The 115343-nt window shown below is 60.1% G+C and carries 90 protein-coding genes, 2 tRNA genes and 2 pseudogenes (2 of these 94 cut by a window edge); 46 read left to right on the forward strand and 48 right to left on the reverse strand.

Annotation, left to right across the window (positions count from 1 at the left end):
- Positions 1-111, reverse strand: a pseudogene (locus tag HB376_RS12140) (MFS transporter) (its annotated part extends 58 nt beyond the left edge of the window); the annotation flags it as partial.
- A gap of 20 nt (positions 112-131) precedes the next feature.
- On the opposite strand from HB376_RS12140, the gene HB376_RS12145 reads away from it, so the two are divergent.
- Both HB376_RS12145 and HB376_RS12150 read left to right on the forward strand, forming a co-directional pair.
- Positions 132-698, forward strand: a complete 567-nt coding sequence (locus HB376_RS12145; RefSeq protein ID WP_213763918.1) for a LysR substrate-binding domain-containing protein — start codon at positions 132-134, stop codon at positions 696-698.
- 321 nt (positions 699-1019) lie between these two features.
- Entirely contained in the window at positions 1020-1790 is a 771-nt protein-coding gene (locus HB376_RS12150; RefSeq protein WP_213763919.1) for a glycosyltransferase, read from the forward strand.
- A gap of 28 nt (positions 1791-1818) precedes the next feature.
- On the opposite strand, the gene HB376_RS12155 is transcribed toward HB376_RS12150, so the two are convergent.
- A complete protein-coding gene (locus HB376_RS12155) occupies positions 1819-2832 on the reverse strand; it encodes a lysylphosphatidylglycerol synthase transmembrane domain-containing protein (protein WP_213763920.1) in 1014 nt (337 codons plus the stop codon).
- A 716-nt stretch (positions 2833-3548) separates the two neighbouring features.
- Between HB376_RS12155 and HB376_RS40925 the strand changes: the two genes are divergently transcribed.
- The gene (locus tag HB376_RS40925; RefSeq protein WP_255631299.1) at positions 3549-3782 is read left to right on the forward strand and encodes a hypothetical protein; all 234 of its coding nucleotides are present in this window, start codon (positions 3549-3551) and stop codon (positions 3780-3782) included.
- Positions 3783-4027: 245 nt separating this feature from the next.
- On the opposite strand, the gene HB376_RS12160 is transcribed toward HB376_RS40925, so the two are convergent.
- The 5 genes from HB376_RS12160 to HB376_RS12180 form a co-directional block, all read right to left on the reverse strand.
- Positions 4028-4570 carry a hypothetical protein gene (locus HB376_RS12160; RefSeq protein WP_213763921.1) on the reverse strand — a complete coding sequence of 181 codons (543 nt, stop codon included), beginning with the start codon at positions 4568-4570 and terminating at the stop codon, positions 4028-4030.
- A gap of 1555 nt (positions 4571-6125) precedes the next feature.
- On the reverse strand, positions 6126-7076 hold the full coding sequence (locus HB376_RS12165; protein ID WP_213763922.1) for a DmsC/YnfH family molybdoenzyme membrane anchor subunit: 951 nt from the start codon (positions 7074-7076) through the stop codon (positions 6126-6128).
- A gap of 11 nt (positions 7077-7087) precedes the next feature.
- Positions 7088-7831, reverse strand: a complete 744-nt coding sequence (locus HB376_RS12170) for a 4Fe-4S dicluster domain-containing protein (RefSeq protein ID WP_213763923.1) — start codon at positions 7829-7831, stop codon at positions 7088-7090.
- A 39-nt stretch (positions 7832-7870) separates the two neighbouring features.
- The gene (locus HB376_RS12175; protein ID WP_213763924.1) at positions 7871-10801 is read right to left on the reverse strand and encodes a molybdopterin-dependent oxidoreductase; all 2931 of its coding nucleotides are present in this window, start codon (positions 10799-10801) and stop codon (positions 7871-7873) included.
- 188 nt (positions 10802-10989) lie between these two features.
- Positions 10990-11292: a helix-turn-helix domain-containing protein gene (locus tag HB376_RS12180; protein WP_213764129.1), complete on the reverse strand. Its 303-nt coding sequence runs from the start codon at positions 11290-11292 to the stop codon at positions 10990-10992.
- 85 nt (positions 11293-11377) lie between these two features.
- Here HB376_RS12180 and HB376_RS12185 point away from each other — a divergent pair, with 85 nt between their 5' ends.
- Positions 11378-12475, forward strand: coding sequence for an NADH:flavin oxidoreductase/NADH oxidase (locus tag HB376_RS12185; protein ID WP_213763925.1), 1098 nt, complete (start codon positions 11378-11380; stop codon positions 12473-12475).
- A 43-nt stretch (positions 12476-12518) separates the two neighbouring features.
- Here the strand turns inward: HB376_RS12185 and HB376_RS12190 are convergent, their stop codons facing one another.
- From HB376_RS12190 to xsc, 3 genes are all read right to left on the reverse strand, one after another.
- Complete coding sequence (locus HB376_RS12190) at positions 12519-14135, reverse strand: methyl-accepting chemotaxis protein (protein ID WP_213763926.1); 1617 nt, start codon at positions 14133-14135, stop codon at positions 12519-12521.
- Between the two features lie 311 nt (positions 14136-14446).
- The gene (pta, locus tag HB376_RS12195) at positions 14447-15496 is read right to left on the reverse strand and encodes a phosphate acetyltransferase (protein WP_213763927.1); all 1050 of its coding nucleotides are present in this window, start codon (positions 15494-15496) and stop codon (positions 14447-14449) included.
- A 112-nt stretch (positions 15497-15608) separates the two neighbouring features.
- Positions 15609-17441: a sulfoacetaldehyde acetyltransferase gene (gene xsc, locus HB376_RS12200; protein WP_213763928.1), complete on the reverse strand. Its 1833-nt coding sequence runs from the start codon at positions 17439-17441 to the stop codon at positions 15609-15611.
- Between the two features lie 238 nt (positions 17442-17679).
- Here xsc and HB376_RS12205 point away from each other — a divergent pair, with 238 nt between their 5' ends.
- Positions 17680-18663, forward strand: coding sequence for an AAA family ATPase (locus HB376_RS12205; RefSeq protein ID WP_346730486.1), 984 nt, complete (start codon positions 17680-17682; stop codon positions 18661-18663).
- Positions 18663-20402 (forward strand): cobalt chelatase, encoded by a 1740-nt coding sequence (locus HB376_RS12210; protein ID WP_213763929.1) that lies wholly within the window; start codon positions 18663-18665, stop codon positions 20400-20402. The genes HB376_RS12205 and HB376_RS12210 overlap by 1 nt, the downstream gene beginning before the upstream one ends.
- Before the next feature lie 58 nt (positions 20403-20460).
- On the opposite strand, the gene HB376_RS12215 is transcribed toward HB376_RS12210, so the two are convergent.
- The gene (locus HB376_RS12215; RefSeq protein WP_213763930.1) at positions 20461-21621 is read right to left on the reverse strand and encodes a 2-aminoethylphosphonate--pyruvate transaminase; all 1161 of its coding nucleotides are present in this window, start codon (positions 21619-21621) and stop codon (positions 20461-20463) included.
- 389 nt (positions 21622-22010) lie between these two features.
- On the opposite strand from HB376_RS12215, the gene HB376_RS12220 reads away from it, so the two are divergent.
- Positions 22011-22922 (forward strand): NAD(P)-binding domain-containing protein, encoded by a 912-nt coding sequence (locus HB376_RS12220; RefSeq protein ID WP_213763931.1) that lies wholly within the window; start codon positions 22011-22013, stop codon positions 22920-22922.
- Positions 22923-22938: 16 nt separating this feature from the next.
- Here HB376_RS12220 and HB376_RS12225 read toward each other — a convergent pair whose 3' ends face one another.
- The 3 genes from HB376_RS12225 to HB376_RS12235 all read right to left on the reverse strand — a co-directional run bounded on the left by HB376_RS12225 (position 22939) and on the right by HB376_RS12235 (position 27522).
- Entirely contained in the window at positions 22939-24330 is a 1392-nt protein-coding gene (locus HB376_RS12225) for an MFS transporter (protein WP_255631300.1), read from the reverse strand.
- Positions 24331-24472: 142 nt separating this feature from the next.
- On the reverse strand, positions 24473-26101 hold the full coding sequence (locus HB376_RS12230) for an AMP-binding protein (protein ID WP_213763932.1): 1629 nt from the start codon (positions 26099-26101) through the stop codon (positions 24473-24475).
- Positions 26098-27522 carry an aldehyde dehydrogenase family protein gene (locus HB376_RS12235; protein WP_213763933.1) on the reverse strand — a complete coding sequence of 475 codons (1425 nt, stop codon included), beginning with the start codon at positions 27520-27522 and terminating at the stop codon, positions 26098-26100. Before HB376_RS12235 ends, HB376_RS12230 begins: the two co-directional genes overlap by 4 nt.
- Before the next feature lie 202 nt (positions 27523-27724).
- Here HB376_RS12235 and HB376_RS12240 point away from each other — a divergent pair, with 202 nt between their 5' ends.
- The gene (locus HB376_RS12240; RefSeq protein ID WP_213763934.1) at positions 27725-28489 is read left to right on the forward strand and encodes an IclR family transcriptional regulator; all 765 of its coding nucleotides are present in this window, start codon (positions 27725-27727) and stop codon (positions 28487-28489) included.
- Positions 28490-29711: 1222 nt separating this feature from the next.
- On the opposite strand, the gene HB376_RS12245 is transcribed toward HB376_RS12240, so the two are convergent.
- Positions 29712-31016 carry an MFS transporter gene (locus HB376_RS12245; RefSeq protein WP_213763935.1) on the reverse strand — a complete coding sequence of 435 codons (1305 nt, stop codon included), beginning with the start codon at positions 31014-31016 and terminating at the stop codon, positions 29712-29714.
- Between the two features lie 180 nt (positions 31017-31196).
- Complete coding sequence (locus HB376_RS12250; protein ID WP_213763936.1) at positions 31197-32855, reverse strand: choline dehydrogenase; 1659 nt, start codon at positions 32853-32855, stop codon at positions 31197-31199.
- 287 nt (positions 32856-33142) lie between these two features.
- On the opposite strand from HB376_RS12250, the gene HB376_RS12255 reads away from it, so the two are divergent.
- Both HB376_RS12255 and HB376_RS12260 read left to right on the forward strand, forming a co-directional pair.
- Positions 33143-33976: an IclR family transcriptional regulator gene (locus tag HB376_RS12255; RefSeq protein ID WP_213763937.1), complete on the forward strand. Its 834-nt coding sequence runs from the start codon at positions 33143-33145 to the stop codon at positions 33974-33976.
- 172 nt (positions 33977-34148) lie between these two features.
- Entirely contained in the window at positions 34149-34904 is a 756-nt protein-coding gene (locus HB376_RS12260; protein WP_213763938.1) for an IclR family transcriptional regulator, read from the forward strand.
- 96 nt (positions 34905-35000) lie between these two features.
- On the opposite strand, the gene HB376_RS12265 is transcribed toward HB376_RS12260, so the two are convergent.
- A complete protein-coding gene (locus tag HB376_RS12265) occupies positions 35001-35417 on the reverse strand; it encodes a nuclear transport factor 2 family protein (protein ID WP_213763939.1) in 417 nt (138 codons plus the stop codon).
- Between the two features lie 145 nt (positions 35418-35562).
- A complete protein-coding gene (locus tag HB376_RS12270; RefSeq protein ID WP_213764132.1) occupies positions 35563-37080 on the reverse strand; it encodes a PLP-dependent aminotransferase family protein in 1518 nt (505 codons plus the stop codon).
- 259 nt (positions 37081-37339) lie between these two features.
- On the opposite strand from HB376_RS12270, the gene tauA reads away from it, so the two are divergent.
- From tauA to HB376_RS12305, 7 genes are all read left to right on the forward strand, one after another.
- Complete coding sequence (gene tauA / locus HB376_RS12275) at positions 37340-38413, forward strand: taurine ABC transporter substrate-binding protein (protein ID WP_213763940.1); 1074 nt, start codon at positions 37340-37342, stop codon at positions 38411-38413.
- Positions 38414-38444: 31 nt separating this feature from the next.
- The gene (locus HB376_RS12280; protein ID WP_213763941.1) at positions 38445-39260 is read left to right on the forward strand and encodes a taurine ABC transporter ATP-binding protein; all 816 of its coding nucleotides are present in this window, start codon (positions 38445-38447) and stop codon (positions 39258-39260) included.
- Complete coding sequence (locus HB376_RS12285; RefSeq protein ID WP_213763942.1) at positions 39253-40170, forward strand: ABC transporter permease subunit; 918 nt, start codon at positions 39253-39255, stop codon at positions 40168-40170. The genes HB376_RS12280 and HB376_RS12285 overlap by 8 nt, the downstream gene beginning before the upstream one ends.
- A 207-nt stretch (positions 40171-40377) precedes the next feature.
- On the forward strand, positions 40378-40587 hold the full coding sequence (locus HB376_RS12290) for a DUF3311 domain-containing protein (RefSeq protein ID WP_213763943.1): 210 nt from the start codon (positions 40378-40380) through the stop codon (positions 40585-40587).
- A 13-nt stretch (positions 40588-40600) separates the two neighbouring features.
- On the forward strand, positions 40601-41986 hold the full coding sequence (locus tag HB376_RS12295) for a sodium:solute symporter family protein (RefSeq protein WP_213763944.1): 1386 nt from the start codon (positions 40601-40603) through the stop codon (positions 41984-41986).
- A 37-nt stretch (positions 41987-42023) separates the two neighbouring features.
- A complete protein-coding gene (locus HB376_RS12300; RefSeq protein WP_213763945.1) occupies positions 42024-43679 on the forward strand; it encodes an amidohydrolase in 1656 nt (551 codons plus the stop codon).
- Positions 43676-44641, forward strand: a complete 966-nt coding sequence (locus HB376_RS12305) for a CobW family GTP-binding protein (RefSeq protein ID WP_213763946.1) — start codon at positions 43676-43678, stop codon at positions 44639-44641. The genes HB376_RS12300 and HB376_RS12305 overlap by 4 nt, the downstream gene beginning before the upstream one ends.
- Positions 44642-44737: 96 nt before the next feature.
- On the opposite strand, the gene HB376_RS12310 is transcribed toward HB376_RS12305, so the two are convergent.
- Both HB376_RS12310 and HB376_RS12315 read right to left on the reverse strand, forming a co-directional pair.
- Entirely contained in the window at positions 44738-46153 is a 1416-nt protein-coding gene (locus HB376_RS12310) for an FAD-binding oxidoreductase (RefSeq protein WP_213763947.1), read from the reverse strand.
- 1257 nt (positions 46154-47410) lie between these two features.
- A complete protein-coding gene (locus tag HB376_RS12315; protein ID WP_213763948.1) occupies positions 47411-48016 on the reverse strand; it encodes a TetR/AcrR family transcriptional regulator in 606 nt (201 codons plus the stop codon).
- Positions 48017-48184: 168 nt separating this feature from the next.
- On the opposite strand from HB376_RS12315, the gene HB376_RS12320 reads away from it, so the two are divergent.
- A complete protein-coding gene (locus HB376_RS12320) occupies positions 48185-48961 on the forward strand; it encodes an alpha/beta hydrolase (RefSeq protein WP_213763949.1) in 777 nt (258 codons plus the stop codon).
- A gap of 255 nt (positions 48962-49216) precedes the next feature.
- Here HB376_RS12320 and HB376_RS12325 read toward each other — a convergent pair whose 3' ends face one another.
- Positions 49217-51448 (reverse strand): SulP family inorganic anion transporter, encoded by a 2232-nt coding sequence (locus tag HB376_RS12325; protein ID WP_213763950.1) that lies wholly within the window; start codon positions 51446-51448, stop codon positions 49217-49219.
- Positions 51449-51718: 270 nt separating this feature from the next.
- Between HB376_RS12325 and HB376_RS12330 the strand changes: the two genes are divergently transcribed.
- From HB376_RS12330 to HB376_RS12350, 5 genes are all read left to right on the forward strand, one after another.
- Positions 51719-52051, forward strand: a complete 333-nt coding sequence (locus tag HB376_RS12330; RefSeq protein ID WP_213763951.1) for a DUF2282 domain-containing protein — start codon at positions 51719-51721, stop codon at positions 52049-52051.
- Positions 52052-52116: 65 nt separating this feature from the next.
- Positions 52117-53055 (forward strand): DUF692 domain-containing protein, encoded by a 939-nt coding sequence (locus HB376_RS12335; protein ID WP_213763952.1) that lies wholly within the window; start codon positions 52117-52119, stop codon positions 53053-53055.
- On the forward strand, positions 53052-54029 hold the full coding sequence (locus HB376_RS12340; RefSeq protein WP_213763953.1) for a hypothetical protein: 978 nt from the start codon (positions 53052-53054) through the stop codon (positions 54027-54029). Before HB376_RS12335 ends, HB376_RS12340 begins: the two co-directional genes overlap by 4 nt.
- A 7-nt stretch (positions 54030-54036) precedes the next feature.
- Positions 54037-54906, forward strand: a complete 870-nt coding sequence (locus HB376_RS12345) for a DNA-binding domain-containing protein (RefSeq protein ID WP_213763954.1) — start codon at positions 54037-54039, stop codon at positions 54904-54906.
- Positions 54903-55403 (forward strand): DoxX family protein, encoded by a 501-nt coding sequence (locus HB376_RS12350; protein WP_213763955.1) that lies wholly within the window; start codon positions 54903-54905, stop codon positions 55401-55403. Before HB376_RS12345 ends, HB376_RS12350 begins: the two co-directional genes overlap by 4 nt.
- A 316-nt stretch (positions 55404-55719) precedes the next feature.
- Here HB376_RS12350 and HB376_RS12355 read toward each other — a convergent pair whose 3' ends face one another.
- The 5 genes from HB376_RS12355 to HB376_RS12375 form a co-directional block, all read right to left on the reverse strand.
- Positions 55720-56685: an AraC family transcriptional regulator gene (locus HB376_RS12355; RefSeq protein WP_213763956.1), complete on the reverse strand. Its 966-nt coding sequence runs from the start codon at positions 56683-56685 to the stop codon at positions 55720-55722.
- Positions 56686-57325: 640 nt separating this feature from the next.
- On the reverse strand, positions 57326-58813 hold the full coding sequence (locus HB376_RS12360) for an MdtP family multidrug efflux transporter outer membrane subunit (RefSeq protein ID WP_213763957.1): 1488 nt from the start codon (positions 58811-58813) through the stop codon (positions 57326-57328).
- On the reverse strand, positions 58806-60947 hold the full coding sequence (locus HB376_RS12365; RefSeq protein WP_213763958.1) for an FUSC family protein: 2142 nt from the start codon (positions 60945-60947) through the stop codon (positions 58806-58808). The genes HB376_RS12360 and HB376_RS12365 overlap by 8 nt, the downstream gene beginning before the upstream one ends.
- Positions 60948-60956: 9 nt before the next feature.
- Positions 60957-62039 (reverse strand): multidrug transporter subunit MdtN, encoded by a 1083-nt coding sequence (gene mdtN / locus HB376_RS12370; protein ID WP_213763959.1) that lies wholly within the window; start codon positions 62037-62039, stop codon positions 60957-60959.
- A 14-nt stretch (positions 62040-62053) separates the two neighbouring features.
- Positions 62054-62320 carry a YtcA family lipoprotein gene (locus HB376_RS12375; protein WP_213763960.1) on the reverse strand — a complete coding sequence of 89 codons (267 nt, stop codon included), beginning with the start codon at positions 62318-62320 and terminating at the stop codon, positions 62054-62056.
- Positions 62321-62415: 95 nt separating this feature from the next.
- Between HB376_RS12375 and HB376_RS12380 the strand changes: the two genes are divergently transcribed.
- Positions 62416-62685, forward strand: coding sequence for a hypothetical protein (locus HB376_RS12380; RefSeq protein ID WP_213763961.1), 270 nt, complete (start codon positions 62416-62418; stop codon positions 62683-62685).
- Between the two features lie 115 nt (positions 62686-62800).
- On the forward strand, positions 62801-64354 hold the full coding sequence (locus tag HB376_RS12385; protein WP_255631301.1) for a mechanosensitive ion channel family protein: 1554 nt from the start codon (positions 62801-62803) through the stop codon (positions 64352-64354).
- A gap of 190 nt (positions 64355-64544) precedes the next feature.
- Here the strand turns inward: HB376_RS12385 and HB376_RS12390 are convergent, their stop codons facing one another.
- Positions 64545-65027 carry a GNAT family N-acetyltransferase gene (locus HB376_RS12390; protein ID WP_213763962.1) on the reverse strand — a complete coding sequence of 161 codons (483 nt, stop codon included), beginning with the start codon at positions 65025-65027 and terminating at the stop codon, positions 64545-64547.
- A 445-nt stretch (positions 65028-65472) separates the two neighbouring features.
- On the opposite strand from HB376_RS12390, the gene HB376_RS12395 reads away from it, so the two are divergent.
- From HB376_RS12395 to HB376_RS12410, 4 genes are all read left to right on the forward strand, one after another.
- The gene (locus tag HB376_RS12395) at positions 65473-66567 is read left to right on the forward strand and encodes a histidine kinase (RefSeq protein WP_213763963.1); all 1095 of its coding nucleotides are present in this window, start codon (positions 65473-65475) and stop codon (positions 66565-66567) included.
- Positions 66564-67373: a LytTR family DNA-binding domain-containing protein gene (locus tag HB376_RS12400; RefSeq protein WP_213763964.1), complete on the forward strand. Its 810-nt coding sequence runs from the start codon at positions 66564-66566 to the stop codon at positions 67371-67373. The genes HB376_RS12395 and HB376_RS12400 overlap by 4 nt, the downstream gene beginning before the upstream one ends.
- Positions 67374-67729: 356 nt before the next feature.
- Positions 67730-67888 (forward strand): hypothetical protein, encoded by a 159-nt coding sequence (locus tag HB376_RS12405; RefSeq protein ID WP_213763965.1) that lies wholly within the window; start codon positions 67730-67732, stop codon positions 67886-67888.
- 505 nt (positions 67889-68393) lie between these two features.
- A complete protein-coding gene (locus HB376_RS12410; RefSeq protein ID WP_213763966.1) occupies positions 68394-68537 on the forward strand; it encodes a hypothetical protein in 144 nt (47 codons plus the stop codon).
- Between the two features lie 303 nt (positions 68538-68840).
- Here HB376_RS12410 and HB376_RS12415 read toward each other — a convergent pair.
- The 6 genes from HB376_RS12415 to tig form a co-directional block, all read right to left on the reverse strand.
- Positions 68841-68916 (reverse strand) — tRNA-Val (locus HB376_RS12415).
- A gap of 120 nt (positions 68917-69036) precedes the next feature.
- Positions 69037-69309, reverse strand: a complete 273-nt coding sequence (locus tag HB376_RS12420) for an HU family DNA-binding protein (RefSeq protein ID WP_213763967.1) — start codon at positions 69307-69309, stop codon at positions 69037-69039.
- 297 nt (positions 69310-69606) lie between these two features.
- Positions 69607-72030: an endopeptidase La gene (gene lon / locus HB376_RS12425; RefSeq protein ID WP_213763968.1), complete on the reverse strand. Its 2424-nt coding sequence runs from the start codon at positions 72028-72030 to the stop codon at positions 69607-69609.
- Between the two features lie 204 nt (positions 72031-72234).
- A complete protein-coding gene (gene clpX / locus HB376_RS12430; protein ID WP_031359732.1) occupies positions 72235-73506 on the reverse strand; it encodes an ATP-dependent Clp protease ATP-binding subunit ClpX in 1272 nt (423 codons plus the stop codon).
- A 256-nt stretch (positions 73507-73762) separates the two neighbouring features.
- Positions 73763-74416, reverse strand: a complete 654-nt coding sequence (gene clpP, locus HB376_RS12435; protein WP_089159576.1) for an ATP-dependent Clp endopeptidase proteolytic subunit ClpP — start codon at positions 74414-74416, stop codon at positions 73763-73765.
- A 171-nt stretch (positions 74417-74587) separates the two neighbouring features.
- Entirely contained in the window at positions 74588-75943 is a 1356-nt protein-coding gene (tig, locus tag HB376_RS12440) for a trigger factor (RefSeq protein WP_213763969.1), read from the reverse strand.
- Between the two features lie 527 nt (positions 75944-76470).
- Between tig and HB376_RS12445 the strand changes: the two genes are divergently transcribed.
- Positions 76471-77640, forward strand: coding sequence for a glycerate kinase (locus tag HB376_RS12445; RefSeq protein ID WP_213763970.1), 1170 nt, complete (start codon positions 76471-76473; stop codon positions 77638-77640).
- 63 nt (positions 77641-77703) lie between these two features.
- Here the strand turns inward: HB376_RS12445 and HB376_RS12450 are convergent, their stop codons facing one another.
- The 3 genes from HB376_RS12450 to HB376_RS12460 form a co-directional block, all read right to left on the reverse strand.
- A complete protein-coding gene (locus HB376_RS12450) occupies positions 77704-79110 on the reverse strand; it encodes a PepSY domain-containing protein (RefSeq protein WP_213763971.1) in 1407 nt (468 codons plus the stop codon).
- 53 nt (positions 79111-79163) lie between these two features.
- On the reverse strand, positions 79164-81578 hold the full coding sequence (locus tag HB376_RS12455) for a TonB-dependent receptor (RefSeq protein ID WP_213763972.1): 2415 nt from the start codon (positions 81576-81578) through the stop codon (positions 79164-79166).
- A gap of 103 nt (positions 81579-81681) precedes the next feature.
- Positions 81682-82104: a DUF2946 domain-containing protein gene (locus HB376_RS12460; protein ID WP_213763973.1), complete on the reverse strand. Its 423-nt coding sequence runs from the start codon at positions 82102-82104 to the stop codon at positions 81682-81684.
- A 381-nt stretch (positions 82105-82485) separates the two neighbouring features.
- Between HB376_RS12460 and HB376_RS12465 the strand changes: the two genes are divergently transcribed.
- A tRNA-Leu gene (locus tag HB376_RS12465) sits at positions 82486-82572 on the forward strand.
- Positions 82573-82665: 93 nt separating this feature from the next.
- On the opposite strand, the gene clpP (HB376_RS12470) is transcribed toward HB376_RS12465, so the two are convergent.
- On the reverse strand, positions 82666-83268 hold the full coding sequence (clpP, locus tag HB376_RS12470) for an ATP-dependent Clp endopeptidase proteolytic subunit ClpP (RefSeq protein ID WP_213763974.1): 603 nt from the start codon (positions 83266-83268) through the stop codon (positions 82666-82668).
- A gap of 177 nt (positions 83269-83445) precedes the next feature.
- On the opposite strand from clpP (HB376_RS12470), the gene HB376_RS12475 reads away from it, so the two are divergent.
- From HB376_RS12475 to HB376_RS12490, 4 genes are all read left to right on the forward strand, one after another.
- Entirely contained in the window at positions 83446-84234 is a 789-nt protein-coding gene (locus tag HB376_RS12475) for a sigma-70 family RNA polymerase sigma factor (RefSeq protein ID WP_213763975.1), read from the forward strand.
- Positions 84235-84486: 252 nt separating this feature from the next.
- Positions 84487-85383, forward strand: a complete 897-nt coding sequence (locus HB376_RS12480; RefSeq protein WP_213763976.1) for a transglutaminase family protein — start codon at positions 84487-84489, stop codon at positions 85381-85383.
- Positions 85384-85411: 28 nt separating this feature from the next.
- Positions 85412-86215: a transglutaminase family protein gene (locus HB376_RS12485; protein ID WP_213763977.1), complete on the forward strand. Its 804-nt coding sequence runs from the start codon at positions 85412-85414 to the stop codon at positions 86213-86215.
- Between the two features lie 287 nt (positions 86216-86502).
- On the forward strand, positions 86503-87339 hold the full coding sequence (locus HB376_RS12490) for a squalene/phytoene synthase family protein (RefSeq protein WP_213763978.1): 837 nt from the start codon (positions 86503-86505) through the stop codon (positions 87337-87339).
- Between the two features lie 1051 nt (positions 87340-88390).
- Here HB376_RS12490 and HB376_RS12495 read toward each other — a convergent pair.
- The 3 genes from HB376_RS12495 to HB376_RS12505 all read right to left on the reverse strand — a co-directional run bounded on the left by HB376_RS12495 (position 88391) and on the right by HB376_RS12505 (position 91984).
- A complete protein-coding gene (locus HB376_RS12495) occupies positions 88391-89608 on the reverse strand; it encodes a DUF1501 domain-containing protein (RefSeq protein WP_213763979.1) in 1218 nt (405 codons plus the stop codon).
- 8 nt (positions 89609-89616) lie between these two features.
- Positions 89617-91203, reverse strand: coding sequence for a DUF1800 domain-containing protein (locus HB376_RS12500; RefSeq protein WP_255631302.1), 1587 nt, complete (start codon positions 91201-91203; stop codon positions 89617-89619).
- A gap of 229 nt (positions 91204-91432) precedes the next feature.
- Positions 91433-91984 carry a hypothetical protein gene (locus HB376_RS12505; RefSeq protein ID WP_346730489.1) on the reverse strand — a complete coding sequence of 184 codons (552 nt, stop codon included), beginning with the start codon at positions 91982-91984 and terminating at the stop codon, positions 91433-91435.
- A gap of 177 nt (positions 91985-92161) precedes the next feature.
- Here HB376_RS12505 and ompR point away from each other — a divergent pair, with 177 nt between their 5' ends.
- The 4 genes from ompR to HB376_RS12525 all read left to right on the forward strand — a co-directional run bounded on the left by ompR (position 92162) and on the right by HB376_RS12525 (position 95705).
- Positions 92162-92887: a two-component system response regulator OmpR gene (ompR, locus tag HB376_RS12510; protein WP_031359745.1), complete on the forward strand. Its 726-nt coding sequence runs from the start codon at positions 92162-92164 to the stop codon at positions 92885-92887.
- Positions 92888-92956: 69 nt separating this feature from the next.
- Positions 92957-94315: an ATP-binding protein gene (locus HB376_RS12515; RefSeq protein WP_213763980.1), complete on the forward strand. Its 1359-nt coding sequence runs from the start codon at positions 92957-92959 to the stop codon at positions 94313-94315.
- Positions 94316-94525: 210 nt separating this feature from the next.
- Positions 94526-95074, forward strand: a complete 549-nt coding sequence (locus tag HB376_RS12520; protein ID WP_213763981.1) for a peroxiredoxin — start codon at positions 94526-94528, stop codon at positions 95072-95074.
- Positions 95075-95180: 106 nt separating this feature from the next.
- On the forward strand, positions 95181-95705 hold the full coding sequence (locus HB376_RS12525) for a carboxymuconolactone decarboxylase family protein (protein ID WP_213763982.1): 525 nt from the start codon (positions 95181-95183) through the stop codon (positions 95703-95705).
- A 1025-nt stretch (positions 95706-96730) separates the two neighbouring features.
- Here the strand turns inward: HB376_RS12525 and ispF are convergent.
- Both ispF and ispD read right to left on the reverse strand, forming a co-directional pair.
- Positions 96731-97222 carry a 2-C-methyl-D-erythritol 2,4-cyclodiphosphate synthase gene (ispF, locus tag HB376_RS12530; protein WP_213763983.1) on the reverse strand — a complete coding sequence of 164 codons (492 nt, stop codon included), beginning with the start codon at positions 97220-97222 and terminating at the stop codon, positions 96731-96733.
- A 58-nt stretch (positions 97223-97280) separates the two neighbouring features.
- On the reverse strand, positions 97281-97994 hold the full coding sequence (ispD, locus tag HB376_RS12535; protein ID WP_213763984.1) for a 2-C-methyl-D-erythritol 4-phosphate cytidylyltransferase: 714 nt from the start codon (positions 97992-97994) through the stop codon (positions 97281-97283).
- A 110-nt stretch (positions 97995-98104) separates the two neighbouring features.
- Between ispD and mfd the strand changes: the two genes are divergently transcribed.
- The 4 genes from mfd (at position 98105) to HB376_RS12555 (ending at position 104335) form a co-directional block, all read left to right on the forward strand.
- Positions 98105-101596, forward strand: a complete 3492-nt coding sequence (mfd, locus tag HB376_RS12540; protein ID WP_213763985.1) for a transcription-repair coupling factor — start codon at positions 98105-98107, stop codon at positions 101594-101596.
- Between the two features lie 99 nt (positions 101597-101695).
- Positions 101696-102928, forward strand: a complete 1233-nt coding sequence (argE, locus tag HB376_RS12545) for an acetylornithine deacetylase (protein ID WP_213763986.1) — start codon at positions 101696-101698, stop codon at positions 102926-102928.
- Between the two features lie 15 nt (positions 102929-102943).
- The gene (locus tag HB376_RS12550; protein WP_213763987.1) at positions 102944-103234 is read left to right on the forward strand and encodes a nucleotidyltransferase domain-containing protein; all 291 of its coding nucleotides are present in this window, start codon (positions 102944-102946) and stop codon (positions 103232-103234) included.
- A gap of 87 nt (positions 103235-103321) precedes the next feature.
- Positions 103322-104335 carry a threonine/serine dehydratase gene (locus tag HB376_RS12555; protein ID WP_213763988.1) on the forward strand — a complete coding sequence of 338 codons (1014 nt, stop codon included), beginning with the start codon at positions 103322-103324 and terminating at the stop codon, positions 104333-104335.
- Between the two features lie 28 nt (positions 104336-104363).
- On the opposite strand, the gene HB376_RS12560 is transcribed toward HB376_RS12555, so the two are convergent.
- The 4 genes and pseudogenes from HB376_RS12560 to HB376_RS12575 all read right to left on the reverse strand — a co-directional run bounded on the left by HB376_RS12560 (position 104364) and on the right by HB376_RS12575 (position 108650).
- Positions 104364-105182 carry an ABC transporter permease subunit gene (locus HB376_RS12560; RefSeq protein ID WP_213764136.1) on the reverse strand — a complete coding sequence of 273 codons (819 nt, stop codon included), beginning with the start codon at positions 105180-105182 and terminating at the stop codon, positions 104364-104366.
- Positions 105182-106105, reverse strand: coding sequence for an ABC transporter permease subunit (locus tag HB376_RS12565; RefSeq protein WP_213763989.1), 924 nt, complete (start codon positions 106103-106105; stop codon positions 105182-105184). Before HB376_RS12565 ends, HB376_RS12560 begins: the two co-directional genes overlap by 1 nt.
- A pseudogene (gene potA, locus HB376_RS12570) lies at positions 106102-107190 on the reverse strand (polyamine ABC transporter ATP-binding protein); the annotation flags it as partial. The gene HB376_RS12565 and the pseudogene potA, both read right to left, overlap by 4 nt.
- A 290-nt stretch (positions 107191-107480) precedes the next feature.
- On the reverse strand, positions 107481-108650 hold the full coding sequence (locus tag HB376_RS12575) for a polyamine ABC transporter substrate-binding protein (RefSeq protein WP_255631303.1): 1170 nt from the start codon (positions 108648-108650) through the stop codon (positions 107481-107483).
- 499 nt (positions 108651-109149) lie between these two features.
- On the opposite strand from HB376_RS12575, the gene HB376_RS12580 reads away from it, so the two are divergent.
- The 3 genes from HB376_RS12580 to HB376_RS12590 all read left to right on the forward strand — a co-directional run bounded on the left by HB376_RS12580 (position 109150) and on the right by HB376_RS12590 (position 112537).
- Positions 109150-110490 carry an Nramp family divalent metal transporter gene (locus HB376_RS12580; RefSeq protein ID WP_213763991.1) on the forward strand — a complete coding sequence of 447 codons (1341 nt, stop codon included), beginning with the start codon at positions 109150-109152 and terminating at the stop codon, positions 110488-110490.
- Positions 110491-111033: 543 nt separating this feature from the next.
- Complete coding sequence (locus tag HB376_RS12585; RefSeq protein ID WP_255631318.1) at positions 111034-112269, forward strand: phospholipase A; 1236 nt, start codon at positions 111034-111036, stop codon at positions 112267-112269.
- Between the two features lie 64 nt (positions 112270-112333).
- On the forward strand, positions 112334-112537 hold the full coding sequence (locus tag HB376_RS12590) for a DUF1289 domain-containing protein (protein ID WP_089159551.1): 204 nt from the start codon (positions 112334-112336) through the stop codon (positions 112535-112537).
- Between the two features lie 268 nt (positions 112538-112805).
- Here the strand turns inward: HB376_RS12590 and HB376_RS12595 are convergent, their stop codons facing one another.
- Both HB376_RS12595 and HB376_RS12600 read right to left on the reverse strand, forming a co-directional pair.
- Positions 112806-113963 (reverse strand): nitronate monooxygenase family protein, encoded by a 1158-nt coding sequence (locus HB376_RS12595; RefSeq protein WP_213763993.1) that lies wholly within the window; start codon positions 113961-113963, stop codon positions 112806-112808.
- A 217-nt stretch (positions 113964-114180) separates the two neighbouring features.
- A protein-coding gene (locus HB376_RS12600; protein ID WP_213763994.1) for an ABC-F family ATPase crosses the window boundary here: on the reverse strand, positions 114181-115343 show its 3' portion. It continues 430 nt past the right edge of the window; 1163 of the gene's 1593 nt are visible here — the last part of the coding sequence; its start codon lies beyond the right edge, outside the window — the gene reads right to left on this strand; its stop codon occupies positions 114181-114183.

Here is a 115343-nt window from a genome sequence, read left to right on the forward strand (position 1 = left end):
ATCGCCCGGTCGAAATGAAGTGTCTGCGTGGTGTAGCTCAACATGAAGGTGTTCACGAACCACGAACCACGCACCCGCCACGCCAATGACGTTCGCTCCCAGACACAGCAACTCAGCGCAAGTGTTGCTCAGTGAAGCGCTTCGAAGCCGATCATCCGGCGCTCGAGATTGTCCTGACCGAGATGAACACGAACGAACAGGTCCCCGCCATCCAGCGAATGCAGATCGACGTCGGGTGCGCCTACTGGTGCGATCTGCCGGAGGGCGTTGTCTCGGTCCCTATCGTCACTGAACCGTTTGTCTGCTGCTTACCGGAACATCACCGGTTGGCGTCGAACAGGATCATCGATCTGCGCAAGCTGTCGCGGGACGACTTCATCCTTTTCCCGCGTCAGGTCTCACCTCATTACCACGACCTGATCATCGCGCTTTGCGTTGAAGCCGGCTTCAGTCCGCGCATACGTCACGAGGTCCGGCTTTGGCAGACCGTTGTGACCATGGTGGATCGCGCGATGGGCGTCGCGCTGGTTCCTCAGGCGTTGCGCAGTTCTCCGGACAAGGGCGTAGTCTTCAGGCCGATGAAAAGCAATCGCCTTGTCTCCGACGTACTCGCGCTGAAACGCGGTGACCAACCGGAGCCGGGGCCTGCTTTGTTTATTGACTATGTCAAAGAGGCAGCCCTGCGCGCGGCTACCTGAATAATCTAATCGCGGATCGACCTATGAATGCGTGCGGTTGACATGATCACGTCCCCGCAAACGCAAGCTTGATACTCTTAGGTCAGCAGTGTTTATTGGGCTGCGAATAGGGTTGCGATAGCCATCCTGTATCTCCGCGCCCGGAGCAACACACCTGCGCTAAAGGCGTCCGTTAGCGCCTCACCACGATTTCCTAGGCTTGCGGAGCGGAGCGCGCTGCCGCTGCGTAGGGTACGATGCCAGATCGCAAACCGCGCTCAGCACCGGCGCGCTGCGGCACCTTAGCGCCGCTTCTCTCCAATCGTTCATCTGCCGTCTCGCATGACTGCCCTTTCCACATCGTCCAATATCCACCGTGTTTCGTGCATCATTTGCGCATTTAACGAGGCCCCGCGGATCGGCGCGGTGCTGGCCGTTGCAACGGTGCATCCGCTGCTGGACGAGGTTATCGTGGTCGATGACGGCTCAACCGACGGCACCGCCGACATCGTCAGGCGCTTCCCCTCTGTCAGGCTGATTACGTGCCCCGTGAACCGCGGTAAAAGCGCAGCGATGGCCGTAGGTATCGCCGCAGCCCGGAACGCGTTGCTCATGTTGCTCGATGCAGACCTCAAGGGACTCGCCAGCGAACATATCACCGCACTCGCCGCCCCGGTTCTGAATGGCACCGCAGACGTCAGCCTGAGCCTGCGACAGAATAGCCTGCTGCTGTTTCGCGCCATCGGCCTGGATTTCGTTTCGGGTGAACGCGTGGTCAGGAAAGAACTGTTAAGCGAGGCGCTCAAGGAGATTCATCGCTTGCCGCGTTTTGGCATCGAGGTGTTCATGAACAGCCTGATCATCGAACGCCGGCTTTCGATTGCAGTCACCCACTGGCCGAAAGTAACGCAGGCGCGCAAGACTGAAAAACTCGGCTACTGGGCGGGCGTTCGCGCGGAATGGCGCATGATCGCCGACTTGTTGAAAGTCAGTTATCCGCTCGCGCTCCTGTCACAGACATGTCATCTCTTTTCATTAAGAGTCGATCATGCCGGGCATGCGCCATTCTTCGTGAGAATGAAAATCCGAGGCCCACGCGACAACGTGGCTTGAGGCTCCTTCGACGTATTCCTTCAAGGCGTCATTCACGAGCGGCAGCAGGCGTGGCCGCACGGCGGCGCCACGCAAGTGCGAGAAACCCCACGGCGCCCAGCATCAACGGGCAATAGAGCGTCGCGAATCGCCAGAGAACCAGGGCCGTCGCGAGGGACGCTCGCGGAACCCAGGCGGCGAACGCGGCTGCAAGCGCCAGATCGCCACCGCCCCCACCTGCAGGTACGCCGGTCCAGAGTGCCGCATGCAACACCACGGCCTGCACCGCGAGGACAAATCCGAGCGGCAACCGGTACCCGAGTTCCAGCAAGATGAACCATAGCGCGCTATAGCGCAGCAGCCACTGAAGCGTGGTCAGCAGCAACAGTGCGACGAATCGGTCACGAGGCCCTGTGATGAGTAGTCGCCACTGCTGGTGCACGCCGTGGCGAAACTTGTCCCAAAGAGATCGCCGGGCGCGGAACCATGGGACAAGATGCCCCGCTGCGTCAAGTGCACGCGCGACATGGCGGCGGCACATCCAAAGAACGCCCATCAGGATCGCGAGACCTGCCAGGGTTGGGGCAACCGTGGATAAACTCGCCCTCGGGAGCAAATGAGCCAGCGGACCGATCGAGAACAAAAGCGCGATGGGAACCGCGACCCCGAAGAACGTCAGGTCGAGTGCCTGGTCAGCGCCGACAACCGTGGTGGCGATCGCCCACGACGCCCCGGCGCGCTGCAGCAAGCCGATATTGACCCCGTACCCCGCCGCACCGAGCGGAGACACCAGGAACGCGAAATCAGTCACGAGCGTGATCGCAAACGTGCGCATGAATGGAACGCGCAAGCCAAGTGTCGTTTGCATGAGTTGCAGCTTGCCGGCTTTCGCTAGCGCGCTCACGGCGGCGCTGGCAGCGAGCACCAGGAATAGTTCTACCGGGATGGTTCGAAGCCCGTCCAATAGTGCGTGGGATCCAAGTATAAAAGGCACGCCCATTGAGAGACCGACCCCAAGCAAAGCAAACAGGATCGCGACGTTACGTGTATGAGCGCTGGTCACAAGGGCCGCCTGAGCGATTGCGGCTGGGCATCGGAATTAAACATCAGGGAATCATGTCGTGCCGACGGCGCGATCGGATCATCCATCGCGATTTGAAAAATGGCGGACCAGAAAATAGGCATGCGGTTGGATGATCCTTAAAGCAGCGTCATTAGCTCTGCGCGTGCGGCTCAACGCAATCTCCGGCTCGATATAACCGGGACACCGATCGCGGTCGCACCCTCATTCTCCAGCACAATGATGTCAAACACGCTGCGATGCGTCTCGACAAACGCAGGCTTGCCTTTCAGCAACAAGCCGATGGGTTCTGCGCATTGCCAATAAGAACATGTTCAGGATGGGATTGCCCGCGACCTCGTGAGACGGCGCTGAATCCTGCTGCGATTCATGCCTCGTGCGACGGTTAAGCTTACAGCGCACGAGCGTTCGCCGCCCCGCGCTTCGATTAGCCTGGAAGTCCTCGCGTCACAGAACGGTCGTCTGACCCGCGTAGCTTCACAACGTGCCCCGTTCGAATGTTTTTATGTTCCCGCTTCAACACTCCACTGCCACGTTCAGCGCATGCTCACGTGTGAGGATCGGAACGAACGTGCCGATTATCCGAGTGCTGGCCTGCCGCTTTTAATTATGTGCCCAGCGCGGAAAATTAATATTTTTGATCGGCGAATGGTGGGGCTAGAGTTAGCGAAGCTCGACAATCAATGAAAGGAGATGCAATGGTCTTTTATCACCATGGTGCGGCTATTCAACCGTCGGTAACAAGACTAGGCAACACGTTTCTCGCACGCGCTTCCATCCTGGAGGAAGATGGCGAAGCGACCTCTCTTGGCAATCTTGGACAGTTCGCCAATCGTGACTGTGCCTTCGAGTTTGCTGTGCGTAGCGCCACAGCGTTCGTAGATGGCGAGCCCTTGCCACGGTCTCCGTTTGAGCAACCACGAACCAAATAAACCGAGAGGCAGCCGCTCAGGTTTCGCTTGGCGCCAGAGACATTCAGTAAAACGTTATTGCGCATCCGAACGAGGTATGCAGAAAGTACAGAAATGGCTGGCGCAGAACCGAAGGATCATTGGTTCGGCCCCAGCCAGATCGACCGCCAGAAGGCAGGCTCTGCGCGTTCAAGATCGCCGCCAGCTCGTTAGGTCCTGTTCAACGTCTGCTGCACAAGAAGTATTGGACGAGCAGCGTGCGCATGCTATTGCATCGACAAGGAACCTGCGTCGCCTTTCATCCTCAACACGGCGGCTTGAGCCGGCGCTGCGAGGTTTTGCTCGGCAAGGCTGGCCTTAAGCACGGTGACCTGGTTTTCAGTTCCCTGATCGAAGTCTGCATCGAGTTCGCTGATGCGACGGTTGTACCAGTTGACCACGCAGGCCTTGTCCTTGCAGTTGTGCTGACGCCACTGCCACTGCTTGACGCGGTCGTCTTCAAAGGCTGCTGTGTCGGGCGTAACGTCTTTTGCGCGCTTGTAGGAGATCGCCAGCTTGTCGTCGAGAGACGATAGTTCTGGATCGTTGCAAACGAGCTTTTCCGAGCTTGAGACCTTCTTGCCGCAATGAAAGCTTGCGGCCTGAGCGGATCCGGAAAAACCGCCGCCCAACAGCAGTAACGCCAGCGTGGCGGTCCCGGCAGCACGCCTCATGCTGAACAGTTTCGATTTCAATTTTCCTGACTTGGTCATTCCTGCCCCCGTTGATCCATCGTTGAAGTTGCGTTGATCGAACACGATGCCTTCCATTCGCTCGGCTAAGTTTTTTGAGCAGTAGCCTTGAAACGAACGGTCGCGCGCCGACTCCCCGAAGCATGTCTGATGACGCGTAAATGTTCGCGTTTCATCGCTCGCGTTTCCGATATCTGTCGCCAGGTGTGGTTCGCCGTCGCCGATGCGAGAGCGGTTCTTGGGCGCATGCCTGTGGGCTGAGTTCGTTAAGGGGATGATCCTAGTTTTTAAGCGAACGAACCGATCGAAAAGGAGGCGACCTTCTCAAGGCCTTACGCAATATTTCACGCGTGTGTGTGGGGATTTTTTCGTCTTTTATTTGGATCCGCCACAACCGGCACGGCACTAGTCCGAGACTAAGATCGCCTTTCCTCGACCCGATAGCGGTTTGGGCTAATATGCCGGGGGGGCGGTTTTGGGGTTGGTGATCGGGGTCTATGCCGGGGTGGTCGGTTCTGGGGTTAGCGGTCGGGATCTATGCCGGGTTGCTGCTTTCAGTGTTAGTGGTCTGCGAGAGTCGGATTTTCTCTTTATCACTATTAGCCACTGTGCGTGGCGGCACGTCATTTCTTTGTCCAAAGCGACAAAGAAACGAAGCAAAGAAAACGCTTTTAAACCACGCTACCCTAAGTGTCCACAGCGTGCAGTTTCTATTCATAGGTGCCCCAAAAGCACGGTGCTCGCCAGAGCGAAGTATGTTTGAAACCCTCCTTCTCGCGAATCCTGACACGAACACGCTTCGCCCCGTACGCTCTCGGGCAAGCACAATTGCTAAGGAACCCGCACGGCCTTACGGGTATTTACGGCTGCGGTTCTTTGACAGGTTAGCTACCTGGTCTGTGCGACCGTATTCATAGGCCACAGCTTCATGCGTGTTTGTGTTTACTACTTCCCTTTTTTTGAATTGGCTGCGCGTTCTGTACAGCTATTTTCGTCGGTTACGGCCTTACTCATTCTGCAGCATTGTTTCTTGGCGAGTTGGCTACATGGTTCGTTATGCGTAAAAATTCGGTGGGTGGTTCACGCGGATAGCGCGGGGTGGTCCTTGGGCAGGTTCAATCACTGGTGGCGAAGCGTGTGGGTATCGGTGTTCGGAGAAAGAGGGGTTCACACATCCGTGGCTCTGGCGAGCACCGTGCTTTTGGGGCACCTATGAATGAAAACTGCACGCTGTGGACACTTAGGGTAGAGCGGTTAAAGCGCTTTCTTTGCTTCGTTTCTTTGTCGCTTTGGACAAAGAAATGACGTGCCGCCACGCACAGTGGCTAATAGTGATAAAGAGAAAATCCGACTCTTGCAGACCACTAACACTGAAAGCAGCAACCCGGCATTGACCCCGACCGCTAACGCCGAAAGCATCAACCCCGCCCACTACCCCCAAGAACCGACCACCCGCCATAAACCCCGACCACTAACACCGAAAGCAGCGCCCCCTGCCCATCGAGCGCCAGCAGACCATCCCCCAGTGCGAACGAAAACCAATCCCCCAATAACCTGCAAAAACCTCCGCGAACGCCAACGCGGAACCTGCCGATCATGCACCCTACGACCGCCCCTCCACCCAAGCCAGGCATCATCCCACTCGCGCGTAATAAAGGTTCTGCGGATGCTTCGCCTCGGCGAAGAAGAACCATCGTTCCGCCACCAGACCGGCGTACTGCACGAGACACGCCGCAGCCAGCAGGACAACAGAAATGCCGATCGAATGCACGCCCGCGCCCAACGCCATCAGCACGACGGGCGCCACGAACGCCGCCACAAGAAATCCCCACTTGACCCCGCGCAGCGTGCCCGCCGATTTACCGTGAAAGAACTCGCGCAGATTGAATGCGCCAGCCGTGAAACCACGCGATACCTGCACGACCTTCGCGTTCTTGATACCGGTCGCGCTCTGCACGGTGGACTTCGGCCGCAGTCGCGCATTACGCACGAGCGACGCCGACCGGCTCGCGCAACCAGCAAGCGTCAGCGCGCACGCGCAGGCGGCAAGCCCCGTGGTCAGTGCAGGCGCGAACCACGCGCTCAAAGCGGTAACCAGCGTGAACCCGGACGCACAACCAAGCAGGACGAAGTTGGCCAGCGTGAGCGGCGTGGCCCACTCCTGGAGAAAGCGCAGGCATGCATAGATCATGGCCGAGCAGACAAAGAGCGCGGCACTCGCGAGCACGCCAAGCGCCCCCAACGCAAGCGACCACGGCGAGCCGAACCAGTGCGCGACACCGTAGAAAAACGCGCACGCGAGAAACGCCGGCAGACAGAGGCATTCACGCGATAACCACGAGGTCCGCCACATCGCGACCGCCCGCCACGCACGTTCAGGATGCCCGAGATGGAAGAACGAGGCGATGAGACCAAGCCCACCAAGCGCCACAGACAAGGCGGCGCCGGTGACATAGAACGCCATTGGCGGCGCAGTGAGAAGGCCAAGATGCGCCGCCATCTCCACGCCTACAAGCGCGATCAACAGGCCCTGCGCCGCACCGCTTAGCGTGGTGAGAAAGACGACTGAGAAAGCGGGGTTCATTGGGGAGTCCTTTAGATGCGCGTCGCGACCGACGCGAGATGCAATTGCCCACGCTCAAGTTGTGCGTCCACGGTTTTCGGCATGGACTCAGCCGCGCCCGTCTTGCACGAACACTCGCCTTCCCCGCACCCCGAAGCCGACGTCATCTTGCGCGGCAAATAATGGTTCGCGGGCTTCGTGTCCCATTCAGGCATCAACTGATAACCACCGCGCTCCCTGATCGCTTTCGACACCACGGATTCGGGATCGTGAATGTCCCCGAACAATCGCGCGGAGGTCGGGCACGCGAGCACGCACGCCGGTTGCCGATCCCGATCGGAGAGGTTTTCATCGTGGATACGATCCACGCACAAGGTGCACTTCGTCATCTCCTTGCGCTCTTCGTCCAGTTCGCGTGCGCCGTACGGACAGGCCCACGCGCAGTACTTGCAGCCAATACATTTATCGAAGTCCACCAGCACGAGCCCGTCTTCCTTGCGCTTATAGCTCGCACCGGTTGGACACACGGGTACGCACGGCGGGTCCTCGCAGTGCAGGCACGACTTCGGGAAATGGATAGTCTCAGCGTTCGGATAACTGCCCGCCTCGAAGCTCTGGACACGATTGAAGAACGTGCCGGACGGATCGGCGTCGTAGGGATTCAGGTCGGCAAGGCTGCCCGACTCGCCCGATGTATTCCACTCCTTGCAACTCGTCACGCAAGCGTGGCATCCCACGCAAACGTTCAGGTCGATCACCAGCGCCATCTGAGTCATTGCATGTCCTCTTGCTTATTGGAGTCACTCTGGGAGTCACTACTTGCGCCCTACCGCGCCGCGCAGCCGTGCCGCGAATTCGCCTTGCCCCGCGAAGTAGGTCTGCACGATCCGCGATATCACACCGTTCGAACCCGGCAGCGCACGCATGGCGTCGAACTGCGGCAGCGTGTGCTGCGCGTCGGCCTCGGCCGGATAGATCCGAACACGCACGTCGTACCACGCAGCCTGTCCTGTTATCGGGTCCGAGTTCGAGAGTCGCCCGGCGGCTTCATTCCCCTTGTCGACGCCGGGCAGCTCGTCGGTGATCAGGTGATTGAGCAGGAAACCACGCTGCGACTCGCTTGCGTTCGCGCCGAGGTTCCACGCACCCGACGCCTTGCCGATCGCATTCCAGGTCCATACCGTCCCCGGCTCAACCGTTTCGCTGAAGCGAGCCATGCAGCGCACGCGGCCCCACTGCGACTCAACGTAAATCCAGCCGCCGTCCGCAATGCCGTTCTCGGCAGCCATCAACGGATTCATGTAGAGATAATTCTCGCCATGGATCTGACGCAGCCACGCATTCTGCGAGTCCCATGAGTGATACATCGCCATCGGCCGCTGCGTCACTGCGGCCAGCGGGAAACGCTCGAGATCGGTCGAGTTGCTTTCAAGCGGCGCGTACCAGAACGGCAGCGGATCGAAGTATTTTTCGACCCGCTCGCGCAAGTGATCGGGAGGCTGCCGGCCTTTCGTTCTCCCTTGCGCCGCGAGACGAAACTTCTGCATGACATCGGAGTAAAGCTGGATGACGATGGGTTCGCGAAACTTGCGAAAGCCGTTCGCAACAGCCCAGTCCAGATACGGCCCGTTGCAGTTACGCATGTACTGCAAGTGTTCCGGCATCACGTGATGGAACACGCAGTTGTTCTTCGCGTACTGTTCCCATTGCTTCGGATTCGGCTCGCCGACCAGCGCCTTATCCCCATCTTTGCCCCGCCATCCGATCAGGAAACCTACCCCCGAATCGGGCGTCGTCGTGTAATTGACCACGAAGTCAGGATAATCACGAAAGCGCCGCGTGCCTTCGGCCGTGGTGAATGCCGGAAACTTCAGCCGCGACGCCAGTTCGATCAGCACTTCCTGGAACGGCTTGCACTGTCCCGAAGGCGGCACGACCGGCACGCGTACGGAATCGGCCGGACCGTCGAATTCGGAGATCGGGCGATCGAGCATCGACATCGCGTCGTGGCGCTCAAGGTAAGTCGTATCCGGCAGGATGAGGTCGGCGAACGCCGTCATCTCCGACTGGAACGCGTCGCACACCACGAGAAACGGAATCTTGTAGTCACCGTTCGCGTGTTTGTCGACGAGCATCTCGCGCACCTTCGTCGTATTCATCGACGAGTTCCAGGCCATGTTGGCCATGAAGATCATGAGCGTGTCGATGGGGTACGGGTCCCCTCGCCATGCGTTGGTGATCACGCTATGCATCACACCATGCACGGCAAGCGGGTACTCCCACGAGAACGCTTTATCAATGCGAACGGGGCCGCCGTTTTCATCGATGAAAAGATCTTCCGGCGCGGCCGGCCAGCCCAGCGGTCCCGATGCAAGCGGCGTGTTCGGCTTGACGGCGTCGGGGCTGTTCGGCGGTTTCGCCGATGGCGGCACGGCACGCGGGAACGGCGATTTATGTCGAAAGCCACCGGGCCGGTCGATCGTACCCAGCAGCGACATCAGCACCGCGAGCGCACGGATCGACTGGAAGCCGTTGGAATGTGCAGCGAGCCCGCGCATGGCGTGAAACGCGACGGGGTTGCCGGTGACGGTTTCGTGGGTCTCGCCCCACGCATCGGTCCATCGAATGGGCAACGTGATCCGGTGATCGCGGCTCGTCTGGATCATCTCCTGCGCGAGACGGCGAATGGTGCCAGCGGAAATGCCGGTGATATCGGCTGCCCACTCGGGCGTGCAATCCGCTACGCGCTCGCGCAGCAGCGTGAATGACGGCGCAACGGGCGAACCGTCCGCTAGCGTATAGCGGCCATCGAGCGCGGGTGTCACGCCAGGTGAATGATGTGGCACGGCGCGCGCCGCCTCAGCATCCCACCACGCATGATTTTGCGGAAACAGCGGATTGCCGACGGGTGTATCCGGGTCGCTCACGAACAGGCCGAAGTTCTCACTCTGTTCGTTAAGATCGACGAGGTCAGCCGCGTTCGTATAGCGGCGCACGAACTCGTGGTCCCAGGCATCAGCCGCAATCAGCTCGTGGAGAAACGCCATGAACAAGGCGCCGTCGGTGCCGGGCTTGATCGGTACCCATTCATCGGCAATGGCGGCGTAACCGGTGCGTATAGGATTGATCGCGATAAAGCGTCCGCCCCCGCGCTTGAACTTCGAGATGGCGATCTTCAGCGGATTCGAATGATGATCCTCCGCCGTGCCGATCATGAAAAACAACTTGGCGCTGTCGAGATCGGGACCGCCGAATTCCCAGAAGGAACCTCCGATCGTGTAGATCATGCCGGCCGCCATGTTCGCCGAGCAAAAACCGCCATGCGCCGCATAGTTAGGCGTACCGAACTGTTTGGCGAAGAGGCCCGTCAGCGCTTGCATCTGATCGCGCCCGGTAAAGAGCGCGAACTTCTTTGGATCGGTGGAGCGGATGCCGGCAAGGCGTTTTTCGAGCGTATCGAAGGCGACTTCCCACGACACCGGTTCGAACTGCGCGCTGCCACGCTCGGCGTCCGCTCGGCGCATCAACGGCTGCGTGAGGCGAGCGGGCGAATATTGCTTCATGATGCCGGACGCGCCCTTCGCGCAGATCACGCCCTGGTTGAGCGGGTGTTCCGGGTTGCCATCGATGTAACGCACTTCGCCTTCGCGCAAATGCACGCGAATGCCACAGCGACAAGCACACATGTAGCAGGTGGTCGTCTTGATCTCAAGCCGCTCGTTCTGCGTGCGGGCGTGATGTTCCATGCTGGGTCTCCCTCGCGGCTTCCGGTATGTCCAGGCGGTACCTATCCGATCCTGACCATCCTAATCGCCGTTGGTCACCAAGGGAAATCGCGATTTGCGAGAGCAACTATCCGCTACGCTGATGGTTTCAATTTGCCTGCAATTGCACGATCAGTGCGCACGGATCGAAACCGTGATCAGCGAGATCGTCAGGGAGTCTGCTTGAGGATAGCGTCCATGAGTCCCGGGAACCTGCTGTCGAGTTCGGCACGTCGCAACGTGTTCTGATGAACCGTGCCGGCCACGCGCGTCTGGACGAGGCCCGCCTCGCGCAAAATGCGAAAGTGATGGGACATGCTTGATTTCGGGCGGCCGCCGTCGAGCTCCCCGCAGGTGGCTTCGGTGACACGCGACAAATGCAGCACGATGTCAAGACGCACCGGGTCGCTCAAGGCGTTGAAGATCCGCTGGAGGGTGAAGCCCTTTGGGCTGGGATGGTTATATATGCGCATACGGCAGATGGTACCGGTTTCTGTGATAATCATAGTTCGATTTATATCGAACTATCGAACTAAATTATTCCACGGAGCCTGCCCGATGCCCACGTTATTCGAATCCTTCAAACTCAAAGACATCTCGTTGCGCAACCGCATCGCGATCCCGCCGATGTGCCAATACTCCGCTGTCGATGGCTTGATCAACGACTGGCACCGCGTGCATCTGGCTGCTCTGGCGCGCGGTGGCGCTGGCCTGGTTATCGTCGAGGCGACGGCTGTGTCGCCTGAAGGCCGCATTACCCCGGGCTGCACCGGCATCTGGAATGACGAGCAGGCGCAGGCGTTCGCGCCCGTCGTTGCGTCGATCAAGGCGGCCGGCGCCGTGCCGGGCATCCAGATTGCCCACGCAGGTCGCAAGGCCAGCGCCAACCGTCCTTGGGAAGGCGACGACCATATCAGCGAAGACGATCCGCGCGGCTGGGAGACCATCGCGCCGTCGGCTATCGCCTTCGGGGCTAACCTGCCCAAGGTGCCCAAAGCGATGACACTCGACGACATCGCCCGCGTGCGCCAGGATTTCGTTGATGCCGCAAAACGAGCGCTCGATGCGGGTTTTGAATGGCTGGAGCTGCACTTCGCCCACGGCTATCTCGGTCAGAGCTTTTTCTCGACGCACTCCAATCAACGCGACGATATCTACGGCGGAAGCCTCGAGAACCGCAGCCGCTTCATGCTGGAAACACTGGCCGCAGTGCGCAAAGTATGGCCCGAGCACCTGCCGCTGACGGCTCGCTTTGGCGTCATTGAATATGACGGCCGCGATGAGGAAACCCTCGCGGAATCCATCGAGCTGGCAAAGAATTTCAAGCGTGAAGGGCTGGACATGCTCAGCGTCAGCGTGGGGTTCTCCACGCCGACAGCCAACATCCCGTGGGCTCCCGCGTTCCTCGTGCCGGTTGCGCACCGGGTACGGCGCGAAGCGCAGTTGCCCGTCTCGTCGGCGTGGGGAATCGATACACCGGAACTCGCCGATAACGCAGTCCGCGAAGGCCAGCTCGATCTCGTGATGGTCGGCCGCGCCCATCTCGCCAATCCTCACTGGCCGTACTACGCAGCGAAAAAGCTCGGCGTTGCACGTCCTTCGTGGACGTTGCCTGCGCCTTACGCGCATTGGCTCGAACGCTACGCAGTGAGCTAAGACGCGTCGGCAGGCTACGCTTCCCGCTTAGTCACAACAGCTCTTATACAAGCTCCGGCTCGCGTCGCGAAACCGCACTCCTCACCTTGAGCGGCGCGCCGGGCCGGCGCGGCCGCTCCGAAGCGGACGCATCGCCGCGCAACGTAAACACCGCCACCGCGTCACGCAACGAATTGGCCTGCTCGGCAAGCGCATGCGCTGCCGCGGAGGCTTCCTCGACGAGCGCGGCATTCTGCTGCGTGACCTCGTCCATCTGCGTGACGGCCGTATTGACCTGTTCGATCCCCGTGCTCTGCTCCTGTGACGCCGATGAAATCTCGCCGACGATATCCGTCACACGCTGCACCGATCCCACGATCTCCTCGATGATCCGCCCCGCGTCGCCAACGAGTGCGGAGCCCGCATTGACGCGGTCGGTCGACTGGACGATCAATGCCTTGATTTCCTTCGCTGCCGTTGCGCTGCGCTGCGCGAGCGTGCGCACCTCGGCGGCGACCACGGCGAAACCGCGCCCTTCCTCGCCCGCGCGCGCCGCTTCCACGGCCGCGTTGAGCGCAAGGATGTTGGTTTGAAACGCGATGGCGTCGATCACGGCGATGATCTCCTCGACCTTGCTCGAACTATCGGCGATTCCGTGCATGGTTTCCACGACCTGACCCATCATCACGCCCCCGCGCGAAGCGGTGTGCGAGGCCGCGTCCGCAAGCGTGGATGCCTGTCGCGCGTTCTCCGCGTTCTGGCGGACCGTGCCGGTGAGTTCTTCCATGCTGGCCGCCGTTTCTTCAAGCGATGCCGCCTGCTCTTCCGTGCGCGACGAGAGGTTCAGGTTGCCCGATGCGATCTCGGCGCTGGCCGTCGCCACGCCCTCGGCGTTCTCACGAACCTTCGCGACCACTTGCGACAAACTCGACTGCATGTCCTTCAGTGCCGCGAGCAATTGCGCGATCTCGTCCTGGCCGCTGGAGTCAAAGTCCATCGACAGATTGCCGGTCGCAACAGCCTGTGCGCAGCGCAACGCGTGGCCAAGCGGTCGCGAGACCGTCCGGCTGAACATGACGCCGCCGATCATCGCGAGTGCGAGCACCGCCAGCATCAGCGCGACGCTGATTTCGGTCGCATGGCGCGCATCGACAGCGGCCTTCGCTGAAACTTGCGCACTGTCAGCCGCGATTTTCTGGGCGGCCTGTTCAAGCAGCGCCGACGGTTCGCGGTCCACGCCGGCCACGGCTTTATCGCCGGCGGAGGGTTCGAAGCCAGCGGACTTGAACGCCTCGAAGCCCCTGCGATAACCCTCGCCCATCGAGGCGTGCGCGATCGCAAAGCGCTCGATCAGCGTGCGGCTTTCACCTTCCGGCAGCTTCGTCCTGAGATCAGCCGCGAGCGCGCCGACGGTCTTTTCACGGGTCTGGAAAGCGGACCAGTATTTGTCGAGCTGTGCCGGGTCCTTGCCGCGCAACAATGTGTCCTTCCACTCCTGGACTTGCAGCTTGAACGCGACAAGCGTGGCGGACACCATCCGTTCGTTCGCCACGTTGTCCTGCACCGTGGTTCCGTAGGCGTTGATCGACTGGTTGAGGGCGAAGATGCCATACAGCGCGCCCGCGAACATCAGCAGCAGCGCGACGGTGAAGGCAAGAGGGATTTTGAGGCTGAGCTTCATCGATGGTTCCCGGATTCGGCAAGCCGCGACCGGAGCGCGCGGTTGGACTACTGCTTATCGGTCCATTCGCATAAAACTGAAGGGGCACAGCCGCTGGGCAATGACCGTGCAACGACCCCGGTTACCGAATCCGATAGAACACGATTTTTCACCATCGCTTTGGCGCGCGTTCTACTAATAATCAGACAATAACGTGCTTCAAATTTTCCAATGCCGTAATCCAGCACTTGCCATCAATAAGCGACTTCGCGACACGTATCGAGCGTTGTCGTCTGCGTCATTTGAGAGGCACCGAAAATTGCTATGCATCATCACGACGGGTGACTGTCGATGCCGGAGTCTGCGAGGGTTGGTGTGGTGCCCAATGGCGCTTGCGCCTGCACCACGGTTACGGCAATGACGTAATAAATGTCATCTGCACTGCAGCCGCGTGACAGATCGTTGGCAGGCTTTCGAAGGCCCTGCAATAGCGGGCCGATCGCCTTTGCCCCGCCTACCCTTTCTGCCAGCTTGTAGCTGATATTGCCGGCCTCCAGACTCGGAAAGACCAGCACGTTGGCCCGGCCGTGCACGTTCGAGTGATCTATCTTGCGTTCGGCGATCTCGGCGACGAGCGCCGCGTCGAGTTGCACATCGCCATCGATAGCAAGCTTTGGGCGCTGCTGCCTGACCAGGCGCGTTGCCTCCACCACCTTGTCGACTGCCGCATGCCGGGCGCTTCCGCTCGTCGAAAATGACAGCATGGCCACGCGCGGTTCATCCATCAAAAGGTTCTGCGCGCTATCTGCTGCCGCCATGGCGATCTGCGCCAGCTCATCCGCATTGGGGTCCACTACCAACCCGCAATCGGAGAAGATAATCCCACCCTTGAGCGTGTGGAAAGGTTCGCACAACATCATCAGAAAGAAGCTGGAAACCAGCTTGAACGATGGGTTAATGCCGATGATCTGGATAGCGGTTCGGACCACGTCGGCAGTGGTGTGTACTGCACCGGACACCGAACCATCGGCATAACCCAGCCGGACCATCAGGTTGGCAAAACAGAGGGGCTTTAGCACTTCCCGCTTTGCCTCGTCCAGCGTCATGCCCTTGCCGGATCGCAGCTCGAAGAGGCATCGGTACAAGGATGGACCGAGCGGTGAAGTGGATGGGTCCACCAGTTCTATTCCGGCCAGATCGATACCCTGACTGGCCGCCACTTGAAGAATGTGCGGGACATCCCCCACCAGAATCACGCGGGCAATGCATTCCACGGTCACGCGTTGCGCCGCCTGAAGAATCCGCGGGTCCTCCGCCTCGCTCAGTACGATGCGCATAGGATGAATGCGGGCGCGCTCGATGATGCGGTTAATCGGCTTCATGGATTACTCGGTCACGGTTGCCAAAGACGGCCGGCTGATGCTGGAAACGGCAGCAGTCCGTTTCCAGCATGTCAGGTTCCACGAGAGCCTTAGCCCCCGGAAGCTGGAAGCCTCACACGTAGTCTTTGTACTTATCGAGCAATCGCACGGGCTTGGCGAGCGCATCACGACGGAACGGGTCTCCGAGTTCTCGCGTACACATGATTTCGATGATGGTGGTCTTGCCGTGATTCATCTGCAAATCGATCGCACGCTTGAGCGCAGGGCCGACATCCTCAAGCCGATTCACCACGATCCCTTCAGCGCCCATCGCCTTGGCAATCTCCGCAAAGCTTTGGTTATCCAGCTCTCCGGCCACGAAGCGCCGGTTATAGAAGTCGACCTGATTCTTCTTCTCCGCGCCCCACTGCCGGTTATGAAACACCACCGCCGTCACCGGGATGTTGTGACGCACGCAGGTCATGGTTTCCATCAGGCTCATGCCCCAGGCGCCGTCGCCGGCATAGGACACCGCCGGCCGGTGAGGTGCTGCCACCTTCGCCCCGATGATGGTCGGGAACGCGTACCCGCAATTGCCCCAGCTCATCGCGGCAAAGAAGCTGCGCGGCTTGTTAAAGCGCAGGTAACTGTTGGCCACCGAGTTGATGTTGCCTATATCCGTGGACACCATCACGTCCTCAGGCATCGCCTTTTCCAGTTCGCGCAGCACCTGACGCGGATGCAGATACTGCCCACCGCCCAAGGGCCGCTCGTGCTTCTGCTCCTCGATCATGTCCAGGCTGTAGGCATCGCGCTCATGGGTCCACTCGTCGAGTTCCTTCTCCCATGCCGCCTTCTCGGCCGCGATCTGGCGGGCGCGCTCTTCACGCGTGGCATCGCTTGCCAGCGTGCGCCCATCGAGCCGCTGGCTCAGTGCAATGGCGGCCGCTTTCGCATCACCACAGATGCCCACCGAGATCGTCTTCACGAGCCCAAGCATCTTGTGATCGGCATCGATCTGGATGATCTTCGCGTCCTTGGGCCAGTAGTCCATGCCGTGCTGCGGCAACGTGCCGAAGGGTCCAAGACGCGAGCCGAGCGCGATCACCACATCGGCTTGCGCCAGCAGCTTCATGGCAGCCTTGGAGCCCTGATAACCCAGCGGGCCGCACCACAGCGGATGCTTCGCCGGAAACGAATCGTTATGCAGGTAGCTGTTGACCACCGGCGCCCCGAGCCGCTCGGCCAGCGCCTGGCACTGTTCGATGGCATCGCCCATCACCACGCCACCGCCCGAGATGATCACGGGGAACTTCGCCTGTGCGATCAGCTCGGCCGCTTCGTTGAGGCTCTGTTCGCCGCCCGGGCCGCGATCCAGATTCTGCGGTTTCGGGATCTCGGCCTTGATCTGACCATAGAAGTAATCGCGCGGGATATTGAGCTGGGTCGGCCCCATCTCGGCCTTGGCGCGATCAAAACACCGGCCGGTGAATTCAGCCATGCGCGCCGGATGCGTAACGTGGCCCTGATACTTGGTGAACTCCTGGAACATCGGCAACTGGCGCGCTTCCTGGAAGCCGCCCAGCCCGATGCCCATGGTGCCGGCCTCAGGCGTCACGATCACCACCGGGCTATGCGCCCAGTAAGCCGCAGCAATAGCGGTGACGCAGTTGCTGATACCCGGTCCGTTCTGGCCGATCACTACGCCATGGCGCCCGGAGACACGTGAATAGCCATCGGCCATGTGGCCCGCACCCTGTTCGTGAACCACGGGAATCAGACGAATACCGGCTGGCGCGAAGATGTCCATCGCGTCCATGAAGGCCGAGCCCATGATGCCGAACATCTCGGTGACGCCGTTGGCGGCGAGCGTTTCAACGAACGCTTCAGACGGGGTCATGGCCTGGGGGCCGGTGCGCGCGACAGTAGTGGAAGCGCTGCTGGCTACGGGGTCTTGCTCGCTCATGGTGGTGTCTCCGGGTTTATCTATAAAACGGAACGTATTGTTCCGAAATGTACAGTTCATGAGGAAAGATAAAATAAGATGAACCCGTCGTCAATCCACATTTACAATAAACGGTATGATTTGTATCTAAAAAAGAAGAAAGCTATGATGAGCGCAAGTAAGCCGACTGCCTGGATGAACGCGTCGCAGCGGTGACACAAGAGAGGAGACGGAAGTGATTGATGGTGCGACCAGCGGAATAAGCGCAGTGAACAAGCCAGACAAGATGGTCGCGGTACGGGATGTGTTCGGCATCGATTCCGACCTGATGGTGCCCGCCTTCAGCGAACCCGACGACCACGTTCCGGAAATCGATGCGGTTTATCGCTTCAACCCGGAAGTGACGACCGCGATCCTCGCGGGCTTCGCCCGTAACCGCCGGGTCATGGTGCAGGGGCTGCATGGCACGGGCAAATCGACGCATATCGAACAGGTGGCGGCCCGGCTCAACTGGCCGTGCGTGCGCATCAATCTGGATGGTCATATCAGCCGCCTCGATCTGGTGGGAAAAGATGCGATCGTCGTGCGCGACGACATGCAGGTGACGGAGTTCCAGGAAGGCATCGTGCCGTGGGCGCTGCAGCGGCCGGTCGCGTTGATCTTCGACGAATACGACGCCGGCCGCCCCGACGTGATGTTCGTGATCCAGCGCATCCTGGAACGTGATGGCAGGTTCACCCTGCTTGACCAGAACCGCGTGATCCGTCCGCACCCATACTTCCGTCTGTTCGCCACCAGCAATACGGTGGGTCTGGGCAACATTAACGGCCTGTATCACGGCACCCAGATGTTGAACCACGCGCAGATGGACCGCTGGAACGTGGTCGCCACGCTCAATTACCTGCCGCGCGCGGAAGAAACGGGGATCGTGCTCGCGCGCGTGCCCGAGCTTGCCGACGACGCCGGCCGTGCACTGATTGAATCGATGGTGAGCGTGGCTGAACTTACGCGCAAAGGCTTCACGACCGGCGATGTATCGACGCTTATGTCGCCGCGTACGGTGATTGACTGGGCGGAAAATTGCCAGATCTTCCACGATCCGGCGCGTGCCTTTCGTCTGACGTTCCTCAACAAGTGCGACGAGGCTGAGCGGCCGATCGTCGCCGAGTATTTCCAGCGTTGCTTTGGCAAGGAGCTGGACGACACGTCCGAGCGAAAGAGCCTCGCAACGGAGTCTCGCTGATGGAAATGGATAGGCACCGCGAGCAGCGCGAGAATCTGTGCGCATCGGCGGTACGTGCCCTCACAGGCGACGCGGCGCTCGACTACCGCAACGGCCGCTTGTGCCGCGACCTGCGCCCGCTGCCGCTCAATGCGCCGCATCTGCGCCGCGATAGGATGGCGAACAGGCTGGACTGCCTGCGCGGCGCGGCCGATGGTGCCGCCCTGCGTCTGATGCGCTCCGATGCGACCCTGCATAGCCGGTTATGCCCCGCCGACCCCGTCGCGCGCCTCGTGTTCGAACTGCTTGAGCAACTGCGCTGCGAAAGCCTGACACCGCCCGGCATGCCCGGTCTTGTGAATAACCTTCGTCAGCAGTTCGAAGCCTGGTCGCGAAGTTTTTATCGCTCTGGACAGGCGGAAAGCCATATCGGCAACCTGCTTTATACCGTCGCACAAATTTCCTGGTCGCGCCTCTCGGGTTGGCCGGTGCTCGAAGAAACCGAGGGCCTGATCGAACATACGCGCGCTGGGATTGCGCCGGCGCTGGGCGTTTCGTTGGCCGGCCTGCGGCGGCATCGCGCGGAGCAAAGTGCGTTCGCGGTCCACGCGCTTGAGATGGCCCACCTTGTGAGCGAAATGATCCGGGACGCGCGCGAGCAGCACACGCTGGATGAATCAGCAGATAAGACGGACGACGAAGCCACCCGCACGGCGGTATCGCTATGGTTCGATTTCGATGACAACGAGAACGCGGATGAAGACGAGTCGATGGCAGCCGTCGTCACTGGCGTAGGCCGCGTGCCGGGGGCGTCCAGCGACAGCTACCGCGTTTTCACCCAGCGCTATGACCGGGAGATTCATCCGGGCTCGCTTGTGCGCAAGGCGCTGCTGGCGGAGTATCGCGAGCGCCTCGACGAGCGGATTGCGACGCAAGGCATCAACGTTCCCCGGCTGGCCCACGCGCTGCGGATTGCGCTCGCCATCCCGCAACGCGACGGCTGGTCGTTCGGAGAGGAGCATGGCCGCATCGACGGACGGCGCCTCGCGCAACTCGTTAGCTCTCCTTCTGAGCGACGCTTATTTCGGCTGGAACGGGAAACGCCTCTGGCCGATTGTGCAATCAGTTTCCTGATCGACTGCTCGGGCTCGATGCGCGCCCATATTGAAGCAGTGGCCGTCATGGTGGACACGCTCGTGCGCGCCCTTGATCAGGCCGGTGTGACTACCGAGGTACTGGGTTTCACCACGGGCGCCTGGAACGGCGGCCGCGCCCGGCTCGACTGGATGGCTCGTGGGCGGCAGCCTCATCCCGGCCGGCTCTGTGAACTCTCGCACATGGTGTTCAAGGATGCGTCCACCAACTGGCGACGAGCCCGCGCGAATATAGCCGCGCTCTTCAAGGCCGATCTGTTTCGCGAAGGCGTGGATGGCGAGGCGATCGACTGGGCGTGCACGCGACTGCTTGCACGCAACGAGCGAAGGCGGATCGTGATCGTGATTTCAGACGGCAGCCCGATGGAAGGCGCCACGGTCCTCGCGAACAACGCGCGTTATCTCGATAATCATCTGCGCGAAGTCATCGCGCGCCACGAGGCCGCGCGAGATGTGGAGGTGCTGGGATTAGGCATTGGGCTGGATCTCAGTCCGTACTACCGGCATTGCCTCGCGATGGACTTGTCCGTGCAGCCCACCATGGCGATGTTCGGCGAACTGGTGCGATGGATCGGCGGACGCAGGCATGCAGTGAGTATCAGGTAACGGATGATAGAAGCGCAGATGCGCCCAGGCCGGGCATATCGCCCGGCGAAGCGCATCTCTACGCAACAGCCGTGGCGGTCAGGCTATTCACACCCATTTCATCCAGCACGTCGCGCACGGCGGCGATCAAACCGTGCATCTCCTTTTCGTAGAGCCGGCCGATGCAGCCGATACGAAACGATTCCGCGATCGTCAGCTTGCCCGGATAGATCACATAACCGCGTGATTTCAGGCCATCGTAGAAACGCTCGAAGACAAAGCGCGGATGCGCGGGCATCCGGAAGGTCACGATGATCGGTGCCTGCAAATCCGCCTTCAGCAAGAGCTCAAAACCGAGCGCCTTCATGCCGTCGACCAGAACACGGCAGTTGTTCCGATACCGCCCGCCTCGCCCGCCAACGCCCCCCTCCGCATCAAATTCCTGAAGCGCCTGATGAAACGCCACGATCACATGCGTAGGTGGCGTGAACCGGTACTGCCCGGTCTTTTCGAAATTCGCCCACTGGTCGTGCAGGTCGAGGACCAGCGTGGTGGCGTTGCCCTTGGTCGCGGCCAGCGCGTCGCGCCGGCATACGACGAAGCCAAGTCCCGGCACGCCCTCGATGCACTTGTTCGACGAAGCCGCCACCGCGTCCGCGTGGATCGCGGGCGCGTCGATCGGCAGTGCGCCGAAGGCGCTCATTGAGTCGATGAGATAGCCCTTTTTGTACTTGGCCGCGAGCGTGCCGATCTCGGCAATCGGGTTAAGGATGCCCGAGGTCGTCTCGCAATGGACCACGAAGATATGCGTGATCGAGGGCGTGCGCTTCAGTATGGTCTCGATCTTTTTCAGGTCCGGCGGCGCATCTTCGGCCGTCTCATGGGTGACGGTCTTGCGCCGGGCGATGTCGAGGATGCGTTTCGCGCGCTGCCCATAAGCGCCGTTGATGAGCAAGAGGACCTTTCCGGTCGCCGGCACGAAACTGGTCAGCATGGCTTCGACGGCAAAGGTGCCGGAACCTTGCATAGGCACCGTGACATAGTCGCCTTCGCCGTGAACGATCTCGGCGAGTCGCGCGAGCACGGCTTTGTTGATCGCAACAAAACTTGCATCGCGCGAGCCCCAGTCGTGCGCCATCGATGCCTTGACGGTACGCGAAGTAGTCAACGGCCCGGGCGTCAGGAGAAAGGGATCGCCCGTTTCGGAAGCAGCTGGTTTGAGGACCGCGGATTGATTCATAGGAAGGATGTCCAGTATCGATGTGTGGCGTTTAAAGGCTGCACGAAGAATAGATGAGCGTGTGGCGCGTGTAATGTCGCTGGCTGCGAGGCGTTCACCTCTGCCAAGCGTCCTCGACGCATGACGACATTTTAACCGCCCGTTGTCCATTTCAAGGCCTCAGCCGCTGCCGTGACCTGGAAGCACATCATTAATAGATACAAATCATACCGTTTATTGTAAATGGTTGATGACGCGGAGAAATGCGCGAGCCTGTCGGCGTCGCCCCGGACACGTGCTCATATAGATCGACAAATCAACTCGCGTTCGGCCCGGCGGGTGCGCAGCGGGCGCCCCGCATCGCTGGGATAATCGAGTTTTCTCTCTCTCGACCCTGAAAGGATCCACACGTGACCGAACCTGCAAACTCCTCTTCCAGCGGCCCCGTGCGCCGTGTCGCGTTTCTTGGCCTGGGCGTCATGGGTTATCCGATGGCCGGCCACCTTGCCAAAGCCGGCCTCGACGTCACGGTGTACAACCGAACCCACGCCAAGGCCGAGCAATGGGTGACCGAACACGGCGGACAGGCAGCACGGACACCGCGCGAAGCCGCATCGAAAGCAGACCTGGTGCTGGCGTGCGTAGGCAACGACGATGACCTGCGCAGCATCACGCTGGGCGACGACGGCGCTTTCGCCGGCATGGCTCAAGGAACCACATTCGTCGATCACACAACCGCATCCGCCAATGTGGCGCGTGAGCTGGCGGAGATCGCGGACGCACGCGGGCTGGCCTTCATTGACGCCCCCGTGTCCGGCGGCCAGGCAGGCGCGCAAACAGGCAAGCTGACCATCATGTGCGGTGGCGCCAAGGATGTCTTTGAACGCGTCCGCACCACCCTCGATCACTACGCGACGGCCGTTACGTTGATCGGCCCGGCCGGCGCAGGGCAACTCGCGAAGATGGTCAACCAGATCTGCATCGCCGGAGTGGTTCAGGGTCTGTCGGAGGCGGTTAATTTCGGCCAGTTGTCTGGCCTCGACATGCCGCTCGTACTCGATGTAATCGGCAAGGGCGCGGCAGCAAGCTGGCAGATGGACAATCGCGGCAAGACCATGATCGACGGCAAGTTCGACTACGGCTTTGCCGTCGACTGGATGCGCAAGGACCTGGGCTTCTGTCTCGACGAAGCGAAGCGCAACGGCGCTTCCCTGCCCATGACCGCACTCGTCGACCAGTTCTACGGCGACATACAGGCACTCGGCGGCAATCGCTTCGATACATCCAGCCTGATCTGGCGCCTGCGCAAACTCAAGAGCTAGTTTCAGGCTCCGCACTTCACTTGCGCCAGCGCAACGGCCGGCGCAGGTGATGCCGCTCCAGCCGCAAGCCGGGCGCTGCTTGCAGGAACGCGGGGATGCCGCCAAGCGAACCGGCCTCGGTACGGTCGCGTTCCTCGTCGGCATCGACCGTCTTCAACGGGTTGATGAACAATGCCGCCACCATGCCCACTGCAAGCAGGCATGCCGAGATAGTGAACGGGACGTTGTAGCTGCCCGTCGTTTCGATCAGGTAACCGAACACGACCGGCGACACCATGCCCGCCACACCGAAGCCGGTGTTCATCATGCCGCCGGCGGTGCCCGCGTATTTTCCCGCGATATCGAGTGGCAATGTCCAGAGCACAGGATTGGTGATCTCCAGGAAGAAGAACGACGCCGACAGGAACAGCACGGCCGTCACCGGATTCGCTGTACTAACCATTGGCACCAGGAATGCGAGCGAACCGCCCAATCCCACCACCAGCACGGAACAGCGTGCGAAGCGCAGCCGGCCAGTCATCTTGAAGATCTTGTCGGACAGCGTCCCGCCGAGCGTATCGCCTATCACGCCCGCCAGCAGCGGCAAGGCGGTGAAAAGCGCGAGTTGCTTGAGATCGAATCCCCGCGACTCCTTGAGATAAGACGGCAACCACGTCAAGTAGACCCATAGCAGCCAGCCGTAGCAAAAATCGACGAAGGTCACGAGCCACATGCGGTGCATCAGCTTTCGCCACGGCGTCGCGCAATGTTTGGCACGGTCGCAGTCGCCCACGTGATAGCCGATCTCCGCTGTTTCTTGCGGCGTGATGCGACGGTGCTGTTCGGGAGAGTTCGTGAACACGCACAGATAAAGCACGGTCCACGCAAGACTGGCGACACCGAGCAGAATGAATGCATCGCGCCATCCGCCTGTTGCCACGACCGCGAGCACGAGCGGCGGCGTCACGGCCCCACCGAGCCGCGCGAAGCTATGAGTGATTCCTTGCGCAAAACCGCGTTCGGCGACCGGCATCCAGTAGGTAAAGGCACGGGTCGCCGTCGGAAATGCACCACCCTCGCCCACGCCGAGCATGAAGCGCAAGCCGACGAGCATCGCCACGCTGCCGGCAAAGCCGGTTGCAAGCGTCGCAACACCCCATATGAGCGAAAGCACGGTGAGCACACGCTTGGGTCCGTACTTGTCGGCAAGCCAGCCACCCACAATCTGCATGACGGCATACGGATACGCGAACGCGGAAAACACAAGGCCAAGCTGCCCCGACGTCAATCCCATCTCATGCCGGATGATGGGGCCGGCTACGGCAATGTTCACGCGATCGATGTATGAGATGAAATACATCAGGCACATGACCGCGAGAATGATGTGACGCGTCTTGACACGCCGCGGTTGCGTCGCTTGCTGTTCCATGCTGTCTCCTGTCTCTTCCGTGTGACGTCTTTGACGTTCGTGGTCGGTGCTTCGATGCTTATTTCGTTTCGCTTATTTCGTATTGCGGCTTTTGGGTCGGAGGCTTCCTTGCGTGAGTAGATATAGTTCGCGCCTTGGCGGATCAGCTTTGCAGCAACTTCAACCGCTGTACCTTGCCCGACGGCCCGCGCGGCAGCTCGTCGATCAGGCGGAATTCCTTCGGCGTCTTGAAGCGGCCGAGTTCGCGCAGGCAGTGATTCCTGAGATCGGTGAGATCGAGGGCAAGTGGACCGTCGAGCGTGCGCGGAACGATGAATGCAACAATCTCCTGTCCATACGCGGCATCCGGCAGGCCGACCGCAGCAGCATCGAGCACGCCCGGGTGCTTCAGCAACGCCTCATCAATCTCGCGCGGCGCAATGTTCTCGCCGCCTTTAATGATCAGTTCCTTCGAGCGGCCGTTGATATAGAAGTAACCTTCCGCATCGCGGTAACCAAGGTCACCCGTGCGTAGCCAGCCGTCCTCCGTGAACGCCGCTCGCGTCTCTTCCGGGCGCTTGTAGTAGCCGCTCATCACCTGTTCGCCGTGCAACACGATCTCGCCGCATTCATCGTTGGCACAATCGCGGCCTTGTGCGTCGATCACGCGGGCGCTCGCACCGCACGGCAAGCCGATGCTGCCCATTCGCCTCTTTTCGACCTCATATGGATTACTAAATACTGGAGCCGCGGTCTCCGTCATGCCCATCGTTTCGATCACGCCGATTCCAAAGCGTGCCTCAAACGCCCGGTGATGTTCGACCGGCAGCGCCGCCGATGCGCTGCGGCAAAACTTGAGCGCGGACAGGTCGAAGGCGTAATCGTCCTGCTGGTTGAGCAGATAAGCGACGATCGTAGGTACCACGTTGATCCAGGTGCAGCCGTGACGCGTGACATCGCGCCAAAACGTTCGGGCCGAGAAACGCGGCGCGACGACGACGGAACCGCCGTGATGCAACGGGGCCAGAAGCGTCACCACCAAGCCGTTGATGTGAAAAAGCGGTAGCGACGCGAGCACGCGATCGTCAGCAGTGAGCCGGTGCTCGGCTGTGATCGTGCGCGCGTTCGCCAGCAGGTTGCGATGCGTGAGGAGTACGCCTTTAGGCAGACCGGTCGTGCCTGAGGTGTACATCAGAAGCGCGACGTCTTCCGCACGCGGAGAATTTTCACTGACAGTAGCCAACTGCGATGTAACAGGCCGCGCTGAAGGCTGCGTTGCGGCATCGGCGAGCACCAGTTCCGGAGGCGCGAACACCGGTGCCTGAAGCGCGTCAGGCTCGGTGGTGACGACCAGGATCTCGCGATTGAAACCTTCTTCGCGCAACGCTGCAATGGCGGACGTAATCGCCACCCGCGATTCCTCCGAGACAAATATGGCCCGTGTATCCGAATGCTCGACGATATAACGCACCTGCGACGGTTGGCACAGCAGGTTCAAGGGATTGGCTATGAGCCCGCTGTACATCGCCGCAAGGAGCAGCGTGGCCGTCTGGATGCCGTTGCCCATGAACACCGAGACAACATCGCCCGGCTTCAGACCCGCGTCGTGAAAACGGGCATCGAGCGTCTGGCAAGCGTCACGCAATTCGCCGAACGTCAGCACGCCGGCGTGGCTTGGGATCGGACTGACATCCGCATTAGCGTCATCGGCTGGCGCGAGCAGGAAGGGTTTGTCGGGGAACTGCGCGGCGCGTTCGTCGATCAACTCGCGCAAGGTGGCAGGCGTGTTCATCGACCGTACCTCTTGAAGAAATCACCGAGTAAGTCGTCCACCTCCGGAACGCGTTCTTCGATGGGATAAGCGACCCGCGTGATGTTCAGGTAGTGACGAAAGCCGAGGTTCTCGGAGAAGTTGTTGCGGCCCCAGGTGCCGCAACCCATCGACAGCGAAAAAGGCAGACCATTGTCGAAATTACCCCCGGTTGCGAGGCAATGCGCCTGATTGAAGATGACGCGGGCGACCGGCAAGTTCATGCCGAGTTGCACGGCTTCCGCGGGATCAGCGGAATGCAGCCCGACCGAGTGGCCCGCACCCATGTACGCGTAGATGCGCTGCACGATCGAGGTGGCGTCTGCGAAATCCCTCGCGCGATAGACGGTCAGCACGGGTGAAAGCTTTTCACCCGAGAACGGATGCTCCTCGCCGAACCCATCTTCCTCGACCATCAGGAAAGCGGGCGCCTTGGCCGCGATGTCATCGAGACCGGCTAACCGGGCGATCTCAACTGCGGACTTCGCCGTGCAGTGCGCGGAGAGTTTCCCCCCCGTCCACATTGCCGCTTGCAGGCGTTCCTTTTGCGCCGCGTCGAGTAACGCTCCGCCGTTTTCAGCGAGTGCGTTAAGTGCAGCCCGATACACCGCGTCCACAATCACGACACTGTTTTCGGATGAACAACTGGTGGCGTTATCGAAGGTCTTGGAGAGCCGAGTTTTCCGCGCCGCGTCATTCAGATCCGCCGATGCAGCGACAATCAATGCCACGTTGCCCGCACCTACGCCAAACGCGGGCGTGCCGCTCGTGTAAGCCATGCGGACATTGGCCTGCGATCCCGTCGCGACCACGAGATCGCACAGCGGTAGTAATGCTGCTGTCGCCGCCTTGGTGATCGGCGGCGACAGCACCTGAACGAGATCGGTGGACAAGCTCGCCTTGGCGAATTGCGCGTGGATGAATTCAATCAGCAACGCGCACGATGAATACCCCTTCGGCGATGGTGCAACGATTACCGCGTTGCCGCATTTCAGCGCGTTGATAATCTTGTTAGCGGGCGTGGCGGCGGGGTTGGTTGAAGGCGTAATCGCGGCAACCACACCCACCGCTCGCGCGATCTCGACGATTCCGGTAGCTGAATTCCGGCTGATCACTCCGCAGGTTTTGGCATCGTGCAAATCGCGCAGCAGACCGAGCGTCTTCCGATAATTCTTGCGAAACTTGTCGTCGGCGTTGCCGAGGCCCGTGTCTCGCACGGCAATCTCTGCCAGCCGCCGGTTGCGACCGGGTTCCATGATTGCCCACGCCACAGCGGCGGCGGCTGTATCCAGAACGTCCTGCCCCGCGTGTTCGAAACTTTTCTGCGCCGCGCGTGCCCGCGCGACCTGTTCCGCTACGACGGCGGTCGTCTCCACTTCCACTGCGCTGATGTGTCCATTCATTACGCGTCGCTCCGGCTAAAATAATCACGGTGATTTGCAATCTACTCAGCCACGCGTACAGCGAAGTCCCGTTTTCCGATCTAACCCTCGCTACCCCTCCCATAGCAGCGAAAAATACAGTTTTCGGGACGTTTCGCAGTCCCGAAAAGCGATAAAGTTGATGCAAATCCTCCATAGAAATCTACGACGTTCAGGAGACGGAATGTCGACATCAAACCAATCCAACGCAGCCGCCGTGCGCGCATTTCGGGTACTCGAAACATTGGCTCAGGCGGGGCGCCCTCTTTCGATGACCGATCTCGTCGACGCACTCGCGCTGCCCAAGCAGACCGTGCATCGCATCCTGGTGCAGTTGACGGATGCGTACCTCATCACGCGCGGCGCTGGCGACCGGTTGTATGAATGTTCGCCACGGGTGCGCTCGCTCGCGGTCAACGTGCTGATGCACGCCGGTCCTGCGGCGGCACGCCATGCGCTGCTCGAGCAACTGGTGGAAAAGATCGGGGAGACGTGCAACCTGACAATGTTGTCGGGTAACGACGTGGTTTATGTCGATCGCGTGGAGACGGAGTGGCCGTTGCGCATGCATTTGCAGCCGGGTTCGCACGTGCCCCTGCATTGCTCGGCAAGCGGCAAATTGCTGCTGAGCTTCATGCCACGGGAACGGCGCGAGCGGATGATCGAGACACTGCCGTTGCGCGCGTATTCGGAACGGACCATTGTCGACCGTGACGCTTTGCGCCACGAACTGAGCACGACGCGCCGGCGCCTGCTCGCGATCAACAACCAGGAGCACTTGCAGGGGCTGATCGCTATCGCGGTGCCGGTGATGCTCGATCGCAATCGGGCGTGCGCGGCCATCGCGGTGCAGGCGCCAATCGGTCGCGTCGCGCTCGACGATCTGCTCGCGTTTGTGCCTGACCTGCGTCTTGCTGCTGCGGAAACGGCTAAGACGTTTCACGATTGATTGCAAATTCTTGCGTCGAAGGCGACGTGCGGGTTACCGAGGATGGGGTTCGTTCGCACTCGGGGTGGGCGGTTCTGGGGGTAGTGGGCGGGGTTAGTGCCGGGGTGGTCGGTTCTGGGGTTAGCGGTCGGGGTCAATGCCGGGTTGCTGCTTTCGGCCGTGGTGGTCTGCGAGAGTTGGATTTTCTCTTTATCACTATTAGCCACTGTGCGTGGCGGCACGTCATTTCTTTGTCCAAAGCGACAAAGAAACGAAGCAAAGAAAGCGCTTTTAAACCACGCTACCCTAAGTGTCCACAGCGTGCAGTTTCTATTCATAGGTGCCCCAAAAGCACGGTGCTCGCCAGAGCCACGGATGTGTGAAACCCTCCTTCTCGCGAATCCTGACATGAACACGCTTCGCCCCCAACGCTCTCGGGCAAGCACCATTGCCAAGGAACCCGCGCGGCCTCACGCGTCTTCACTGCGTCATGGCTTGGCCGGTTGGCGGCGTAGTTTGCGCCGTCGTCTTCGCGGGTTGCGGTCGGACGCATATTTAAAGCTTCCTTCTTTTTTGATTGCTTGCGTGGCCTGCACCTTATTTTCGCCTACTATGGCCTTGCGCATTTCGATGCGCCTCGTTTCTATGCGGGTTATTAATATGATTCGAAGTGCGTACTAATCTGGTGGTTGGTTGTCCGCGGATAGCGCGAGGTGATTGGCGAAGCTGGCCACGGGGGCCCTCCAGCGCAAGCCACTCACCCAACCTACCAAGAAACGAAGCCTTAAATGCGGGTGGGGCCGAGCGGGTTGCCGGGCGAATTGTGCTTGCCCGAGAGCGTACGGGGCGAAGCGTGTTCGTGTCAGGATTCGCGAGAAGGAGGGGTTCAAACATCCTCCGCTCTGGCGAGCACCGTGCTTTTGGGGCACCTATGAATAGAAACTGCACGCTGTGGACACTTAGGGTAGCGTGGTTTAAAAGCGTTTTCTTTGCTTCGTTTCTTTGTCGCTTTGGACAAAGAAATGACGTGCCGCCACGCACAGTGGCTAATAGTGATAAAGAGAAAATCCGACTCAGGCAGACCACTAACACTGAAAGCAGCAACCCGGCATTGACCCCGACCGCTAACGCCGAAAGCATCAACCCCGACCACTAACACCGAAAGCACCGCCCGCCCCCTGCCCATCGAGCGCCAGCAGACCTCCCCCCCAGTGCGAACGAACCCAAATCCAACATCAACCTCTCATTGCGCCCGGGTGATCGCATCGAAGGTATCCCTCCGCGGTTCCATCTTGTGCGCGCACCACGCCGACAGCAACGCGGACAACACCACATACACGCACACGGCCCACGGCTTGCCGTCGTTCAGCCGCAGAAGCGCAGTCGCAATGATCGGCGTAAGGCCGCTAGCGAAGATTCCCGAAAACTGATACACGAACGAGATGCCCGTGTAGCGGACCTCGGCATCGAACAACTCGGCGAACAACGCAGCTTCCGGACCGTAGACCATTGCATAGAAAATACCGAACGGAATCACGATCGCGAGCCACACGATCATGGTGTTGCCGGCCTGATTTTCCATCAGCCAGAACGCCGGCAGCACCGAGAGCCCGCAAATTATCGAGCCCCACCGGTACACGCGCGTACGGCCCATCAGGTCCGACATCTTGCCGAACAACGGAATGAAAAAGCACATCACAATAGCGGCCATCATGACGCCCGTGAGCGCTTCGGTCCGGCTCATCGCGAGATGCTGCGTGAGATAACCAATCATGAACACGGCGAAGATGTTGAAGAAAACGCCGTCAATCCAGCGTGCTCCCATACCAAGCAGCACAGAACGGCGATACCGCGTGATCATGTCGATGAACGGAACCTTCACGTCGCGCCGGGTGCGCTTGAGCGCCAGGAACTCAGGTGTCTCCATGACTTTGACGCGAATATAAAGCCCAATCACCACCAGCCCGAGCGACATGGCGAACGCGAGGCGCCAGCCCCACGAGAGAAACGCGCTCTCCGGCAGCAACTTCGAGATCGCTGCAACCACGCCCGACGCGAGACACAAGCCGATCGACAAACCGATCTGCGGCAAGCTCGCGTAAAGTCCACGTCGATTAGGCGGCGCATATTCATAAGCCATCAGCACAGCCCCGCCCCACTCTCCACCAAGCCCGATGCCCTGCAGCACGCGCAACGCCAGCAGCAGGATCGGCGCCCAGATGCCTATCTGCGCGTACGTCGGCACGAAGGCCACGCCCGCGGTCGAGATCCCCATGATGATGAGCGTGCAGATGAGCGCGGATTTGCGTCCGACCTTGTCGCCGAAATGGCCGAAGATAATGCCGCCGAGCGGCCGGGTAACGAAGCCGACAGCGAACGTACCGTAGGCAAGCATGGTGGAGACAAGCGGATCGTGCGCCGGAAAATACAGCTTGTTGAATACGATGCCTGCCACCACGCCGTACAGGAAAAAGTCGTACCACTCGACGGTGGCCCCGATGACGCTCGCGAACGCAACGCGGCGGATAACCTTGTTATCGACTGCCATTCTGTCTTCTCCGATGGATGGTCGAGCGGCGACCTCAGCGTGTCGCCCGACGCAATGCCCCAAAACCTGTCTCCTCCGGGGCACGAATTACCCGGTATGCATGCTGTGTTATCAACTTCGTGTTCAGCGATGCGGCCCGGGCTCTTTTGTGCTTCTTGATGCAACTTCGAATCACACCATTCAATGCGGCGCAAGAACCTCTTCGCGAGGCGCTGCCGTGGATCGGTCATCGGCCCGCGCATCGGCAAGAATCATGTCCGATGCCTTTTCGGCGACCATCACGATCGGCACGTTGGTGTTGCCCGAAACGAGCGTCGGCATGATCGAACAGTCGACCACCCGCAACCCTCGCGTGCCGTAGACGCGCAGCCGCTCATCGACCACGGCAAGCGGATCGCTCGCCACGCCCATCTTGGCCGTCCCCGACGGATGAAAGATCGTCTGACCGTATTCGCGGCAAAACTGCAGCAGTTCGTCGTCGGTCTGCGCATCGGCGCCGGGACGCACTTCGCGTTTCATCAGCGATGCCATCGGCTCCGCGGCGGCAATCCGGCGCGCGAAACGCACGCCCGCAACCGTCGTTCGCCGGTCGAGATCCGTCGAGAGATAGTTGGGCTGCATCGACGGTGCGTCGCGCATGTCATTCGTGCGAATACGCAAGACGCCGCGAGACTCAGGCCGCAACTGGCAAATTGAATAGGTGCATCCGGGAAACGAGTGGACGTCGCCGCCGGCGGAATCAGCGGAGAGCGTTGAAAAATGGAACTGGATGTCGGGCGTCTTCGCCTCGTCGGGCAGCGCACGGCAGAACAAGCCGCCCTGGTTGATGCCGACGGCAAGCGGCCCTTCGCGAAACAGCGCCCATTGCAGGCCCATTTTCGCGCGGCCTCGCCACGAATTCAGCAGGTTGTTGGTCGAGATCGGCCGCGAGACTTCATAGATCAGGCGCACTTGCAGATGATCCTGAAGATTCTCGCCGACACCCGGCCGGTTCGCGACCACCGGTATGCCGAAGTCGCCGAGCAGCTTCGCCGGACCCACGCCCGAGACCTGCAGCAATTGCGGTGATTGAAGCGCACCGGCCGCAAGCAACACCTCGCGATTCGCGCGCACCTCTTGCATCTGTCCATGCTGCACGTAGCGAATACCGGCGGCACGCGTGCCTTCGAAGATGATCTTCGACGCAAGCGCATCGGTTTCCACGTGCAGGTTCGGACGCCGGCGTGCGGGCTTGAGATAGGCCACCGCGGTCGAACAACGCCAGCCCTTTCGCGTCGTCAGTTGATAGTAGCCCACCCCTTCCTGGTCGCCGCTATTGAAATCTTCGACGGTACGCACGCCGATCTTGTTCGATGCAGCAATGAACGCGTCCACGAGTTCATGACGCTGCTTGATCGTGGAGGCCCAGAGCGGTCCGTCCACGCCGCGAGTCCGCGATGCCCCGAGCTCGTTGTGTTCGAGCCGCCGGAAGTACGGCAGGCACTCTTGCCAGCTCCAGCCCCGGTTTCCCAGCGCACTCCAGTGGTCGTAATCATCCTTCTGGCCGCGCACGTAGATCAGCCCGTTGATCGAACTGCTGCCCCCGAGCGTGCGTCCACGCGGCCAGTACAACTGACGATCATTCATGTTCGGATCCGGGTCGGTCTTGAAGCCCCAGTTGTAGACCGGATGGAACATGGTCTTGCCGTAGCCGATGGGAATATGAATCCACAGATACCGGTCAGGCGGACCGGCTTCAAGCAGGCACACCGAGTAGCGGCCGTTTTCCGAGAGGCGGTTGGCGAGGACACAGCCGGCCGATCCGGCGCCGACGATGACATAGTCAAAACTCCGTGCCATTACTGAAGCCTCCTTTGTTTTCGTTCTTTAGATTTTTCGGTACGTTTCGTTGAAATTTATTGATTGTTCGTTCCGCCTTCAAGTAAATCCGGCTACGATCGATGAAACCGGTTCAAAAAGAACCTTTTTGTTCCACTTTCAGGGCTGCGTTCGGACGTTTATTCGGGTTCTCCCGAACTCGATTACTCGCGTTGAACACCGATCAGCCTTAATCAGAGGTGCCAATGAAAGACACCGTGAGCCCCGCGTCCAATGCTGCTCCACGTGGCGCATTAATGACGGCTTCAATGACGGCTTCAAATGCCGCCTCCCATGCTGCCCTGCAACAGGAACAGACCCCCGAGGACACCCGCGTTCTGCGCGCACTCATCGTCGTCGAGCACCTTGCTGCAGCCGGACAGCCGTTTTCACTATCGCAACTGTCTGCGCGCCTGCATATCCCGAAGGCGACCTTGACGCGGATGATCGAATCGCTGGAAGCACTCGGCTATGTCACACACATACCGGATTCGCGCGGCGCGGACCGTGGCATAACGCTCGGTCCGCGCGCCACCCAACTCGCGCTGACCATGCTCGCGAACAGCACGTTTACCCGCTCCTGCCGCGCGTTGCTGCGCGGACTTGTCGATGCGCTTGGCGAGAGCTGCAACCTGACGGTGCTCGACGGCGACGCCGTGCTCTACGTCGAGCGCGTGGAGACAAATGAACCCCTGCGCCTGCACATGCAGCCCGGCATGCGCGTGCCGCTGCATTGCACGGCGAGCGGGAAGCTGTTCCTGTCGCAGATGGCGCCTGCCGAACGCGGCCGCATCCTGGCCCGGATGCAACTCAAGCCGCACACGTATCGCACGTTCACCGACGCGACCCTGCTCGGTGCGGAACTTGACCGGCTGGCTTCACGGGGTCTTGGTATCGACAACGAGGAATTCGTACGAGGGATGGTGGCGGTCGCCGTGCCTGTGCGCAAACCCGGCGGCAGCGGCGTGCTGGCTTCGCTGGCCGTGCATGCGCCAACCGCACGGGCAAGCCTCGACGACCTGCTCAAGAACGTGCCGAAGCTCAAGGAGACTGCCGCGCGCCTCGCCCCCTTGCTTCATGCGGACGCCACGCCGCAACGGTAGCGGCGTGACGATGGCGCGCAGGCTTTCCCGGCTATTGCTGAGCCTCGGGCCGAATGGGGCGGTATCGAAAACTGGAATGGCGCTGGTCTGGAATTTCGCCCCGAAATCAAGTTGGGTCACCTGTAGGGCGTTTCTGTACAATCGTTATCATCTATTTTTCGGAACGGTTGCGATGACCACTGCTGATACACCGACATTGCGTGCCTTCGCGCTGCTTGAACATCTCGTCAATGCGGAAGGTCCCGTGTCGCTGGCTGACATTGCGCAGGATGTCGATTTGCCGAAGCCCTCGCTGCACCGCATGCTGGCGTCGCTCGAAGCAGGCGGCCTCGTCATCCGGGAACCGGGCCACAAGAACGCGTATGTGATCGGCCCGCGCCTTGCTCAGCTCGGCCTCGGCGTAGTCATGCACTCAGGCGCACGGCGTCTGCGGCACGCCATTCTCGGGCGGCTGGTGGCGGACCTTGGGGAAACCTGCAACCTCACAATGCTGCACGAAACCGAAGTGCTTTATCTCGACCGCATGGAAGCGCCATGGCCCCTGCGGCTCGATCTCAAACCCGGGTCGAAGGTGCCGGCGTATTGCACTGCCAGCGGCAAGTTGCTGCTGGCCATGATGTTGAACCGTGAGCAGCGTTCGGCGCTCGTGCGCGCGCTCAAGATCGAACGCTTCACGCCCAATACCATCACTGACCCCGAAATGCTCGAAGCCGAACTCGACCGCACCGCGCATAAGCGCATTGGCATCGACAACGAGGAATTTCTCGCGGGCATAGCGTGCGTCGCGGTGCCGGTGGTGAACAAGGACGGCATGAGCATTGCCGCCATCGCCGTGCATGCGCCGGTTTCTCGCGCGCCGCTATCTCGATCGCTCGAATTCGTGCCGCGCCTGCAGGAAGCGGCGCGGGAACTGGCGAGCACGTTCTAGGCGGCCCGTCGATACAACGGCACACCCGAGGCCGCCGCGCGAGCGACAGGCCCGCCTGAGCCGCGTAGGGCATGCCATTGCCGCCCATCGGCGCGCTCAGGCAGTCTGCTTCGGACGCTCCTTGCGAAACGCGCGTTTTACCGCAATCAGGCCGTCGCGGAACTCGAAGAGATCGCAGCCTTCGGCCTCAATCCGCCAGCCCTCCGCATGCGTGCCGGTAAAGACCCATTCCGATACCCCCCGGCCACCCGCCACATAGTGTCGCCCGTGTCCCCAATGGGCATCGGGAAAAGTCTTGAAGACGGTTTCAAAGGCCGCTCGTACGGGCGCACGGCCTTTGAAACGAGTGCCGTGGATATCGTTTCCACCGGCGGCATCGAAGACGCAGTCTTCAGTCATGAAACCCATCAACGCATTGGCGTCGTGACGATTGAAGGCGTCGGAAAAGGCCGCAAGCGTGGCGGCCGTCACTTCGGATTTCACTTCGGATGTCGCGGTGAGCGAGTCGGTCATACGTGTCTCCTGTCAGATAGCCGGCGTTGCCGCACGCCGTTCTGCAATGGCGGCGGCAAGTTTCATCGACACGTTAAATAACTCTCACGCCCCGCGGTAGTTCCAGTCGAGCCCATTCGCTTGGGCCAGGGTCCGCCCCAAGCGCTCATGCCTGCGGACGTTGCGCGCGCACGAGTTCCGCCAGCGCGCGCACACCGGGTTCGATCTTTTCGAGCTTGATCGCCGAAAAGCCCATGCGAAAGCATTGGCGCTGCTCCAGCCCCTCCATGAAAAACACGCTGCCCAGTTCGATCAGGATGCCGTGCGCCTCGGCTTCAGCCGCGAGACGCGTCGCGTCAAGCCACGGCGGGCCTTCAACCCAGCACGAGGAGCCGCCGGTAATCCGCGCGTGCCGGACTTCCGGCAGATGGGTATCGAGCGCGGCCTTGAGCACTTCTGCTCGCTCCTTGTAGGCGAAGGCGAGCCGCCGCAGTAACGCATCGTGATGACCAAGCGCGAGAAAGGTCGCGAACGCGCGCTGAATATACGCCGCGGGATGCCGCACCATCAGCCGCCGCAATGCGCGCAACTCGCGAATCAGGTCACGTGGGCCCACCACATAACCGAGTCGCAAGCCCGGCGCGAAACTCTTCGACAAGCTGCCCACATAGAGCACGCGGTCGGCGGTATCGAGGCTCTTCAGCGCCGGATGCGGTGCGCCGGAAAAATTATTCTCGCTCTCGTAGTCGTCCTCGATCACGACGAAGTCATGCTTCTGCGCCAGTTCAAGCAACGCGTGCCGGCGGTCGAGCGGCAGAGTTGCCGTGGTCGGGCACTGATGGCTCGGCGTCACGTACACGTAGTCGCATTGCGCAAGCAGATGGGCGTCGGCAACCGGACGCACGCCGCCTTCATCGACCGGCAGCGGCAACAGCGGCGCGTTGCGATTCAGGAAAATATTGCGAGCATCCGGATAACCGGGGTTCTCGAAACCGATCGTCGTGCGCTCGTTCGCCAACAGGTCGGCGATCAGATAGAGCGCCTGCTGCGCGCCCATCGTGACGACAATTTCGTCGGGCATCGCGAAGACCCCACGACGCGGCAGCACGCGTGTACGGATCTGCTGGATCAGCGTGTCGTCGTCGCGTTCAATCAGGTCCGGCGCCCAGTTACGGATCTCCATGACGGACAGCGCCTTCATGCAGCACTCACGCCAGTCGTTCGTCGGAAAGAGCGTCTGATCGAACTGGCCGTAGATAAAAGGAAACTCATAGTTCTGCCAACTCGCCTGCTTGACGATATTGCGCTGCAGGGACGGCAAGCGCGCAATGCGCTGCGTCCAGTCGGGACGCCCGACCGCCTCGTTCGCCGCGACGGTTTGCGTCGGGACAAAGCCGTGCCGGCCTTCCAGCATGGCCGGATTGACGAAGTGCCCGCTGCGCTCCCGGGAAAGCAGGTATCCCTCCTCCACCAACTGCTGGTAAGCGAGCACAACCGTGTTGCGGGCCACGCTCAACTGATCGGCCAGTTCGCGACTCGACGGCAACGCGGTATCGACGGACATCTGCCCGTCGAGAATGGCGGCCACCAGCATCTGCCGAATCTGCCCTTGCAGGCTGATATTGGATTCAGCCGAACGCTGGAACCGCTGCGACCACATTGCCGACGACATCCGGCTAGCCATATTTCCTCCCAGATTGATTAATGCGATTGCGCCTGACGAGTTCGCACGATGACCGCCGCCATTGGCCCCTCCGGGCGGACCTGGCTGCATCGATCGGCTCCGGTGAATGTGGACTCAACGATCGGCGGCGTCTGGTACTAACTCGCCCTATTTTTAGTTGACGATACTCGATTCGACCGTGTTCCCGCGATCGGGACAAGCCCCGGTCGCATCCGACAAGACTTGCGTGCCATGCACGCTGCCCGCCAGGAGATCCGCCATGCAACACGATAAACGATCAAAACTTTCGCGGCGATGGTTCGACCGCCCGATGCATCGCGTCATTGCCGCTGCCACCGTGCTGGCGACGTTCGTCACCATCGTGGTGCAACCCGCGCACGCCGACGACAAGGACAAGGAAGTCACCATCGCGTACCAGCAGATCGTCGATCCCTGGGTCGTGGCGATCGCCAACGGGTCCATCGAAAAGGAGACGGGCTACAAGATCAACTGGCGGCAATTCGAGTCCGGCGCCAAGGTGGCAACGGCGATGGCTTCAGGCGATGTGAAGGTAGGCGTCATCGGGTCGAGCCCGCTTGCTGCCGCCGTGAGCCAGGGCGTCGATCTGCAGCTTTTCTGGATCCTCGACAACATCAACCAGGCCGAAGCAATGGTCGTGCGCAATGGCTCCGGCGTGACGAAGCCAGCCGACCTGAAGGGCAAGACGATCGGCGTCCCGTTCGTTTCAACCACTCACTATCACACGATGTTCGCGCTGCAACACTGGGGCATCAACCCGTCGGACGTGAAGATCCTCAACATGCAGCCCAACCAGATCGTCGCGGCGTGGGAACGGGGCGATATCGACGCGGCGTATGTGTGGAATCCGGCACTCGCCGAGCTGAAGAAAAGCGGCAAGGTGCTGATCACGTCGGGGGACCTGTCGAAGCTCGGCAAACCGACGTTCGACGGTATCGCGGTCGATCGCAAATGGGGCGAGGAGCATAAGGACTTCATGGCAAAACTGGTGAAGGCAATCGCTGATGCCGACGATCAATATCGCCGCAATACCGCGCAGTGGAATGCAGGTTCACCGCAGGCAGCGGCCATTGCGAAGATGATCGGCGGCACGCCCGGCGAAGTGCCCGAATCGCTCTCACTGTATGCATTCCCCTCACTTGCCGACCAGGTGTCCGCGCAGTGGCTCGGTGGCGGCAATTCGGGTCGCGCTACGCTCGCGCTGAAGGACACGTCGACGTTCCTCAAGGACCAGAAGCGCATTGATGCGGTTGCTTCCGATTACTCGAGCTTTGTCACGCCCGAGTATGCGCAAGCCGCAATGAAGCTCAAGTGAACAACGCGATGGTCGTCGACCAGGGGGATCTATGGAAAGCATGAAGATCACGAACGTCAGCGTGACGTTCCCGGGACGCCGTGCGGGCGAAAGCGTGCACGCGCTGGACAACATCAACCTGAAGATCGATTCAGGTGATCTGGTTGTCGCGCTGGGCGCGTCGGGTTGCGGCAAGACGACCTTGCTGTCGTTGATGGCAGGGTTCATCGCGCCGACAACCGGAGAGCTGCTGCTCGGGGGTGAACCTATTGCCGGGCCGGGAGCCGATCGCGGCGTGGTGTTCCAGAAACACGCATTGCTGCCATGGCTTAACGTGATCGATAACGCGGAATTCGGGCTGAAGCTGCAGGGGGTTGCGAAGGCCAAACGTCGCGAGATTGCCGTGCGAAACCTTGCACTCGTCGGGCTGCAGGACTTCCACAAACATATGATCTATCAGTTGTCCGGAGGAATGCAGCAGCGGGTGGGTATTGCGCGCGCCCTGACCTGCGATCCCGCCATGCTGTTGATGGACGAACCCATGGCCGCACTCGATGCACTCACTCGCGAAACCATCCAGGAGCTATTGCTCGACGTCTGGAAGAAGACCAACAAGATGTTCTTCTTCATTACTCATAGCGTGGAGGAAGCACTCTTTCTCGCCAGCCGCCTGATCGTGATGTCGCCCCGGCCGGGGCGTATCACGCATACCTACGAGCTCGACTTCAACCGGCGGTTTCTCGACACCCGCGACGCACGGGCTGTCAAATCGAGCCCCGACTTCATCGACATGCGCGAGCGCATCCTCAGCATTATCTACGGCGACGAAAAATCTCACGGCGCAGCGGCGGAGGTGGCTCATGTCTAGTTCGAAATCAATTGACGCGCTTCCTCACCGCGACGTTTCCATGAGATCCGACACCTCAGCCGAACCGCCGCAACGGCCACGCCGGCGTACGCGTGTTCTCGCCAAAAAGCCCGTCAAGCCTGGCGACTCGTTTGGCGTGCCCGGACAAGGCAGCAGCCTTGCCGCGAGCATGTTCAGCGTCCTCGTCCTGTTCGGCGTGTGGTTCGCCGTGACGAACCTGCACTTGATCAAGCCGCTCTTCCTGCCTTCGCCGCAGGCCGTTTATGCAAAATTCATTCTGGTGGCAACCGACGGCTTCGCCAACTCGACGCTTGCGCAACATACCGGGATCAGCCTCTTGCGTGTGTTCGGCGCCTTTGCGCTGGCGTGCCTCACCGCCATACCCGTGGGTGTGATGATGGGCGTGTCACGGATTGCGCGTGGCCTGTTTGATCCTCCGATTGAGTTTTATCGTCCGTTGCCGCCGCTTGCCTACTTGCCGCTCATCATCATCTGGTTCGGCATTGGCGAGTTCTCGAAGGTGTTCCTGATCTACCTCGCAATCTTCGCGCCCCTTGCCATCGCCGCGCGTGCCGGCGTGCGTTCGGTATCGATCGAGCAGATTCACGCCGCTTACTCGATGGGTGCATCGCGCACGCAAGTGGTCCTCTACGTGATCCTCAAATCCGCGATGCCCGAGATATTCACGGGCATGCGCATTGGTATTGGCGTGGGCTGGACCACGCTGGTCGCAGCCGAGATGGTGGCCTCCACAAGCGGACTTGGCTTCATGGTGCTCAATGCCGCCGAGTTTCTCGCAAGCGATGTGGTCATCATGGGCATTATCGTGATCGGATTTTTCGCGCTGTGCTTCGACATGCTGATGCGTTATGTGGAGCGCGTGCTCGTGCCCTGGAAGGGCAAGGTTTAGTGCTTGAACATGCCGTAGCTCGCGAGAGGCGGCATGTGGACTTAGTGATTTACCTGCACTGGCCCTACTCACCCCTGATTTTGGCTTGCAATACTGGAGGCTCTCGCGGCAAAAGCGACTAAAAAAAACTGCGGATTACCCGCAGCGCATTCAAGGGTCCGAATCCAGTAGAAGTCCGCCCGAAGATCGCAACACACGGAGACGACCATGCTCAAGCTTTTCATCGGGATCGGTATTCCCTATATAGGCGTCATCGGCCTGCTGCCGTGGGTGGCATCGGTCGACCGGACCGTGCTGGGCGTCCCGTTCATCTATGCCTGGATCTTTGGATGGTTCGTCCTGACGTCGGGCTGCCTGATGCTCTGCTGGCGCCTGTTCGACCGCCATTTCGACGATGCACATCCCGACAACAACTGAAGGAGGATGACGGATGGCTACCGCCGTATTTCTAGGCTTCATCGTCTTTTCGCTCTACCTGGCGATCCGTTCGAAATCGGGTCGCGGCCCGCAAAGCGTGCATGATTTTTTTGTTGCGTCACGGCAGTTCGGTGCATACCTCGTGTTCTTTCTCGCAGCGGGTGAAATCTACAGCATCGGCACGATGGTCGGCTTTCCCGGCGGTATCTATGCGAAGGGACCGACCTACGGCGTCTGGTTCCTGGGCTACATCCTGCTGGCGTATCCGGTAGGCTATTTTCTCGGACCGAAAATCTGGCAAGCCGGCAAACGCTATAACGCGATCACCCTGCCCGACCTGTTCAAAGGCCATTTCCAGAGTCGCACGCTCGAACTCGTCGTGGCCGCGTCCGCCATTCTGTTCCTGCTGCCGTGGGGCCAATTGCAGTTCACCGGACTGGTGGCCGCGCTCAAGGGGCTTGGCTGGAATTTTCAGCCGTTCTATCTGATCCTGATATCGGCCATGCTCGCGTTCACTTACATCGCGATTGCGGGCGTTCGGGCGTCGGCTTATATTGCAGTACTTAAAGATATTCTCATGGTTTCCGCCATTGTTATCACCGGGGTCGCAGTCTCGGCGGAAGTGGGCGTCACCGAAGTCTTCCACGCGGCGAGCCTGCACGTCAGCAACCGGATGGATGCGCATCAGTTAACGTTCTCAATGAGCACCATGTTGTTCCAGTCGCTCGGCTTCTATGTAATGCCGTTTGCGGTGCAGAATTTCTTCACGGCGAAGAGCGCGAACACGATCCGGCGCACGCAGGTCGCCATGCCGCTCTACATGCTGATGTATCCGTTCCTCGTGGTCGCCTCCTACTATGCGATCAGCCAGAACCTGCATCTTGCTTCGCCCAACGAGGCGTTCTTCGCAGCCGCGATCCGTTTGCTGCCGGGCTGGTTGCTAGGTCTGGTGGCCGCCGGCGCATCGCTTTCCGGATTGCTCGTGCTGGCAGGCATCTGCCTTTCCATCGGACCAATCGTCACGCGCAACCTGCTGCCGAACATGCCCGAGAACAAGCAGAAGGCAAGTGCAAAGGTAGTGATCGTCATCTACCTGATAGTGTCGATCGTGATGACCCTGCTGACGCCGAACCTCATGCTCACGCTTATCAACACCACGTACTACGGCGTCACCCAGTTCTTCCCCGGCGTCATCGCGATCCTGTTCGGACTTCGCGTGCGCCCAGCCGCAATCGCCGCCGGCATGCTCACCGGGCAAATCCTGGCTATCGTCCTGTATGTCTTGCAGGTTGATCTGGACGGCTTGAATCTGGGCCTTGGTTGCCTTGCCGTGAATGTCGCCGTGCTGGCAGTGGTGCATCTGGCGATGAAGCGGCCTCATGTGCATGCGCTGTCTTGACTGGCGTAGTGACAGCCACTCCAACTAGCGAGCGCTTATGAACAACGCATCAAGAAGTCCCATCCAGGTTCTTGTAGCAAAGAGAATCCTTACAATGAACCCGGCGCAACCACACGCCACTCATGTCGCCATTCGCGATGGCAGGATCCTGTCGGTTGGAAATAGCAATGACGTGAAGCAGTGGGGCGATGCGGAGATCGTCAATACATTCAAAGACAAAATACTGATGCCGGGTTTGGTGGAGGGTCATTGCCACCTGATGGAAGGCGCGATGTGGGACGCGGTTTATGTCGGCTATCACGATCGTCGCGGCCCCGATGGCGTTCGTCGTCCCGGGTTGCAAACGCTCGACGCCGTGATCGACCGGCTCAAGGCGGCCCACGATCTGATGACAGACCGGCAGGCTCCTTTGCTCGCCTGGGGTTTTGATCCAATCTTCTTCGGCACGACGCGCTTGTCAGTCAAGGAACTCGATACCGTCTGCACCGGGCGGCCCATTGTCGTACTCCATGCCAGCGTGCATCTGATGAACGTCAATTCTGCGATGCTGGCGCTCGCGGGCATTGACAGCGAGACGGACATCGACGGAATCGGCAAGGATGCCGATGACAAGCCGACCGGCGAACTGCAGGAATTCGCCGCCATGTTCCCCGTGTACCGGTTGATCGGTGGCGGCCTTTCCATTGCGGCCAGCGAGAAGAAAGAAGCCATCTGGAATTTCGGCCGGGTCGCTCAACTGGCTGGCGTCACGACCGCGACCGACCTGGTGAACGACTTCTCTGAACGAGGTAATCAGAACCTGAGAGACATAACAAACGACCCGGCCTACCCGCTCAGAATCGTTCCCGCATTTGCGCCGCAACGCTGCCCCGAAGGCGGCCCGCAGCGCGTCCTGTCGGCTATCGGCGACAACACGGACAAGCTGCACTTTGGACCGGTCAAATTCATTGTCGACGGGTCTATTCAAGGCTTCACCGCGCGCCTCAAATGGCCGGGATATCTGAACGGCAAGCCCAATGGATTGTGGTTGATTCCGCCAAGCCAGTTTGTCGATGTATTCGCGCCGTTCCATGAAGCCGGGCTGCAACTGCATATTCATACCAACGGCGACGAGGCCACCGAACTGGTCCTCGATGCGCTCGAAAAGATTCTCGACCGCCACCCTCGTCACGATCATCGACATACGCTGCAGCACTGCCAGATGGCCGACGCAAGCCAGCTCGCACGCGCGGCAAAACTGGGCCTGTGCATCAATTTCTTCTCCAACCATCTCTACTACTGGGGCGATGCGCACTACGAGCAAACCATGGGCGCCGATCGCGCGAACCGCATGGACGCCGCGGAATCCGCGCGGCGCCTGGGTATACCGTTCGCCTTTCATTCCGATGCTCCCATCACGCCATTGAATCCGTTGTTCACGGCATGGTGTGCGTCGCAACGCGAGACCTCTTCGGGGCGAGTTCTGGGTGCAAGCGAGCGTGTCCCGGTGGCGGACGCGTTGCGGGCAATCACGCTGGGTGCCGCCTACACCCTCAAGATGGACCATCTTGTCGGCAGTATCGAGGTGGGCAAGTTCGCCGACTTCGCCGTACTGGAGGATGATCCGAGTGAGGTCGCGCCCGAGCGGTTGAAGAATCTGCAAGTGTGGGGAACCGTGCTCGGTGGCCGCATCTTCCAGGGACCGGCAGGATGACAGCGAGCGGCGTCCGGGGGCCGATTCCGCTGATTGTCGTCGGCGGCTATCTGGGTGCGGGCAAGACGACGCTGCTCAATCATGTGCTCGCGAATGCGGGGCAGCGCCGCATTACCGTGCTCGTCAACGACTTTGGTGCGATCAATATCGACGCTGCGCTGATTAAGGCGCGCACCGACGACGTCATCAACCTGGAGAACGGCTGCGTCTGCTGTTCGATTGGCGACCGACTCGTCGACGCGTTGCTCGCGATCAGCAACCGGCCCGATCCGCCCGACTTTCTGATCATCGAGGCAAGCGGGGTATCGGACCCGGTGCGCATCGCGCAAATTGGGCTGCTCGATCGCGCGTACCGGCTGTATGGAATCATTGTTGCGGTGGATTTGGCATCCATCACGCAGACGCTGCTCGACCCGTATGTAGGCGATATTGCACGGCAACAGATCGCTGGGGCTACGGCAATACTCCTGACCAAAACAGACTTGATCGATGAGCAGAATAAAGCGGCTATCGTGGCTGATCTGGCGACAGTGGCCCATACCGCGATCATGCTGGAAACGACAAACGGCGCGGCTCCCCTGGAACTCTTCTTCGATCACAACGTCACGGACCAGCTTCGCGCCGGCTGGCCGCGCTCGATGACTAGTCCAAACCCGAAGATGCCGGTGGACTTCTGCAGCTTTCTGTTTCGTACCGAAGCTCGCTTCGATCGCAAGAAGCTCAAGGACGCGCTGCGAAGCGTCTCCGGCCGATTGTTGCGAGCGAAAGGCCTGATCCTGCTGGACGGTGAAGCGGCGACACAAGAACTTCATGTGGCGGGTGGCCGTATCCTTATCACGCAATTTCCCGGCGAAGTTGTAACGGAGTCCGTAATTGTTCTTATCGGCCTATTCGACAATGAAGCGAAACAGGCTACGCTCGACGCGCTTGTTGCAGCAACATCGACGGCACGCCACCGCTAGAGACTGCCACCAAACGACATCGGCGGATCAGTCGGATCGCGAGCTATATTTGCCATGCTTCCAAGCCACGCGCGCGTAAGTGATTACGCGCCTTGTTCAGGGCTTCTCGTCGCGCCTGAAATACAACTGATAAAGCATCCGTTGACCTATCCGCCGGAACGGCGCGAACGGGTGACTAGGTAACTGCGACGTGAAAATCGGCAGCGTCTGTTTGCCTCCCTTCCCCGCTATCTGCTCGGCCAGCCGCCGCCCCGCCTGCTGCGAATACGACACGCCGTTACCGCCATAACCCAGCGCGTAATAGACCGATTGCTTCGGATCAGGCTGACAGATGCGCGGCATCATGTCGTGAGCGACATCGACCCAGCCCCACCACGAGTAGTCGATCGCAACGCCGCGCAACGCGGGGAACTTGCGAACCATGCCTTCCACGAGCAAATCGTAGTGTCGGGAATTCGGTGCATCGGCACCTGTGATTGCGCTGCGGCTGCCGATCTGCAACCGGTTATCCGGCAGGAAGCGGTAATAGAAACGCAGGGTGCGCGTGTCAGTGAGCACCTGTGTCGTGCGAAAGTTGCATGCTGCAATTTCCTGCTGCGTGAGCGGACGCGTCACCATCGAATTGGACAGGATCGGCATGACGCGGCTCGTCAACGACGGATGGAGATCAGGGGCCGTATAAGCACCCGTCGCGATGCCCACCGAACGGGCACGCACAATGCCACCCGGCGTACGGAGATGATGGACCCCGTTGATGGTTTCCCACCCGATCACCGGACTCGATGGATGCACCCGCGCTCCCGCCTCGCGGGCAAGCCGCAAGTAGCCGAACGCGAGCTTCAACGCATGGATGCCGATGCCCTCGGGTTCATGAAGCGCGCCGGCCGCTTCGGCATCGTTCACATACTCACGACGAAACGTTTCCTGATCGAGCAACTCGGACGGGTAGCCGAACACGTTCTTCCATACCTTCGCCTCGGCAGCGAGCTTTTCCATCATGCGCGGGCGATGCGCGATCAGGAAGTGACCGCCCGGCTGCGGATCGCAATCGATTTCGGCCACCAGCGACTTGAAATTCTGGAAACCTTCCAGGATCTCGTCGTGCATTTTCAGCGCGACGTCTTTGCCCCATCGTTCGATCCATTGTGAGCGTGACAGACGCCCGGAAGCGTTCTGGCCTTGGCCACCGTTGCGGCTACTGCAACCCCAGCTCGTCCTGTTGGCTTCGAGGACCACTGCCTTGATGCCATGTTCGCGCGCGAGGCATAGCGCCGTGGCGAGGCCTGTGTAGCCCCCGCCGATGATCGCCACGTCCACGTCGATGTCCTGGGTGACCGGGCCGTCGTCGGGCGGCGGCGCACCGGCGGTTGCGACCCAGTATGTCGGTGCGTATTGCTTGCCGTGACCGGGACCGGGAGAAACCAGCGGGTCGTACATCGGATCGTATTGCGTAGCGCTGCTTCGTTCAACAGACACGCTCGGCGCAACCCGTTCGACTGCACTGTGCTCCATGCGACACTCCTCGTCGGGATCAAAAGTTCTGCTTGGGGACGTTCATTGAGGAACGCACGTTGAAAGGCCATCAGCTCATGGCGAAACTCGAAACGTTTGGATCCTTCTGCTTCGATGCGTCCGCCATAGGGACATCTTCTTTTCCTACAAACCGGATGATGTCGCCCTTATCGGCGATTCACTTGTGAAGATTGTAGAAAGACCCCGTAGCCGACGGTAGGTCCAGTCAGTTGCTTTCGTTTGGTGCAAGCAGAGGGATGGTTCAGGAGGATGTGCCGCGGCTAGCGGTTGTCGATCCGGCTTGCGATTAGCGCAGAACGAATGGGCTAGTGATTTCTTGGGGCTCACCTCAACCACGTTAATATGCTCCAGGAGTTCTATCAGGATACGGTCGGCAGGCCTTAAGCCGTTGCATACGGAAAGCGGACAGCACACATAAACGGATGACGTGATTATCAGCCGGGCGCGTGCGATGGAAGCTAGCCGGCCGGCACGCAGGGAGCATTAGGATGCCGTGACGTCTAAGTGCGTGGGCGCAAAAAAACTCGTTAATATTGTCCCCGACTTGCCAAATCTGACGGCTCGAACAAGACTCACCGGAAAATTATTATGGCACTGAAAAAACGAGGTAGAGCGACGGCCTTCGAACTCGCCGGAAATCATGCCAGTCGACATGCCGCCTTCGAGCCCATACTTCGCTGAAAGCACATCGACGACATAAAGACCAAAGCTCGCGAGACGACGGCCGACCGAATAGCAAAATCCTGAGCCACTGGCTCGAACGCGCGTCGCAAACGACTCACCGAACCCTGCGCCGAATAGGTCAACGTTCCGGCCGCACTCGCCGGACCCATGGAGACTGCTCTCATGGTCTCTCCTCATTTTTGTGTGAAACCCGCCGCGACTGGCACGCAAACATGCAGCGTGTGTCGTCGCGGCACAGCGGCCGACCACTTCATCGATGCGCAGGCCGGGACACTGGCGGTCTCACGTTCCTCGACTTCATCGCCTAAATGCCCGCCCATCTGGGCGAGTTGTCAACGCGGATCAGACGCGCGTTGCGGTTCTTGTTGCATCACGGGCTGCGGCACGAGCGGGGCGAACCTCATGCATGGATTGAAGCGCTTTCGTTGCGCTCGCGTCATTTCAGGCGGTATCGGATGAAATGAAGGCCTCCCCCGCTGCTCGTTCAGACTACTTCGACGTCGATGACGATCAGCCCTATCCACACGCGAGGCGTGGCACTCCCACTTGTCTTCATTCGGTCCTGCTTGCCTTGCGCGGCTTGACAAGCGTTTCCACGGCATCAGCGGTAACGTCCCTGAAGAGCGCCGCGTTGCCATAGGCTCGCGCCGCCAGCATCGCGCCATAGACCAGCGACACGAGCTTGCTGGCCTCAATCTGCACCGATGCACTCAGTTTGAACTGCCTGGCTTTCACGCCAGACTCAAGTACGTGTTCGAGCCACGTAGCCAGGTTCTCGAAGTGCCCTCTGACTGCTTGCGCCACTTCGTCGGGCAAGGCCGGCATTTCCGCGCCCAGCATGCCGGCTACGCAGAACGGCGCGCTGTCGTCCGCAATGCAGCGTTCCCAGTAACCGATATACGCGCGCAACTGCGCGACGGCGTCGGCGCCACTCGCCTGCAGTGAAGCCATGTCGGCGTCGAATATTTCGCGCGATTGTTGCACCACGGCGATCGCCAGGTCCGCCTTGGTCGGAAAGTGGTGATGAATGCTTGCCTTGCGAATATCGATCGCGTCGGCAACGTCGGAATAGCTAAACCCGCTGTAGCCCCGACGCATGATGAGTTGACGCCCCGCCTCGACAATTCTTCCCGCTGTCACTTCACCCGTTGCTGTCATGCTTGTCCTACCATCTAGTCGGTCGAATTAGATAAGTCTACCCGCAAGCGATGAACATGTCTGTTGCAAAAATCGCACTTGTTTCTTAACCATCCAACTAGTAGGATGACTATACCGACTGACGAACAGCCGTCGATCCTTTCCTTACCTAACTTTTTGGAGCATGAAATGAAAACAGCCTCGCGTTTTACCCGCATCGCCGCCGCACTGGCCTTGTCCTTCGCCGCCCTGGGTTCGCACGCCGCGACGGCAGCCCCCGTCGCGCCGGTCAAGAATATCGTGCTGGTTCATGGTTTCTTCGCAGATGGCTCGGGCTGGCAGGCGGTGTCGAAAATCCTGACGCGCGACGGCTACAAGGTATCCGTCGTACAAGAACCGGAAACCTCGTTCGCGGATGACGTCAAGGCAACCACGCGCGTGGTGGATGCACAGGACGGGCCGAGCATCCTCGTCGGTCACAGCTATGGCGGTGCGGTGGTCACCGAGGCCGGTAACGACGCGAAGGTCGCGGGCCTCGTTTATGTGGCCGCATTCCAGCCCGATGCCGGCGAAAGCCCCCTGGACCTGACCAAAAAGACGCCTCCTGCAACCAAGGCGATCAAGGCGACGGCGGACGGCTATCTGTATCTCGATCAGAGCATGTTCCACGCCGACTTTGCCGCCGACGTGCCGGCGGCCGAAGCGCAGTTCATGGCGCTCTCGCAGGTGATGCCGGCGGCCCAGTCGTTTGGCGTGCCCATCTCCAGCCCGGCGTGGAAAACGAAGCCGAGCTGGGCGGTTGTCGCAACGGCGGACCGCGCAATCAATCCCGATCTCGAACGCTTCATGACGAAGCGCGCAGGGAGCAAGACGGTCGAGATCAACTCGAGCCACGTTGCCTATATCTCGCATCCCGTCGAGGTCGCGAAGCTGATCGAACAGGCAGCAGCCGGTTCCGCACGGTGATTGGGCAGAAGCGGTCGGGACGTTTTCATACGTCGCCGATCCGCTTGCGCCGTTGCGAACGGCGGCAACGGCGGCAACGGCGGCGGCCACTTGCGAGGGGTCATGTTGCAAGAGTCACCCTATGCGGATGGCCGGGCAACCTGGAATACATCGATCGAGCAGGCTCGCTGCTGTCCGTGTACACCTTTTGCGAAAGACTGCTCATCGCCCTGCTGCCGGAACAATTTGCGAGGCGCAGCAGCGAAAGCGCGCCGCTCAATCGCCCTCGATATCTCTCAGCGTCTCCAGCAAGTCACAGAGGCGATAGCCAATTTCAATGCTCAAATTCCGCATCATTTTCGCGTCAAGGCCCGGCATCGTCGTGCGCAAATGTGCAAGCGCGTCAGGCGATAACTCCAGCAAGACAGCGGGCGTATCGGCCACAAGCTTTAACAGGCGCTGCCGCTCCAGCATCAACGGTATTTCGCCGAGCGCCATGCCGGCCCGGTAACTGGCAGCACGCAACGCCTTGCCGTCCTTTTCCCAGAGAGCACTCAGCCGGCCTCGCGTCAGCAGTAACAAACCACCACGCGCGTCCTCGCGTCCGAGCACGACATCGCCGGCGGCAAATGTCCTGCGTGTCGCCAGGCTCATCAGCAGCGCCCGCTCGTCATCGGTCATCTCCTGAGTCACCGGAAAGGCCGCCAGGTCCATCTCGTGATCGCTCTCCTGATCGCTTTCCTGCGCGGCCAACTGGTCGAGCAGTTCGTCTTCAGCCTGCGATAGCGCGACGTCCGTGCTTTCAAATACGCGCAATTCGGCTTCCGGCTTCGTCAGCCCCCATTCCGCCAGAAACTTCCGCCGGCGCCCACCGGCGAGAAGCGGTGCGAAAAACAGGCGCCTGCCGGACCTGACCAGCAGTTCATCGAGTCGCTTCAACATCAATACGCCGCTACTGTCGAAATGGCTGATGCGTTTCAGGTCGAGCAACACCCAGTCGCTGCCGGATAATTCATCGCCGACCACTCGCTCCACCCTCTCCGCCGAGCCGAAGAAAAGCGGACCGTCGAGTTCAACGACAGCGATCCGGCGACCATGCTGGCCAAGCGCTTCAAGCGAAGCACGCGAGCGCCGCGTTCTGGAGCGAAGCTGCGTGGCGTGGTGTATGCGGCGAATCATCTGGGCATTCGAGCGATAGATGAACGCGATCAACGCAGCAGCGAAACCCACACCCAACGCAACCAGTACGCTGGTGAAGACGACTAGCACGGTCACGACAAACACCATCGCCAGGTTAAGAAAAATCTCCCAGCGGGTCGAAGAATGGCCGCCATAACCCACGGCGAGCAGTAATTGATGCGTCCACTTATCCATCGCCTCTGCGCTGGTCACGATCACAACGCCGGCCATGACCGAGAGTGGAATCTGGCCGACGACCCGGTTCAACCCATAGGACAGCGCCAGCAGCACACATGCGTACGCGAAGTTGGCCACGCCGGTACGTCCTCCGCTTGCATGGACGATGCGGGTAATGTTGGGCGATCCGCCGCTCGGCGCACCGCCAAACAAGGCCGACGCGATGTTGGAGACGCCTTGCACGACCAGTTCGCGATTACTGTTGTGGCGCGCCCCGAAGAGTTGTTCGGTGCTCGAGATGCTCAGCAGGGACTGGATTGACGACACAAGGGCGATCGTGATGCCGGTCGCCAGTATTACCGCGGCGTGATTGCGAAAGCCTGCGGATCTGATGAAGTTCAGGATGTCGGTAATGCGCAAGATCAGCGGTACGCCGGGCGGTAGCGTTCCGATCGTGGCGCCCAGGTCGTCGTTGGGAACAAGCCGCAAGCACAACATCTGAAGTGCGGTCCCGGCACAAAGACCGATCAATGCCGCTGGAACAGGCCCGCTTCTCTTTTTCGCCACGATGACGAATGCGCCGGACACGAGGGCGAATCCCAAAGCCCACCAGTTGACCGGCACCGTGCCGTTCAACGCCCGCAGCAGTTCTTGCGGCCCATCGATATCCAGGGCGCGGGGGAGTTGATTCAGGATGATCTGGATCGCAAACCCATTGATGAAGCCCGCGAGCACCGGATACGGAACAAACTTGACGAGCAGGCCGAGGCGGGAGGCGCCCAGAATCGTCTGAACGATGCCGGAAACCAGCAACGCGGTGCACGCTACCAGGATGAGCGCGGCGCCCCCACTGGCATTTGCGGCGGCAAACGATGGGTCCGTCGCCACGCTTGCGATCAACCCCGACAAAATGGCGGCATGCGTGGTTTTCGGTGAATTCATGTGCAACGGCGTCTTGCCCAGCAGTGCCGTGACGATGGCCGCCACCACCGCCGCGACAAAGGCAGCCGATATGCCCGCCGTCACCCAGGCCGGGCCCATGCTTTCGTACAGCACGGCGCCACAACTGAGGATGATGGGAACTACGGTCAACGCGCCCGCAAGGGCGCCGGTAGCGTCGCGGGCTATCGATCGGAGACGCGCTGATTTCATATTCGCCGCCCCTCTTGGCCAATTAAAGCCGTTTCCCGCCTGTTCGAACCGCTGCTCTGCGCTCGTTGAGCGCAATCCAATACCAAATGGCGCAAGACCGTGCAATCTTCCGCTGACTCCGATTCCGTATGCTGACTGTGCTGCGTCTCACCATCGCTCGCATACCAGGGCGGGGCCCGGCATGACCGTTGTCCATACCGTACTCACGAGCATCAGCTTTGTCGCTATGTCTTTAGATCGCTGCTCTCTTTTAACGTCGGAGAAAAACGTATGGCCGATTACAAAACCACCACTCTCGTCGCCGGTGCATTCGCCGCCGCCCTTGCCGCATTGACCGCCACCTCTGCGAATGCACAGGAGTTCACCGCGGCACAAAAGAAGATTCAGGCCGAGCATACGGCGCTCGTCAAGTCGGGCAAAGTCGAGCCCTGTTTCGGCACGGCCCTGAAGGGGCAAAACGACTGTTATGCAGGTGCAGGCACCACCTGCGCCGGGACGAGCGCGACTGACTACCAGGGCAACGCATTCAAGCTGGTGCCCAAAGGAACTTGCACAACCATCTCCACGCCAAGTGGGCCCGGAAGCCTGTCTCCCAAGGCCTAAGATCGATCAGTGGCTGGGCACCGTCGGGCCCGGCCCCGCAGTTCTAACCGCAACAACGGCCGGCTATGTCAGAGTCACACTCTCTTGGTACCCAACGGCGGCTGCCTCTGCGCGCCGGGGTTGGGCTTAAAGCCGAACATTACCGCACGATTCTCGAATCACGGCCGGACGTCGGTTTCTTCGAGGTTCATGCAGAAAATTATATGGGCGCAGGCGGCCCTCCGCACCGCTTTTTGTCGGCCATACGCGAGTCCTATCCGCTATCGGTTCATGGTGTCGGCTTGTCCATTGGTGCAGACCGTCCTCTCGACCGGAATCACCTGCAACGCCTGAAAGAACTCGTCGCTCGCTATGCACCGGGGTTGTTTTCCGAGCACCTTGCCTGGTCCAGCCACGACTGCGGCTTTCTCAACGACCTGCTGCCGGTTCCGTACACCACACAGAGCCTGGCACGCGTCGTGGACCACATCGACGAGGTGCAAGAAGCCCTCGGCCGGCAGATGTTGCTGGAAAATCCTTCCACCTATCTGGCCTTTGAGGAAAGCACGTACTCGGAGACCGACTTCATTACGGCCGTCGTGCAACGAACGGGATGCGGTCTTTTGCTCGACGTTAATAACGTGTACGTTGCATCGATCAATCAGCAGTGGGACCCTTTTGTATATATCGATGATTACCCGCTCGCGGCCGTGCAAGAGATCCATCTGGCCGGCCACGCACAGGAGACAGACGAAAAAAATCGTCCGCTGCTTATTGATACCCACGACCGTCACGTCGCCGACATCGTATGGGACCTCTTCGCACGAGTGATCCAAGGGACCGGTCCGGTTTCCACATTGATTGAATGGGACGCGAACATACCCGAGTGGTCAACGCTCAAGGCGGAAGCCGAGCGAGCTGACGCCGTCATTGAGGCAGCCACCCAAGCGGCAGGTGTCGACCACGCATACAGGCGGCCGTCCTTCATCACCCAACACCCCATCACAGAGGGACAGACAACATGATCAAGCGGCAAGTCCTTGTCTATTACGCGTGGAGCCGGCCAGGCGAGAACGGCGCGCCTCTCCATGTGATCGAAGATCGGTTTCCGGCGCTCTTCGAAAGTCGCAGGATGGGTTTCCCGAGATTCAATGAATTCTCAAACCCGCATCAGTTTGACCAGAGCATTGCCGGTTTCCTCGACCACATCATGAAGCGCAACTTCACCGCCTTCGTCGATCTGGCGGCAACGCTGACTGGTCAGAGCGTCAGGGAGATCGAACGTGTCACGGACGACGGGACGCTCACACCGCTCGATGCGCGCCTTCTGAGCGGCGTCGACACGCTCATCGTCATCAGTTTCGATTCGCTTAGAACAGCTCAGACAGCGGGAAGCGCGGAAATAGAAGCGGTCCGCACGTTCCTTGGACACAGCGACCATCTCGCCTTCATCTGTCCGCATCACGACATTGGCGATGTAACGGACCTGCCGGAAGGCGAGCATCTGCAACGTCAGATTGCAGAATTCCAGCATCACGGCGACAAGACGATTCCGCCGCGGCAACAGTTCGGCGGCCTGGCGCGCTCGCTGCTGGCGGGTCTCGGCGTAGCGGTGGAAAATCGCTTTGGACTCAGGCCAGCGCCCAAAGCAGACGGTTCCCCGGCGCCAATTGAGGCCGATACAAAACTTGATCGATTAGGTCTGCTTGAGAGAGTCAGCACGTTCAATCTGCATCCGCATCTGCCGCAACTGGAGCGTCTCGGCGAGGCTGTCGAAAAACTCGACGTGCTGGCCAGTCAACGGATCGACCCTACCGCACCGCCGCATCCCTTTACGCGTGACCACGCGACATTCGATGCCCTCCTGCAGTCTCGGCCAGAAACGTTCAACGGTAGCCTCCTCGTTAGCGATACCACACTCTGGAGTTCAACTGCCGGCGGTGTCGACAGTCTTCGCGAGCTCTGGACAAATGTCGTTCAACGCCCGCTTCGTTCGTGAGAGCGCAATGACACGCGAGAAAACACTTCAAGTGTCCGCCAGACCGCTGGGTGGCAGCGCCGGCTTGAATGCTGATTGCCTGTGCGAACAGCAGAGGAACTTCGCTGCGGCGCTATTGGATCCCAACATGCCTGTCCCTCGCGGTCTGATCGGCCCAGATCGGGAACCCAGCGAAAAACGCTTCAACGTGTATCGGAACAATGTCGTAGCGGGTCTCGTCGAGGCGCTGAAGGCGGCCTATCCCGCTGTGTGCCGCATCGTCGGCCACGACTTCTTCGCGGCGATGGCCCGCGTCTACGTCGCGCTCGAACCACCGAGGTCTCCTGTCGTGCTTGACTACGGCGAAACGTTCCCGGATTTCATCGAAAGGTTTGAGCCCGCGAAGAGCGTGCCGTATCTGCGTGATGTCGCCCGGCTCGAGCGCGCATGGGTGGAGGCGTATCACGCCGCAGAGGCGCCCCCGGTCGACCCCGCCCCGCTTGCCACGATCGATTCCCAAAGCCTTCCGCAGATTGGTTTTATGCTGCATCCCACGGTACGCGTAGTACGGTCGTCTTTTCCCGTCGTCCAGATATGGCTGATGAATATCGATGCGGGTGATCCTGCTGCAATCGACATCTCCAGCGGCGGCGAGAATGCTCTTGTCGTACGCCCCATTGCCGAGGTCGAGGTTCGCCGACTGCCTGCTGGCGCAGCGACTTTCGTCATAGGCCTCGCGGCCGGAGCGTCGGTGGCCGATGCGACGGCTCTCGCACTCGACGAGGATGGCGATTTCGATCTGGCCGGCGCACTTCAAGATCTATTCGCGATCAATGCGATCGTCGGATGGACCGTGCGAGAAGGTTCTGAGTTCAGCTCGATTTCGAGGGTCGCATGAGTCAGGTTCACGCACGGACGAAAGGCCGTTTCGCACTGCTGATTCGCGCGGCTCTGGAGAAAATCCAGGCGCTCGGGTCAGTATTCGCTCCGCCAATGATGCGGATTGCTCTCGCGCTTCCGTTCTTCCGGTCTGGTCTTACTCGATGGGACGGTTTCCTGTCCATCTCGCCGGCAACGCTCTTCCTGTTCGAGGATCAATTCAAAGTTCACCTCTTCGGCGGAGCCTACGGTTTTCCAGCGCCTGACACGGTTGCACTTATAGTTGCCATCGCGGAAATAACGCTGCCCGTTTTGCTCGTTCTGGGATTCGCGACCAGGTTCGCGGCACTCGCCCTGCTGGTCATGACAGGGGTGATTCAATTGGTATTCCCCGACGGCTGGGCGAATTTCCATCTGTATTGGGCGTCGCTCGCGGTCGGAATCATGGCGCTCGGTCCAGGACCTCTGTCGCTGGATCGCTTGATAAAACGCTGGTTATATCCACGGGATATTTGACTTAACCGCAATGCCATTGGATCTGTCAGTTTTCGGTGGTGATGGTTCATTAAATTAATAAGTTATCCGAATTATTGATCGCGTTTACAATCTTCCAGAGGAAAACAACGGACACGCCGAGGGCACGGAGGCGCAACTTTTTTTCGATTTCGTCGATCTGCAAGCTGCACCTCGCGCCGCTCCCTGTATGGCGGCGAAAAATTCGATCTGTTCGCGATAGTGTGCGATGAGCCGCGCACCGGCCTGCGAGAAAAGGTCGGCGTATTCCGTCTCATTCCCGTTTCACGAAGGGCACGCTCTACGGCAATAATCGCCGTTATTGTCGACCCTTGCCGTTCGACTGCACCTTTCGCAACCCTGAACGTCGCCGCCCCTGTTCGCGCGCGAAGACTGCGGGGGTGCACCCGACATGACGATGAAATCGTCGGGTGAAATGGCTTTGGTCGACAAAGCCCACCACCAACGCAATCTCCGCGAGCGGCAGGTCGGTGTCGGTAATCAGCGATTGAGCCCGGCGGATTCGACACTGCTCCACAAAGCTGATGGCCGTGCTACCGGTGCTGCGTTTGAACAAACGGCTGAAATGAAACCGGCTCACGTTCACGACCGACGCCAGATCTTCAAGGCTGATTGTCCGGCCCAGATTGTCTTCGATAAATTCAGTCAATCGGACAATTTCGAGCTTGCCAAGCGCACGCTCCGGCGAGCACTCCACCGCCTCGAATACGTTGTAGCTTCGCAGCATGTGGGCTGCCAGGGCTGTCGATATTGCATCGGCGATCAACACCTGGACCGGGTGCGCTTGCCTGTCCATTTCCATAAGCAGCGTCTGCGCGAGCCGCTCAATCACGGGATCGCGCACTTGAAACACATTGCGGATTTCCACCTGGCCTTTTCGTTGGCCCAGTTGCTCCGCCGCGCACGCGACAAGCGATGTCGGAATGCGTAGCCTTGCGGACAATCCTGAATCCCCTTCCCACGTCGAGTCGTAACCGGCGGGCATGATATACGAGGTGCCGGCTGTGATAACGCTCGCATGAATGGCTCCGGCGCGGGTCTGGACCAGCTTGGCGCCTCCCGAGGGGCAATAACAGATCAGGTGATGGTCGAGACCCGCGTAGCTTTCGGCGCAACCGAAGTAGGGGCGATGAAGATCGGCCGTCAAGCCATTCCAACCGCGCTCGCGGGTGGTCGCAATCGGCCGCTGGGGCCGCGCGTTCAGGATCTCGTCAATGGAGATCAATTTCGCACGGCATGGCGATGACAGGACGCTCTGAGCCATGGCTTTATTTGCGGGCGATGGGTCGCAAATGCCGTCTCCCGGCCGCGGAAGTTTTTCCATGGCAACTGGCCCCTACTCCCAAGGACTGTCGCCCCGCTGCCCTGTCCGATGTGAAGCTGGTGATCATTAGCGCCCCCCTTAATCCGCTACTCCGTTAACCACGTCTGTCAGCCACGCCGAACACGCCGAACTCCAGTTTCCTGCAACGACCCCACTATTTTATTCTGTCACAAGTTACGGATTTCTGAATTCGACCAAACATGCTCGCGGTTGATCAGGCCAAGCGCGACCACCTTCCGGTTGGAGCCGGCCTTGACGAACTCGACGTCGTATTTCCGCTGCGCTATAGGCTTTCCCCGAAGATTGATATACACCAACGACCCCATCCCGTTGATCGATAGCGCGAGGAAACGAAGGAAAGACTGGGCGGTTCACACGGCATGTGCGTAGTCAATGCATATCAGGTCAACCAGGACCTGCCGGCCTTTCTGGAAAGCTGACCGTCGCGAAACTGCGGCGGTGTTCTACATCGCCGCCGCGGCAATTGCCGACCGAAGGTGACGGTCGAACCGTGACACGGGTGGCTCAGATTGCCGCCAGAACCAGATTCGGGACCCTTTTCTTGCCGGCGCACGCGCGTTCAGCGCGGCGTCAACGCAACGCCTGGATCGCTTTTATATCCCCCGCCCAGAGCCTTGGTCAGCGTGATTTCTCCGCTCAGTTGCTGGCCGGTAATCTTAAGCAGCGCGAGCCGCTCCTCGATCAAGGGCTCGCGCGCTTGCGTCGCGGTAAACCGGCTACCCAAGCCACTGCGGTAATGCCCCTCAGCACTCTGCGACGCAAAGGAAACTGCCTGCGTTTTCTGCGTCTGGAGCTCAGCTTCCGTGTCCAGGTCCTGCAACCGGCTGCCCGTCGCCGCGACGTCGCGAACTGCGTTAAGCACAGCTTCATTGTATTGCTCGATCAGCGTATTGCTCGCAGTCCGCGCGCCACCAAGGTTCGCGTTGAGACGACCACCATCGAAAATAGGTAAATAAAGACCGGGAATCAGATTGATCTGCTGACTCGCATGCGTGAACAGGTCCGCCAAATGTAGCGCGTTGACGCCGAAAAACGCCTTGATATCGAAACTCGGATAGAACGCCGCTTTTGCCACATCGATGCGATCGAACGAGGCCTGCACATACCAGCGCATCGCCTGCAGATCCGGACGCCGCGCCAGCAGCTCGTACGAGAGCGTGGACGGCAAACCCGCCTGCAATGGCGGCAGAGGCACCGGCTGGATCACCGGCAGATCGTCCGCGCCAGCTCCAATCAACGCTCGCAACGATTCACGAAACTGCTTGATCTGCCCTTGCGCCACGACGATCTGTTGTTGCACGGCCAGCAATCCCGCTCGTGCCTCCTGAGTCTGGGTCTGCGGTTCGAGTCCACGGGCCGCTCGCGCCTGGTGCGTCTCGACAGCGAATGCCGCGACCTCACGCGATTGCCCCAGTAAGTCGATGACCTGATAGGTGGTCTGGATTCCGTAGTACAACTGGGCAACGTCCGTGGAGATTTCCAGTTCGATCGCGGCCAGCTCGGCAAGCCGCGCATTGTGTACGCCCAACGACGCGGCCACCTGGGCACGCTGCTTCCCCCACAGATCGACGTCGAGGCTCGCGCCAAGGCCAACGATCCCGGAGGTGTACCACGGCCCGGTGAAACCCTCCGCCGGTACGTTCAACGCGAACGGCCCGAGAAAACCATTTCCCGAGACGTGCTCACGATCGATCGCGCCGAGCGCCGTCACCTGCAGATTCGTGCCCGCCTTGACCAGTTCGACATCCGACTGCGCCTGCGCCACCCGCCCTCGCGCAATCAACATGGTCGGTGCATCGGCCAACGCGCGCTCGATCAGGCCGTTGAGCTGCGGATCGCCGTACGCGGTCCACCAGCGCGCGGACGGCCAGCCATCGCGCGCCAGATGGATGTCGTCGGCGAGACGGATCTGTTCGGGCCGGATCGCGTCGATCGGCTTGCCGTCGTGGTGAATCAGCGCACAGCCGGCGAGTCCGCAACCGATTAACGCAGTCAGTACGGCGCGGCGGAGAAACAACGGTGGAGTGAAGCGCTCTCGCTTAATCATTCTGATGAGACTCACGCGGAACCACGGGAGCGGAATCCGGGGCACGCCAGTCCGGCAGCCCCGACAACTGATCAATGAGGGTGCGTGCGCAAACCGCAGGCTGTGTGTGGTAAAGGTCAGCGTCTGCGGCGCCGTGGTCGATGTCGCGCAAACCCTGCTGTTCCAGCAGGCCCAGCGAGAGCCGCGGCAGCGCCTGCGCGGCCGGCGGATTGACGCTGAGATCGTCCGCGTAAGCAGCTAGCCGGGCGGCAGCCTGCTCCTGAATGGCGCGCGCGGCATCGCGAACTTCACTGCGCATAAATGCAGCCTGAGCGCTCACCGCATTGTGAAGCGCATTACCGGCTAGCATGATTTCACGCCCTTGGGCCAGAACCGTTTGCGCACGCAGCGTCAATTGCGCATGCACGCCCTCCTGCCAGTTCGGCTCTACCGCAACCCGCGCCAGCACAGCCTCGCAATCCGCGAGCGCGGCCCACGTCTGCAGTTGTTGCTGGGCATACGGCAACTCCGCTGGCGGTGCACCATCAGCAAGATTCGCACGCAGGAGCACGCTCACCGAGCGCAGCATCGTTGCCAGCTTTTGCCGCAATACGTCGCCCTCTCCTTCACGCCAGAATGACATCTGGACCAGCGTCGAAACACCCACACCCAACAGGATCCCGACCATGCGATCGCGAATCTCGGTGAGGTTGCTGGTCGGCCCGAACTTCTCGAGCAGCGCCAGCGAGAAGGTGAACGCAATCTGCACCCCGGCGTAGCTGATGCGCTCCGATCCGGCCGACACCCATGCACCCAGCGCGATGACGGGCAACGACATCAACAGCAAACCAACGATGCTGTCCAGATGGGGAATCACAAACACCACCATGAAGAGCGCCAAGCCGCTGCCAACCAGCGCACCGCCGACCCGCAATATCGCGCGCTGTGTCGACGCACCCAAGCTTGGCAACGCAATGATCAGGCAGGTCAGCATGATCGTGTGAATGCCTTGCCAGTCCGTGGCGTTGTAGAAGACATAACACACCAGTACTGCCAGCAGCGTCTTCAGCGAAAAGCGCACATAGGCAGGATTGCTGAAGGCGTCGGGTACGACCATCGGTTCCTTGGCGGCCGTACCGTCACCGGAACCGGCGCGTGCGGCAAGGTCGTCGAATGCGTTCAGCGCGCGTTGCATCTCTGCCGCAGCGCCATGGGGACTTACAACGTCGCCGGGCGCAAGCGTCGCCCGATGTACCGCGCGGTACGCTTGATCTGCGGCAATGGCCCCGTCGAGCGCACGGCAATTCTCGCGCAGTTCATACAGTGCGCCCCGCGCGGCCACGGATACCTCCGACGGGTCTGACGGCAGTTCGCGGGCCGCGCCATACAGGCGCGACACCGTGGCAATGCAGGCCAGTTGGTACGTGCTTTCCTCTCGATAGCGAGCGTCACGCATCGCAGTGAATTTGAGCAACTTCTGCAGCGACAGCGAGCCTTGCTGAATCGCGATCGGCGTGACAGGTTCGGGCGCCGGACCGCCGTCGAGCAGGTGCGAAAGACGCGCGTCGACCGCGGTGAGTTGCCGGTGCATTTCAGCCTTCAATTGAAGTTGCGGTTCGGCTGGCAAGAAGAAGGTATTGATCACCAGCGTCAGCACGATCGAATAGTTGACCGCCACCCATACCCAAAGCACGCCGCGGATCAATAGCTCGGCCTCATCCGTCTGGTCGACGAAGCTCTGCACGTAGATAATGACGATCGCGACGATAAAAAACACGATGCCGATCTTCAGGATACGCATCAGGTACACGCTGCCGAAGAACAACAGGCTCGCCGCGACAATGCGCATCAGCGGATAATCAAACGTAAATTTCAATAGCAGGATCGAGAGGCCGATCGCCATTGTCGAACCGAGCATAAACATGATGCCCACCAGCCGTGTGATCACGACATTCGACTGCGTGACGTAAAACACGACCAGCAGCGAAAGCGCCAGCAAGGGGACTTCAAGGGTCATCGACGTGACAATGACAATGGCGCTTGCCAGCACGCAGCGCAGCATCACGTTGGTGCGCCCCGGATAGGCTGTGAGTTGGCCGCGCAAAAAGCGGTGCGCGTCGACGAGGCTGCCGGGCAGATAGTCGGTCGCGTTCATATCGGCGTCTCAGTTGGCCTGGCCATGAGCCTGCCCGTCGTTGCCGCGCGTGGGCACGGCGTCAGGCTGCAGCACGGCGACCGCCGACGTGCCAATGCGGAACAGTTCCGGATCGGGTCGCTCAATCAGAATCTTGACTGGGAAGCGCTGCGATACGTGTACCCAGTTGAGGGTGCGCTCGATGCGCGGCAGACCGCCCGGCAATGCGAGGCCACCTTCGTCCGGCGAGACCCCGTAGCTGATCGAGTCAACCGCGCCGTGAAAGCGCCGGCCCGTATCGCTCAGCAGATAAACCGTAGCGGGCGTGCCGGCGCGAATATGCGTGAGCTCGGTCTCGCGGAAATTCGCCACCACGTACCAGTGCCGCGTATCGATCAGCGTGAAGACCGGTTTGAGTGAGGACGCGAACTGCCCGGTGGAGGACTTCAGCGAGACGACCCGCCCGTCGAACGGCGCGCGCACTGTCGTGTATTCGATGTTCAATTCAGCGAGCGATATCTCGGCCAGCGCGACGGCGCGCTGCGCGACCAGCGCATCGACCCCGCTGACAGCCGCCGCCGCCTGCTGCGCCTGCAGTTGCGCCGCACTCAGTTGCGCCTGGGCAGCGCGTTGCGCGGTGCGCGCCCGGTCGACATCCTCGGCGGACACGTAACCTTGCGGCAACAGCGGCTCAGTGCGGCGCAACGTGTCGCCGGCCTGGGTGGCCGCAGCCCGCGCACCCTCGACCGCTGCCCGCACCGACTCGGCGTTGTACTGCTGCGCATTGACGCTGCGCTGCGTCAATGCGATCTGCTTGTCGAGCGCAACCAGCGTTGCCTGGCCGCGCGCCAGTGCATCCTGGTAGGGTCGCGGATCGATCTGGAACAGCAGGTCACCCTGCTTGACGGCCTGGTTGTCACGCACTGCCAACTGGACGATGCGCCCGCTGACCTCGGGCACCACGTCGATGGTATCGGCGTACGCGTAGGCGTCGTCGGTGCGCGGCGACCTGTCCAGCATCCAGATCACGAGGATCAGCACCAGCAGCGTCACCAGCACCAGAACGATGGCGGGCCATATCTTGCGCGGTGGCTTGTTTGCACTTGTTGTCATCGCTTCATCCCCGCTCAATGTTGGAAAAAGATCAACCAGACAACGAGCGCGAGCAACGTGACCAGCGCCGGATAGACCAGCGCCGGCGGCCCGAACCAGAGGCCACGGTGAGTGCGTTGCACGATGACATGAAATATGATTGTAAGAACTACGCCGGCGATGATGCAGAACAGCCAGTCAGGGAAGTACGCACCGAGCACGTTGACCGACGGCGACCGGGAGCAACCAGTCACGTACATGCTCACAAGTACCGCAGTGGCCACAGTGCCGGACGACCTCATTGCATGTTCTCCCTGATGAGCGTTGGATGCGTGTGGCGGCTCGAAGATAGCGTTCGCCGTTGCGGCTCAGCGCTTTGCGCGTTGAGCACGCTATCATGCGCGATCCGGACGGAGGAACAAAAAAAACCGTCACGACTTTCACCGGCAGCTTCTGCTGGCTTAGCGTGGCGTTCGCCTCGGTCGTCGATACCTTCGACATGACAAATCTCCTGGAAAGCAGATTAACCCGCAAGGCGGTCACGCAACGCGACATGATGATCTTTTGCGCTCGCAACCTCAACTGCCGCGACGTCTTAGCTTACCCGTTAAAAGTCATAAAATCGACTTGTCGAGCTCAGACAAATATCGCGAGATCGACTCGCTGAGGACGGTCGTTTCCTTCAATGCAGACCGATATTCTGCGAACCGCATGAAACAAGCGCAAGGCCAATCGATTTTTTGAAAACTTCCAGACCGGGCACGTCATGGAGTTCCGGACACTTGTTCGACAAGGTTGGCAAGCGCCACGACGCTCTCGTTCGCCACGGGTACACTGGCATCGGCATCCTATCGAGAATGGACAAAATGGCCCCGACAGTTATTCCGGCAGTGATCCTGATCGTCATAACGATCGCCGCGTCAATGAGCCTGAGGCATTGGTCAAGGCGAATTCGTGCTGGCTTTGATCTTATCTGCTTCGTCATCCTTAGTATTTACCTGGATCGGCAAGACGTGTTTCCGATCTTTGCTGCGCCACATGGGCACCTGAGCTCAGGGGAAATAGCGATCCGCTTCGTTGGAGGAGCGTGGTGGGTACTTGGCGCGCGGCTTGTCGTCTCTCTGCTTTGGTTCGCCTTACATAGAGACCAGCGTTCCCGGGAAGCACGTCTTTTCTCCGACCTGACAGCAACGGCCATCTATATTGTCACCGGTATCGTGGTGATGGATTCTGTGTTTGCGTTGTCCGTCACAGGCGTGGTGGCCACTTCCGGCGTCGTCGCGATCTTCATTGGTTTGGCGCTGCAAAACACATTGGCCGATGTCTTCGCGGGTATCGCCGTCGGCATAGAAGCGCCGTTCAGCGTCGACGACAGGGTCAAGATCGGCGACATGCTGGAAGGACAGATTGTCCAGGTCAATTGGCGCTCGATTCGAATCCACACCGACGATGACGATATTGTCACCATCCCGAACAGCATCGTCGCCAAAGCCGAGATTATCAACCGGAGCTACCCGAGTTTGCGGCGTGCGGCGTCAGTTGACGTATGGTGCCCGGCGAGCGCATTGCCTGAGCGGGTCATCGAAACGCTCCTGAATGCCACGCTGCTGTGTCCGGACATTTTGCACAAGCCTGCGCCCGGCGCTGTCATGGTTCAGTTCGGCCGCAGGAACACGCTATATCGAGTGTCGTTTCATGTAGCGGGCACCCTATCAATTGCTTCGACGAAAGATACGCTGCTCAGGGCGGCAAGGCGGCAATTGCTCTATGCCGGATTTCTTGACGAACCCGTGCCCATGACGGCGCCTCGCGACCCGTCATCTAATGCTGTCATGACAATGCCGCACAAGCTGCTGCGAGACTTGCTTTTGTTCGAGTCCCTTACTGACGCGCAAGTTGAAAAACTGGCGGAAAAACTTATCCCACGTCATCTGGAGCCTAACGAAAAATTGTTCACCGAAGCAGAGGTCGAAACTTCACTGAATGTAATCGCCTCTGGCATTATCGAAATAACAAGAGAGGAAAAAGGCAACCGTGAGACGATCGGTTGCATTGGTGCAGGGGAATATGTTGGCGAAATAGGCCTGCTCACCGGCACTCCTCATGCGGCAACCGCAACGGCTCGTACGCATTGTCAGGTCTACAAGCTGCCGCACGAAGCGATTGCGCCCTTGATGAAAACCGATGACGGATTGCTGGTCGCTTTGGACAAGTCGGCCCGAAGGGGACTCGACATGCTGCATCGGAACGTAGCCGCTCGTGCGACACGAGATATCGGTGCGCCTGGACAACTTCTTTCCCGCATACGGAGGTTTTTTGGACTGACGGCTTTTTGATGACATGCGGCGCGAAGCCGCCACGCGCCGCGCTGGATTTAGTCAGAAATTCGACGAAAAAGGTCTATCCCGGCGCATCTCGTGGACTATGCATTCTGTCTACGGAACAGATTAGTGCCGATATATATGCTTTCCTAGCCGACTAGTCTGCAGGCGGATTCAGCATGAGACCCCACTGCTACTAATCTGCCTATCCCGTTACGAGCGGCACCGTTGCTGTTGGATTGCCCACCAGATACTCGTAGTGACGGTAACCGCCATTGTCGTGCGTATAGACAAAGCCTGCGCCTTCATAGAGCGCCCGGGCTGGATTGTCCGGCTTCACACCAAGCGTAAGCGTGGCGAAACCCTGCGCGCGTGCGTCGGCTACGAATTCGGCCAGGAGTCGTCGACCGAGTCCGACGCCGCGCCTGTCACGCAGGACGTAAATCGACGCGAGGACGGCGACGTTACCCTGGGTCTCCCAGAAGCAATACCCTGTAACCTCCTCACCGGATTGCGCAATGAACATGCGGTCCAGATCGTTGGTCCATTGCTTGATGTGCCAATACAATCCATCCCTCCAGCGCCCCTCCTGTTCTGGCTCGATCTGCCGAATATAGTCGAGTTCGCCGGCATATATCGCCGGAAGGTCAGTGGCATGGGCGCGACGAATCGAATGAATGTCTGTCATCGTTTATGGAAAGGTGCAGAAAGTTAAGTACGCTCGCACCATCGTATTCAAGCCGCTTACTGATGGTGTGCCGCGTGTTGAGATTGCATTGTCGCCCGCTTCCGGTTGAATTCACAAGGCGACGGCGCGTTCCGGTGATGCTCATCTTGGGCGACACGGGCCTATGCCGCTATCGGCATCCGACAGAATGACAATGGCTGTCGCGGAACGTCGCAATGGCGGCGTGAAGTGGCCGACCCTGTCGCCGCATGGCAGGCATATAGCTCCTTCCGGCCTGCTGTGCAACCACACACGGCATTTCGCCGTCCATGCGCGTCGCACCGTTGTGCCGGCGTTCCGCGCCCGGAAACGGCCGTTCGTCGCAGTCCGCTTGAGATAACCGCGCCCAGGCATCACCATTGGCGCCTCAACGTACAATCGTCTCGATCTGCCCAGGAAACACACCATGCCCCCTTTCACACTATCCCTGCTTCAGCCGTTCTGGCGAAGGCTGCGGATCTATGCCCTGACCACGGTCGGCTGCGCGTGGTTGTACAGCACGATCTATCAGGAATCGTTCGCGCGTGATCTGGTCTATGCGGCGTGCGTTGTGGCCATCGTCCAGTGCCTCGTGGCAGGCGGGCGCTACACGCTCGCGTACCAGCGGCGGCGGCAGGGACGCAACGACGCCGACGGCTTGCAAAAGTGGCCAGGCTGGCAATGGATGCTGCCGTGGATGGTCGTGAGCGTGGTGATTGGCTACTTCGCCGGCATTCGTATCGGCGATATCCTGCTCGGGATTCGCTATACCCCGATCACAGCGGCACATAACGCACACACGATGATAATCAGCATCAGCGTGGCGTTGATGCCAACCGGCTTCCTGACCTACGTGTTCTACACGCGCAACCGGATGGCGGCGATCGAGCTGCGAGCCGAAACCGCACAACGGACAGCTGCGGAAAGTCAGCTCAAGCTGCTCGAGTCGCAGCTCGAACCGCACATGCTTTTCAACACACTGGCGAATCTGCGTGTGCTGATCGGGCATGATTCACTGCGCGCACAGGGAATGCTTGATCACCTGATTGGCTTCCTGCGCTCAACGCTCGCTGCGTCGCGCACGGGGTCTCATACGCTAGCGGAGGAATTCGCGCGTATCTCGGACTATCTCGCGCTGATGCAGATCCGGATGGGCCCGCGCCTGAAGATTCAGCTCGATCTCCCCGAGCCGTTGTCGGCGTACCAGGTGCCACCGTTGCTGCTGCAACCGTTGGTGGAAAACGCCATCAAGCACGGACTCGAACCGAAGGTCAGCGGCGGACGCGTGGTCGTGACCGCCGAGCGTCACGCCGGCCATCTGGTGTTGACTGTCCGTGACACGGGAGTCGGCCTCGACGCGCAAGCACACCATGGCGCCCGCTTCGGACTGCAACAGGTGCGCGAGCGCCTTTTCACGCTGTATGGCGAGGCCGGCTCGCTGGCGCTGCAACCAGCGCCAAACAACGATGGCGGCACGCTTGCCGTTATCACGCTGCCATGTTCAAGGAGCAATGAAAAATGAAAACGACTGCACTGATCGCAGAAGACGAAGCGCTGCTGGCCGCCAACCTGCAATCCGAACTATTTGGTTTGTGGCCGGATCTGGAGATGGTCGCCATCGTCGGCGACGGACAGAGTGCGGCGCAAGAGGCGCTTCGATTGCAGCCCGACGTGCTTTTCCTCGATATCCGCATGCCGGGCATGACCGGGCTTGAATGTGCAGAGGCGCTTGCCGAAGAATGGCCCGAAGGCGGCAAGCCGTTTCCGCTGATCGTATTCGTCACGGCCTACGACGAATACGCGGTTCAAGCCTTCGAACGCGCAGCCTTCGACTACGTGCTCAAGCCCGTGCAAACGCCCCGGCTCGAACAAACCTGTGCGCGCCTGAAAGAACGACTGCCCGACAGCAACGTGCCCGCGTCACTGGGCGGTATTGTTATCCAGATGCGCGAACTGCTCGCCGCCGGCAGCCCGCTGACAGGACATGCCGCACAGGACAGCTCGCCGCTGCGGATCATTCAGGCGAGCGTGGGCAACACCATTTCGATGGTGCCCGTCGATGATGTCCTGTACTTGGAGGCGGCCGACAAATATGTGCGTGTCGTCACGGCGGAACGCGAACACCTGGTCCGCTCCCCACTGAAGGAATTGTTGCAGCGACTCGACCCACAACGGTTCTGGCAGATCCATCGAGGTTCGGTGGTGCATTGCGATGCAATCGCCAGCGCACAACGCGACGAATCGGGCAAACTGACTTTGACGCTGCGGGAACACCCGGACCGTCTTGTCGTCAGCCGGCTTTACGCGGACCGCTTTCGCGGCTTATAGGACGTGCATGGCGGCTGGCGCGCCGCTTCCTCGTACCGGCGAAGCGACACCAACTGCCGGCACGATAGTTCGCAGTGCGACGAAAACCTCGCCGTCATCGTAAAATCAGGCTCGCAGCCATTCCCTTGCGCCATCGAGCGAGCGAAAGTCATCGAACATGAATTGCCGGGCCATCCGGCACGCGCCCCGTGCCGGCGAGACGGTTGCCGTCGAGCTTGATCTCGCGTGGATCGACGAACAACGAAGCGAGGATGTTATCGAGCGTCATCTGCATTCTGCCTGAGAGCGTCCGCCTGTTCTCGAAAGGCTTCGGCCGGTAAGCCGGGTATCTCGTCCGGATCGGCGAACCCCAAGGCATGCCAGATATCGCGCGCGTCGTGAGAATCGCTGAAGCGCTTCAGACGCGCTTTCAGCCGCGCCTGTTCGGCGCGCAGCGTGTCCAGATCGAGGCGCGCGGGTCGTTGAGCGGTGCCGCCACGGCGTCGCGAAACGCAGGGGCATTGTCATCCGCGTAGGCATCGGCCCCGCCGTTGAGCGCGCCGACCGTCGCCAACGCGCGATACCTGTTCGCCCGAATTGGTCAACGGGAGGAACAGCAATCCGAAAATACCTCCAGGTGAATGCCGATCTTTACCAGGTCGGTACGCTGGGCCCACGCGTGTCAGAAACGAACGGCGCGTCGCGCACGCGAGCGGCGGATGTTCATCGTCTTCGGGCAGATTTGTCTAGGTGGTGTCTTGGGTCATTTGTCAGGTGCTTGGTGGACCAGTGGAACCTCACGGACTGCACGATCCAAACTTAAAATTGATTTCATAAAGTCAGGCTTCCTGGTTAATAAGCGAAGCGGATTATTCGGATGGGAAAATCAATTTGGACTGCCAATCATGAGCCAGATAAAAGAAAGGTGGCAATGGCAGCAATAAGTGGCGAGCGCACGCTAGCAAGATTTGTGCAGCAGTTTGAGGTTCATCCGGACAGGTCACGGAATACAAGCGTCAGTTGCGGGAACGAACGGCCGGTATGTTCAACGCAGTAGGCGCGTCCGTCACTGAGCCGCTGGTGGGTCTAAAGACGCTGAACGCAAAGATCGGCCAATTGGCGCCGGAGAATGATTTTTTGTCCCGCGCACTCGGCAAGGCGAGCTTGTTGAGTGCAGAGAAATAATCGGTGGTGCCAGTCCCTTGTCAGGTATCCCTGCAGGTCAAGCCGGTCGGCATCAGGTGATCCAGTGGTACTACGCGCCGAGTCCGCTCAGCGCAGCAGATCTCGCGCTACTGCGCTGGATCGACGAGTTGTACGTAAAGCATCCGTTGGCTGGCGCGCGCGTTGATGTGCCTGCTCAAGCGAGAGGACATAGTGGCAGCACAAATTCCAGGCAATAAAAAACCCGCAGAGCCAATAGCCATGCGGGTTTTCGGATACTTCTCTGAGCTGCTTCAGACTACTTCGATCTTACTTGCGAAACGGTGGTGGGTGCTGACGGGCTCGAACCGCCGACCTACGCCTTGTAAGGGCGCCGCTCTACCAACTGAGCTAAGCACCCCGTTTCTCGATCTTCTTATGCGGTCCTTCTCAAGCGATCTTCACACCCATTATGCAAAGTGTGTGATCCGCTCCGCCAGACTTGAAACCGTTTCAAACCGGCCCGTATCCAGCGAGTCCGCTAGTTTAGCGCATCTTTTAGCGCTTTGCCAGGGCGAAATTTCGGAACCTTCGCCGCTTTGATCTTGATCTCATCGCCGGTTCGGGGATTACGGCCGATGCGCGCCGTCCGCTTGCCCACGGCAAAGGTGCCAAAGCCGACCAGCGTCACCGAGCCGCCCTTCTTCAGGGTCGTCTTGACCCCGCCGATCAAGGCTTCGAGCGCGCGGCCGGCCGCCGCTTTAGAGATATCAGCTTGTTGCGCAATATGGTCGATCAGGTCCGTCTTGTTCATTGTGTGATCCCCCGAATAATGGTTTGTGGATGGGCGATGCTGCAAAGAGTACGTTCACGACAGGCTGCTTTAGCACGGGCCCCGGAAACCCAGGTGCGGCGGTCATTAGAAGTAGCCGAAAGACAGGTGTCAACCGGGATTGAGCCTGATTAGAGAGCCTCCGCTGGAACTCTGGCGCGCTAAAGCGCAGGGCGGACCGGTCAATAAAAAACCCCGCGAGGTCAGTTCACACTGACCTCGCGGGGTTTTGGTTCGCCGGCTCGGCGCGACCGCTTCGGGCCGCGCCTCGACGGGCGTTTAATGCTTCACGAACTCACCAGCTGCTGGCGTGTCCTTCTTTTCCGCAACAGCGGGCGTTGCCGGCTTGGCTTCTTCTTCCGGCAGCGCTGCTGGCACACGTTCGAGCGCGAGCTCAAGGACCTTGTCGATCCAGCGAACTGGAACGATTTCGATCGAGTTCTTCACGTTGTCCGGAATCTCGGCCAGATCCTTCGTGTTCTCTTCCGGGATCAGCACGAGCTTGATGCCGCCGCGATGCGCCGCCAGCAACTTCTCCTTCAATCCGCCGATAGGCAACACTTCGCCACGCAACGTGATTTCGCCGGTCATTGCCACGTCTGCACGAACCGGAATACCGGTCAATACGGACACCAGCGCTGTAGTCATTGCGATACCGGCGGACGGACCGTCCTTAGGCGTCGCGCCTTCGGGCACGTGGATGTGGATGTCCTTCTTCTCGAACGCCTCGTCCGATACACCCAGACGACGCGACCGCGAACGCACCACTGAACGCGCTGCCTCGACCGACTCCTTCATCACGTCGCCGAGCGAACCCGTGCGGATGATGTTGCCCTTGCCCGGCATCACAGCGGCTTCGATGGTCAGCAAGTCGCCGCCCACTTCCGTCCACGCGAGACCCGTCACCTGGCCGACCTGGTTCTCCTTCGCGGCCAGACCGAAGTCGGTCTTGCGCACGCCGAGGAACGAGTCGATGTTGCTGCCGTCGATCCGGACCGCGCCTTCTGCCTTCTTCAGCAGAAGCATCTTCACGACCTTGCGGCAGATCTTCGACATTTCGCGCTCGAGCGACCGAACACCGGCTTCACGCGTGTAGTAACGAATGATGTCGCGGATCGCTTCTTCGGTGAGATCCATCTCGCCAGCCTTGAGGCCGTTGTTGCGGATCTGCTTTGGCAACAAGTACTTCTGCGCGATGTTGATCTTCTCGTCCTCGGTGTAACCCGAGAGGCGAATTACTTCCATCCGGTCGAGCAACGGCGGCGGAATGTTCAGCGAGTTCGACGTCGCCACGAACATCACGTCCGACAAGTCGAAATCGACTTCGATGTAGTGATCGGCGAACGTATGGTTCTGTTCCGGATCGAGCACTTCAAGCAAAGCAGACGCCGGGTCGCCGCGGAAATCCATGCCCATCTTGTCGACTTCGTCGAGCAGGAAAAGCGGATTGCGCACGCCGATCTTCGACAGGCTCTGCAAGATCTTGCCGGGCATCGACCCAATGTACGTGCGACGGTGACCGCGAATCTCGGACTCGTCATGCACGCCGCCGAGCGCCATGCGCACGAACTTGCGGTTCGTTGCGCGGGCAATCGACTGGCCCAGCGAGGTCTTGCCGACGCCCGGAGGCCCGACGAGGCACAGGATAGGCGCCTTGACCTTTTCGACCCTTTGCTGGACCGCAAGATACTCGAGGATCCGTTCCTTGACCTTCTCAAGGCCAAAGTGATCTTCGTCGAGCACCCGTTCCGCATTCGAGAGGTCATTGTTGACCTTGCTCTTCTTGCGCCACGGCAGGCCGATCAGCGTGTCGATGTAGTTGCGCACAACGGTGGCTTCAGCCGACATAGGCGACATCAGCTTGAGCTTCTTCAGCTCGGCGTCAGCCTTCTTCTTGGCTTCCTTAGGCATGCGTGCGTTGGTGATGCGCTTCTCGAGTTCTTCGAGATCCGCACCTTCCTCGCCTTCGCCCAATTCCTTCTGGATCGCCTTGACCTGTTCGTTCAGGTAATACTCGCGCTGGCTCTTTTCCATCTGACGCTTCACGCGTCCACGAATGCGCTTTTCGACCTGAAGAATGTCGATCTCGGCTTCGAGCTGGGCAAGCAGATGCTCAAGGCGTTCCACAACCGGGAACATCTCGAGAATGTGTTGCTTCTGGTCGAGCTTCAGCGGCAAATGCGCGGCGATGGTGTCAGCCAGGCGACCCGCTTCGTCGATACCCGACAGCGACGTCAGGATCTCAGGCGGGATCTTCTTGTTGAGTTTCACGTACTGATCGAACTGCGACACAATCGCGCGGCGCAGCGCTTCAGTTTCAGCGCTGTCGGCGTGGTCGGGTTCGAGCGGCATCACGTCGCAGGAAAACTGTGTTTCCTGTTCTTCGATCGTGAGCGTCTTGGCACGCTGCAAGCCTTCGACCAGCACCTTCACGGTACCGTCCGGCAGCTTCAGCATTTGCAGGATGTTTGCGATACATCCCACTTCGTACATGTCTTTTTCGGTCGGCTCGTCTTTCGCAGCGGTCTTCTGGGCGACAAGCATGATGTGCTTGCCCCCTTCCATCGCGGCTTCGAGTGCCTTGATCGATTTGGGTCGTCCGACAAAAAGCGGAATCACCATGTGCGGGAAAACGACTACGTCACGCAGCGGGAGCAACGGGAGAGTAATGCGTTCCTGCGGGAGGAGTTGGGTTCCTGACATTTTCATTTCCCCAGTAGTGGAATCAGTTCAGTCGTAAATAAGGCCGTCAAAATGGATTGCAAGCCTTAAGCGTGTGGGAAAAGATCAATGAATCGAAAAAATTCGCCTCAGTAACGTGTCAGTAACGTCCACAAGATATCCGAAAAATAAACAAAAAGCCGTTCACGTTGCCATGAACGGCTTTTCGCCGACACACAGCCCAACTCAGTTAGAACCTGCTACCTTCGGCGTGTCTTCGTAGATCAAAAGCGGCTTGCCGTCGCCATCGATTGTATTGTCATCCACGATAACCTTGCTCACACCCTTCATTGCCGGCAACTCGTACATCACGTCCAGCAACGCTTGTTCCAGAATGGACCGCAGACCACGCGCACCCGTCTTGCGACGGATTGCCTTCAACGCGATAGCCTTCAGCGCGCCCGGACGAATCTCCAGGTCGACACGTTCCATGTTGAACAGCTTGTGATACTGCTTCACCAGCGCATTCTTCGGCTCAGTCAAGATCTTGATCAGCGCGTCTTCATCCAGCTTGCCGAGCGTCGCCACCACGGGCAGACGGCCGATCAGTTCGGGAATCAAACCGAACTTGATCAGGTCTTCCGGTTCCACTTCGCGCAGCACTTCACCCGCGTCGCGATCCACCTTGCTCTTCACGCTTGCGCCAAAACCGATACCGGTCTTTTCCGTACGATCGATGATGACCTTTTCAAGGCCGTCGAACGCGCCGCCGCAGATGAACAGAATGTTGGTGGTGTCGACCTGGATGAAGTCCTGGTTCGGGTGCTTCCGGCCGCCTTGCGGGGGCACTGAAGCCATCGTACCTTCGACCAGCTTCAGCAGCGCTTGCTGGACGCCCTCGCCCGACACGTCGCGCGTGATGGACGGGTTATCCGACTTGCGGCTGATCTTGTCGATTTCGTCGATGTAGACAATGCCGCGCTGGGCCTTGTCGACTTCGTAGTTACAGTTCTGCAGCAGCTTCTGAATAATGTTTTCAACGTCTTCGCCAACATAGCCGGCTTCCGTCAGCGTGGTTGCGTCTGCAATCACGAACGGGACGTTCAACATGCGCGCGAGCGTTTGCGCGAGCAAGGTCTTGCCCGAACCCGTGGGTCCGATCAGCAGGATATTGCTCTTCGACAACTCGATATCGTCTTTCTTCTCGAGATGCTTGAGACGCTTGTAGTGGTTATAAACCGCCACTGCAAGAATCCGCTTCGCGCGTTCCTGACCGATCACGTACTGGTTCAGGATCTCGCTGATCTCTTGCGGACTCGGCAGGTCCGACTTCGTCAGGCCAGCCTCTTCCGCCGCGCCGGCAGCTTCGTCGCGGATAATTTCATTGCACAAGTCGATGCATTCATCGCAGATGAACACAGAAGGACCTGCAATCAACTTCTTGACCTCGTGCTGGCTCTTGCCGCAGAACGAGCAATACAACAGCTTTTCGCTGTTAGAACCTTTTTTGTCCGCCATGGATGTGCGAGCCTCCGGACACTCGATTACATAATACGCCGCTCAATTCACCTACGCAGAAATGGCATGTGCGCAGGTTGAAAGCGTGTGTGGCGTGTGCTTTGACGCCGTTTTCCGCGTTGGCTCCAGCCGGGCGCGGCTGGAATCCCCGCGCCGCCGCTGGCGGCCTGGCTCGAAACCGCAACGTCCGTATGGACAAAAACGGAACAGCCGGCCCGTTATTCCCCAACGACCGGCGCTGATCACGGACGCCCGTTCAGGGGCGCTTGTGAAGAACCTGATCGACGATACCGTACGCCTGCGCGTCGTCGCCGGACATGAAATTGTCGCGGTCGGTGTCACGTGCGAGACGTTCTGCCGGCTGACCCGTATGGTGCGCGAGCAGCTGGTTCAGGCGTTCCTTCAGGTACAGGATTTCCCGTGCCTGAATTTCGATATCCGACGCCTGCCCGCGCGCGCCGCCGAGCGGCTGGTGAATCATCACGCGCGAGTTGGGCAGCGCAACGCGCTTGCCCTTGGCGCCCGCTGCCAGCAGGAAAGCACCCATGCTCGCGGCCAGTCCCATGCACAACGTGGCGACATCCGGTTTCACGAACTGCATGGTGTCGTAAATGGCCATGCCAGCCGACACCGAGCCACCCGGGCTGTTGATGTACAGGCTGATGTCCTTGTCGGGGTTTTCGCTTTCGAGGAACAGCAACTGCGCGACCACCAGGTTGGCTGTCTGGTCATTCACTTCGCCGACCAGGAACACCAGGCGCTCTTTCAACAGGCGCGAATAGATGTCATAGGCACGTTCGCCGCGGCCGCTCGTTTCCACAACCATGGGCACCAGACCGAGCGCCTTGGTTTCGAAATCATGCGGCGCGTTCGACGCGAGCGTGTCCAGTAATTGAGCGCGAAAGGTCATGCAATTTCCTTGTTCGGAATAGGGATACTGAACGACAAAGGAACATCCGAAAAACGGCACAACTGGGTAACCGGCATCAGCACCTGCATCAACAACACCAATGCAATCGAAATACAAAAAAGGCGTGCCGGCCCGTCACCTCGACGGCCCTGCACGCCCTGTCGACGCTGCTTACGCTTGCGCCGTCGCGCTGGCCAATTCTTCGAAGCTTACTTCCTTGTCGTTCACTCGGGCCTTGCCGAGCACGAAGTCAACGACGTTGCTTTCCACAACATACGCTTCCATTTCGGCGAGGCGCTGCTGATTCGAATAATACCAGCGGACGACTTCCTTCGGGTCCTCGTAGCTTTTCGCGAATTCGTCGACTTCCGCGCGGATCTGTTCCGGCTTCGCCTGCAGGTCGTTGGCCTTGACCAGTTCGGCCAGAACCAGGCCCAGCTTGACGCGGCGTTCAGCTTGTTCCGCGAACATTTCTGCGGGAATGGGAGCGTCCGCTGCGTTCGGCACACCGCGTTGTTGCAGATCCTGACGCGCCATTTCCACCAGACGTTGCTGGTCCTGCTCGACCAGCGCCTTCGGCACGTCGAGTTCGGAGATTTTCAGCAGCGCGTCCATGACCTGGTTCTTCACGATCTGCTGGGTGCGGCGCTTGGCTTCGCGCTCCAGATTGTCTTTGATCTCACCGCGCATCTTGGTCGTGTCGCCGTCTTCCACGCCCAGCGACTTCGCGAAGTCGGTATCGATTTCCGGCAGGTGCGCCCATTCGATCTTCTTCATCGTAATGGTGAACTGGGCCGTTTTGCCGGCCACGTCCTTGCCGTGATAGTCCTCGGGGAACTTGAGGTCGAATTCCTTCGACTCGCCGACCTTCAGGCCGAGCGCCGCCGTTTCGAATTCCGGCAACATGCGGCCTTCGCCCAGCACGAACGTGAAGTCTTCAGCGCTGCCGCCTTCGAACAGCACGCCCTCGAGCTTGCCGACGAAGTCCATGGTCACGCGGTCGCCGTCTTTAGCTGCCGTATCCGCGCCGCCGTCACCGTGCTCGCCGCCTTCGCCGCGTGCGTGGTAGTGAACGCGCTGCTTGCGCAGGATTTCCAGCGTGCGGTCGATTTCCGCTTCCGAGATGGTCGTGACCGTGCGTTCGATTTCAGCCGTTGCCACGTCGCCGACCTTGACTTCCGGGTACACCTCGAAGGTTGCGTCGAATGCGTAATCGGCCGCTTCTTCCGCTACTTCGCCGCCCTTGGGCGCAAAGCTCGGCTGGCCTGCCACACGCAGATTTTCGGTGCGCGTGACGTCGAAGAATTCCTTGCCTACCTTGTCGCTCAGCACTTCAGCTTCAACCTGGCCCTGGTACTGCTGCGTCACCATCTTGAGCGGCACCTTGCCCGGGCGGAAACCCGGCATGCGCACGTTTTTCGCCAGCTGACGGATACGCGAATCCACTTCCTTTTGCACCGTATCTTTCGGCAGGGAAATCGTCACACGGCGTTCGAGCTTGCCGAGGTTTTCAACAACGTTAGCCATGGCTTCTATCGTCCTAGAGTAAATCGAGTATTCGGGTTCGTGTGTCTGGTCAGTTCTGGTTCGATCTCGCACCACGATAGGCGCACGGCGCCTATTGGTTCCTGAACAATGCAAGCAGCCTGACTGAGCCTATTGCCAAATGGCCAAAGCTCAATACCGTAGATCCGCCAAGCCGTGACAGGAAGCCGTACGCGCCGGTTTGAGTCAACCGAGCCAAACATTTTACCAAACTATTTGCAAGGGTCGTGGCGGATGAGGGTCCGCTCTGCCAAATATCGGCAAATTCACCGGCAAATCCGGCCCGTTTTCGCGGTTTTGGTGCGGGTTTTACGGTTCATCGATCACCGTGATGCCGCTCCGTTGCCGCCGCAGCCGGCGCATTTCCGAACGCGCGTGCGGCCCGTTGCAGTCCATTACGGCCCGGGTTGCATTGCCTGAGCGCATCGAAAGCATGCCGTACACGCATAAGGTTTGATTAATTCGGGCCGTGTCGCTAGATTTCAAGCAAATTCATAACTCGAGACATCATGCCGAACACTCAGCCCGCCGGTTTTTCCACCTCCCCCCGTTCTCCCGTTGTAGTCATCGCCCCGGATTCTTTCAAGGGTTCGCTTAGCGCGGAACAGGTCGCCGACGCGATTGCGAGCGGTATCCGGCGCGCGCGCAGCGACGCCGTCATCCGCATCGTGCCGATGGCCGACGGCGGCGAAGGCACGCTCGACGCCATGCTCGCGGCGGGCGGCGAGCGGCGCCTGATCGACGTGCGAGGCGCGGCGGCAAAGCGCCGCGATGCCGCGACAGGTTTGCTGGCGGACGGCAGCGCGATCGTGGAAACAGCGGAAGTCGTGGGGATTACAGACCCCGACGGCATGGCCGTGCCGGTCACCGAGCGCAGCACGCTCGGCATGGGCGAAGCGATCCGCACGCTGCTCGATCTCGGTGCGCGCAAGTTCTATGTGGCGCTGGGCGGCAGCAGCACGAACGATGGCGGCGCGGGACTGCTGGTGGGCCTCGGCCTGAAACTCTTCGATGCAGACGGCAAATCGCTCGACCCGGTTCCTTCGCAGCTTGCGCGAATCGCGCGCATCGACGCGACGGGGCTCGATCCGCGCGTGCGCGACGCCGAATTCACAGGTATGTCCGACGTGGATAATCCGCTCACCGGCGAGCATGGTGCGACGGCGATTTTCGGGCCCCAAAAGGGCGTGACGCCCGACCAGATCGCCACGATCGATGCAGCGCTCGGCCATTTCGCCGATCTACTCGAACCGGCGCTGCAACGCACCGGGCGGGATAAACCCGGCGCCGGCGCGGCAGGCGGTCTCGGTTTTGCGCTGCATATGCTGGGCGCGCGCTTCGAGGCCGGCGCGGAAGTGGTCGCGCGAAAAGTGGGGCTGGATGCAGCGCTCGATGGCGCGGACTGGCTGATCACGGGTGAGGGACGCTCGGACGTCCAGACGCTGCACGGCAAGGCGCCATTTATCGCGTGTCAGCACGCTCGCGCGCACGGTGTGGAAGCGTCGCTGCTGTCCGGCGCTATCGATCCGGCGGCCCTGCCGCGTTTGTCCGAGCATTTCAGCGGGTGTTTTTCGCCTGCACCCGGGCCGATCACGCTGGAGGTCGCGATCCGTGACGCCGCCACGCTGCTGGCGAACGAAGCTGAACAACTTGCGCGGTTGAAGTTCGGTTCGAAATAAATGCGTAATGCAATGATCTAACAGCCAGCGACACGCTGGCCGTTAGATCGCTCACTGACTCGCTCATCGCGTGTCGGCAACTTTGCGAGGACTGAACAGCAAGCGGTCCGATATCCACACAATCAGCATCGTCAGGCCCATCATCGGGAAGACGATGCCGAGGGCAGTCAGACCGCCGACCCATGCGCGCATCGGCGGATGGAGTACTGGTCGGGACGGCGCGCCGATCACTCTGGCCGGCTTGCGTTTGCGCCACATCACAAAGCCGCTGATCGACATGGCCGCGAGTCCAAGCGAGATCGCCGACGAAAGAATCTGATTCGCCACGCCGAAATAGCGGCCCATGTGCAGCGACGTGCCGTACGAAATCCATTGCGCCACGCGCCCGTAATCGCGATACGCAATGTCCGAGAGAATCTGGCCGCTGTATCTATCGATGTGCAACGTGCGTTCGGCTTGAGGATCGGCGGGAAAGTACGACACCGTGTACACGCCCTCGGCGGTTGTTGGCAACGCGATGTCGTAACCATCCCTGACGCCTGCTTGTGCCGCGAGTGCGATGACCTTGTCGAGCGGGATAGTGCCGTCCATAGCATCGGCGGCGCTCTGCGGAACGTGCGTATCGCCCACTGCCCACGGCGTCTGCGGCAACGGCAGATCGTCCATCTTCATGCCGGCCATCGACGGATCGGTCATGTTCATCGCGGGCTTTGCGGAATGCACATGCGCGCGGCCCCACGCCCCTTGCGGATAACCGAGCTGCGCGGAGGTCGCCAACGCCTTGAATTGCTTGCCCCATGTGCTCGACCACGGCAAGCCGCTAAGCACGAAAAACAACGCGCCGAGCGCAAGCCACGCACCGCCGACGGCATGCAATTCACGCCACCAAACACGGCCTTTCGACGACGACAACCGCGGCACGAACCGGCCGCCCGCCTGACCCGCCTTCGGCCACCACAAGGCAATGCCGGTTCCGATCATCACCAGCGTCCAGCACGCCGCCAGTTCCATCAGGATCTCGCCCGTCTTTCCCAGCATCAATCCGCGATGCAGATTGCGAATCTGCTTCATCAAGCGGTTCTCGACGCTCAGCCTGCCCAGCACCTCACCCGTGTAGGGATTGAGATAAACGCTTTCGCTCGATCCCGATCGCAGCCGGAACACGAATTCCGCGCTGCGGCGAGGATCGGTATTGATGACAGCGGTGGTCGGCACGGCATCGCGTGGTTCGGCAATGGTCGCTTTCGCGAGCAACACCTGCTGGCTCAGACGCGGCTGGGTGCGAGCATCGACGATCATCCGGTCGTGATACAGCAGCGGCTCGATCTGCGGCTGAAAGCAGTACAGCGTGCCGGTGATCGCGAGCACCAGCAGCAGCGGCATGACAAACAAGCCAGCATAGAAATGCCAGCGCCATAACAGCCGATGCCGCGCGGCTACGCGAGCGTCGGAGAGAGAAGCAGATTGCATGTGAGGTGTCCTTCTATAAGTTGACTGCAGACCCAAGGGACTCGAAACGATCGTCAGATCCCGATGCGGCCTTCGACATAAACCGTCCGCCCCGCGTACGGATGGAACACGTAGTAACGGTGATCGAAGAGGTTATCCACGCCGATGCCGAGCTCGGTTCGCTTCGTCGGACGGAAGGTGAATTTGGCGTCGACGACCGTGTACGTGCTCGTGCCGCCGTAGGTGTTCGGGTTCGTATCGGTGTTGGTGAGCGTGTTGTATTCGCGGCCCGAATAACGCGCCGCGACCGTGACGGCGCTCTGGCTGGTCGCGCGCCAGGTGGCGGCCACGTTCGCGCGCCACAACGGAATGCGATAGAAGTACTTGCCCACTGACGCCGGATTGCCGCTGTTCGCGATGATCTTCGATTGCGTGTACGCCAGCCCCGCCGTCAGGTCCAGGCCGCGAATCAAGACGTCCTGCCCTTCGTAGCTGGTTTCCACTCCGCGCGAACGCACCTTGTCGATATTCTGAAAATTCGTGATGTTCGGAATCACGGTGGTGTTGGTCTGGCTGAACAGCGTGTTTTTCACATCGTCCTGGAACAGCGTGAAGCGATACACGCCATTTCCGTGTTGCCACTCGGCCGTCAGTTCCTTCGATAGATCGTCTTCAGGCTTCAGGTTCGGGTTGTTATTTATGATCGACAAACCCGTGATCTGCCCTTGAAACAACTCGCCGACGGTTGGGAAGCGGTACGCCCGTCCTATCGATGCGCGCAGCAACAGGTCTTGGGTGACATCGAAGGACAGTGAGGCTTTTGGTGACCAATGGCTCTGGCTGACTTCCGCGTAATTCAGCGAGGTCGCGCCAACCGCTCGCGTGCCGTCGTACGCGTTCCAGTTCTCGTAGCGCGCGCCGTAGGTGAATTTCCAGCGCGGCAGGAACCGCCACGCGTCTTGCGCGTACACGGCTTGCGTCTCGGTGCGCCCGCCGAACGCATTAGCAAACGAGGTCCCACCGCCGTCGCGCCAGGCCGGGGTGTTGTAGGTTTCGTTATCGAGGAAATAGTTGTCGTAGTGATAGCCGAACGACAGCCAGTGCGCCCCCAGACCGGTGGTTGGCTTGGCTGGCGTCCACGTCGTACGCAGGTCGAGCGTTTTCCAGCCGGTGCCGTCGCCGAATGCGATCGTGCCTGCGCCGTTGCCCGGTACGCCTGAGTTCGCGGTGCGCGCAATGCTCTGCGTGATATCGAAATACGACGCTATGGCTTCGGCGTTCCAGCCGGATGCGTTGCGCGTTTTCAGCGACAACCCGTACAGGAAGTTCTCGCTTGCGCCTTGGCTCGGCGCAAACGTGGCGGCCGGCACGTTGTATTCGTAGCCGCCAATGTTCACGAGACCGCTATAGACGGGATTGCCGGCGGCATCGCGGAGAAATGATTGGGTGTCGCTGTTGTATTTCTGATGCCAGTAACCGAGCGTGAAACCCGCTTGCAAAGTGGGCGTGAGGTCATACGCGAGCTTCAGCTTGAACTGGTCCTGGAATGTCCGCTCAATCCCCTCCGCCGTCACGCCCAGCACCGCCGTGCGGTTGTTGTTTTGGTCGTTGTAGAAATACGCGCCGGTCACCGGCTGATCAGTCGCCTTCGCCGGTGTCGCCGACGCCGCCAGCGTCGCGAATTGCAGCGGCTGGCCCGTGTTTTCCAGATGATCGACGCCGATCAGCCATGACAGGTTGCCGTTCTTGTCGCCTATGGTCGCCGACGAATTCGTGCCGTTGAAACTTCGATTCACGCCGAACAAATTGAAGTGCTGGCTGAACGCCTGGACGTGGGCATCGGCTTCGAATTTCTGCGGCATGCGCGTGGTGATGGCTACCATCGCGCCGATCGAATTGCCGGGATACAGCGCCGAATACGGGCCATAGATCACGTCGGTGCGCTCGATGTCGTCGGCGAAAACCATCGACCAGCGCGGTGCGAACGTGAACGTATTGCCGAGGAAATTGCTGAGCAGCAGGCCATCGGCGTACACCAGCCCGCGCGCCGTTTGCGCATTGCTCGTGCCGCGCACGGCGATAGGCGAATTCACATCGCCGATAAACCGCTTGCGCACCGCCATGTTCGGCACGTACTTCAGCACGTCTTCGGGCGTGACCACGTTCCAGTATTGCGACTGATCGGCGGTGACGGTTGCGGTCGTGGCGGGAAGATTCGGATCGAGCGGCGAGCGCGCCGATGAACCCGCGGTGCTGGTGACGACGACCGGGGCGAGCTGGACGGCGTCGGCGTCGCGGTTGTCGGGCGTGCTTTCCGAGGTAGTCGCGGCGGGAGCAGCAAGCACGAAGGCCGGCGCCATGAGGGAAAGCGGTAAGCAGGCATAGCGTTGGAATGCGGAACCATGAAACTGATGAAACATGAACGCGCGCGAGCGCACGGCGGCACGGCAACCTGACGGCTGCCGTGCTCGCTTGAGGAGCTTGAGCATCGAAGAAAATCCTGAATAAGTGAACGCAGACCATCCGGCCACACGCGCTTAAACGGCGCGCGTAGCCACGACAAACAGCCAGGACGATCCATACGGACGAACTTCAGGAAACGATGGGCGGCGCGCGCGGAGACGCGGCGTTGAACGACTTGACGTGAACGACTTGCGCAACCGGCACGGCAGCGAGGCGCGTAACGCGTTCGACCCGCACCAACGCGGCAGGCGGCGCCGATGCCAGCGGCACGTTGTGTGCGAGCAAGCCGCAATACGAACAGGCGTCGAACGAATCGGCGCCGGCCATGTGATGACCGGCTTGTTCGTTACTCTGAACCACCACATGCGGCGTGGAAGGTAGCGCGGATGAAACGATCTGCGCGAGGGCATCGGCGGAACAGATCGCTGCTTGCGGATCGACACCCTGGTGACGCGACGCCAGCGTCTGGCTAATCACCGGCGCGACAATAGCCAGCCACATGGCTGCCATGCCGAGCCATGCAACGAGGCGATTGCGCGAAGTGCGATTCATCAGGGTAAGTTCAGCCGCGGAGGGGCAAACGAGAATGAGTGGCGATTGTAAGCACGTCGTTCGTGCGACGCAATGTGGTTCGGGGGTTTCCAGGTTTATCGGCAGCGGGATGGTCGATGTTTCGGTGTCGTCCGCATCGGGTTGGGTTCTGCCCGCACTCCCCCGTGAGTCCCTCAGTTTGCATATTGCGCATGGAGACATTGGGCATCGATTCGGTTAGAATGCCGAGCTTGGCGCGACGCACGCACCTGCGTCGCCGGGAAATCCGCTTTCCCGAGGTCGATCAAGCGCGGTAGGTGGTACGAGGTGGTTGGGCATGGATTGCACGTTTCCCCTGCCTTCCGAACTCCCGAACCCGCTTTAAACTAGCCGCACAAACGCGCGTGAGTGGCGAAATTGGTAGACGCACCAGGTTTAGGTCCTGACGGCAGCAATGTCGTGTCGGTTCGAGTCCGACCTCACGCACCAAGCTGAAAACGAAGCCTCGCAGTGAAAACCGCGAGGCTTCGTCATTTGCGCGGCTGGTTTTTGGGCCGATGCAGCCCGGCGCTTCTGTCCAGTTCAGGCAGCGCGCTGAGTCAGCACTTCATCGATCAACCCATAATCCCGCGCCTGATCCGCCGACATGAAATTATCGCGGTCGGTGTCAACTGCAATCTGCTCCACGCTCTTCCCCGTGCGCTCCGCCGTGATCTCGTTCAGGCGCCGGCGCGAATACAGTACCTCTTCGGCCTGGATGGCAATATCGGCGGCTGTGCCCTGCGAGCCGCCCGAAGGCTGGTGGATCATGATGCGCGCGTTGGGTAGCGCAAATCGTTTGCCCTTCGCGCCCGCGGTCAGCAGGAACGTGCCCATGCTCGCGGCGAATCCAGTGCAAAGCGTCGAGACATCCGGCCGGATGAACTGCATGGTGTCGAAAATCGCCATGCCGTCGTAGACCGAACCGCCCGGCGAATTGATGTACAACGCGATGTCCTTCTCCGGGTTGTCCGCTTCGAGAAACAGCAGTTGCGCGACGACGAGGCTCGCCGTCTGGTCCGTCACCGGCCCGACCAGGAAAATGATGCGTTCGCGCAGCAGCCGCGAATAGACGTCGTACGCGCGCTCGCCGCGTCCGGAGTGTTCAATGACGGTCGGCACGAGGCCAAGGCTGTGGGGATTCATATCGTTGCGGTCCTTTGTTTTTGCTCACTGCGGATGCCTTCAGCCGATATGACGCACAAGGCCGTCCATGCGTGACGCCCGTTCACGCGATATATTTTTGTCGATGGCTGTCACATTCACGTGGCGCCAGCCGTCAGGCCGATACAGAGTGAAAGCACGTAATCGAGGGGAATCCGCATGACTGGTGATAGGGATATCGATCGCGACACGGCGCAACTCGCCCTCTTCGAGGCGTCGCGCGCGCGGCTGTTTTCGCTGGCTTACCGGATTCTCGGCGTGCGCGCGGACGCCGAGGACGTCGTCCAGGACACGTTCGTGAAATGGCATCTGCATCAGCGCACGACGGGTGCCGTGGGACGCAATGCGCTGGACACGCCCGCGGCGTGGCTCGCGACTGTCGCAAAACGGACGGCCATCGACCGTTTGCGGCGCCTGAAACATGAAGCACCGTTGCCGGGCGGTATCGATAATCTCGACGGTTTCGATTCCATCGATCACGCTCCGTCGGCCCAGACACTCGCGGAACAGGCATCGGATTTATCGTACGGAATGCGCCGCGTGCTCCATCGGCTTTCGGCGGAAGAACGGGCGGCGTTCCTGCTGCGCGAAGCGTTCGAAGCGGACTACGCGAGTATCGCGAAGATCCTTAACCGGAGTGCCGCGCATTGCCGGCAAATGGTGCATCGTGCGAAAGACCGGGTGCGCGACGATCGGAAAAACAACGAGGCAACGCATACGGCCCGTCGCGAGGACGCAATCGAGCCATTACTCGATGCCATCGCGCGTCAGGACGTCAGCGCGCTGGTCGCGCTGACGCTTGCCACGGCGTCGGGGTTTGCTCCAGTCGTTCCAGTCTCCGCGACAGCAATTGCCGAGCAGCAGGCGGCCGTGCTGACGCACGCGTTGATCGCACGACTGCGGATCGGGCGCATCGAGTTGCGCGCATCCTCTCTTGTGACCGTCTGACACCTTCGTGCGGCGGCCGCGGTTCAGCAGCGGGGAAAAACCCGCACGACCCCGCCAGCCAAGCCACAAACGAATTCTTTCACTTGAGGCGTCTCGTGTATCCTGAAAACCGGTGTCTGGAGAGTCCAGCCACCTCGATCAAGGATCCACAATGGCTTTCAACAATCAGGCCGCGACAGTCGCGGTAGGGTCGCGGAGCATGATAACCAGCGGCCTCCTGCCTGTTGGTTTTCGCTTGCACGGGGCAATCAGGTGAACGAGCCCCAACGCTTTACCGTACGCCACACAAGCATCTACCGGTATTCGGAACCGGTGGATTTCGGCGAACACCGAATGATGTTCCGGCCGAGGTCCAGTCACGATCTGCGCCTCGTCACCATGCAATTGAAGATCACGCCGGAACCGGCGCGCTTGCGCTGGCTGCACGATATCTTCGACAACTCGGTGGCCGTCGCCACCTTCGATAGCCAGGCAACAGAGCTGACGTTCGAAAGCGAAGTCACGCTCGAGCACTTCGAAACGCCGCAGCCGGACTACGCGCTAGAGCGCTACGCCGCCACGTTCCCGTTTGCGTACACGAATGAGGAAGCGTCGGATCTGGTCAACGCGCGCAACCGGCCAGAACCGGACGGCGATGTCGATGCCTGGGCAAAACGTTTCGTCACGGCTGGCGAACCCATGGGGACGATGGCGCTGCTGCGCAAGATCAACCAGGCGATCAACGACGACTTCAAGTACGTCCGCCGCACGGAAAAAGGCGTGAATCGTCCCGCCGACACCTTGCGCCTGCGCAGCGGCAGCTGCCGGGACTTCGCGGTGTTCATGATGGACGTGGTGCGCTCGCTGGGTCTGGCCGCGCGCTTTGTCAGCGGCTACATCTTCGTGCCTGAACTGGACACCCCGCCTGACACCAAGCGCGACGCGACGCGCGGTGGCGGCGCCACGCACGCGTGGCTGCAAATTTATCTCCCCGGTGCTGGCTGGGTCGATTTCGACCCGACCAACAGCATTATCGGCAACCGTCATCTCATCCGCGTCGCGGTTGCATGGGACCACCATCAGGCCCTCCCGCTATGGGGAACCTGGAACGGCGAGCCCGGCTCGTTCCGCAGCCTCGATGTCGAGGTCAGCGTGACCGAGAACCGCTGATGTCCTCTTCCATAGAAAGGCCACTCCCATGAAACTCCGCGTTGGTTACGAGCTGGTCTACGAGTGTCAGCAGCCGACACCCATGCTTCTCATGCTGAACACGCATTTCTCGTTCGCACCCCAGGTCTTGCTTGCTGATCTGCTGGTCGTTGATCCGCCGGTGCCGATCTCGCAGTATCGCGATGGCTTCGGCAACCTGTGCAGCCGGATTGTCGCGCCAGAGGGCCAGATAGCGCTATCGACATCGGCGTTGCTCGAGGTGCCGGATGAGTTCGAAAAACCCGGGCTGGAAGGCGAGCAGCATCCCGTTGAAAACTTGCCCAATGAATGCCTGGTGTTTTTGCTTGGCAGCCGTTATTGCGAAACGGACCTGCTCTCGGACGTCGCGTGGAAAATGTTCGGCAATACGCCACTGGGACGCCCGCGAGTACAGGCCATCTGCGACTTCGTGCATAACCACATCGTGTTCAATTATGCGCATGCGCGGCCGACCAAGACCGCGTGGGAAGCGTATAACGAGCGCCAGGGAGTATGCCGCGACTTCGCGCATCTGGCAGTCACTTTGTGCCGCGCGATGAACATTCCTGCCCGCTATTGCACAGGTTATATCAGCGACGCCGGTATGCCGCCGCCCTACACCGCGATGGATTTCGCCGCGTGGTTCGAGGCGTTTATCGGCGGAAGCTGGCAGACCTTCGATGCACGCAACAACGTCCCACGGATGGGCCGCGTGTTGATGGCGCGAGGCCGCGATGCCGCCGATGTTGCGATAAGCAATACCTTCGGTCCTACCAAGCTACTCAAATTCGATGTGATTTGCCAGGCGCAGTAACAAGCACTTTTACTTCGGATATCTAACTGAAATTGCATCGTGCTGAACGGGTTGGGGCCGCCCGTTCCGCCACGCCTTGCAGCACATTCCCATCCGGGGGATAATTCGGGTTGAATATGGCATGCAGTGAGTTAGGCGTAGTGGGCCGGATTCGTGCTGCACCGAAAAAGACAATGCTGCATCCCCTTACCTGTCCAGTCTCCAGAACACGCGCGAGCCATTGAGTTTCAATGGCTTTTTTTCTGGCCTGGACTGATCGGCTCACGCCGTCATGACCTTCCATTGCCGTGAACTTCGACGACTATTGCCAGCAAAAAGCCGCGCCCGATGGCTCCAGCACGTACTACGCCCTGCGCCGTGCGCCCTCGTCCAGACGACCGCTCCTGACAGCGTTTTACGCTTTGCGCCGGGAGCTGGAAGACACCGTCAAGCAAACCAGCGATCCGACTATCGGCCGCACCAAGCACGCCTGGTGGCAAAAGGAACTGGCCAGCCTGTTCGGCGGCGAACCCGTGCATCCGGTGACGAAGGCGATTGTCGCGCATCAGGCGAATACGCCGGTTCTCGACGAGCAAGGACGTGCGTTGATCGACAATCTGGTCGATGGTTTCAGCATGGACCTCGATCAGGCACGTTATCTCGACTGGCCGGGTCTGCGGCGTTATCTGGACAACGTCGGCGGCGCGTTTGCGTTGATCATCGCCCGCGCGAGTGCACGCCGTCCTGATGATGCAGCGAACTGGGCCAATTCGCTTGGCACGGCATTGATGCTGGCGGAGCGCATAGCGGAAATCGGTGACGACGCGCGCCACGGCCGCATTTATCTTCCCATCGATGAGCTGCAGCGCTTCAATGTCACCGCGGCCGATCTCATCAACCGCAAATACAGCGATGGGTTCACTGAGCTCATGCGCTTCCAGACCGGTCGCGCGCGCGAAGCGCTTAAGCAGTCGCTGGCCGCGATCCCCTCGGACGAGCGCGCGACGCAGCGCGTGCTACGTGCGCAAGCGGCTTTATCGTTGGCATTGTTCGATGAGATAGAACGCGAAAACTTTCAGGTGCTTCATCAGGGGATTGCGTTGACGCCTATTCGCAAATTGTGGATTAGTTGGCAAGTCAGATAGGTTCGCTCGCGCCGGTGGACGGGGGGGTGCGGGTTTGGGGTTGGTGGGTGGGGTCGGTGCTCGGGTGGTCGGTTCTGGGGTTAGTGGTCGGAGTTATTGCCGGGTTGCTGCTTTCGGCGTTAGTGGTCTGCCTGACTCGGATTTTCTCTTTATCACTATTAGCCACTGTGCGTGGCGGCACGTCATTTCTTTGTCCAAAGCGACAAAGAAACGAAGCAAAGAAAACGCTTTCAACCACGCTACCCTAAGTGTCCACAGCGTGCAGGTTTCATTCATGGGTGCCCCAAAAGCACGGTGCTCGCCAGAGCCACGGATGTTTGAACCCCTCCTTCTCGCGAATCCTGACACGAACACGCTTCGCCCCGTACGCTCTCGGGCAAGCACCATTGCTAAGGAATCCGCATGGCCTTACAAGTATTTACGGCTGCGGGCTTTTTGACAGGTTAGCTACCTGGTCTGTGCGACCGTATTTGTAGGCCACAGCTTCATGCGTGTTTGTGTTTACTGCTTCAGTTTTTGTGAATTGGCTGCGCGTTCTGTACAGCTATTTTCGTCGGTTACGGCCCACCCGCATCTTCGCGACCTCGTTTCCAGGAGGGTTGGCGACGTGGTTCGAGGCGAGTACAAATTTGGAGGGAGGTCGTCCGCGGATAGCGCGGGGTGTCCCTTGGGCAGGTTCAATCACTGGTGGCGAAGCGTGTGGGTATCCGTGTTCGGAGAAAGAGGGGTTCACACATCCTCCGCTCTAGCGAGCACCGTGCTTTTGGGGCACCCATGAATAGAAACTGCACGCTGTGGACACTTAGGGTAGCGCGGTTGGAAAGCGTTTTCTTTGCTTCGTTTCTTTGTCGCTTTGGACAAAGAAATGACGTGCCGCCACGCACAGTGGCTAACAGTGATAAAGAGAAAATCCGACTCTCGCAGACCACCACGGCCGAAAGCATCAACCCGGCATCAACCCCGACCGCTGACCCCAGAACCGACCACCCCAGCACTGACCCCGACCCCTACCCCCAAAACCGCCCCCCGTCCACCGGCGCGAGCGAAAAAACTACCCTTGTAGAAAAGCCAGCGTCTCAAACTTCTGCCCGAGGACCGCGGTGGAATCCATACCCCACCACGGCCCCAGCACGGTCGCGTACATCTGCCTGAAGTCCACTCCGACCGGCAGATTGCCGTTACCGTCCAGCCGCGCCAATTCCGGCGCAACACCATGAAGGCCGCCATTCACCCGGCCGCCCATCACGAAATGCGGCGCAACCGTGCCGTGATCCGTCCCGTTGCTCTGGTTCTGGCGCGGCCGCCGGCCAAACTCGGCATAGGTCATGATGAGCGTCTCGTTCCATCGACCCAGTTCGACCAGCGCCGAGCGCATCGCAACCATTCCCTCCGATAACTGCTTGAGCAACGCCGCCTGCTGACCCGGCTGGTTCTGATGGGTATCGAAACCATTGAGCGTCAGGCGGATCACCGCGACGCCCTGCCCCGTTTGCGGCACGCCGGCAGGAGTATCGGTAGCGGACAGCACTTGCATGGCCGTCTTGATCGATGTCCCGAATGCGCCGCCCGGAAATTGCGTCTTGAGCGCGAACTGGCCGGCTCGCGGACGCAGCCGGTCGGCCGCCTTCACGATTTCGTTTTCCACATCCAGGATATGCGCGAGCGCGGGATTGCGTTCCTTCAACGATACCGGCGTCGCAAGCCGCGCCTGCTTCTCGAACTGCGCCGGATTCACGAGCGCGATGGCGCGCGCGCCGTTCGCGAGCGGGCCCATTTCCGCGCTGCCAATCACCACGGCATCGGCAGCAAATCCTGCCGGCACGGGCTGCGCGCGAAATGTGCGCGTAAGCCAACCTTCGTGCAGATATTGATCGGAACGCGAACCGGTATCCCAGATCTCGATGGATCGAAAATGCGAAAGGTTCGGTTGCGGATAACTGACACCCTGCACGATCGCGAGTTGCCGGTCTTTCCAGAGCGGCATCAATGGCTGCATGGCGGGATGAAGGCCCGTGCGCTCGTCAAGCTGGATGACCTGCTCGCGCTTGATGCCAATGCCCGGGCGCAATGCGGCGTAAGCCGGGTCGGCGAACGGGATCACGGTGTTCAGGCCGTCGTTGCCACCCTTCAGTTCGACCAGGATAAGGACATTGCCGTACCCGCTCGAACGCATCTCGACCGGGAGCGGGCTTGCTGCGGCAAACGCCGAGGGCGCAAGCGCGAAGGCGCCGGCTGCGCCGGTTATCGAAAGGAAGTCGCGTCGGTTCATGGGGCCGCCTATTTCAACTGGTACGCAGGGTCCATCAGCAACGCCCGCAAATAAGCGCTGCTCGTGGCATCAGGTTCAATGGCATCCGCGGGAGAAACCGCCAGCACCGCGCGCTGCAGTTGCAATTGCGTCGACAGGTCCGGGCGCGCGTCAGGCGTCGTGTTGTACCCCGCGAGCCATGCATCGAGATCGAAACGCAAGCCCGGATGCGGCCGTTGCATCGCCGCAGGTTTCATGGCGGCATTTGTCATCATGTCAGGCATTGGGCCTGACATCGATGCCATCGCGCTCGTCTTCGCATCGGTCGCCCCCGGACGCATGCCATGCGCTTCGGTCGCGCGAAACAACTGCTCGATAAACTGCTTGCGCGCAAGCAGCGTGGAGCTGTTGATCCAGTTTTCGCCGCCCGGCCAACCCTTCACGTTCGGCGGATAAAAGAGATTTTCACCGAAATTGCGCACCTGGACGGCGAGTGCGGTCGCGTCCTGATCGGCATAACCAATATCGAACTCGCGCACAGCGCCGACCACGAATTCCGCAGGCGATTTGACGAGCACGCCACGGTTGCGCTCGTCCCAAAACGCATCCGATAAAAACAGTCCCCGCAACGCTGTCTTGATGTCGTAATGTGATGCGCGAAAACGCTCGGCGATCGATGCGATCTGAACCGGATCCGGTGTCTCGGAGATGAACTCGCGCCACAGTTCGGTCGTGATGAAGGTCGCCGTTTCCGGTTGAGCTAAAAGGATATCGAGAACCTGATCGCCATCGAAAGCGCCCATCTGGCCGAGGACGGTCTTGTCGCCGTCATCGTGGATTTTTGGATTGAATTGATAAGCGAGTGTATTCGGATCAAGCGTCCAGCCGGTGTAGGCTCTTGCGGCTTCGGTCACGTCGCGCTGCGAGTAATGTCCCTCGCCTAGCGTGAACAGCTCCATGACCTCGCGCGCAAAGTTTTCGTTGGGACGGCCTTTGCGGCTGCCGGCGCCATCGAGGTACTGCAGCATCGCCGGATCTTTAGAGACTGCATGCAGCAAGTCGCCGAAATTGCCGAGCGCGTCGCGGCGCAACAGCGCGTTCTGACGGAACATGATCTGCGGATAGTGAACCTTGTCTTCGCCGGACGGAAAGTGATCGTGCCAGAAGAGCGTCATGCGTTCGGTGAGCGGCGAGCGCGTGGTCACCATTTCGCGTACCCACCAGCCACGCAACTCATCGTAGCGATGGTTTTGTTCGCGCCGGTCATCACGGCGTTCGTCCTGCGTCCACGCACGGCGAACGTCAACTGATGGGATCGGTTCCGTCACCCACGCGGGCGGCGGTGTAGCTGCTTCAGTGCGGGCGCCGGCAAGTACCGCATCAACGGCCTGCTCGCGGGTCATTCCAATATACGGGGCGACCTCGCTCGCGCTTGCCTCGAAGCCCGTACGGGTGAGCAGGAAGCGGGCATCGGTGGCATCGAGGGGATCGGTATCGACCGCCGCCACTTCCGTCCGATGCACATTGCGTACCCGGCGCGGCGTGTTGTTTTGCGCCGCCTGAGCCGTCAGTACGCTGGTCAGCATCAAACACAACGCGATAATAAGCGCAGCCATATTCACGCCACGCTCGCGCCGATCCAGCGAACCGCGAACAAGGTGGACATCAGGAAACCTGGAGTGTTGCATCGAGGAGCGAGTCCGGTGGCCGTGCTATGTCAATCAACGGCGCGTTGCCGGAGCCCGTTGACCGCCAATGTCACCTCGGCATCCGTTTAGTGCCAGAAATGAGTTGGGCATCGATCGGGAGTGCGGCCGCGCAAAGGCACCGCCATTGCGCCAAGCCTCAACGCTTATAAAGATCCCTGACCGCTTCCTCGATATGCTGGCGCAACAGCCGCCGCTCATCTGCTGTCATCACACCGTGCCGCGGAGGCCGCTCGGGCGGTTGCGGATCGCTTTGCGGCGGGGGCATGGCCGGCATCACTTGCGGGTCGCGATTACCTTTGAGCGGCTTTTGCATGCGATGCTGAGCGCGCATGAAGCGGCCATCGAAGCGTTTCCTGGGTGGTTGTGAGTTGAAATCAGAACTGTCGCCTTCGGGATTCGAATACCGGGACGAAGAAGATGACGACGACAACGACGACGAATCAGGACGATCGAACGCCGACAAACTGCGATTAAGGGATTGCGATGGTTGCGCAAGAACAGTGCGCGCGGCAAACACGGCGTAAAACGCGCTAGCGATCAGCGTTAGTCGGATGATGCGCTTGGTGCGCACAGGTATGCGCCGCCGCGCTCCCTTCATGTTGTTCCCTTCGTTGCTCGACAACCGGACAGTCTCAGGCTCTTTGGCGTGCTTGCGTGTCATGCCAGTATTGACGGTTAATGCCGCCATGATACTGACGCGCAATCATTGTACTAATGGAGTATCCACCGAATGACGGGCTTAGGTAAAGGAGTGTACGCATAGAACCTTTATGTCGTGCCACACTCGCCGTAAATTTTGTAACTATCTGTTACCTCAGAAATGGAGCAAACTAGGTCCTCTTTCTAATCGCGCTAAGATGCGGGTATGGAAACCAAAAATCCCTCAAAAATACTCGTAGTCGACGACGACCCCCGTTTGCGCGATCTTTTGCGACGTTATCTCGGCGAGCAGGGCTTTAACGTCTATGTCGCTGAAAACGCGCCGTCGATGAACAAGCTCTGGGTTCGCGAACGTTTCGACCTGCTCGTGCTCGACCTGATGTTGCCGGGGGAAGACGGACTTTCGATCTGCCGCCGTCTACGGGGCAGCAACGACCGTACGCCGATCATCATGCTCACCGCGAAAGGCGAAGACGTCGATCGCATCGTGGGCCTGGAAATGGGCGCGGACGACTATTTGCCGAAGCCGTTCAACCCCCGCGAACTCGTCGCGCGGATTCACGCGGTGCTGCGTCGCCAGTCACCGTCGGAACTGCCGGGCGCACCGTCCGAAACCACCGAAGTCTTCGAGTTCGGCGAATTTGCTTTGAATCTCGCCACGCGGACGCTGACCAAGAACGGCCAGGAAATCCCGCTGACCACCGGCGAATTCTCTGTGCTCAAAGTGTTCGCGCGACATCCGCGTGCCCCGCTGTCGCGTGAAAAGTTGATGGAACTGGCGCGCGGCCGTGAATACGAAGTCTTCGACCGCAGTCTCGACGTGCAGATCTCAAGGTTGCGCAAGCTGATCGAGCCGGACCCGAGCAGCCCGCGTTTTATCCAGACGGTGTGGGGCCTTGGTTATGTATTCATCCCCGACGGCGCGGCCTGAGATTTGAGCCCTGATTGAGTTCTGACCAACGCGCCCCGTGCGCGCCACCAGCAAGAGCATCAGCGAACCATGCGGATTGACAGGCGGCTACTGACGCTCGCGTTCGGCGGCCTGTTCTGGCGGACCTTCGCCTTGATCGCGTTGCTGATTGCGGTCAGCATCGCCGCATGGTTCCAGAGCTTCCGGGTGATCGAACGCGAACCGCGCGCACAGCGTGTGGCGCTTCAGCTCGTCGCGGTCGTCAAGCTCACGCGCACCGCCCTCCTTTATTCCGACCCCGATCTGCGCCGTGCATTGCTGCAAGATCTGGAGAGCAATGAAGGGGTCCGTGTGTACCCGCGTGAAACCACCGATAAATATCGCTTGCAGCCCGACGAGTCACTGAACCGGCTGATCGAGCGCGACGTGCGCGGCCGCCTCGGCAACGACACGGTAATCGCGCAATCGGTCAACGACATCCCGGGCGTGTGGATCAGCTTCAAGATCGACGACGATGATTACTGGGTGGCGCTCGATCGCGATCAACTCGATAACGTCACCGGCCTGCAATGGGCGGGCTGGGGCATCTTTGCGCTCGCGCTGTCGCTGTTCGGGGCGGCGTTCATCACCAGCCTCGTCAACCGGCCGTTCGCCCGGCTGGCGCTGGCCGCGCGCAAGGTCGGCTCGGGGCAATCGCCCGAACCGTTGCCCGAACGCGGCATGGGCGTGGCCGCCGAAACCAATCGCAGTTTCAACCAGATGGTGCAGGATCTCGAACAGCTCGATGCCGACCGTGCGCTGATGCTCGCGGGCATCTCGCATGATTTGCGCACGCCGCTTGCACGCTTGCGGCTCGAAACCGAGATGAGCCCTTCCGACGAAACGACGAAACTTGCGATGGTCGATGACATCGAACAGATGGACATGATCATCGGGCGTTTTCTCGACTACGCCCGGCCGATGCAGCGCATGGCCGAAGCCGTCGATCTATCGCTGATCGGTGGTGAAATGGCCGCGCGTTTCTACGCGGAAGACGGCGTGCTGATGAAAACCGACCTGGCCCAGGGTGCGACCATTGAAGGTGATCCGACCGACGTGCGGCGGGTGATCGGCAATTTGCTGGAAAACGCGCGCAAGTATGGGCGCAGCGCGGTGGACGATATTGCCAGGATCACGCTGCAAACGAAGGTCAATCACGGGCGCGTTGAACTGTCCGTGATGGACGAAGGGCGCGGCATTCCCGAAGATCAGGTCGCGTTGATCACGCGGCCGTTTTATCGCGTGGACACAGCGCGCACGCAGGCGAACGGCACCGGACTCGGCATGGCGATCGTGCAGCGACTCGTCACCCGGCAGCGCGGCACCTTGCGCTTGCGCAACCGCCATCCGCATGCGGGTTTTGAGGTGACCATCGACTTCCCGGCGATGGAAAAACGCACTTTCCGCTAAACGGATGTTGTCCGGATGCTATCGGTCCATTCGTTAAAAGCTATCCAGTGTGTTAGTCAAAATCTATTGAAAAGAATAGTCAATAGAGTTATAGTGAAAGTCGTTCAACGCGTTCATCAGCTACTCAGAGTGAGTTTGATGCTGCGTCATGTGAGCGTTACAGCGATCAGTTAGGCTTGATTTTCTTCCAACGAACACAGGAGTATTCATATGAAGACCGTGGGCGATAAAGTTGAAGCGTTTACCGTTACTGCTGCAAAGCCGGGTTTCAATCATCACGAAGAAAATGGCGTGTCGGCGTTCGAAGACATCACCGAACAGTCGTTCCCTGGCAAGTGGAAGATCCTGTACTTCTACCCGAAGGATTTCACGTTCGTTTGCCCGACGGAAATCGTCGAATTCGGCAAGCTGAACAGCGATTTCGCCGATCGCGATGCCGTATTGCTCGGCGGCAGCGTGGACAACGAATTCGTGAAACTGGCATGGCGCCGGGAACACAAGGACCTGAGCAAGCTGAACCACTATTCGTTCGGCGATGTAAAGGGCGAGTTGATCGACCAGCTTGGCATCCGTGACAAGGAAGCGGGCGTGGCGTTGCGCGCAACGTTCATCATCGACCCGGACAATGTGATCCAGCACGTGTCGGTGAACAACCTGAACGTCGGCCGCAATCCGGAAGAAATCCTGCGCATTCTGGACGGTCTGCAAACGGACGAATTGTGCCCGTGCAATCGCGCTGTCGGCGGTTCGACGCTGTAAGTTGTATTGCGGCGAGGCCTTCGTGGCTTGCGCTCTAGCCCGTCAGCGTTCTGAGTCATACTCGAGCCGGCGGGCTTTTTTATCGCTGATCAGATAGGAGAAATTTATGGAATTCCTCGCATCGATTAAAGAACTTATTCCTGATTACGCCAAGGACATTCGCCTGAACGTGGACGGCACGATCGCGCGTTCATCGCTGGAAGGCAATGACGCGGTGGGCGTTGCGCTGGCTGCAGCGTATGCGGCGAAGGCTACGAAGATTGTTGCGTTGATCCGCGCGTCGGGCGTTTTGTCGGCTGAGGAAACGAATGGCGCGTTGACCGCAGCCGCGTTGATGGGCATGAACAACGTCTGGTATCCGTATCTGGAAATGGCCGATAACGCCGATCTGAAGACGCAGCCCGCTGCGTTGCGGATGAATGCGTATGCGACGCATGGCGGGGTCGATAAACGGCGCTTCGAGATGTATGCGCTGGCAGCGTCGATTATTGGAAAGTGTCACTTTTGCGTGAAATCGCACTACGAGAATCTCGTTGGCGAGGGAATGAGCACGACACAATTGCGGGATGTGGGGCGAATTGCTGCGGTGATCAATGCGGCTCAGTTGGCGATTACCGCTGAAGGTAATTAAGCCAAGGGGGTCGCTCGCGCCGGTGGACGGGGTTGGGGAGTGGGGTTGGCGGGGTGCGTCGGGTTCTTGGGGGTAGCGGTCGGGGTCAATGCCGGGTTGGTGCTTTCGGCCGTAGTGGTCTGCGAGAGTCGGATTTTCTCTTTATCACTATTAGCCACTGTGCGTGGCGGCACGTCATTTCTTTGTCCAAAGCGACAAAGAAACGAAGCAAAGAAAGCGCTTTAACCGCTCTACCCTAAGTGTCCACAGCGTGCAGTTTTGATTCATAGGTGCCCCAAAAGCACGGTGCTCGCCAGAGCCACGGATGTGTGAACCCCTCCTTCTCGCGAATCCTGACATGAACACGCTTCGCCCCGTACGTTCTCGGGCAAGCACGAATTGCCGAGGGACCCGCACGGCCTCACGCACATTCGCTGCCGCGCTTCTTGGTGCGTTGGCCGAGCGTGCACTGTTTTTTGGTGGGCTACACGGCCGAACGCATATTTACGGCTTCATGTTTAGTGGGTTGTTGCACGGCCTGCACGATTCTTTTCGCCAGCTATGGCCCCATGCACCGTTGCGGCTTCGTTTCTAGGAAGGTTGGCTACGAGGTTCGTTACGCGTACACATTTGGAGGGTGGTCGTCCGCGGATAGCGCGGGGTGCCCCTTGGGCAGGTTCAATCACTGGTGGCGAAGCGTGTGGGTATCCGTGTTCGGAGAAGGAGGGGTTCACACATCCGTGGCTCTGGCGAGCACCGTGCTTTTGGGGCACCTATGAATGAAAACTGCACGCTGTGGACACTTAGGGTAGCGTGGTTGAAAGCGTTTTCTTTGCTTCGTTTCTTTGTCGCTTTGGACAAAGAAATGACGTGCCGCCACGCACAGTGGCTAATAGTGATAAAGAGAAAATCCGACTCTCGCAGACCACCACGGCCGAAAGCATCAACCCGGCATTGACCCCGACCGCTATCCCCGGAACCTGGCACCCTGGCACCAACCTCAACCGCCCCCAAAACCCCGTCCACCGGCGCGAGCGAAAAACCCTTTAACTATCGATACCCGTACGCATCAGCAGCACGGCAGCCTGCGCCTCGATACCTTCCTTGCGCCCCAGATACCCCAGCTTCTCATTGGTCTTGGCTTTCACGTTCACACGAGTCAGCGGCAGCTCAAGATCCTCGGCAATATTCGCCCGGATCGCTTCGATATACGGCGCAAGCTTCGGCGCCTGCGCGATCACCGTCGAATCGACATTCATGATCGCGAAGCCGGCTTCCGAGACTCTTGAAAAAGCCTCGCGCAGCAGCACCCGGCTATCCGCCCCGGCGAATTTCGCATCCGTATCCGGAAAATGCCTGCCGATATCGCCCATTGCCGCAGCGCCGAACAGCGCGTCCGTAATCGCGTGCAGCAATACATCAGCATCCGAATGACCAAGCAGCCCGCGCTCGTAGGGAATATTGACCCCACCGATGATGAGCGGCCGGCCTTCGACCAGTTGGTGAACGTCGTAGCCTTGTCCGATTCTGAAATCCATCGATAGTCCTAGAAAGTAAAGGGCAACTGCATCAAATTCGCTGCTTCAAACCGCTTAATCAAACTCCGCTGAGCATAGCCGATGCAAGTGCGAAATCTTCCGGATACGTAACCTTGAAATTGCGCAGGCTTCCCTGAATCAGTCGCGGCGCATGCCCAAGCCACTCGATGGCGCTGGCTTCGTCGGTGAGATCGTGGCCGTCCTGCTGCGCCCGAGTGATTGCATCGCGCAGCATGCCCACGCGGAACATCTGCGGCGTCTGTGCCTGCCACAGGCCGTTACGCGACTCCGTGCGGGCAATGCGCCCTTCTGTATTCGCCACGCCTTCAGCCTCGATACGCTTGAGCGTGTCAGCCACCGGCAGCGCCAGAATTCCGCCGACCGGGTCGTTCTTCAACTCGCTCACCAGCCTGCGGACCATCTCCGGCGTGAGCCCGGGGCGGGCGGCGTCGTGTACAAGCACCCAGTCGTCGTCGCGCGCACCAAAGCCGGTCAGCGCCGCAAGCCCATTAAACACCGACGCCTGCCGCGTCGTGCCGCCGCAGCGTTGCACGGCGAAACGCAAGCCGGCGAAACGGCGGTCATCGAAATGATGATCGCCCGGCGCCAGCACGACCAGCGTCTGGGCAAATTCGGAACAGGCGTCAAAGGCGGCGAGCGAATAACGCAGCATCGGATGGCGGCCGATAGTCTGGTATTGCTTCGGCATCGGTGCACCAGAACGGCTGCCGGAACCGGCGCACGGGATGAGGGCGAACAGGCGGGAAGTCACGAGTTGAAAACGCCCAAGTCAAAAGTGAAGCCCGGATTTTATAATAGGTCTATCGCGACCATGCCGGTCCCGCGTGCACTTTCGCATGCGAACGGTTCCCCGCACACTTTATGCCTTCAAAAGCCGTCAGTTTGCAGTCAACGTCCCCTATCGCACTCGTCAAAGCCGGTCAGCGCTTTGCCTTCGATGGCGCCACCGGTTCCTCCGACGCCCTCGCCCTGGCACGTTACCACCTGGCTTTTCGCGAAAAGGTCCCGTTATTGGTCGTCATGTGCGCGAGCGCTGTCGATTCGCAACGGCTCGCGGCCGAAATTCCGTTTTTCGCGCCGGACGCCAGGGTAAGGCTTCTGCCCGACTGGGAAACGCTGCCCTACGACACGTTTTCGCCCCATCAGGACCTGGTTTCGGCACGGTTGGCGACGCTGCACGACCTGGGTGAAGGTCGCTGCGACATCCTGCTCGTGCCCGCGACCACTGCGCTTTACAGAATGCCGCCGGCATCGTTTCTGGCTGCGTATACGTTTTCGTTCACGCAGGGCGAGCGGCTGAACGAGGCGAAACTGAAGAGCCAGTTGACGCTTGCGGGCTATGAGCATGTGAGCCAGGTCGTGCGGCCCGGCGAATATTGCGTGCGCGGTTCGCTGCTCGACCTGTATCCGATGGGCTCGCCGCTGCCGTATCGCATCGATTTATTCGACGATCAGGTCGATTCCATCCGCGCCTTCGATCCCGACACGCAACGCAGCCTGTATCCGGTGCGCGACGTGCGCCTCTTGCCCGGCCGCGAATTTCCCTTCGACGAACCCGCGCGCACCGCGTTCCGCAGCCGCTGGCGCGAGGTGTTCGAGGGTGATCCAAGCCGTTCATCGATATACAAGGACATCGGCAATGGCGTGCCGGCGGCGGGGATCGAGTATTACCTGCCGCTGTTCTTCGACGAAACCGCCACGCTTTTTCATTACCTGCCGCAAGACGCGCAACTGGCGTTCGTCGGCGACATGGACGCGGCCATCAAGCGCTTCACGAACGACACGCGGCAGCGCTACAACTTTTTGTCTCACGATCGCGAGCGGCCGCTGCTCGAACCGCAGCGCCTGTTTCTCAGCGACGACGACTTTTTCTCGTTCGCCAAACCGTTCGCGCAAATCAAGTTTCCGGCCACGCCCGAGGGCGGTTGGGCGGCGCCGTTGCCGGCTCTGGCGATCGATCGCCACGCCGAAGAGCCATTGCTCGCGCTGCGTCACTATCTGGAGCAAACGCCGAATCGCGTGTTGTTCGCGACCGAATCCGCCGGACGCCGCGAGACAATCCAGCAACTCCTCGCCGATAACGGCCTGCGCGCATCGCTCGACGATACGTTCCAGGATTGGCTCACCGGCGACGCCAAATTCTCGCTGGGCGTCGCACCGCTAGCGAACGGCTTTGCGCTGCCCGGCGAAGGCATCTCGATCATCACCGAGACCGAGCTATACGGACAACTCACGCGGCGCGCCGGACGGCGTCGGCAAGAGCAGGCGAGCAACGTCGATTCGATGGTGCGCGACCTTTCAGAGCTGAAAATCGGCGATCCGGTCGTGCATACGCAGCATGGTATCGGGCGCTATATGGGCCTGGTATCGATGGATCTGGGCGAAGGCGAAACCGAATTCCTGCACCTCGAATATCAGAACGACAGCAAGCTGTACGTGCCGGTCGCCCAGTTGCATGTAATCTCGCGCTACAGCGGCGCCGACCCGGAAAGCGCGCCGTTGCACGCGCTGGGCTCCGGCCAGTGGGACAAAGCGAAGCGCCGAGCCGCGCAGCAAATTCGCGATACCGCCGCCGAACTGCTCAATCTTTACGCACGCCGCGCGCTGCGCGAAGGTCATTCGTTCCCGCTCGAAGCGCGCGATTACGCGAAGTTCGCGGAGAGTTTCGGCTTCGAGGAAACGCCCGATCAGGCCGCGGCGATCACCGCTGTTATCGGCGATATGACGAGCGGCAAGCCGATGGACCGGCTGGTTTGCGGCGACGTCGGTTTCGGCAAGACGGAAGTGGCGCTGCGGGCGGCGTTTATCGCGGTGATGGGGGGCAAGCAGGTCGCGATTCTGTCGCCGACCACCCTGCTCGCCGAACAGCACACGAACACCTTCACCGACCGTTTCGCCGATTGGCCCGTGAAGATCGCCGAATTGTCGCGCTTCAAGAGCACGAAGGAAGTCGCGGCATCGATTCAGGCAATCAATGAAGGCACGATCGATATCGTGATCGGCACGCATAAATTGCTTTCGTCCGATGTCGTGTTCAAGCGGCTCGGGCTGGTGATCATCGACGAGGAGCACCGGTTCGGCGTGCGTCAGAAAGAGGCGTTGAAAGCGCTGCGCGCTGAAGTCGATGTGCTGACGCTCACCGCAACGCCCATCCCACGCACGCTCGGCATGGCGCTGGAAGGATTGCGCGACTTCTCGATCATCGCCACCGCGCCGCAAAAGCGCCTCGCAATCAAAACCTTCGTTCGACGCGAAGAAGACGGCGTGATCCGCGAGGCGATGCTGCGCGAACTGAAGCGCGGCGGCCAGGTTTATTTCCTGCACAACGAAGTCGAGACGATTGAAAACCGTCGCGCGATGCTCGAAGCGCTCGTGCCGGAAGCACGCATTGCGGTCGCGCACGGGCAGATGCACGAGCGCGAACTCGAACGTGTGATGCGCGATTTCGTCGGCCAGCGCGCGAACGTGCTGCTGTGCACGACGATTATCGAAACGGGGATCGACGTGCCTAGCGCCAACACGATCCTGATCCATCGCTCCGATAAATTCGGCCTCGCGCAGTTGCATCAGTTGCGTGGGCGCGTCGGGCGTTCGCACCATCAGGCTTATGCCTATTTGCTGGTTCACGATCCGGCCGCGCTGACGAAACAGGCGCAGCGGCGGCTGGAAGCGATCCAGCAGATGGAAGAACTCGGTTCGGGCTTCTATCTCGCGATGCACGATCTGGAAATTCGCGGCACGGGCGAAGTGCTCGGCGATAAACAATCGGGCGAAATTCACGAGATCGGTTTCCAGCTTTACACCGACATGCTCAACGACGCCGTGCGGGCGCTGAAAGAAGGCCGCGAACCCGATCTCAACTCGCCGCTCGCCGCCACGACCGAGATCAACCTGCACGCACCGGCCATTCTTCCCGCCGATTATTGCGGCGACGTTCAAGAACGTTTGTCGCTGTACAAACGCATGGCGAACTGCGAAACGAGCGATGCAATCGACAGCATCCTGGAAGAGCTGATCGACCGTTTCGGCAAGCTGCCGCCCCAGGCGAGCGCGCTGGTCGAAACGCACAAGCTGCGCCTCGCTGCCAAGCCGCTGGGCATTCTGAAGATCGACGCGGCCGAGCATGTGATCTCGTTGCAATTCATTCCTAACCCGCCCGTCGATGCCATGAAGATCATCGAGATGGTGCAGAAGAACAAGCACATCAAGCTCGCGGGGCAGGACAAGCTGCGGATTGAAGTGCGCAGTCCGGACCTTGCCGTGCGGATTTCGACGGTCAAGGAAACGCTGCGTGCGCTTGGCGCACCGCTGCGCCAGCAGAAACCGGCAGCCGCGGTTGCGCCCTCACGCTAATAGATTCAACCCGCTTCAAACCCGCGCATCGCCTTGTCCGGCGGTGCGTGGCCGGTTTTTTCGGTATTATCGAAAGTGAAAAATTCCAAGGAGAGCGTCATGTCACAGATCGCTGAATCGACGGCTTCCGTCGCGCAAACACCCTCTTCTGATTCCGAGCCGGCGTCGTTGCCGTGGATCAAGAAGCTCGTCTCCTTCGACACCGTCAGCCGCAACCCGAACATGGGCCTGATCGAAACCGTACGCGACGAATTGCGCGCGGCCGGTATTGAAAGCACGCTCAGCACCGATCCCTCCGGCAAATGGGCCAACCTGTTCGCGACGGTACCCGCGCACGATGGCGCGACGAACGGCGGCATCGTGCTCTCCGGGCATACGGATGTGGTGCCGGTCGACGGCCAGAAATGGGACAGCGATCCGTTCAAGCCGGAAATCCGCGATGGCCTGTTGTACGGTCGCGGGACGTGCGACATGAAGGGGTTTATCGGTGCATCGCTGAGCTTGTTGCCGAAGATGCAGGCCACGAAACTCGCACGGCCAATCCACTTCGCCCTCTCTTTCGATGAAGAAGTCGGCTGCGCCGGAGCGCCGCTGATGATCACCGACCTGCAAAAACGCGGACTGCGGCCGGATGGCTGCATTGTGGGCGAGCCGACCAGCATGCGGCCGGTCATCGCGCATAAGGGCATCAACGCATACAACTGCTGCGTGCGCGGGTTCGCCGCGCATTCGTCGCTGACACCGAAGGGCTTGAACGCGATCGAATACGCCGCGCGGCTGATCTGCTACATCCGCGACGTCGCCGATGAATTCCGCGCGCAAGGCCCGTTCGACGAACAATACGACGTGCCTTTCACGACCGCGCAGACCAGCACGATCAATGGCGGCAATGCGATCAACACGGTGCCCGCCGAATGTAATTTCGCGTTCGAATTCCGCAATTTGCCGACGCTCGATCCCGAGCCGATTTATCAGCGCATTGAGAAGTACGCGCGGGAAACGTTGTTGCCGAAGATGCAGAAGGAACACGCGAACGCGGCGATCGAGTTCTCGAAGATTGCTGCGGCTCCTGGGCTCGATGCGTCCGAGCAGGCGGCGATCACGCAACTGGTGCGCGCGCTGACCGCGAATCAGGAGAAGCGCAAGGTGGCTTACGGGACGGAAGCGGGTTTGTTCCAGCTCGCGGGCGTGCCGAGTATTGTGTGCGGGCCGGGAAATATCGAGCAGGCGCATAAGGCGAACGAATACGTGTCGCTGGAGCAGCTTGCGGCGTGTGAAGCGTTCTTGAGCAAGTTCATTCACAGCATGTCGGTCGAGGCGCAAGTGCGTTGATTTAATAAAACTTGAGTGAAACCTTCCGCCGCTCTGGATCTCAAACGTGACACGGTCCGCGAAACGGTAGGCCGCTTCCGCGCGGCGAACCCGCGCGTGTTCGGCTCGGTTTTGCATGGCACCGATCAGGATGGCAGCGACCTGGACTTACTGGTTGACGCGTTGCCCGGCGCAACGCTGTTCGACTTGGGTGGCTTGCAAATGGAACTGGAAGACATGCTTGGCGTGGCGGTCGATTTGCTGACGCCGGGCGATTTGCCGCCGCGGTTTCGAGAGCGCGTGTTAGCTGAAGCGGCGCCGGTATGAGCGATGGCGCTCGCGTGCCCCGTAATTTGCATAAGAACCGAATTTGTTGCTCCGCCTCATTAATCGTTACGCCGTCAACCACTCTCCATGTCCACCGCCCATCATTCCGATAACACCATCGACGGCACGCCGATTCCCACACTCGACGATATCGCCAGCCAGCACATGACGCTCTCGCCGTGGGTCGCGCGCACGCCGACCTTCGAGCGCCACGACTTCCCCATGCTGGAAGGCACGCCGGTCAACTTCAAGTTCGAGTTGCTGCAGGTCGGCGGCACGTTCAAGACGCGCGGCGCCTTTTCGCATCTGCTCGCGCTCAAGGAGAGCGAACGCGACGCGGGCGTGACGTGCGTATCGGCGGGCAATCACGCGGTGGCGGTCGCGTATGCCGCGATGCGGCTTCAGATCAGCGCGAAAGTCGTGATGATCAAGACCGCCAGTCCGGCGCGGCTGGCGCTCTGCCGCCGTTTCGGCGCGGAGGTGGTCATGGCGGAAAACGGCGCTGAAGCGTTCGAGATCGTGCGCCGCATAGAAGCCGAGGAAGGCCGCTATTTCGTGCATCCGTTCAACGGCTATCGGACAATCGTGGGCACCTCGACACTCGGATACGAATGGACCTCGCAGGCGCCCGATCTGGACGCGGTGATCCTGCCGATCGGCGGCGGCGGACTGGCGGCGGGGGTATCGCTGGCATTCCGGCTCGCGAATCCATCGATCCACGTGTATGGCGTTGAACCCAAGGGCGCCGACGCCATGGGCCAGAGTTTCGCCGCGAATCACACCGTGAAGATGGGCGCGATGCACAGCATTGCGGACTCGTTGATGGCGCCGCACACCGAAGACTACAGTTACGAACTGTGCCGGCGGCATATCGACCGTCTGGTGACCGTGTCGGACACCGAGCTGCGTCACGGCATGCTGCATCTGTTCAACGAGCTGAAACTGGCGGTGGAACCGGCATGCGCCGCCGCCACCGCCGCCTTGCTCGGACCGTTACGCGAGACCTTGCAAGGCAAGCGCGTCGGCGTGTTGCTGTGCGGCACGAACACCGACTCGGCCACGCTCGGCAAACATCTCGCGATGGCGGCTCAAGACGACTGAGCCCGGTTTGCTCACTTGATCGTCGCCGCTACAACACATTCGTCAGCCGCCTGCGCTCGCTGCGCTGCATGAAGTGGTTCGCGGCGATCACGCCGACCGTCACAAACGCAATGAACAGCGTGGCGAGCGCATTCATCTCCGGATTCAAGCCGAGCCGGACGCGCGAAAACACGACCAGCGGCAGCGTAGTCGATCCCGGTCCCGACAAAAACGCGGACAACACCAGGTCGTCAATCGACAACGTGAACGACAGCAGCCACCCCGCCACCAGCGCTTGCGATATCAACGGCAGCGTAATCGAAAAAAACACCCGCAATGGTGTTGCGCCCAAATCGAGCGCGGCTTCTTCAATCGATGGATTCAATTCCCTGACCCGCGATTCCACGATGATCGCGACGTAAGAAATACACAGCATCACATGGCCGATCCAGATCGTGAAAATGCCACGCCCTGCCGGCCAGCCAAATACTTTTGCCATTTCCACAAACAGCAGCAACAGTGAGATCCCCTGGATCACTTCGGGTATTACGAGCGGCGCGTTGATCATGCCGGCATAAAGCGTGAAGCCGCGAAACCGCCCCATGCGCGCGAGCACATATCCCGCCCATGTTCCGATCACCACGGACGCGCACGCCGTGAACACCGCAATTCGAATCGATAACCATGCGGCATTGATCAATTCGTCGTCGTGTAATAACGCTGCGTACCACTTCAGCGAAAATTGCGTCCATACGGTCACGAGCTGCGACTCGTTGAACGAATACGCCACCAGACTCACGATCGGAATATAGAGAAATAGAAATCCGAGACCGAGAAAAGTGAACCGGAGCGAGCGACTGGGTTCAATCATCGCTTGTCCTCCAGTTGCTTCGCCTGGTAATGCTGGAACAACGCCATGGGAACGAGCAACAGCAATACCATGGCGCAGGTGACGGCGGAAGCCATCGGCCAGTCGGCGTTATCGAAGAATTCATTCCACATCACGCGGCCGATCATCAGGGTATCCGCGCCGCCCAGCAATTCCGGAATCACGTATTCGCCCACCGCAGGAATGAACACCAGCAAGCAACCCGCGATAATCCCGTTCTTCGATAACGGCAGCGTGATCTGCAAAAACGCTTTCCACGGTTTCGCGCCGAGATCGTAAGCGGCTTCAAGCAGCGTGAGATCCATCTTCACCAGATGGGCGTAAAGCGGCATCACGAGAAACGGCAAATACGAATACACCATGCCGATATAAACCGCGATATTCGTGTGATACAGCTCGATAGGCGAATGAATAATCCCGGTCCACATCAGGAAGTTGTTCAGCAAGCCGTTGTTCTTCAGTATCCCGATCCACGCATACACGCGAATCAGGAACGATGTCCAGAACGGCAGCATGACAGCCATCATTAGCAGATTGCGGGTCGCCGGATTCGAACGCGCGATGTAATACGCCATCGGATAACCGATCAAGAGGCACAGCAGCGTGGACACCCCCGCCACCAACAGCGAATTCATGTAGGTCGCGAAGTACAGGCTGTCCGTCACGAGAAACGCGTAATGCGAAAAATCGAGCGCGATACTCAGCACGCCGTCTTTCATCGCCGTCAATTCCGTATAAGGCGGAATCCCGAGACGCGAATCGGAGAAACTGATTTTGACGACCAGCAGGAACGGCACGAGGAACAACAGCACAAGCCACAGATACGGCCCGAAAATCACCGCCGTCCTGCCTGACAGGCCGAAGCGTTGCTTGAGCAAGCTCAGTAAATGCAGCGTTTTCATGCGGTGAGCACCACGCCTGCCGACGCTGTCCAGCGTACGAAGACTTCATCGTCCCAGGTGGGCGAATCGATCTGGCCAATCGCGAGGCTCGACAGATTCGCCACGACCACCTTGCCGCTGTCCAGCTTCACGTGATACAGCGTGTAGCCGCCCATATACGCAATGTTCGCCACGGTGCCCCGGCCCCAGTTGTACGAACCGTCGGGCGGCTTGCGCGTCAACGCAATGCGCTCGGGCCGGACCGAGATGGTGACCGGCATACCGAGCGGGCCCGTGATGCCATGATTCACATACAGCCGCGACGGCAACTCCGTCGTTTCCACGAACACATGATCCGGTTCGTCTTCCACTACGATGCCGTCGAACAGATTCGTCGAGCCGATGAATTCGGCGGTGAAGCGGCTGTTCGGATATTCGTAGACCTCATGCGGGGTGCCAATCTGCACGATCTCGCCTTCGCTCATGACCGCAATCCGGCCGGCCATGGTCATCGCTTCCTCCTGATCGTGCGTGACCATCATGCAGGTCACGCCGACCTTATCGAGGATATTCACGAGCTCGATCTGCGTACGCTGGCGAATCTGTTTGTCGAGCGCGGACATGGGTTCGTCGAGCAGCAACAGCTTCGGACGCTTGACCAGGCTTCGGGCCAGCGCCACGCGCTGCTGCTGGCCGCCCGACAACTGGTGCGGCTTGCGCTGCGCATACTTCGCCATCTGCACGAGATCGAGCGTCGCGTGCACGCGCTCCTTGAGTTCCGCGCCGCGCACGCCCTCCTGCTTGAGCCCGAACGCCACGTTCGATTCGACCGTCATATGCGGAAACAGCGCATACGACTGGAACATCATGTTCACCGGTCTGCGATACGGCGGCATGCTCGCGAGATCCTCGCCATCGATCACGATCTGCCCCGACGTAACCGACTCCAGCCCCGCGAGCATGCGCAGCAAGGTGGACTTGCCGCAGCCGGAACTGCCGAGCAGCGCGAACAGTTCGCCCTTTTTCACTGAGAGGTTCACGCCTTTCACTGCAACGGTCTCGTCGAATTTCTTGACGACATCGACGATCCGCACGAAATTCTCCGCCGCCCAGTCCGGGGCCCGCAAACCCGGTTCCGGCCTGCGGCCATTAGGACCGCCCGGACCGCCTTGATTGCCCGGTCCGGCGGACACTGCACTCGACTGCTGCTCACTCATGATCTGCTGCCCGGCTCCTGCGCTACGCGCATTCGTGCTGCTTTTCTAACTTTATCTTTCGAAAAGGCCACCAACAAAATCGCGGGCCACGAACAAAGCCCCCGGAGAACCAGGGGCTTCGCGTTTATCGACTGCCTGATGCGACCTTGGCGACCTCGACAACCTTACCGGAATCAGGATCAGCGTCCGGACTTCAATTCCGTCCAGAGCCGCGTTTGCAAACGCTGGATTTCCGGCGGCAACGGCTTGAGCAGGAACAGCGTCTTGATCACGTCTTGCGGCGGATACACGGCCGGATCGTCGGCAACATCCTTCGATACGTATTTCCGCGCTTCCGTATTCGCACTCGGGTAATACACCTCGTTCGTGATCGCGGCGTGAACTTGCGGCGTCTCGATGTAGTTGATCCACTCGAGCGCGGCTTCCTTGTTCTTCGCGTCCTTCGGAATCGCCATCACGTCGAACCACACCGGCGCGCCGCCCTTGGGGATGTAGTACTCGATCTTGTACGCCTTCTTCGCCTCTTCCGCACGATGCTTGGCGATCACCACGTCGCCCGACCAGCCGTACGCGAAGCAGATGTCGCCGCCGACCAGGTCGTTGATATAACCCGACGAGTTGAACTGCGTAATGTACGGACGGATCTTCTTGAGCATCGCCAGCGCGGCGCGGTAGTCGGCGGGGTTCGTGCTCATCGGATCCTTGCCGATGTAGTGCAGCGCGGCGGCGAACATCTGGTCAGGGGCGTCGAGTACCGATACGCCGCAGGCCTTGAGCTTCGAGATGTTTTCCGGTTTGAACAGGATGTCCCAGTTATCCAGCGGCACGTTCTTGCCGAGGATCCGCTGGACTTTCGTGACGTTATAGCCAAGGCCCGTGGTGCCATATGCCCACGGTACCGTGTACTGGTTGCCCGGATCGGCGCCCGCGACCAGTTTCATCAAGGCAGGGTCGAGGTATTTGAGGTTGGGGAGTTTGGATTTGTCGAGCGGGGAGAAGATCCCTGCCGTGATCTGCTTGCCGGCATAGTTGCTGGTGGGCACCACGATGTCGTAGCCCGAATTGCCGGTGAGCAGCTTGGCTTGCAGCGTGTCGTCGCTGTCGTAGTTGTCGTACTTGACCTTGACGCCCGTCTGCTTCTCGAAGTTCGGAATCGTATCTTTCGCGATGTAGTCCGACCAGTTGTATACGTTGAGCTGAGTGTCTTTCGCCGATGCCGCCAGCGGTGCCGATAACGCCGCCACGCCCGCGATAGCCACGGTGATCGAAACCACGCACGCCGGTATCCGTGCAGCCGCGCCTGATGCCCCCGAACGCTTCGACAACCGGTCCGCCACTTTTTCTGTCATTTCAGTTTCTCCGCCCTTTCGACTTGCCGACCGTTGGTTTCCCCGTCTCGATTCGCGCTTTCCCTCCTGCTGGGTCGAGACGATCTCAAAAAAACGAAAACTATCATCAAAAGGGGTCTTCGCAAAAAACAATCGGCGAGTTTTGTCGCGTGAAGTGTACAAGGGGCGCGTTTGACCGACGCTGGTATGGAGTGGTTTTGCGAGGTCGCGAGTTTGGCGGTCTCAGCCACAAAGACCACACCGGTATTGTTGAATCCAACCGTGCACATGCTTACGTAATGTCATTATTGAGGCGCTCGTGCGGAAACTCATGCGATTCGTTCGTCCCATAACCGCGCCTTTAGAGCATCACACTAGCGCGGTGTCGGCTCGCACCGTGCTTTATCGCTGGCGCAACACCCTGTTTTTCGATGCGAGGCCGGTGGCCCGTTTCACTGCTCACGCCTTTTTCCTCAACCGCTTCGCAACGTCCAGCTTCAGGAAACAGGCCACAAACCGCATGAACACGAATCCGTCCGCTCTCATACGAACCGGCACCGCGGACGATCCGCAATCTGATCCAGCACCCGGACATCAGGCCGGCCAACTGGACGACTCGGCCCCCAAACGCGGCTGGTTCTCGTTCGTCGGCGCCGGCGCCCTCGTCGCAGTCGGCTATATGGACCCAGGCAACTGGGCTACCGCGCTCGCAAGCGGCGCCAAATACGGCTATCAATTGCTGAGCGTCGTCCTGCTCGCAAGCCTGATGGGCCTGCTGCTGCAATGGCTCGCATCGAAAGTAGGCGTGGTGACCGGCCAGGATCTCGCGCAACTCTGCCGCCAACGCTACAGCCGACGCACCACGCTCTTTCTCTGGATCACCAGCGAAATCGCCATCATCGCCTGCGACGTCGCCGAAGTCGTCGGCAGCGCGGTCGCGCTTCAACTGCTGCTAGGCGTGTCGCTGACCGTGGGCGTTCTGATGTCGGCGATAGGCACGTTCGCCATGCTCGCACTCCAAAGCCGTGGACAGCGGCCGCTCCAGATCGCCGTGACGACGCTGATCTTTTTCGTAGGATTCTGTTTTGTCGTTGAACTCGCGCTCGCCAACCCCTCATGGCGCGGCGCACTGGCCGGTCTTGCACCGCCTGCCGCCCTGCTGCGCGACGCAGGCATGATCTGGCTCGCCGCTGGCATCCTCGGCGCCACCGTCATGCCGCATAACCTCTATCTGCACTCCGCGCTCGTCAAGGACCACGCGAAGAACGGCAACGACGAAGCCATCGCCAACGCCATGACAGGCGTCAATATTGATACCTTCGCGTCCCTCAGCCTGGCGTTCACCGTCAACGCGTCATTGCTGATCGTGGCAGCCGCCGTATTCCACGCAAACGGCCACTACGACGTCAACGATCTCGCCGATGCCCACCGCCTGATCGCACCGCTGGTTGGCAATCAGTGGGCCAGCATCATCTTCGCAGCCGCGTTGCTGGCGTGCGGACTGAACGCCACGGTGACCGGCACGCTAGCCGGACAAGCCGTCATGGAAGGGTTCCTGCAACTGAAGATTGCGCGATGGGCGCGAGCGCTCCTCACCCGCGCACTGGCAATGGGACCGGCCCTGCTCGCGGTCGGCACATTCGGGGAACACGGGTCGAACCAGTTGCTCGTCGCAAGCCAGGTCGTGCTGAGCTTGCAATTGCCGCTGGCCGTGATTCCCCTCGTGCGCTTCGCATCCGATGCCGGACTCATGGGCCGATGGCGCGTCAAGCGCATTCCGCTCGCATTGGCGTGGTTGTGCGCAGCGCTGATCGTGCTGCTGAATGGCGCGCTGTTGTGGCAGTTGCTGACCGATAGTTGATAGTCGATGGCGGCCGGGGCGAAAGGAACTCTCCGGATTTGCCGCTGATCTCCGCTTGCGCCGGGAACGGTGCTCGCCTCGCCGTGACCTGCGCCCGTGCTTCAAACTTTCCCGTTCTGACCGCCTGACGCATGCGTCGGCAGGCAGGTAATGCGTATTCCGACGCACCAGACAGACGTCGATACGAGCAAGCGAACATGTCGCTCCTGCCGGTTCGTTCGACAAGAACTGAGTGAATCGATGCGGGTCGGGACCGTTTTTTGCTGTTGCTGCCCGTTCGGCCCATCTTTTCGAGGTGATCCTTCCGCACGCTTACAATTACGCGTTTCGCGAATGTCGCCCGTGGGCGGGCCGGATATCAGTCGCTCAGTCAGTCGCTAAACAAGCGCTGGCGCATGACGCAATCGGGGCGACACGGGACAGGCGTTCCCGCTGCCTCACACGGACGCTACTCAACGCAACAAGGACGATCGTTTCATGGCCCGAGGCTCTTTGCCGTTTTCCACCCGCTCCCTCACGCCCTTCCGGCAACGCGATGTCACGATGGCTTACCTCCTGGCCATGCTCGCGTGCGCTATCAGCCTCGGCTGGACCAGCGCCGCCTACGCCACGGTTTCCGTGCTCCAGCCGGTGCGCGAAGCCGCCGCGGAACAACCGCTCGAACTGACACTGCTTTATAGCGACGACGACAAGCAGCAGCCGCTCACCATCGATGTACCCAAAGCGCTCAACGTCACGCTGACCAATGGCGACCTGCCGCCACAGCCGCTGGCGCTGCAGCGCGAACCGAACGTCCCCGACAAGCTGACGCTGCGCCCCGGCCAATATCGAAAAGTTCGCTACGCCGCCCCCTGGCCCGACGCGGCACGCGGCGTGATGAAGGTCGATCCCGTAGGCTTCGATTCGTCGCCCATGCTGATCACGCTGAACCGCGGCAAGTCGCAAACGCAAGTGGTGGCGGCGGAGACCGCTGAGACGAAGGCGACGACACCGCAGCAACTGGTGAGCGCAGAGGCCGCCGCGAACACATCGGCCGTGCCGACGACCACCAGTGACCGCATGTTCAGCGGCCGGTTATCGACCTTCGAACCGATGTATTTCGCCGATGGCCAGAACGGCGATAACCTCGCTAAATTCCAGTTCAGCTTCAAGTATCGACTGATCATGCCGGACGATCCGCGCTCGCGCGGCTTCCTCGACAACCTGTATTTTGCCTACACACAAACGTCGATCTGGGACCTGTCGGCTGAATCGGCGCCGTTCCGCGACACGAGTTACGAGCCGCAACTGTTCTACTACCTGGAGAACACGGAGTGGAAAAGCTCGCTGTTTTCGCGCATGGGCGTCACGGCTGGTATCGGACATGAGTCGAATGGCAAAAGCGGCGCGGATTCGCGCGGGATCAACATCGCTTTCGTGCGTCCGAGCTGGGATTTCGGCGATATCAATTCGAACCACCTGACCATATCGCCGAAAATCTATTACTACATCACCAAGAGCGGCAACGAGGACATCCAGGACTATCGCGGTTACGTAGACCTGCTCGTGAAGTACGGCAGTCCCGATAGCTGGCAACTCGCCACGACACTGCGCAAGGGCACAAAACACGGATACGGCAGCGTTGACGCCCAGTTCACCTATCCGCTCGCCAAACTGATCAACAGCGCGTGGGGCGGCTACCTGTGGGTCGGTTATTTCAACGGCTACGGCGAGGACATCCTCGATTACAACCAGCGGCAACACTGGATCGCGCGGATCGGATACAGCATCGCGCGTTAAACTTGGATCTTTTGCGCGGGCGCTGCAGTTTTCACTGCATGCCGCGCCCGACTACAGGCGTTTTATGGCATCGAACCTTCATGATTTGCCCGACAGCCCGTGCATCGGCGTCTGCTCGACCCTCTTCGACGACGTCTGCAAAGGCTGTGGCCGCATGGCCGGAGAAGTCTCCAACTGGGTGTTCCTCAGCGACGCCGAAAAGCGCGCGATCTGGGAGCGCATTACCCGCGAAGGCACCGCCATGCGCTTTACCCGCGACAAGGTTTGATCGGCGGCTGAGTGGGGCATGACGACCGACCGGAGCATGCCCGTTCGCGCGCAGTCAGTTTTTTGACTCCGGGGAGAAACCCCGGAAAGAACATTTCTTCTGCATCAGGCAGCGCCTGACTTGCGACCGGTTTGTGGCGCACTTGAGGCTGGTTCATGGCTGCTTGTGGCTGCCCATGACTCCTTGTGGCAGGCTAATAGCTGACTCGGACTCGCAGTCAACTCGTAACCCAAACTTCAGACCGGTTGTTTTGCAGAACCCGCGCCGTTCACGCCGCCGCCGTGGGCCGGATATCGGCGACCAGCAAGTCGAGCAATTCACGCACGCTGCGAATCGCCGATCCGAACGGCAGCGCCTCGCGCCCCCGGAAGAACAGCCCGTTCGCGCGATCTCCACGCAGGGCCGCGGCCAGACGGGTATCGATACAAAAGTGCCCGAACTTCTCGATACCATCGCGCAAACCACACGCCACCAGGCAATTGAGGCCCGTAGGACACTTTTGCTCGCGCGAGCCGATCTTGTCGCGAATGCGTTGCTCATTGCGCAGATAACGGTCGAGCCACGGGGTTTTCACCGCGCGCGCCGGCAGGCCGGTCACGCTCACGAATTCGACGATGTCTTCCGGCGTTGCGTCAGCGAGAATCCGCTTGAATTCGGGATGCGCGTCACCCTCTTCGGTCACTGCGAACGCCGTGCCGAGTTGAACACCGGACGCGCCTGCGGCCTGCCAGCGACGCACCGCCGCATGCCCGTCGATGCCACCCGCCACAATCAGGGGAATCTGAGTACGGCCGATGCCGAGGGTATCGAAGGTCAGCATCGTTTCCTCGATCACGCGGGCAAAGTCGAAACGTTCGCTCGGAATGTCCGCCACGCTCGCCACGCCGAGATGGCCACCAGCATGCCCCGGATGCTCGATCACGATGGCATCGGGCAAACGATTCTTCTTGAGCCACTTCTTCACTACCAGCGCGATGCCACGGCTATCCGACAGGATAGGGATCAGCGCGATATCAACGCCTTGCGTCAGGTCCGGCAGATCCAGCGGCAGCCCGGCTCCCATCACGATAGCGTCGGCGCCACTCTCGCACGCCGTCTGTACCGCTGCCGCGTAGGAGGAAACCGCCCGCATGACATTCACGGCAATCATGCCGCGGCCCTCGCTGAGGGCCTTCGCTGCGATGATCTCGCGCCGCAACGCCGTCTGGTTGGCGGCTTCCAGCGTCGCCTGATCCGGATTCTGTTTGCACATCTCAAGCAGGTCGGGATGGTGATGCCGCAAGTCGATGCTCGAGATTGTCCCCATTGCACCCTCCCGGGCGACGGCGCCGGCCAGCCGGTGCGCGGACACACCCACGCCCATGCCTCCCTGCACAATAGGAAGCAACGTGCGGCCGCGAATGGTCAGGGGGGTAAGAGGGGTCATCGAAGGAGCATCTCCAGAGTCAAAGTTTTTAGCTTGCAGGAGGTTAGACAAACACGCCTTGCGTTTTATCAAGCAAGTTCGACTGTGCTGTATTTCAGTTTTCCGATCGTGCTCCGTTCCAGAAAAGGAAACGGCCCGCTTCGTAAGAAGGGGCCGTTTGCGTTGCTGCTTGTTTCTGCTTGTTTCTCTTTGCGGAGTGCTGCGTTACATGCGCGTGTTACTGAATACCCTGGCTCGTCAGGAATTCCTCGTACGTACCGCCGAAGTCGCGCAGCGTGCCGTCATTCTTCACCTCGATAATCCGATTCGCCAGCCCGTTGACAAACTCGCGGTCATGCGAAACGAAGATCAGCGTGCCTTCATATTTCTCCAACGCGATCTGCAAGGACTCGATCGACTCCATGTCCATGTGGTTGGTCGGCTCGTCCATCAACAGCACGTTCGGGCGCCCAAGCATCAGCTTGCCCCAGATCATGCGGCCTTTCTCACCACCCGACAGCACCTTGACCGATTTCTTGATGTCGTCGGCGTTGAACAGCAAGCGGCCCAACGTCCCACGGACCATCTGATCGTCGTCCCCGTCCTGACGATACTGGTCAACCCAGTCGGTGAGCGTCTCGTCCTTCGGAAACTCTTCGTACGTGTCTTGCGGCATATAACCGACCAGTGCGTTTTCCGCCCACTTGACCGTGCCGCCATCCAGTTCGATTGCACCCTTCAGCGCACGCAGCAACGTGGTCTTGCCCGCACCGTTCTCGCCGATGATCGCAATCCGCTCACCCGGCTGAACGCTCAGGCTGAAGTGGTTGAAGATGGTGCGATCGTATTTCTTGGTGATGTTGGTCGCCACCACCGCGATGTTGTGCAGCTTTTTCTCGAAGTCGAAGCGAATAAACGGATTTTGCCGCGACGACGGCTTGAATTCCTCGATCTTGATCTTCTCGATCTGCTTTGCACGGCTGGTCGCCTGGCGTGCCTTCGACTTGTTGGCCGAGAACCGGCGCACGAAGTCCTGCAGATCGGCCACTTTGTCCTTCGCCTTCTGGTTTGCGTTCGCCTGACGTTCGCGCGCCTGAGCCGACGCCAGCATGTAGTCGTCGTAGTTACCCGGGTACACCTTCAACGTGCCGTAATCCATGTCCGCCATGTGTGTGCAGACCTGGTTCAGGAAGTGTCGATCGTGCGAAATGATCACCATGGTCGAGTTGTACTGGTTCAGTATGTCCTCGAGCCAGCGAATGGAGGTGATGTCCAGGTTGTTGGTCGGCTCGTCGAGCAGCAACACGTCCGGCTTCGAAAACAGCGCCTGTGCGAGCAACACGCGCAGTTTCCAGCCCGGGGCGACGTTGCTCATGGGGCCGGTATGGTCCTCGATCGCAA

The sequence above is a fragment of the Caballeronia sp. dw_19 genome, from assembly GCF_018449515.1.
GTDB lineage: Bacteria > Pseudomonadota > Gammaproteobacteria > Burkholderiales > Burkholderiaceae > Caballeronia.

Excerpts from the sequence above, each read along its gene's own strand:
- HB376_RS12595 (WP_213763993.1), bottom strand. The coding sequence starts at position 113,963 with ATGACCCCTCTTACCCCCCTGACCATTCGCGGCCGCACGTTGCTTCCT.
- HB376_RS12270 (WP_213764132.1), bottom strand. The coding sequence starts at position 37,080 with ATGGCTAGCCGGATGTCGTCGGCAATGTGGTCGCAGCGGTTCCAGCGT.
- ispF (WP_213763983.1), bottom strand. The coding sequence starts at position 97,222 with ATGGATTTCAGAATCGGACAAGGCTACGACGTTCACCAACTGGTCGAA.
- HB376_RS12325 (WP_213763950.1), bottom strand. The coding sequence starts at position 51,448 with ATGAAATCAGCGCGTCTCCGATCGATAGCCCGCGACGCTACCGGCGCC.
- HB376_RS12355 (WP_213763956.1), bottom strand. The coding sequence starts at position 56,685 with ATGGCTCAGAGCGTCCTGTCATCGCCATGCCGTGCGAAATTGATCTCC.
- HB376_RS12500 (WP_255631302.1), bottom strand. The coding sequence starts at position 91,203 with ATGGCTGCGCTTATTATCGCGTTGTGTTTGATGCTGACCAGCGTACTG.
- tig (WP_213763969.1), bottom strand. The coding sequence starts at position 75,943 with ATGGCTAACGTTGTTGAAAACCTCGGCAAGCTCGAACGCCGTGTGACG.
- clpP (WP_213763974.1), bottom strand. The coding sequence starts at position 83,268 with ATGAATCCCCACAGCCTTGGCCTCGTGCCGACCGTCATTGAACACTCC.
- HB376_RS12520 (WP_213763981.1), top strand. The coding sequence starts at position 94,526 with ATGAAGACCGTGGGCGATAAAGTTGAAGCGTTTACCGTTACTGCTGCA.
- HB376_RS12255 (WP_213763937.1), top strand. The coding sequence starts at position 33,143 with ATGACGGCTTCAAATGCCGCCTCCCATGCTGCCCTGCAACAGGAACAG.
- ompR (WP_031359745.1), top strand. The coding sequence starts at position 92,162 with ATGGAAACCAAAAATCCCTCAAAAATACTCGTAGTCGACGACGACCCC.
- HB376_RS12460 (WP_213763973.1), bottom strand. The coding sequence starts at position 82,104 with ATGAATCGCACTTCGCGCAATCGCCTCGTTGCATGGCTCGGCATGGCA.
- HB376_RS12215 (WP_213763930.1), bottom strand. The coding sequence starts at position 21,621 with ATGAATCAATCCGCGGTCCTCAAACCAGCTGCTTCCGAAACGGGCGAT.
- HB376_RS12260 (WP_213763938.1), top strand. The coding sequence starts at position 34,149 with ATGACCACTGCTGATACACCGACATTGCGTGCCTTCGCGCTGCTTGAA.
- HB376_RS12245 (WP_213763935.1), bottom strand. The coding sequence starts at position 31,016 with ATGGCAGTCGATAACAAGGTTATCCGCCGCGTTGCGTTCGCGAGCGTC.
- HB376_RS12505 (WP_346730489.1), bottom strand. The coding sequence starts at position 91,984 with ATGGCGGCATTAACCGTCAATACTGGCATGACACGCAAGCACGCCAAA.
- HB376_RS12185 (WP_213763925.1), top strand. The coding sequence starts at position 11,378 with ATGCCCACGTTATTCGAATCCTTCAAACTCAAAGACATCTCGTTGCGC.
- HB376_RS12290 (WP_213763943.1), top strand. The coding sequence starts at position 40,378 with ATGCTCAAGCTTTTCATCGGGATCGGTATTCCCTATATAGGCGTCATC.
- HB376_RS12390 (WP_213763962.1), bottom strand. The coding sequence starts at position 65,027 with ATGACAGACATTCATTCGATTCGTCGCGCCCATGCCACTGACCTTCCG.
- HB376_RS12445 (WP_213763970.1), top strand. The coding sequence starts at position 76,471 with ATGCCGAACACTCAGCCCGCCGGTTTTTCCACCTCCCCCCGTTCTCCC.
- HB376_RS12330 (WP_213763951.1), top strand. The coding sequence starts at position 51,719 with ATGGCCGATTACAAAACCACCACTCTCGTCGCCGGTGCATTCGCCGCC.
- HB376_RS12335 (WP_213763952.1), top strand. The coding sequence starts at position 52,117 with ATGTCAGAGTCACACTCTCTTGGTACCCAACGGCGGCTGCCTCTGCGC.
- HB376_RS12210 (WP_213763929.1), top strand. The coding sequence starts at position 18,663 with ATGGAAATGGATAGGCACCGCGAGCAGCGCGAGAATCTGTGCGCATCG.
- HB376_RS12160 (WP_213763921.1), bottom strand. The coding sequence starts at position 4,570 with ATGGAAGGCATCGTGTTCGATCAACGCAACTTCAACGATGGATCAACG.
- HB376_RS12350 (WP_213763955.1), top strand. The coding sequence starts at position 54,903 with ATGAGTCAGGTTCACGCACGGACGAAAGGCCGTTTCGCACTGCTGATT.
- tauA (WP_213763940.1), top strand. The coding sequence starts at position 37,340 with ATGCAACACGATAAACGATCAAAACTTTCGCGGCGATGGTTCGACCGC.
- argE (WP_213763986.1), top strand. The coding sequence starts at position 101,696 with ATGTCACAGATCGCTGAATCGACGGCTTCCGTCGCGCAAACACCCTCT.
- HB376_RS12300 (WP_213763945.1), top strand. The coding sequence starts at position 42,024 with ATGAACAACGCATCAAGAAGTCCCATCCAGGTTCTTGTAGCAAAGAGA.
- HB376_RS12235 (WP_213763933.1), bottom strand. The coding sequence starts at position 27,522 with ATGAATGGACACATCAGCGCAGTGGAAGTGGAGACGACCGCCGTCGTA.
- HB376_RS12525 (WP_213763982.1), top strand. The coding sequence starts at position 95,181 with ATGGAATTCCTCGCATCGATTAAAGAACTTATTCCTGATTACGCCAAG.
- HB376_RS12170 (WP_213763923.1), bottom strand. The coding sequence starts at position 7,831 with ATGACTCAGATGGCGCTGGTGATCGACCTGAACGTTTGCGTGGGATGC.
- HB376_RS12230 (WP_213763932.1), bottom strand. The coding sequence starts at position 26,101 with ATGAACACGCCTGCCACCTTGCGCGAGTTGATCGACGAACGCGCCGCG.
- HB376_RS12320 (WP_213763949.1), top strand. The coding sequence starts at position 48,185 with ATGAAAACAGCCTCGCGTTTTACCCGCATCGCCGCCGCACTGGCCTTG.
- clpP (WP_089159576.1), bottom strand. The coding sequence starts at position 74,416 with ATGACCTTTCGCGCTCAATTACTGGACACGCTCGCGTCGAACGCGCCG.
- HB376_RS12515 (WP_213763980.1), top strand. The coding sequence starts at position 92,957 with ATGCGGATTGACAGGCGGCTACTGACGCTCGCGTTCGGCGGCCTGTTC.
- pta (WP_213763927.1), bottom strand. The coding sequence starts at position 15,496 with ATGAAGCCGATTAACCGCATCATCGAGCGCGCCCGCATTCATCCTATG.
- HB376_RS12585 (WP_255631318.1), top strand. The coding sequence starts at position 111,034 with ATGGCTTACCTCCTGGCCATGCTCGCGTGCGCTATCAGCCTCGGCTGG.
- HB376_RS12360 (WP_213763957.1), bottom strand. The coding sequence starts at position 58,813 with ATGATTAAGCGAGAGCGCTTCACTCCACCGTTGTTTCTCCGCCGCGCC.
- xsc (WP_213763928.1), bottom strand. The coding sequence starts at position 17,441 with ATGAGCGAGCAAGACCCCGTAGCCAGCAGCGCTTCCACTACTGTCGCG.
- HB376_RS12565 (WP_213763989.1), bottom strand. The coding sequence starts at position 106,105 with ATGAAAACGCTGCATTTACTGAGCTTGCTCAAGCAACGCTTCGGCCTG.
- HB376_RS12395 (WP_213763963.1), top strand. The coding sequence starts at position 65,473 with ATGCCCCCTTTCACACTATCCCTGCTTCAGCCGTTCTGGCGAAGGCTG.
- HB376_RS12165 (WP_213763922.1), bottom strand. The coding sequence starts at position 7,076 with ATGAACCCCGCTTTCTCAGTCGTCTTTCTCACCACGCTAAGCGGTGCG.
- HB376_RS12420 (WP_213763967.1), bottom strand. The coding sequence starts at position 69,309 with ATGAACAAGACGGACCTGATCGACCATATTGCGCAACAAGCTGATATC.
- HB376_RS12340 (WP_213763953.1), top strand. The coding sequence starts at position 53,052 with ATGATCAAGCGGCAAGTCCTTGTCTATTACGCGTGGAGCCGGCCAGGC.
- HB376_RS12305 (WP_213763946.1), top strand. The coding sequence starts at position 43,676 with ATGACAGCGAGCGGCGTCCGGGGGCCGATTCCGCTGATTGTCGTCGGC.
- lon (WP_213763968.1), bottom strand. The coding sequence starts at position 72,030 with ATGTCAGGAACCCAACTCCTCCCGCAGGAACGCATTACTCTCCCGTTG.
- HB376_RS12250 (WP_213763936.1), bottom strand. The coding sequence starts at position 32,855 with ATGGCACGGAGTTTTGACTATGTCATCGTCGGCGCCGGATCGGCCGGC.
- HB376_RS12450 (WP_213763971.1), bottom strand. The coding sequence starts at position 79,110 with ATGCAATCTGCTTCTCTCTCCGACGCTCGCGTAGCCGCGCGGCATCGG.
- HB376_RS12365 (WP_213763958.1), bottom strand. The coding sequence starts at position 60,947 with ATGAACGCGACCGACTATCTGCCCGGCAGCCTCGTCGACGCGCACCGC.
- HB376_RS12280 (WP_213763941.1), top strand. The coding sequence starts at position 38,445 with ATGGAAAGCATGAAGATCACGAACGTCAGCGTGACGTTCCCGGGACGC.
- HB376_RS12295 (WP_213763944.1), top strand. The coding sequence starts at position 40,601 with ATGGCTACCGCCGTATTTCTAGGCTTCATCGTCTTTTCGCTCTACCTG.
- HB376_RS12455 (WP_213763972.1), bottom strand. The coding sequence starts at position 81,578 with ATGCTCAAGCTCCTCAAGCGAGCACGGCAGCCGTCAGGTTGCCGTGCC.
- mfd (WP_213763985.1), top strand. The coding sequence starts at position 98,105 with ATGCCTTCAAAAGCCGTCAGTTTGCAGTCAACGTCCCCTATCGCACTC.
- HB376_RS12180 (WP_213764129.1), bottom strand. The coding sequence starts at position 11,292 with ATGCGCATATATAACCATCCCAGCCCAAAGGGCTTCACCCTCCAGCGG.
- HB376_RS12380 (WP_213763961.1), top strand. The coding sequence starts at position 62,416 with ATGCGCGATCCGGACGGAGGAACAAAAAAAACCGTCACGACTTTCACC.
- HB376_RS12225 (WP_255631300.1), bottom strand. The coding sequence starts at position 24,330 with ATGGAACAGCAAGCGACGCAACCGCGGCGTGTCAAGACGCGTCACATC.
- HB376_RS12580 (WP_213763991.1), top strand. The coding sequence starts at position 109,150 with ATGAACACGAATCCGTCCGCTCTCATACGAACCGGCACCGCGGACGAT.
- HB376_RS12495 (WP_213763979.1), bottom strand. The coding sequence starts at position 89,608 with ATGAACCGACGCGACTTCCTTTCGATAACCGGCGCAGCCGGCGCCTTC.
- HB376_RS12475 (WP_213763975.1), top strand. The coding sequence starts at position 83,446 with ATGACTGGTGATAGGGATATCGATCGCGACACGGCGCAACTCGCCCTC.
- HB376_RS12310 (WP_213763947.1), bottom strand. The coding sequence starts at position 46,153 with ATGGAGCACAGTGCAGTCGAACGGGTTGCGCCGAGCGTGTCTGTTGAA.
- HB376_RS12400 (WP_213763964.1), top strand. The coding sequence starts at position 66,564 with ATGAAAACGACTGCACTGATCGCAGAAGACGAAGCGCTGCTGGCCGCC.
- HB376_RS12150 (WP_213763919.1), top strand. The coding sequence starts at position 1,020 with ATGACTGCCCTTTCCACATCGTCCAATATCCACCGTGTTTCGTGCATC.
- HB376_RS12575 (WP_255631303.1), bottom strand. The coding sequence starts at position 108,650 with ATGACAGAAAAAGTGGCGGACCGGTTGTCGAAGCGTTCGGGGGCATCA.
- HB376_RS12405 (WP_213763965.1), top strand. The coding sequence starts at position 67,730 with ATGCCAGATATCGCGCGCGTCGTGAGAATCGCTGAAGCGCTTCAGACG.
- HB376_RS12285 (WP_213763942.1), top strand. The coding sequence starts at position 39,253 with ATGTCTAGTTCGAAATCAATTGACGCGCTTCCTCACCGCGACGTTTCC.
- HB376_RS12345 (WP_213763954.1), top strand. The coding sequence starts at position 54,037 with ATGACACGCGAGAAAACACTTCAAGTGTCCGCCAGACCGCTGGGTGGC.
- HB376_RS40925 (WP_255631299.1), top strand. The coding sequence starts at position 3,549 with ATGGTCTTTTATCACCATGGTGCGGCTATTCAACCGTCGGTAACAAGA.
- HB376_RS12240 (WP_213763934.1), top strand. The coding sequence starts at position 27,725 with ATGTCGACATCAAACCAATCCAACGCAGCCGCCGTGCGCGCATTTCGG.
- HB376_RS12265 (WP_213763939.1), bottom strand. The coding sequence starts at position 35,417 with ATGACCGACTCGCTCACCGCGACATCCGAAGTGAAATCCGAAGTGACG.
- HB376_RS12555 (WP_213763988.1), top strand. The coding sequence starts at position 103,322 with ATGTCCACCGCCCATCATTCCGATAACACCATCGACGGCACGCCGATT.
- HB376_RS12590 (WP_089159551.1), top strand. The coding sequence starts at position 112,334 with ATGGCATCGAACCTTCATGATTTGCCCGACAGCCCGTGCATCGGCGTC.
- HB376_RS12190 (WP_213763926.1), bottom strand. The coding sequence starts at position 14,135 with ATGAAGCTCAGCCTCAAAATCCCTCTTGCCTTCACCGTCGCGCTGCTG.
- HB376_RS12315 (WP_213763948.1), bottom strand. The coding sequence starts at position 48,016 with ATGACAGCAACGGGTGAAGTGACAGCGGGAAGAATTGTCGAGGCGGGG.
- mdtN (WP_213763959.1), bottom strand. The coding sequence starts at position 62,039 with ATGACAACAAGTGCAAACAAGCCACCGCGCAAGATATGGCCCGCCATC.
- HB376_RS12375 (WP_213763960.1), bottom strand. The coding sequence starts at position 62,320 with ATGAGGTCGTCCGGCACTGTGGCCACTGCGGTACTTGTGAGCATGTAC.
- HB376_RS12410 (WP_213763966.1), top strand. The coding sequence starts at position 68,394 with ATGTTCAACGCAGTAGGCGCGTCCGTCACTGAGCCGCTGGTGGGTCTA.
- HB376_RS12485 (WP_213763977.1), top strand. The coding sequence starts at position 85,412 with ATGAAACTCCGCGTTGGTTACGAGCTGGTCTACGAGTGTCAGCAGCCG.
- clpX (WP_031359732.1), bottom strand. The coding sequence starts at position 73,506 with ATGGCGGACAAAAAAGGTTCTAACAGCGAAAAGCTGTTGTATTGCTCG.
- HB376_RS12175 (WP_213763924.1), bottom strand. The coding sequence starts at position 10,801 with ATGGAACATCACGCCCGCACGCAGAACGAGCGGCTTGAGATCAAGACG.